This window comes from Aminobacter sp. Y103A (assembly GCF_030294925.1).
Classification (GTDB): Bacteria; Pseudomonadota; Alphaproteobacteria; order Rhizobiales; family Rhizobiaceae; genus Aminobacter; species Aminobacter ciceronei.
In genome coordinates, this window is sequence record NZ_AP017986.1 from 2,408,991 (window position 1) to 2,520,640 (window position 111,650).

General features: G+C 63.4%; 108 protein-coding genes and 3 tRNA genes (2 of these 111 cut by a window edge). 73 read left to right on the plus strand and 38 right to left on the minus strand.

Going from position 1 to position 111,650, the window contains the following annotated elements:
- Positions 1-510, plus strand: the 3' portion of a protein-coding gene (locus Amn_RS11715) for a LysR substrate-binding domain-containing protein (RefSeq protein ID WP_067963174.1). It extends 480 nt beyond the left edge of the window; the window shows 510 of its 990 coding nt (coding positions 481-990); its start codon lies beyond the left edge, outside the window; its stop codon occupies positions 508-510.
- 185 nt (positions 511-695) lie between these two features.
- Here Amn_RS11715 and Amn_RS11720 read toward each other — a convergent pair whose 3' ends face one another.
- From Amn_RS11720 to Amn_RS11740, 5 genes are all read right to left on the minus strand, one after another.
- Positions 696-2,930 carry an arylsulfatase gene (locus Amn_RS11720; protein ID WP_286297170.1) on the minus strand — a complete coding sequence of 745 codons (2,235 nt, stop codon included), beginning with the start codon at positions 2,928-2,930 and terminating at the stop codon, positions 696-698.
- Between the two features lie 64 nt (positions 2,931-2,994).
- Complete coding sequence (locus tag Amn_RS11725) at positions 2,995-3,753, minus strand: ABC transporter permease (protein WP_286297171.1); 759 nt, start codon at positions 3,751-3,753, stop codon at positions 2,995-2,997.
- Positions 3,753-4,535, minus strand: a complete 783-nt coding sequence (locus tag Amn_RS11730) for an ABC transporter ATP-binding protein (protein ID WP_286297172.1) — start codon at positions 4,533-4,535, stop codon at positions 3,753-3,755. The genes Amn_RS11725 and Amn_RS11730 overlap by 1 nt, the downstream gene beginning before the upstream one ends.
- A 53-nt stretch (positions 4,536-4,588) precedes the next feature.
- On the minus strand, positions 4,589-5,560 hold the full coding sequence (locus Amn_RS11735; protein WP_286297173.1) for an ABC transporter substrate-binding protein: 972 nt from the start codon (positions 5,558-5,560) through the stop codon (positions 4,589-4,591).
- Positions 5,557-6,306 carry a GntR family transcriptional regulator gene (locus Amn_RS11740; protein WP_286297174.1) on the minus strand — a complete coding sequence of 250 codons (750 nt, stop codon included), beginning with the start codon at positions 6,304-6,306 and terminating at the stop codon, positions 5,557-5,559. The genes Amn_RS11735 and Amn_RS11740 overlap by 4 nt, the downstream gene beginning before the upstream one ends.
- A gap of 93 nt (positions 6,307-6,399) precedes the next feature.
- On the opposite strand from Amn_RS11740, the gene Amn_RS11745 reads away from it, so the two are divergent.
- From Amn_RS11745 to Amn_RS11765, 5 genes are all read left to right on the plus strand, one after another.
- On the plus strand, positions 6,400-7,320 hold the full coding sequence (locus Amn_RS11745; RefSeq protein ID WP_353622427.1) for a formylglycine-generating enzyme family protein: 921 nt from the start codon (positions 6,400-6,402) through the stop codon (positions 7,318-7,320).
- A 138-nt stretch (positions 7,321-7,458) separates the two neighbouring features.
- Positions 7,459-8,463: an ABC transporter substrate-binding protein gene (locus Amn_RS11750; protein WP_286297175.1), complete on the plus strand. Its 1,005-nt coding sequence runs from the start codon at positions 7,459-7,461 to the stop codon at positions 8,461-8,463.
- A 2-nt stretch (positions 8,464-8,465) separates the two neighbouring features.
- A complete protein-coding gene (locus Amn_RS11755; RefSeq protein ID WP_353622435.1) occupies positions 8,466-9,308 on the plus strand; it encodes an ABC transporter ATP-binding protein in 843 nt (280 codons plus the stop codon).
- A gap of 3 nt (positions 9,309-9,311) precedes the next feature.
- Positions 9,312-10,136 (plus strand): ABC transporter permease, encoded by an 825-nt coding sequence (locus Amn_RS11760; protein ID WP_154385401.1) that lies wholly within the window; start codon positions 9,312-9,314, stop codon positions 10,134-10,136.
- 121 nt (positions 10,137-10,257) lie between these two features.
- On the plus strand, positions 10,258-12,489 hold the full coding sequence (locus Amn_RS11765; RefSeq protein ID WP_286297179.1) for an arylsulfatase: 2,232 nt from the start codon (positions 10,258-10,260) through the stop codon (positions 12,487-12,489).
- 80 nt (positions 12,490-12,569) lie between these two features.
- Here the strand turns inward: Amn_RS11765 and Amn_RS11770 are convergent, their stop codons facing one another.
- Entirely contained in the window at positions 12,570-13,514 is a 945-nt protein-coding gene (locus Amn_RS11770) for a LysR family transcriptional regulator (RefSeq protein ID WP_286297181.1), read from the minus strand.
- A 237-nt stretch (positions 13,515-13,751) separates the two neighbouring features.
- On the opposite strand from Amn_RS11770, the gene Amn_RS11775 reads away from it, so the two are divergent.
- From Amn_RS11775 to Amn_RS11785, 3 genes are read left to right on the plus strand one after another with little or no spacing between them, the layout of a single operon-like run.
- The gene (locus Amn_RS11775; protein WP_286297185.1) at positions 13,752-14,582 is read left to right on the plus strand and encodes a formylglycine-generating enzyme family protein; all 831 of its coding nucleotides are present in this window, start codon (positions 13,752-13,754) and stop codon (positions 14,580-14,582) included.
- 15 nt (positions 14,583-14,597) lie between these two features.
- A complete protein-coding gene (locus Amn_RS11780; protein WP_286297186.1) occupies positions 14,598-16,817 on the plus strand; it encodes an arylsulfatase in 2,220 nt (739 codons plus the stop codon).
- Between the two features lies 1 nt (position 16,818).
- Positions 16,819-17,793 (plus strand): nucleoside hydrolase, encoded by a 975-nt coding sequence (locus Amn_RS11785; protein ID WP_286297187.1) that lies wholly within the window; start codon positions 16,819-16,821, stop codon positions 17,791-17,793.
- A 66-nt stretch (positions 17,794-17,859) separates the two neighbouring features.
- On the opposite strand, the gene Amn_RS11790 is transcribed toward Amn_RS11785, so the two are convergent.
- Positions 17,860-18,606 carry a DeoR/GlpR family DNA-binding transcription regulator gene (locus tag Amn_RS11790; RefSeq protein WP_286297188.1) on the minus strand — a complete coding sequence of 249 codons (747 nt, stop codon included), beginning with the start codon at positions 18,604-18,606 and terminating at the stop codon, positions 17,860-17,862.
- A 265-nt stretch (positions 18,607-18,871) separates the two neighbouring features.
- Here Amn_RS11790 and deoC point away from each other — a divergent pair, with 265 nt between their 5' ends.
- The 4 genes from deoC to rbsK all read left to right on the plus strand — a co-directional run bounded on the left by deoC (position 18,872) and on the right by rbsK (position 24,134).
- Positions 18,872-19,861, plus strand: coding sequence for a deoxyribose-phosphate aldolase (gene deoC / locus Amn_RS11795; protein ID WP_286298027.1), 990 nt, complete (start codon positions 18,872-18,874; stop codon positions 19,859-19,861).
- Between the two features lie 268 nt (positions 19,862-20,129).
- Complete coding sequence (locus Amn_RS11800) at positions 20,130-22,499, plus strand: aldehyde dehydrogenase family protein (protein WP_286297189.1); 2,370 nt, start codon at positions 20,130-20,132, stop codon at positions 22,497-22,499.
- 106 nt (positions 22,500-22,605) lie between these two features.
- The gene (locus Amn_RS11805) at positions 22,606-23,172 is read left to right on the plus strand and encodes a nucleoside 2-deoxyribosyltransferase (RefSeq protein WP_286297190.1); all 567 of its coding nucleotides are present in this window, start codon (positions 22,606-22,608) and stop codon (positions 23,170-23,172) included.
- A gap of 29 nt (positions 23,173-23,201) precedes the next feature.
- Entirely contained in the window at positions 23,202-24,134 is a 933-nt protein-coding gene (rbsK, locus tag Amn_RS11810; protein ID WP_067966732.1) for a ribokinase, read from the plus strand.
- A 119-nt stretch (positions 24,135-24,253) separates the two neighbouring features.
- Here the strand turns inward: rbsK and Amn_RS11815 are convergent, their stop codons facing one another.
- The 3 genes from Amn_RS11815 to Amn_RS11825 all read right to left on the minus strand — a co-directional run bounded on the left by Amn_RS11815 (position 24,254) and on the right by Amn_RS11825 (position 26,209).
- The gene (locus Amn_RS11815; protein ID WP_286297192.1) at positions 24,254-25,036 is read right to left on the minus strand and encodes a TIGR02186 family protein; all 783 of its coding nucleotides are present in this window, start codon (positions 25,034-25,036) and stop codon (positions 24,254-24,256) included.
- Entirely contained in the window at positions 25,036-25,962 is a 927-nt protein-coding gene (locus tag Amn_RS11820; RefSeq protein WP_067963116.1) for a sulfite exporter TauE/SafE family protein, read from the minus strand. Before Amn_RS11820 ends, Amn_RS11815 begins: the two co-directional genes overlap by 1 nt.
- 61 nt (positions 25,963-26,023) lie before the next feature.
- Complete coding sequence (locus Amn_RS11825) at positions 26,024-26,209, minus strand: hypothetical protein (RefSeq protein WP_286297193.1); 186 nt, start codon at positions 26,207-26,209, stop codon at positions 26,024-26,026.
- Positions 26,210-26,494: 285 nt separating this feature from the next.
- Here Amn_RS11825 and recQ point away from each other — a divergent pair, with 285 nt between their 5' ends.
- Complete coding sequence (recQ, locus tag Amn_RS11830; RefSeq protein WP_286297195.1) at positions 26,495-28,294, plus strand: DNA helicase RecQ; 1,800 nt, start codon at positions 26,495-26,497, stop codon at positions 28,292-28,294.
- 60 nt (positions 28,295-28,354) lie between these two features.
- On the opposite strand, the gene Amn_RS11835 is transcribed toward recQ, so the two are convergent.
- From Amn_RS11835 to Amn_RS11850, 4 genes are all read right to left on the minus strand, one after another.
- Entirely contained in the window at positions 28,355-28,843 is a 489-nt protein-coding gene (locus Amn_RS11835) for an SRPBCC family protein (RefSeq protein ID WP_286297196.1), read from the minus strand.
- Entirely contained in the window at positions 28,843-29,172 is a 330-nt protein-coding gene (locus Amn_RS11840; protein ID WP_067963108.1) for an ArsR/SmtB family transcription factor, read from the minus strand. The genes Amn_RS11835 and Amn_RS11840 overlap by 1 nt, the downstream gene beginning before the upstream one ends.
- A gap of 239 nt (positions 29,173-29,411) precedes the next feature.
- A complete protein-coding gene (locus tag Amn_RS11845; protein WP_286297198.1) occupies positions 29,412-30,446 on the minus strand; it encodes a porin in 1,035 nt (344 codons plus the stop codon).
- A gap of 283 nt (positions 30,447-30,729) precedes the next feature.
- Positions 30,730-31,173 (minus strand): helix-turn-helix transcriptional regulator, encoded by a 444-nt coding sequence (locus Amn_RS11850; protein WP_286297199.1) that lies wholly within the window; start codon positions 31,171-31,173, stop codon positions 30,730-30,732.
- Here Amn_RS11850 and Amn_RS11855 point away from each other — a divergent pair.
- The 6 genes from Amn_RS11855 (at position 31,160) to Amn_RS11880 (ending at position 37,524) form a co-directional block, all read left to right on the plus strand.
- Positions 31,160-31,828, plus strand: a complete 669-nt coding sequence (locus tag Amn_RS11855) for a BMP family lipoprotein (RefSeq protein ID WP_286297201.1) — start codon at positions 31,160-31,162, stop codon at positions 31,826-31,828. The genes Amn_RS11850 and Amn_RS11855 overlap by 14 nt on opposite strands.
- An 81-nt stretch (positions 31,829-31,909) precedes the next feature.
- Positions 31,910-33,436 (plus strand): ABC transporter ATP-binding protein, encoded by a 1,527-nt coding sequence (locus tag Amn_RS11860; protein WP_286297203.1) that lies wholly within the window; start codon positions 31,910-31,912, stop codon positions 33,434-33,436.
- Entirely contained in the window at positions 33,426-34,490 is a 1,065-nt protein-coding gene (locus Amn_RS11865) for an ABC transporter permease (RefSeq protein ID WP_067963092.1), read from the plus strand. The genes Amn_RS11860 and Amn_RS11865 overlap by 11 nt, the downstream gene beginning before the upstream one ends.
- A complete protein-coding gene (locus tag Amn_RS11870) occupies positions 34,487-35,419 on the plus strand; it encodes an ABC transporter permease (protein WP_182575596.1) in 933 nt (310 codons plus the stop codon). Before Amn_RS11865 ends, Amn_RS11870 begins: the two co-directional genes overlap by 4 nt.
- A 171-nt stretch (positions 35,420-35,590) precedes the next feature.
- Positions 35,591-36,466, plus strand: a complete 876-nt coding sequence (locus Amn_RS11875) for a methylenetetrahydrofolate reductase (protein WP_286297207.1) — start codon at positions 35,591-35,593, stop codon at positions 36,464-36,466.
- Between the two features lie 35 nt (positions 36,467-36,501).
- A complete protein-coding gene (locus Amn_RS11880; RefSeq protein WP_286297210.1) occupies positions 36,502-37,524 on the plus strand; it encodes a GlxA family transcriptional regulator in 1,023 nt (340 codons plus the stop codon).
- Positions 37,525-37,718: 194 nt separating this feature from the next.
- Here the strand turns inward: Amn_RS11880 and Amn_RS11885 are convergent, their stop codons facing one another.
- Complete coding sequence (locus Amn_RS11885) at positions 37,719-38,651, minus strand: helix-turn-helix domain-containing protein (protein WP_286297212.1); 933 nt, start codon at positions 38,649-38,651, stop codon at positions 37,719-37,721.
- A 212-nt stretch (positions 38,652-38,863) separates the two neighbouring features.
- Between Amn_RS11885 and Amn_RS11890 the strand changes: the two genes are divergently transcribed.
- The 7 genes from Amn_RS11890 (at position 38,864) to Amn_RS11920 (ending at position 46,936) form a co-directional block, all read left to right on the plus strand.
- On the plus strand, positions 38,864-39,919 hold the full coding sequence (locus Amn_RS11890) for an aromatic ring-hydroxylating oxygenase subunit alpha (RefSeq protein ID WP_286297215.1): 1,056 nt from the start codon (positions 38,864-38,866) through the stop codon (positions 39,917-39,919).
- 147 nt (positions 39,920-40,066) lie between these two features.
- Positions 40,067-41,059: a PDR/VanB family oxidoreductase gene (locus tag Amn_RS11895; RefSeq protein ID WP_286297217.1), complete on the plus strand. Its 993-nt coding sequence runs from the start codon at positions 40,067-40,069 to the stop codon at positions 41,057-41,059.
- 97 nt (positions 41,060-41,156) lie between these two features.
- Entirely contained in the window at positions 41,157-42,203 is a 1,047-nt protein-coding gene (gene add / locus Amn_RS11900; protein WP_286297218.1) for an adenosine deaminase, read from the plus strand.
- Between the two features lie 92 nt (positions 42,204-42,295).
- Positions 42,296-43,327: a BMP family lipoprotein gene (locus tag Amn_RS11905; protein WP_286297221.1), complete on the plus strand. Its 1,032-nt coding sequence runs from the start codon at positions 42,296-42,298 to the stop codon at positions 43,325-43,327.
- Positions 43,328-43,404: 77 nt separating this feature from the next.
- Entirely contained in the window at positions 43,405-44,940 is a 1,536-nt protein-coding gene (locus Amn_RS11910; protein ID WP_286297224.1) for an ABC transporter ATP-binding protein, read from the plus strand.
- Positions 44,937-46,007 (plus strand): ABC transporter permease, encoded by a 1,071-nt coding sequence (locus Amn_RS11915; RefSeq protein ID WP_286297226.1) that lies wholly within the window; start codon positions 44,937-44,939, stop codon positions 46,005-46,007. The genes Amn_RS11910 and Amn_RS11915 overlap by 4 nt, the downstream gene beginning before the upstream one ends.
- A complete protein-coding gene (locus tag Amn_RS11920; RefSeq protein WP_286297229.1) occupies positions 46,004-46,936 on the plus strand; it encodes an ABC transporter permease in 933 nt (310 codons plus the stop codon). The genes Amn_RS11915 and Amn_RS11920 overlap by 4 nt, the downstream gene beginning before the upstream one ends.
- A gap of 78 nt (positions 46,937-47,014) precedes the next feature.
- Here the strand turns inward: Amn_RS11920 and Amn_RS11925 are convergent, their stop codons facing one another.
- Positions 47,015-47,848, minus strand: coding sequence for a helix-turn-helix domain-containing protein (locus Amn_RS11925; protein ID WP_286297230.1), 834 nt, complete (start codon positions 47,846-47,848; stop codon positions 47,015-47,017).
- Between the two features lie 163 nt (positions 47,849-48,011).
- On the opposite strand from Amn_RS11925, the gene Amn_RS11930 reads away from it, so the two are divergent.
- On the plus strand, positions 48,012-49,250 hold the full coding sequence (locus Amn_RS11930) for an aminomethyl transferase family protein (protein WP_286297233.1): 1,239 nt from the start codon (positions 48,012-48,014) through the stop codon (positions 49,248-49,250).
- A gap of 26 nt (positions 49,251-49,276) precedes the next feature.
- Positions 49,277-50,323, plus strand: a complete 1,047-nt coding sequence (locus Amn_RS11935) for a GlxA family transcriptional regulator (RefSeq protein WP_286297235.1) — start codon at positions 49,277-49,279, stop codon at positions 50,321-50,323.
- Positions 50,324-50,474: 151 nt separating this feature from the next.
- On the opposite strand, the gene Amn_RS11940 is transcribed toward Amn_RS11935, so the two are convergent.
- Complete coding sequence (locus tag Amn_RS11940) at positions 50,475-50,996, minus strand: hypothetical protein (RefSeq protein ID WP_154385593.1); 522 nt, start codon at positions 50,994-50,996, stop codon at positions 50,475-50,477.
- A gap of 1,667 nt (positions 50,997-52,663) precedes the next feature.
- Here Amn_RS11940 and Amn_RS11945 point away from each other — a divergent pair.
- Both Amn_RS11945 and Amn_RS11950 read left to right on the plus strand, forming a co-directional pair.
- Entirely contained in the window at positions 52,664-54,787 is a 2,124-nt protein-coding gene (locus tag Amn_RS11945; RefSeq protein WP_286297237.1) for a phage tail tape measure protein, read from the plus strand.
- Positions 54,788-54,899: 112 nt separating this feature from the next.
- A complete protein-coding gene (locus Amn_RS11950; protein WP_286297239.1) occupies positions 54,900-55,151 on the plus strand; it encodes a hypothetical protein in 252 nt (83 codons plus the stop codon).
- 67 nt (positions 55,152-55,218) lie between these two features.
- Here Amn_RS11950 and Amn_RS11955 read toward each other — a convergent pair whose 3' ends face one another.
- Together Amn_RS11955 and Amn_RS11960 are read right to left on the minus strand one after the other, a co-directional pair.
- Positions 55,219-55,455 (minus strand): hypothetical protein, encoded by a 237-nt coding sequence (locus Amn_RS11955; protein WP_286297241.1) that lies wholly within the window; start codon positions 55,453-55,455, stop codon positions 55,219-55,221.
- 187 nt (positions 55,456-55,642) lie between these two features.
- Positions 55,643-55,942, minus strand: coding sequence for a helix-turn-helix domain-containing protein (locus Amn_RS11960; protein ID WP_286297244.1), 300 nt, complete (start codon positions 55,940-55,942; stop codon positions 55,643-55,645).
- An 89-nt stretch (positions 55,943-56,031) separates the two neighbouring features.
- Here Amn_RS11960 and Amn_RS11965 point away from each other — a divergent pair, with 89 nt between their 5' ends.
- The 7 genes from Amn_RS11965 (at position 56,032) to Amn_RS11995 (ending at position 60,957) form a co-directional block, all read left to right on the plus strand.
- Positions 56,032-56,796, plus strand: a complete 765-nt coding sequence (locus tag Amn_RS11965) for a hypothetical protein (RefSeq protein WP_286297245.1) — start codon at positions 56,032-56,034, stop codon at positions 56,794-56,796.
- Between the two features lie 75 nt (positions 56,797-56,871).
- The gene (locus Amn_RS11970) at positions 56,872-57,348 is read left to right on the plus strand and encodes a hypothetical protein (RefSeq protein ID WP_286297247.1); all 477 of its coding nucleotides are present in this window, start codon (positions 56,872-56,874) and stop codon (positions 57,346-57,348) included.
- Positions 57,345-58,205, plus strand: coding sequence for a head maturation protease, ClpP-related (locus Amn_RS11975; protein WP_286297249.1), 861 nt, complete (start codon positions 57,345-57,347; stop codon positions 58,203-58,205). The genes Amn_RS11970 and Amn_RS11975 overlap by 4 nt, the downstream gene beginning before the upstream one ends.
- Before the next feature lie 12 nt (positions 58,206-58,217).
- Positions 58,218-59,294 (plus strand): phage major capsid protein, encoded by a 1,077-nt coding sequence (locus tag Amn_RS11980; protein WP_286297252.1) that lies wholly within the window; start codon positions 58,218-58,220, stop codon positions 59,292-59,294.
- Between the two features lie 12 nt (positions 59,295-59,306).
- Positions 59,307-59,618, plus strand: a complete 312-nt coding sequence (locus Amn_RS11985) for a DUF2190 family protein (RefSeq protein WP_286297254.1) — start codon at positions 59,307-59,309, stop codon at positions 59,616-59,618.
- Positions 59,619-59,732: 114 nt separating this feature from the next.
- Entirely contained in the window at positions 59,733-59,930 is a 198-nt protein-coding gene (locus Amn_RS11990) for a hypothetical protein (RefSeq protein ID WP_286297256.1), read from the plus strand.
- Between the two features lie 175 nt (positions 59,931-60,105).
- A complete protein-coding gene (locus Amn_RS11995) occupies positions 60,106-60,957 on the plus strand; it encodes a tyrosine-type recombinase/integrase (RefSeq protein WP_353622428.1) in 852 nt (283 codons plus the stop codon).
- Between the two features lie 47 nt (positions 60,958-61,004).
- On the opposite strand, the gene Amn_RS12000 is transcribed toward Amn_RS11995, so the two are convergent.
- Both Amn_RS12000 and Amn_RS12005 read right to left on the minus strand, forming a co-directional pair.
- A tRNA-Gln gene (locus Amn_RS12000) sits at positions 61,005-61,078 on the minus strand.
- Positions 61,079-61,187: 109 nt separating this feature from the next.
- Positions 61,188-62,132 (minus strand): lysylphosphatidylglycerol synthase transmembrane domain-containing protein, encoded by a 945-nt coding sequence (locus Amn_RS12005; RefSeq protein ID WP_286297260.1) that lies wholly within the window; start codon positions 62,130-62,132, stop codon positions 61,188-61,190.
- 293 nt (positions 62,133-62,425) lie between these two features.
- Here Amn_RS12005 and Amn_RS12010 point away from each other — a divergent pair, with 293 nt between their 5' ends.
- Together Amn_RS12010 and Amn_RS12015 are read left to right on the plus strand one after the other, a co-directional pair.
- Positions 62,426-63,784, plus strand: coding sequence for a Ppx/GppA phosphatase family protein (locus Amn_RS12010; protein ID WP_286297262.1), 1,359 nt, complete (start codon positions 62,426-62,428; stop codon positions 63,782-63,784).
- Complete coding sequence (locus Amn_RS12015) at positions 63,781-64,503, plus strand: RlmE family RNA methyltransferase (protein ID WP_154385590.1); 723 nt, start codon at positions 63,781-63,783, stop codon at positions 64,501-64,503. Before Amn_RS12010 ends, Amn_RS12015 begins: the two co-directional genes overlap by 4 nt.
- Here the strand turns inward: Amn_RS12015 and Amn_RS12020 are convergent.
- The gene (locus Amn_RS12020) at positions 64,498-65,907 is read right to left on the minus strand and encodes an MFS transporter (protein ID WP_286297265.1); all 1,410 of its coding nucleotides are present in this window, start codon (positions 65,905-65,907) and stop codon (positions 64,498-64,500) included. The genes Amn_RS12015 and Amn_RS12020 overlap by 6 nt on opposite strands.
- 403 nt (positions 65,908-66,310) lie before the next feature.
- On the opposite strand from Amn_RS12020, the gene guaB reads away from it, so the two are divergent.
- Both guaB and Amn_RS12030 read left to right on the plus strand, forming a co-directional pair.
- Positions 66,311-67,813 carry an IMP dehydrogenase gene (gene guaB, locus Amn_RS12025; protein WP_286297268.1) on the plus strand — a complete coding sequence of 501 codons (1,503 nt, stop codon included), beginning with the start codon at positions 66,311-66,313 and terminating at the stop codon, positions 67,811-67,813.
- Between the two features lie 4 nt (positions 67,814-67,817).
- Positions 67,818-68,393, plus strand: a complete 576-nt coding sequence (locus Amn_RS12030) for a hypothetical protein (RefSeq protein ID WP_286297270.1) — start codon at positions 67,818-67,820, stop codon at positions 68,391-68,393.
- Between the two features lie 115 nt (positions 68,394-68,508).
- Here Amn_RS12030 and Amn_RS12035 read toward each other — a convergent pair whose 3' ends face one another.
- Positions 68,509-68,745, minus strand: coding sequence for a hypothetical protein (locus Amn_RS12035; protein ID WP_286298251.1), 237 nt, complete (start codon positions 68,743-68,745; stop codon positions 68,509-68,511).
- On the opposite strand from Amn_RS12035, the gene Amn_RS12040 reads away from it, so the two are divergent.
- Positions 68,717-69,136: an MAPEG family protein gene (locus Amn_RS12040; RefSeq protein WP_286297272.1), complete on the plus strand. Its 420-nt coding sequence runs from the start codon at positions 68,717-68,719 to the stop codon at positions 69,134-69,136. The two genes, Amn_RS12035 and Amn_RS12040, sit on opposite strands and share 29 nt — an antisense overlap.
- An 18-nt stretch (positions 69,137-69,154) precedes the next feature.
- On the opposite strand, the gene rnd is transcribed toward Amn_RS12040, so the two are convergent.
- Both rnd and Amn_RS12050 read right to left on the minus strand, forming a co-directional pair.
- Complete coding sequence (rnd, locus tag Amn_RS12045) at positions 69,155-70,312, minus strand: ribonuclease D (RefSeq protein WP_192317032.1); 1,158 nt, start codon at positions 70,310-70,312, stop codon at positions 69,155-69,157.
- An 84-nt stretch (positions 70,313-70,396) separates the two neighbouring features.
- On the minus strand, positions 70,397-71,641 hold the full coding sequence (locus Amn_RS12050; RefSeq protein ID WP_067963033.1) for an MFS transporter: 1,245 nt from the start codon (positions 71,639-71,641) through the stop codon (positions 70,397-70,399).
- A gap of 193 nt (positions 71,642-71,834) precedes the next feature.
- On the opposite strand from Amn_RS12050, the gene Amn_RS12055 reads away from it, so the two are divergent.
- A complete protein-coding gene (locus Amn_RS12055) occupies positions 71,835-72,251 on the plus strand; it encodes a GNAT family N-acetyltransferase (RefSeq protein WP_286297275.1) in 417 nt (138 codons plus the stop codon).
- Between the two features lie 138 nt (positions 72,252-72,389).
- Positions 72,390-74,180: an aspartate--tRNA ligase gene (gene aspS, locus Amn_RS12060; protein WP_154385587.1), complete on the plus strand. Its 1,791-nt coding sequence runs from the start codon at positions 72,390-72,392 to the stop codon at positions 74,178-74,180.
- Positions 74,181-74,392: 212 nt separating this feature from the next.
- Here aspS and Amn_RS12065 read toward each other — a convergent pair whose 3' ends face one another.
- On the minus strand, positions 74,393-75,586 hold the full coding sequence (locus Amn_RS12065) for an aq_1923 C-terminal domain (RefSeq protein ID WP_067966715.1): 1,194 nt from the start codon (positions 75,584-75,586) through the stop codon (positions 74,393-74,395).
- Positions 75,587-75,848: 262 nt separating this feature from the next.
- Here Amn_RS12065 and parC point away from each other — a divergent pair, with 262 nt between their 5' ends.
- Positions 75,849-78,155 (plus strand): DNA topoisomerase IV subunit A, encoded by a 2,307-nt coding sequence (parC, locus tag Amn_RS12070; protein WP_154385585.1) that lies wholly within the window; start codon positions 75,849-75,851, stop codon positions 78,153-78,155.
- 276 nt (positions 78,156-78,431) lie between these two features.
- Positions 78,432-79,592 (plus strand): AI-2E family transporter, encoded by a 1,161-nt coding sequence (locus Amn_RS12075; protein ID WP_154385618.1) that lies wholly within the window; start codon positions 78,432-78,434, stop codon positions 79,590-79,592.
- 43 nt (positions 79,593-79,635) lie between these two features.
- Here the strand turns inward: Amn_RS12075 and Amn_RS12080 are convergent, their stop codons facing one another.
- The 4 genes from Amn_RS12080 to hemB form a co-directional block, all read right to left on the minus strand.
- A complete protein-coding gene (locus tag Amn_RS12080) occupies positions 79,636-80,532 on the minus strand; it encodes a DMT family transporter (RefSeq protein ID WP_083948608.1) in 897 nt (298 codons plus the stop codon).
- A gap of 52 nt (positions 80,533-80,584) precedes the next feature.
- Positions 80,585-81,340: an arginyltransferase gene (locus tag Amn_RS12085; protein ID WP_067963014.1), complete on the minus strand. Its 756-nt coding sequence runs from the start codon at positions 81,338-81,340 to the stop codon at positions 80,585-80,587.
- Between the two features lie 140 nt (positions 81,341-81,480).
- Positions 81,481-81,951, minus strand: coding sequence for an RDD family protein (locus tag Amn_RS12090; RefSeq protein WP_154385584.1), 471 nt, complete (start codon positions 81,949-81,951; stop codon positions 81,481-81,483).
- 116 nt (positions 81,952-82,067) lie between these two features.
- Positions 82,068-83,099, minus strand: a complete 1,032-nt coding sequence (gene hemB, locus Amn_RS12095) for a porphobilinogen synthase (protein ID WP_154385583.1) — start codon at positions 83,097-83,099, stop codon at positions 82,068-82,070.
- Between the two features lie 143 nt (positions 83,100-83,242).
- Between hemB and Amn_RS12100 the strand changes: the two genes are divergently transcribed.
- The 4 genes from Amn_RS12100 to Amn_RS12115 all read left to right on the plus strand — a co-directional run bounded on the left by Amn_RS12100 (position 83,243) and on the right by Amn_RS12115 (position 87,100).
- Positions 83,243-84,280: an enoyl-CoA hydratase/isomerase family protein gene (locus Amn_RS12100; protein WP_286298031.1), complete on the plus strand. Its 1,038-nt coding sequence runs from the start codon at positions 83,243-83,245 to the stop codon at positions 84,278-84,280.
- 26 nt (positions 84,281-84,306) lie between these two features.
- Positions 84,307-84,699 carry a DUF6163 family protein gene (locus tag Amn_RS12105; RefSeq protein ID WP_154385617.1) on the plus strand — a complete coding sequence of 131 codons (393 nt, stop codon included), beginning with the start codon at positions 84,307-84,309 and terminating at the stop codon, positions 84,697-84,699.
- Positions 84,700-85,017: 318 nt separating this feature from the next.
- Entirely contained in the window at positions 85,018-85,533 is a 516-nt protein-coding gene (gene ldtR / locus Amn_RS12110) for a transcriptional regulator LdtR (protein ID WP_154385581.1), read from the plus strand.
- Positions 85,534-85,846: 313 nt separating this feature from the next.
- Positions 85,847-87,100: a L,D-transpeptidase family protein gene (locus Amn_RS12115; RefSeq protein WP_286297289.1), complete on the plus strand. Its 1,254-nt coding sequence runs from the start codon at positions 85,847-85,849 to the stop codon at positions 87,098-87,100.
- Here the strand turns inward: Amn_RS12115 and Amn_RS12120 are convergent.
- Positions 87,084-87,683, minus strand: coding sequence for a hypothetical protein (locus Amn_RS12120; RefSeq protein ID WP_286297290.1), 600 nt, complete (start codon positions 87,681-87,683; stop codon positions 87,084-87,086). The two genes, Amn_RS12115 and Amn_RS12120, sit on opposite strands and share 17 nt — an antisense overlap.
- A 238-nt stretch (positions 87,684-87,921) precedes the next feature.
- Between Amn_RS12120 and glyA the strand changes: the two genes are divergently transcribed.
- The 11 genes from glyA to Amn_RS12175 all read left to right on the plus strand — a co-directional run bounded on the left by glyA (position 87,922) and on the right by Amn_RS12175 (position 97,935).
- Positions 87,922-89,223, plus strand: coding sequence for a serine hydroxymethyltransferase (gene glyA, locus Amn_RS12125; RefSeq protein ID WP_067962994.1), 1,302 nt, complete (start codon positions 87,922-87,924; stop codon positions 89,221-89,223).
- A gap of 126 nt (positions 89,224-89,349) precedes the next feature.
- Complete coding sequence (nrdR, locus tag Amn_RS12130; RefSeq protein WP_067962991.1) at positions 89,350-89,814, plus strand: transcriptional regulator NrdR; 465 nt, start codon at positions 89,350-89,352, stop codon at positions 89,812-89,814.
- Between the two features lie 12 nt (positions 89,815-89,826).
- Positions 89,827-90,942 carry a bifunctional diaminohydroxyphosphoribosylaminopyrimidine deaminase/5-amino-6-(5-phosphoribosylamino)uracil reductase RibD gene (ribD, locus tag Amn_RS12135; protein WP_286298033.1) on the plus strand — a complete coding sequence of 372 codons (1,116 nt, stop codon included), beginning with the start codon at positions 89,827-89,829 and terminating at the stop codon, positions 90,940-90,942.
- On the plus strand, positions 90,942-91,559 hold the full coding sequence (locus tag Amn_RS12140) for a riboflavin synthase (protein ID WP_067962983.1): 618 nt from the start codon (positions 90,942-90,944) through the stop codon (positions 91,557-91,559). Before ribD ends, Amn_RS12140 begins: the two co-directional genes overlap by 1 nt.
- 127 nt (positions 91,560-91,686) lie before the next feature.
- Positions 91,687-92,151 carry a 6,7-dimethyl-8-ribityllumazine synthase gene (gene ribH / locus Amn_RS12145; protein WP_067962980.1) on the plus strand — a complete coding sequence of 155 codons (465 nt, stop codon included), beginning with the start codon at positions 91,687-91,689 and terminating at the stop codon, positions 92,149-92,151.
- Between the two features lie 89 nt (positions 92,152-92,240).
- Entirely contained in the window at positions 92,241-92,648 is a 408-nt protein-coding gene (gene nusB / locus Amn_RS12150) for a transcription antitermination factor NusB (protein ID WP_331461944.1), read from the plus strand.
- The gene (locus tag Amn_RS12155) at positions 92,645-93,847 is read left to right on the plus strand and encodes an MFS transporter (RefSeq protein ID WP_286297296.1); all 1,203 of its coding nucleotides are present in this window, start codon (positions 92,645-92,647) and stop codon (positions 93,845-93,847) included. The genes nusB and Amn_RS12155 overlap by 4 nt, the downstream gene beginning before the upstream one ends.
- A gap of 170 nt (positions 93,848-94,017) precedes the next feature.
- A complete protein-coding gene (gene osmF, locus Amn_RS12160; RefSeq protein WP_286297298.1) occupies positions 94,018-94,926 on the plus strand; it encodes a glycine betaine ABC transporter substrate-binding protein OsmF in 909 nt (302 codons plus the stop codon).
- 116 nt (positions 94,927-95,042) lie between these two features.
- On the plus strand, positions 95,043-96,257 hold the full coding sequence (locus Amn_RS12165; protein ID WP_286297300.1) for an ABC transporter permease: 1,215 nt from the start codon (positions 95,043-95,045) through the stop codon (positions 96,255-96,257).
- Positions 96,254-97,192, plus strand: coding sequence for an ABC transporter ATP-binding protein (locus Amn_RS12170; RefSeq protein WP_154385575.1), 939 nt, complete (start codon positions 96,254-96,256; stop codon positions 97,190-97,192). The genes Amn_RS12165 and Amn_RS12170 overlap by 4 nt, the downstream gene beginning before the upstream one ends.
- Positions 97,189-97,935, plus strand: coding sequence for an ABC transporter permease (locus Amn_RS12175; RefSeq protein WP_286297307.1), 747 nt, complete (start codon positions 97,189-97,191; stop codon positions 97,933-97,935). Before Amn_RS12170 ends, Amn_RS12175 begins: the two co-directional genes overlap by 4 nt.
- A gap of 5 nt (positions 97,936-97,940) precedes the next feature.
- On the opposite strand, the gene Amn_RS12180 is transcribed toward Amn_RS12175, so the two are convergent.
- The gene (locus tag Amn_RS12180; RefSeq protein WP_286297310.1) at positions 97,941-98,162 is read right to left on the minus strand and encodes a hypothetical protein; all 222 of its coding nucleotides are present in this window, start codon (positions 98,160-98,162) and stop codon (positions 97,941-97,943) included.
- A gap of 88 nt (positions 98,163-98,250) precedes the next feature.
- On the opposite strand from Amn_RS12180, the gene Amn_RS12185 reads away from it, so the two are divergent.
- Together Amn_RS12185 and Amn_RS12190 are read left to right on the plus strand one after the other, a co-directional pair.
- The gene (locus Amn_RS12185; RefSeq protein WP_154385572.1) at positions 98,251-98,745 is read left to right on the plus strand and encodes a DUF2165 family protein; all 495 of its coding nucleotides are present in this window, start codon (positions 98,251-98,253) and stop codon (positions 98,743-98,745) included.
- A gap of 278 nt (positions 98,746-99,023) precedes the next feature.
- Positions 99,024-101,171, plus strand: coding sequence for a sodium-translocating pyrophosphatase (locus Amn_RS12190; protein WP_067962958.1), 2,148 nt, complete (start codon positions 99,024-99,026; stop codon positions 101,169-101,171).
- A gap of 159 nt (positions 101,172-101,330) precedes the next feature.
- Here the strand turns inward: Amn_RS12190 and Amn_RS12195 are convergent, their stop codons facing one another.
- Positions 101,331-101,864 (minus strand): outer membrane protein assembly factor BamE, encoded by a 534-nt coding sequence (locus Amn_RS12195; RefSeq protein ID WP_286298035.1) that lies wholly within the window; start codon positions 101,862-101,864, stop codon positions 101,331-101,333.
- 113 nt (positions 101,865-101,977) lie between these two features.
- Between Amn_RS12195 and Amn_RS12200 the strand changes: the two genes are divergently transcribed.
- The 7 genes from Amn_RS12200 (at position 101,978) to Amn_RS12230 (ending at position 106,539) form a co-directional block, all read left to right on the plus strand.
- Positions 101,978-102,520 (plus strand): ubiquinol-cytochrome C chaperone family protein, encoded by a 543-nt coding sequence (locus Amn_RS12200; protein WP_286297314.1) that lies wholly within the window; start codon positions 101,978-101,980, stop codon positions 102,518-102,520.
- Positions 102,521-102,533: 13 nt separating this feature from the next.
- Positions 102,534-103,088 carry a YceD family protein gene (locus Amn_RS12205; RefSeq protein ID WP_067962952.1) on the plus strand — a complete coding sequence of 185 codons (555 nt, stop codon included), beginning with the start codon at positions 102,534-102,536 and terminating at the stop codon, positions 103,086-103,088.
- 105 nt (positions 103,089-103,193) lie between these two features.
- Positions 103,194-104,261, plus strand: coding sequence for a phosphate acyltransferase PlsX (plsX, locus tag Amn_RS12210; RefSeq protein ID WP_286297316.1), 1,068 nt, complete (start codon positions 103,194-103,196; stop codon positions 104,259-104,261).
- Positions 104,262-104,272: 11 nt separating this feature from the next.
- Entirely contained in the window at positions 104,273-105,244 is a 972-nt protein-coding gene (locus Amn_RS12215) for a beta-ketoacyl-ACP synthase III (RefSeq protein WP_182575608.1), read from the plus strand.
- Positions 105,245-105,372: 128 nt separating this feature from the next.
- The gene (locus Amn_RS12220) at positions 105,373-105,696 is read left to right on the plus strand and encodes an integration host factor subunit alpha (protein WP_067962942.1); all 324 of its coding nucleotides are present in this window, start codon (positions 105,373-105,375) and stop codon (positions 105,694-105,696) included.
- A 117-nt stretch (positions 105,697-105,813) separates the two neighbouring features.
- The gene (locus tag Amn_RS12225) at positions 105,814-106,353 is read left to right on the plus strand and encodes a MerR family transcriptional regulator (RefSeq protein ID WP_067966704.1); all 540 of its coding nucleotides are present in this window, start codon (positions 105,814-105,816) and stop codon (positions 106,351-106,353) included.
- Between the two features lie 109 nt (positions 106,354-106,462).
- Positions 106,463-106,539, plus strand: a tRNA-Pro gene (locus Amn_RS12230).
- Positions 106,540-106,707: 168 nt separating this feature from the next.
- Here the strand turns inward: Amn_RS12230 and Amn_RS12235 are convergent.
- Positions 106,708-106,785 (minus strand) — tRNA-OTHER (locus tag Amn_RS12235).
- Between the two features lie 79 nt (positions 106,786-106,864).
- Positions 106,865-107,041, minus strand: coding sequence for a hypothetical protein (locus tag Amn_RS12240; RefSeq protein ID WP_286297320.1), 177 nt, complete (start codon positions 107,039-107,041; stop codon positions 106,865-106,867).
- Between the two features lie 413 nt (positions 107,042-107,454).
- Between Amn_RS12240 and Amn_RS12245 the strand changes: the two genes are divergently transcribed.
- Positions 107,455-107,772 (plus strand): hypothetical protein, encoded by a 318-nt coding sequence (locus tag Amn_RS12245; RefSeq protein ID WP_286297323.1) that lies wholly within the window; start codon positions 107,455-107,457, stop codon positions 107,770-107,772.
- A 12-nt stretch (positions 107,773-107,784) separates the two neighbouring features.
- On the opposite strand, the gene Amn_RS12250 is transcribed toward Amn_RS12245, so the two are convergent.
- Positions 107,785-108,906: a hypothetical protein gene (locus Amn_RS12250; protein ID WP_286297325.1), complete on the minus strand. Its 1,122-nt coding sequence runs from the start codon at positions 108,904-108,906 to the stop codon at positions 107,785-107,787.
- Between the two features lie 44 nt (positions 108,907-108,950).
- On the opposite strand from Amn_RS12250, the gene Amn_RS12255 reads away from it, so the two are divergent.
- A complete protein-coding gene (locus tag Amn_RS12255) occupies positions 108,951-109,151 on the plus strand; it encodes a hypothetical protein (RefSeq protein ID WP_286297327.1) in 201 nt (66 codons plus the stop codon).
- Between the two features lie 517 nt (positions 109,152-109,668).
- Here Amn_RS12255 and Amn_RS12260 read toward each other — a convergent pair.
- Positions 109,669-110,373 carry a hypothetical protein gene (locus Amn_RS12260; RefSeq protein ID WP_286297329.1) on the minus strand — a complete coding sequence of 235 codons (705 nt, stop codon included), beginning with the start codon at positions 110,371-110,373 and terminating at the stop codon, positions 109,669-109,671.
- On the minus strand, positions 110,370-111,650 hold the 3' portion of the coding sequence (locus Amn_RS12265; RefSeq protein ID WP_286297331.1) for a tape measure protein. Its footprint extends 459 nt past the window's final position; 1,281 of the gene's 1,740 nt are visible here — the last part of the coding sequence; its start codon lies beyond the right edge, outside the window; its stop codon occupies positions 110,370-110,372. Before Amn_RS12265 ends, Amn_RS12260 begins: the two co-directional genes overlap by 4 nt.

A 111,650-nucleotide genomic window follows, 5' to 3' on the forward strand; every position in this document is an offset into this window, starting at 1 on the left:
GGCTTCGGCGACCCCGACGACCTTCCTGTCGGAGCGACCTTGCTCGTTCATCCCAGGATGTTTCCGGTGGCCAGCCGGCAATGGCTGGATGCGGCAGGTCCCCTGGAAAGCATTGCTGCACTTGTGCGGGCACCGCTGATCCACGAGGAAAACCGCCAGCAATGGGCCGACTGGTTTCGCAAGGCCGGCGTGGCGCATGACGCGCTGCAGGGTCCGCGCCTTTGGGATGCCAGCCTTGGCTTCGAAGCCGCTCTGGCCGGGCAGGGTGTCGCGCTGGCGACACGGCTGACGACAGGCGACGAAATGGCCAGGGGTCGCCTCGTCGAGCTGTTCGACACTGACATCCGGCTCGGCGCCTATTATTTCATCGCCGCACCGGCCCGCCGCAAGGACAGGGCGATCCGCAAGCTGCATGACTGGCTGGCCGGCGAACTGATGCGATCGGAGGCTGCCGCAGCGTCTTCCAGCGATAGGTCGGCAGCAACTGGAGCTGTCGGCCCGACGCTTTGAACCATACCGCGAAAGAAGGACCAGCAGCCCGGTGATGCCGCGCTGCTACCGAGCTTTCAGGATGCGCGCACACATCTGATCGAAGCCGGCGTTTGATCAAGCGCCGGAACGAGCGGCGACAGTCGAAACGGATGTCGCTGGTCAACGGAGCGACAGTCCTTCGACCGGTCTGCGCGACATGCTGGTCAGTCCACGTCGAGGTTGACCGGGCCGACCTCGCGATCATCTGCGATGGCGTAGTCGATGCGCAGGATACGGCCCGAAAAATCCGGGTTCGTCTGCCTGTCCGGATCGACCGGTTCGGCGTTGCTGCGTCCAAAGGTAAGCGGCGACAGCGACAACCTGAGCAGGGTGCGTTCGAACACATGTTCGCCGGCCGGCTCGCCGTCGACCGTCAGGCGGCCGCGTCCCTTCAGCGTGCCGGTCTTTTCGAAGTCGAACACGACGGTCGTCTTGCCGAGCGGGATCTCCCGGTCGGAGACGAGGCGGGTGACCTCGAAGCCGGCATAGTTGTAGGTGTAGACCAGCCGGTTCGCGACGATGTCGAGCGCGTAGCCACCATGGCAGCTGCCGAAGCAGACAAGCGCGCCGCCCTGGTTTTTGTCCGTGCGCTCGATCTCGATCGATATGCGGTGCGAGACGTCCTGCGTCATCGGCGCCGCTTCCGCGGGGATAGACGAGATCGGCGGGAAAAAGCTGCATTCGTTGCGCCAGCGTGGTGCGCCGGGCCGGTAGGGCGGCTTGAACAGCACGTCGCTGTCGTCGAGCGGCATGACGCCGTAGCGGCCGGCTTCCGCCCACCAGCGTTCCTTCATCTCGGCGAGCTTTTCCGGCCTTTCCCCGGAGAGGTCGCGCAGCTCGGAAAAATCCTCGTCGAGATGGTAGAGCTCCCAGCGTTCGCTGTCGAAATCGTCGCCGGCCTTGTGCTGCGTCACCGCTTTCCAGCCGCGATGCCAGATGCTGCGATGGCCGTACATCTCGAAATATTGCGACTGCTTGGCGGTGGCCGCATCGGGCGCGTCGAAGGAATAGGCGAAGCTCTCGCCATGGATCGGCATCTGCGCCACGCCGTTGATGCTTTCGGGTGCGGTGACGCCGCAAAGCTGCATGATTGTCGGCGTGATGTCGGTGACATGGGTGAACTGGCTGCGCACCTCGCCCTTGTCGGCTATGCCAGAAGGCCAGGAGAAGATCATCGGGTCGCGCACGCCGCCGCCATGGGTGAAGCTCTTGTAGAGCTTGAGCGGCGTGTTCGACGCCTGTGCCCAGCCCCAGGGATAGTTGCCCGAGCTGCGCGCCGTGCCGATCTCGGCCAGGCGCTCGCGCGACACGGCATAGTCCTCAGGCAGCCGGTTGAACCAGCGCAGCACGTTTGTCGTGCCGTCCGGATCGCAGTCGGTGGAGGCGCCATTGTCCGAAATCAGCACGATGATGGTGTTGTCGCGGATGCCGGTGCGGTCGAGGAAGTCGAGCAGCCGGCCGAAGGCGGCGTCGGTATGGCCCAGAAGCGCGGCATAAGCCTCCTGCATATGTTCCGAGACCTCGCGTTCTTCGGGAGACAGCTCGGCCCAGGCACGCACGCCGGGATTTGGCGGCGGCAGTTCGGTGCTTTCCGGCACGAGGCCCATCGCCTTCTGCCTGGCCAGCCTCTGCACGCGTTCTTCGTCCCAGCCATGGCCGAAGCGGCCGCGATATTTGGCCAGCGTCGATGCGGGCGCCTGGTGCGGGAAATGTCCGGCACCGTAGCAGAGATAGAGGAAGAACGGCTTGTCGGGCCAGATCGCCATCTTGTCGGCGATGTAGCGCACGGCGCGGTCCGACAGGTCGTCGGACAGATGGTACCCCTGTTCAGGCGTCGCCGGTGGCGGAACCTGCTGGTTGTCCTGGCAGAGTTCGGGGTGGAACTGGTCGGTGCTGCCATTCATGAAGCCATAGAAACGCTCGAAGCCGCGGCCGAGCGGCCACTGGTCGAAGGGGCCGGCGGCATTGGCGTTTTCTGTCGGTGCAAGGTGCCATTTGCCGACCGCATAGGTCGCATAACCCTGCAGCTTGAGCATTTCGGCGAGCGTGCCGGCGCGATGGCTGATCGCGCCGCGGCCGGAGGGCCAGCCCATGTCGGCATTGGCCAGATAGCGCATGCCGACCGAGTGGTGGTTACGTCCGGTCAGCAGGCAGGCGCGTGTCGGCGAACACAGTGTGGTGGTGTGGAAATTGCTGTAGCGCAGGCCGTTGTCGGCGAGGGAATCGAAGTTCGGCGTGTCGATCGACGAGCCGAAACAGCCGAGGTCGGAGTAGCCGACGTCGTCGAGAACGACATAGATGACATTCGGCTTGCCGGCAGGGCCGCCGGGGATGTCGGCATAGTCGCGCTCGGATTCGTGGTGCGTGCGGCCGATATGGCCGCGAAATTCGGAAGTCATGCTCTGTCCCGATCTTGTGCGATGGTCGCCGGGCCGCAACAGCAGGGCGGTCCGGCCGATTGGATCAATAGCCGGTGACGCCGCGCAGATAACGCTTGAGCAGCGTCCGCCCGAGCAGCCGCCACAGCCGGTCGGTGGCAAAGCCGAGAAGGCCGAGCGCGATGATGGCCGCGAACATCCAGTCGACCTGGAAGTAGAGGCGCGAGGTCCAGATGATGTAGCCGAGCCCGGCATCGGCGGCGAGCATTTCGGCGGCCGCGATGACCAGGAAGGACGAGGCGAGCGCCAGCCGCATGCCGACATAGATCGAGGGCAGGGAGGCCGGGATCATCACCTTGAAGAACACCTGCCGCTCATTGGCGCCGAGGCAGCGCGCGGCATTCAGCTTGTCCTGCGAGATCGAGGACACGCCGCTGGCCGTGTTGACCATGACGATGAAGGCCGTCGCATAGGCGATCAGGATGATCTTCGACATCTCGCCGACGCCGAACCAGATGATGAACAAGGTCACCAGCGCAATGGCCGGAACAAAGCGGAAGAAGTGGATGAACGGGTCGACCAGGTGACGCGCCACCGGCGAGACGCCGACGGCGAGCCCGATCGGAATGGCAATGGCGCTGCCGAGGAACCAGCCCGAGAGAATGCGCATCATCGAGACGAGGATGGACTGGGTGAGGGTGCCCTCGGCCAGCATCTGTCCGGCGCCGTTGAGGACGGCGAGCGGTGCAGGCAGGAACATCGGATCGACCAGCCAGGTCGAGGCCATCTGCCAGAAGATCACGACGATAGCGACGCTGAGCGCCGACCAGGCATAGGATGGCATCAGTTTTGCTCCCATTGCGAAGCCGCCTCCCGTTCGATGTCGCCCTCGATCGCCTTGACGGCATCGGCGAAACGGCTGTCGAGGTCGTCGCGCGGATAGGGCAGGTCAATGTCGTAGATGCGGGTGATGTTGGCGCGCGGCCCCCGGCTCATCACGGCGACGCGCTGGCCAAGCAGCACGGCCTCGCGAATGTCGTGGGTGACATAGACCATGGTGCAGCCGGTCTCGCGCCAGATCCGCGTCAGCTCCTTCTGCAGGACGCGGCGCGTCAGTGCGTCGAGTGCCGCAAACGGTTCGTCGAACAGGATCAGTTCAGGTTCGGCGGCCAGCGTACGCGCGATCTGCACGCGCTGCTTCATGCCGCCGGAAAGCTCATGCGGAAATTTCTGCTCGTGCCCGCGAAGGCCGACGAGGTCGATATAGCGCTGCGCCATTTCGCGGGATTCAGCGCGAGCCTTGCCCGCGACGCTGGGGCCGAAGCCGATATTCTCGGCCACGGTGAGCCACTGGAACAGCGGCTCCTCGATCGATTGGAACACCATGCCGCGCCGCCGGTCGGGGCCTGTTATCGTCTCGCCATTGGCGAGCACGCGGCCTTCGGTCTGCTTCTCGGTCCCGGCGACGATCTTGAGCAAGGTCGACTTGCCCGAACCGCTGGGGCCGACGAGCACGAAGAACTCGCCTTGCCCGACCGCGACGGAGAGGTCAGCCAGGATCAGCTCGCTGCCCGCCTTCTGGCCGGGATAGGCCATGCCGACCTTGTCGAAGACAACCGCAGGCATGGCGCCTCCGGGCGCGGCCGCGCTTGTTTGATTGTTTGTCATCGCAGGTCCGCTCAGTTGCTCAGCTTGACCAGGTCGGGGGCGGCTTCTTGAAGAAACTTCGGGTTGACGCCCGTCTCGAAGCTGATCGGCTGGGCTTTCGTCTTGGCGAGGAAGTCGGCGACTTCCTTGAAGCCGGCGCGCTCATAGTCGGTCAGCGCCAGGGCAAATTCGTTGTAGTTGAGCAGGTCGCGCACGGTGTCGCGCGGGGCACGCGTGTTCTTGGCGATGAGGGCTGCCGCCTCGTCCTTGTTGGTTGCGATGAACTGGCTTGCCGCATTGAGCGCGCGCAACGTCGCGACAGTCAGTTCCGGATGCTTTTCGGTGAACTCGGTCTGTGCGGCGATGTAGGCGCTACTGTTGCGCTTGGCTGCCGCATCGTCTGTTAGCACATAGTGGTTGCCGCCATCGGTCGACTTCTCAGTGCCGTCGGCCCAGACGAAGGCCGCGTCGATGCGGCCGGAGCGGAGCGAGGCGACGATCTCGAGCAGGCTGGTGAAACCGACGATCTCGACCTTGTCCTCGGCTATGCCGTTTTCCTCGAGATACTTCATGGTGATCAGGTGCTGGGCGGTGCCGGTGGCAATGCCGATCTTCTTTCCGACCAGATCCTTGGCGTCCTTGATGTCGTTGCTGACGACCAGCTTGTGAAAGCCGGGCTTGGAATGGAAGATGCCGGCAAGCACCGTCAGCTTGCCGCCCTGGATGCGCGAGACAACAGGGAAATCGAGCCCTACAGCCATATCGGCGCGGCCGATCAGCAGCGCATCGATCGCCTCGACGCCGGTGGCGAAGGTGGTGATCTGAGCGTCGATGCCTTCCTTTTCGAAGAAGCCCTTTTCCTTGGCGACCCAGATCTGGGAGCCGGTGGTGTAGGCGTCGACACCGAAGCGCACAGGCTCCAGGGTTTGCGCCCCGGCCATCCCGGCCGAGAAGAGCATGAGGCCTGATGCGAGGCTCAGGACAATCTTTTTGAAGCGGGTCATTTCGGTTCGTCCTCCGGCGAAAGGGCTGAACTGCCCTGGAATTGAATGGGGGCCAGCGCCATCACCTGATGGCTGGCGAGAAGATGCGGGACCATCCAGGAGCGCGAGGCGAGCGGCACGCTGCCGTCGCCCGAATGCACGAGTGCGGTGCTCCACAAAAGCGCGTCGCCCTCGCTGACCTCCAGCAGTTCGGCGACGTCTGCCGTTGCGTTGATCGCCGAGGTGCGCGTCGACAGCGACGCGCCGTCGATGACGGTGTACGGGGCAATGGCGGCAAGCGCGTCATGCTCCGTGCTCTCGTTGAAGGCGCTCGGCGGCACGCTGCGGGCGAGATAATGGTCGACCAGAATGCAGGGCTGGCCGTTGGCCAGAAAAAGCCAGCGCAGGCGGTGGGTCGGCCTTTCCTCCGCCTGGCCGAAAATGACGGCGATCTCTTTGGGTGCTGCGACCTGGTCGCGCCGGATCTCGCGAAACGACGCCTTCATGCCCGCCTTTTCGATCAGGTTCCAGAAGCCGGCGGAGCCGGTCAAGGCGTTGAGAATGGGCGGATTGGCGATGAAGGTGCCGACGCCATGCTTGTTCTTGAGCAGGCCCTTGGCCATCAGGTCGGCATAGGCCTCGCGCAGCGAATTGCGGCTGAGGCCGAGTATCCGGGAAATGTCGATTTCCGCCGGCAAACGGTCACCGGCCACCAGCTTTTGCTGGCGAATATACTGCAGGACACGTTCGGTGGCAGTTCCCGACATCGCTCTCTCCTCCAAGAGGTAGGACGTCCTACCTTTACGCAGGATCATGAAAGAGTCAAACTCGGTTGATCCATTTTTCAAAGGGAAGGCGCCATGTCGTGTTGTTCTCCGGGCCGATCCCCAGGCGATCCCGTTGCCGAGCCGGTTGCAGCGCCCGCAGCGCTCGAGGCCGGCAGTCATCCCGACATGACCCACTCGGACATGGCGTTCATACCGGCCGGGCGCTGGCTTCTCGGCGAGGATCGGGCGATCGCCAATCCTGGGGACGGCGAAGGTCCGGTGCGAACAGTCGAGCTTCCGGCGTTCCTGCTCGACAAGACCGCGGTGACCAACCAAGCCTTTGCGTCCTTCGTCGCTGCCACCGGCTATGTGACGGAGGCCGAGCGCCTGGGCTGGTCTTTCGTCTTCATGGCCCAGATCCATCCTGACGCGGTGATCGCAACGGACGCCGACGCCAGCGCGCCGGACTGGTGGGCGCCGGTTCGCGACGCCTGCTGGCATCAGCCCGATGGCACAGGCTCCAGCTGGCGTGACCGGCGCGACCATCCGGTCGTCCATGTCTCATGGAACGACGCCGTTGCCTTCGCGAACTACGCCGGCAAGCGATTGCCGACGGAAGCCGAATGGGAAGCCGCGGCGCGTGGTGGGCTTGAGCGGGCGATCTATGCCTGGGGCGACGAGCTCAATCCCGGCGGCCGCCACATGTGCAACATCTGGCAAGGGCGCTTTCCGCTCGGCAACAGCGCCGAAGACGGGTACCTCGCGACAGCGCCGGCGCGCAGCTTTCCGCCCAATGGGTTCGGCCTCCACAACATGCTCGGCAATGTCTGGGAATGGACCGCTTCGCCCTGGTCGGGCGAGCCGACCGGATTGATGGCGATGCGCGGCGGCTCCTATCTGTGCCACGCCAGCTACTGCAACCGATACCGGGTCGCGGCCCGGACCGGCAACCACCACGGCGCGACCTCGAGCCATCTCGGTTTTCGCTGCGCCGGCGACCTTGCCGGGCAGTGATCGACCATGCCTGATCCGAATGGAAGTCCATAACCACATGGAATGAGTTCGCCGACGCATGTTATGGTGTGGAGCCGCGAAACGCGGTCTATCCTCGCAGAAACTAGGTCGTTGGGTTTGTCTGATTGGAGGATATAGATGATCAGCCGACGTTCACTTCTGGCAGCTGCCAGCATCATCTCGCTCGCCTCGCTGGGGCTTGGAGGCGTGGTTCCCGCTTATGCCCAGCAGAAACAGGTCAAACTGCAACTCGCTTGGCTCTACAATGGCGCCGCCGCCGGCGAAATCGTCGCCTTGAAGAAGGGGTTCTTCGCTGAAAAGGGCCTCGACGTCGAGATCCTTCCCGGCGGCCCGAACTCCAACACGGTGCAGGAGACGCTCTCCGGGGTGGCGCAGATCGCCACCGCCTATGCGCCCGAGATCATGTATGCCGCAAACCAGGGGCTGCCGATCAAGAGCTTCGGCGCGGCCTTCCAGAAGGCGCCCCTGACCTTCTATTCGCTCGGCGAATCCAACATCAAGTCGGTGGCCGACTGGAAGGGCAAGCGCATCGGCGCGGCCCAGGGCGCAACCGCGCAGATCAAGGTCGTGCTCGACCACAACGGAATGAAGCTCGACGACATCACCTTCATCCAGGCCTCGATCCCCGGCCTGCTCCAGGGGCAGGTCGACGTCGTCGCCTCTTGGCCGACCAACGTCGCCCAGAACGTGCCGATCGTGCAGAATCCGGGCGGCTACAACACCCAGAGCATCTGGGACAACGGGCTGCAGTTCCAGTCCAACTACTACATCGCCCGCACCGACCTGATCGGCTCCGACAGCGACATGCTGGTGAAGTTCCTCGAGGCCTGCGACAAGGGCTGGGCCTATGCCGCCGACCATCCCGAAGAGGCCATCGACATGGTTGCCTCGATGTCGAGCGCGATCGAGAAGGACAAGGAGCTTGCCTCGCTCAAGGTCATCGTCTCGGACTTCATCTACACCGACGAAACCCGCCAGCACGGCTTTGCCAACATCAGCAAGGACCGCTGGAACGCGACGCTGCAGACCTACGCCAAGATCGGCGAGATCAAGCCCGAACTGACGGCGGACGACGTCTTCGACGGCAGCATCCTGGCGGCAGCACAGAGGACGAAGCGGTGAACATGATGGCGACAATCGCTGCTTCCGGGGCCACCCGTTCCGGCGACGCCCACTCTGGCGACGTCCGTCCCTCTCAGGCACGCAACGCCATCGAGATCGACAATGTCGCCGTGACCTTCGGCGGCAGCTCGCGGGCGGTGCGGGCCATCGACAATGTCTCGCTGACCGTTCGCGAAGGCGAGTTCGTCTCGCTGATCGGCCATTCCGGCTGCGGCAAGTCCACCTTGCTGCGCACCATCGCCGACATCATCGCGCCGACCGAAGGCAAGGTTGCCATATTCGGCGGAACGCCGGCGGCGGCGCGCGCCTCGCGCACATTTTCCATGGTGTTCCAGCAATCGGTGCTGATGCCCTGGGCCAAGGTGATCGACAATGTCCGCCTGCCGTTCGAGGTGGGCGGGGCCAACCCGAAGGCCGGCAACTTCATGGACCCGCATGAGGCGCTGAAGCTTGTCGAGCTGGAAGGGTTCGAGGATGCCTTGCCGTCGGAGCTGTCCGGCGGCATGCGCCAGCGCGTCTCGATCGCGCGGGCGCTCGTCACAAGGCCGAAGGTCCTGCTCATGGACGAGCCTTTCGGCGCGCTCGACGAATTGGTGCGCGACACGCTGAATGTCGAGCTGCTACGGATCTGGAAGCAGAGCGGGATGACCATCGTCTTCGTCACCCATTCGCTGCATGAGGCGGTTTTCCTGTCGCAGCGTGTCGTGGTGATGAGCCGACGTCCGTCGCGGATCGGCGGAATTCTCGAAATCGACCTGCCGGAAGAGCGCGACCTTGCCCTGAAGGACGCCCCTGAACTGGGCCACCACGTCGCCAGGCTGCGCGACATGCTGGGAGCTGGATAAGCCATGAGCGTTGACCGTTCCATCGAAACCGCCGCCCCATTGCCTCGCATCTGGAGCATCCTCCCCGGCCCCGAAGTGATGCGTGCGCTCGGCATGGCAGTGCTCGGGCTGTCGCTGACGCTGGTCCTGTGGCAGCTCGTCGTCACGCTGTTCGGCGTGCCGTCATATCTGGTGCCCGCGCCGACCGACGTCGCCGGCGCGCTGTCGCGTGACCTGCCGCTGCTTGTCGAAGCAGCCGTTCCGACAATCACCGAAGCCTTTCTCGGCTTTCTCCTCGGCAACACCGTTGCCCTGCTGGTGGCGGTGTCTTTCGTCTACAACAAGGTCATCGAGGAGATGTTCTATCCCGTCGCGATCCTGATCAAGACGATCCCGATCGTCGCGATTGCGCCGGTGCTCAAGATCATCCTCGGCAACGGCATCGAGCCGAAGATCGTGATCGCAGCACTGATCTGCTTCTTCCCGACGCTGGTCAATTCGGTCCGCGGCTTCCGCGCCGTCAATCCGCAGTTGCTCGAACTGATGCATGTCCTGTCTGCGTCGAAGACCGAAGTGTTCCTCAGGATCCGCATCTACAGCGCGCTGCCCTACATCTTCTCGGCGCTCAAGATTTCGGTGACGATGTGTGTGCTCGGCGCGATCGTCGGCGAGTGGATCGGCGCCAACCAGGGCATCGGTTATCTCCTGCTGCAGAGCATGTTCGACTTCAACGCGCCGCGGCTGTTTGCGACGATCCTGACGGCGTCTGTCATCGCCATCACCGGTTTCGCCATCGTCTCGATGCTCGAGAAGTGGGTCATCCGCTGGGATCCCGGCGCCGCGATGTAGGCTCCGCAGCAGAAAGTCCATGGACCCGGCCTGCCCAGGGCCGGCCGGGTTTCGATCGATGCGGCATGGTCGATGAACGCGATGCGGCATCTCCGGTTTGTCCGAATTCCGAGGCGCCCCAATGTCCAACGACCACAATCCAGGCCGTGTCGGCCGCACCTATCACGAGTCGGACAACTGGTTTGAAACCAGACCCAGGCCGGCGTCCGGCAGCCCCAACGTCATCTATGTCATTCTCGACGATGTCGGTTTCGCCGACCTGGGCTGCTTCGGTTCGGAGGTCCGCACGCCCAATTTCGACCGGCTTGCCCAACAGGGGCTGCGCTACAGCAATTTCCACACCACCACCATGTGCTCGCCGACGCGGGCCAGCCTGCTGACCGGGCGCAACCATCATGCCGTCGGCATGCGCTGCCTGGCCAATTTCGATTTCGGCTACCGCAACGGCCGCGGCTCGATCTCGCATCGGGCAGCGACGGTCGCCGAAATGCTCGGAAGCGCCGGCTACGCCAATTTTGCCGTCGGCAAGTGGCACGTCGCGCAGACCGACGAGATCACCGCGGTCGGGCCGTTCGACCAATGGCCGCTCGGCCGCGGCTTTCATCGTTTCTACGGTTTCATGAATGGCAGCACCGACCAGTATTATCCCGAGCTGGTCGAGGACAATCACCCTGTTACCCAGCCGAAATCGCCCGAGGAAGGTTACCACCTCACCGCCGATCTGGTGGACAAGGCGATGGCGATGCTCGGTGCCCATGTCTCGCTCGCCCCTGATACGCCGTTCTTCCTCAACCTCGCCTTTTCGGCAGGGCATTTTCCCCATCAGGTCCCCAGGGCCTATATGGACCGCTATGACGGCGTCTGGGACTGCGGCTGGGACGTCATCCGGCAAAGGCGGCTCGAACGGCAGAAGGCGATGGGCCTGGTGCCTGAAAATACCGAATTGCCGCCCGATGCCCCCGGCGTCGAGAACTGGGACCTGCTTTCGGCCGACCGGAAGCGCGTCGCCGTCAGGCTGCAGCAGGCCTATGCCGGCTTCCTCGAATACACCGACGAGCAACTGGGCCGGCTGCTCGATTTCCTCGAGACGACAGGCAAGCTTGATAACACGCTGATCGTCGTCATCTCCGACAATGGCGCGTCCATCGACTGCGGCCCGGAGGGCACGACCAACGTGCTCAGGCGGTTCAACCAGATCCCGGAATCCTTCGAACGCAATTTGGCTGAGATCGACGAGATTGGCGGCCCCAGGAGCAACAGCAACTACCCCTGGGGCTGGGCCCAGGCCAGCAATACGCCGCTGCGCCTGTTCAAATCCTTCACCCATGGCGGCGGCGTGCGTGACCCGATGATCGTGTCATGGCCCCGGCGCATCGCCGACAAGGGGGCCATCCGCCATCAGTTCCACCACGTCGTCGACATCACGCCGACGGTGCTCGAGGTCTGCGGCGTCGCGGCCCCCGAAATCTACCGAGGTGTCGGCCAGATGCCGGTGCACGGCACCAGCTTTGCCTACACCTTCGATGCGCCCGACGCGGAGACGCGCAAGGACGTGCAATATTTCGAGATGTTCGGCCACCGCGGCATCTGGCACAAAGGCTGGAAGGCCGTCACCAAGCACCGGCGCGGCGACGACTTCGAACTCGACGACTGGGAGCTCTACAAGCTCGACGAGGATTTCAACGAGACCCGCGATCTGGCGAGCGAGAACCCGGCCAAGCTCCGCGAAATGACGGAACGCTGGTGGGCGGAAGCCGGCCGCTACGACGTCATGCCGCTCGACGACCGCGAGGTTCGTTTCCGCGCCAAGGCGAAGCCCGACTCCATCCGTTCGCGCAGCCGCTACGTCTTTTATCCGCAGCTCGAATCGATCCCGTCATCGGCAGCACCCCTGACCCAGGACACGTCGCACCGGATCACCGCCGAAGTGACAATCGATCCGCAGTCCGAAGGCACGCTGGTCAGCTACGGCAACAATGGCAGCGGCTATGTGCTCTACCTCAAGGATGGCAGGCTCCACTACAGCTACAACCATGTTGGCGAGATCACCCGCCTGGTGTCGGTGCCGCTGACCACGTCAGGCGCGATTTCCCTCGGTTTCGAGTACCGCAAAACAGGTCTGCTCAAGGGCATCGGTACACTTCTCGTCAACGGAGAGCGGCAAGCCGGCGAGCGTGAGCACCAGACCCTGCTTCGCATTGCGCTGGCGCCGATGTTCATCGGCCGCAGCGGCTTGCCGCCTGTCTGCGACGGCATCGACGGCGAATTCCGCTTCACCGGCACATTGCACCGGCTGGTGATCGAACTCGGCGATGACCGCGAGGTCGTGCCGCCAAGCGGCGAAATCGACTGACGCTCCATCTTCTTGTTTTTGCGTAATTACCCAGGGCAAGCCGCTGCGCGGTTTTTCCTGGGATTGCTCCTGGGCGCTGCCTAGTCGGCGGCGTTCTGCGGGCTGCGCAGGCCTTTGTTTTCGAACACCTCGACCATCGCCTTCATCAGTCCGCTATGGGCGGGCAGCCGGTCCATGCCCTGGCGGAAGACGAAGCCCAGATCGTACTGGAAGATCTCCTTGTCGGTCTTGAGCACCTTCAGGCCTTGTCCGATCGGGCTGCCGGCCACCATCGTCGATTCGAAGAACAGATAGTCGCCAGAGCGCGCCAGCTCGGCGCAGGTGAAGAGCGAGCTGGTCTCGAGCAAATAGCGGGCAGGGGGCGCTCCCCGTTCCTTCAGCCAGTCGGACAGCATCTTCAGCACGTCCCGGTTCAGGTTGAACGAGACGAACGGGTATTTGACCAGTTCCATCGGGTCGACCGGGCCCTCCACCTTGGCGAGCGGGTGATGCTCGGCGCACATGATGCCGATCTGTGCCTTGGCGACCCGGCGCGAGGTGAAGCCGGGCAGCCGGCTCTTGGCAATGACAGCACCGGCAAAGATGTCGACCCGCCCAAGCCGCAAATCCTCGATCAACTGGTCGACCGGTCCGGTCTGCACCGACAGCTGATGCCTGGGAAAACGCCGGTGAAAGCGTGACGCCGCCGGCGGCAGGATCGTCGACGACCAGACCGGGCCGGCCGCGACCCTGATGGTGGCGTCCTGCTCGGACAGGAGATTGCGGATCTCCTGCACCGCATGCTCGTATTCGAGCCCGATGATCTGCGCCCTGTTGAAGAAGGCCTGCCCGGTCGGCGTCAGGTCGGCGCCGCTGGAATGGCGTTCGAACAGGCGCGTGCCGAGCATCTCCTCCAGCCGCTTGACATTCTTGGAGAGCGCCGGCTGCGAGATGCGCAAGCGCTTGGCCGCCTTCGATATTCCCTTGTCTTCGGCGACGGTGACGAAGTGCTTGAGCAGCGTCAGATTGGGGACTTCGAACGACATGGCGGATGCCTGCCTCATAACCTATTGGAATTACCTTCAAGCCTAAATGTATTGGCCCCTGATGGAGCTTTGTCAAATAATCCTGTTATCGCCCGGAGCTGAAGTCACCAGCTGAAGCTCCTGCTATCACCAGGAAACGCCGCGATGTCGTGTTGTTCACCCGTCCGGGTAAGCGAGCCGCAACTGGCCCCTTCACACGAGGCCAGGCCAGCCGCTCGCAAGGCTGATCTCTCCGGCATGTCGGCTGTCCCCGCCGGCATCTGGCGCATCGGCCATGATGGTCCCGAGGCCTATGCCGAGGATCGCGAGGGGCCCCGGCGGATGGTCGCGAGCCCCGGCTTCCTGATCGACAGGACGGCAGTGACCAACAGCGCCTTCGCCCGTTTCGTGGCTGCGACCAATTATGTCACCGAGGCGGAGCGGATCGGCTGGTCCTTCGTCTTCTACGCCCAGCTTCATCCCCGCGCCGAAAAGGATGTGCTTGATCTCGAGACCGGATCGCCGGAATGGTGGCTGCCGGTGCGCGGCGCGAACTGGTCGAGGCCCGACGGCGCCGGCACCGACTGGCGCGACCGCGACGACCATCCGGTCGTGCACATCTCCTGGAACGACGCCACGGCCTATGCCGCCTGGAGCGGCAAGCGGCTGCCGACCGAGAGCGAATGGGAGATCGCCGCCAGGGGCGGGCTCGAAGACAGGATCTATCCCTGGGGCAACGAGCTCACGGAGCAGGGCAGGCACCGCTGCAACATCTGGCAGGGGCGTTTCCCCCGGGAGAATACGGCCGAGGACGGCTTCCTCTCGACCGCACCTGCCGATGCCTTCGAGCCCAATGGCTACGGCCTGTTCAACGTGGTCGGCAATGTCTGGGAATGGACGTCGGACAGCTGGTCGCAGAGCCAGCCCCAGCTGAAAGCGATGCGCGGCGGCTCCTATCTCTGCCACCGCAGCCACTGCAATCGTTATCGCGTCTCGGCGCGCACCTCCAACGCCGTCGATGCCGCCTCGAGCCACCTTGGCTTTCGATGCTCGGCCGACATGCCGGCGCCATCAGCCGGATCTTTCTGATTTCGAGGAACTGCAATGAAACATGACAAGTTTCCGGGCCATGTCGGCCGCACCGTCGCCGAGTCGACGCCCTGGTGGCCGACGAGCCGCAACCACAAGCAGCAGAAGCCCAACATCGTGGTTGTCGTGCTTGACGACACCGGCTGGGCCGATTTCGGCTGCTTCGGCTCGGAGATCAACACGCCGACAATCGACCGGCTGGCGGCGCGCGGGCTGCGCTACACCAATTTTCACGTCACGCCGCTCTGCTCGCCGACGCGCACCTGCCTGCTGACCGGACGCAACCACCACGCCGTCGGCATGCGGTTTCTGTCCGACACCGACACCGGCTTTCCAAATTCGCGCGGCTCAATCGACCGCGACGTGGCGCTTTTGCCGGCCATGCTGCGCGAGCAGGGGTATGGCAGCTATCTCGTCGGCAAGTGGCACCTGACGCCGTCGCATGAGATTTCGCCGGCCGGACCCTATCACAACTGGCCGCTCGGCCGCGGCTTCGACCGGTTCTATGGCTTCCTTCCCGGCTGCACCGACCAGATGACGCCCGAACTGTGCGAGGACAACCACCAGGTCGATCGCGAATTTCCCCAGAATTATCACCTCACCGAGGACCTGGTCGACCGGGCGATTTCTTACGTCCGCGACCACACCGTGTTCCGCGACGAGGAACCATTCTTCCTGCAACTGGCCTTCGGTGCCACGCACGCGCCGTTCCAGGCGCCGCGGTCCTTCATCGAACCTTATGTCGACGTCTTCGCCAAGGGCTGGGACGCGACGCGCCAGGACCGGCTGCTGCGCCAGAAGGCGCTTGGCATCGCACCTGAAGAGACCGAACTTGCGCCGCGCAACGAGGAGGTTTCGGCCTGGAACACGCTCTCCGACGATCAGAAACTGCTCTACACCCATCTTCAGGCGGCCTATGCCGGCTTCCTTGAGCACACCGACCTGCATCTCGGCCGCCTTGTAGATGAGCTCGCAAGATTGGGTGAACTCGACAACACGCTGATCATCGTGCTCTCCGACAATGGCGCCAGCCGCGAAGGCGGCAAGGATGGTGCCGTCGACACCAACGCACCCTATAGCGGACTGCCGCAGAGTGTCGACGAACAGCTCAAGCGCCTCGACCAGATCGGCACCCGTCACGGCGGCGCGCACTATCCGCAAGGCTGGGCCATGGCGGGCAACACGCCCTTTCGCCGCTACAAGCAGCATGTCGATCTTGGCGGCGTGCGCTCGCCGATGGTGGTGTCGTGGCCCGGCGGCATCGCCGCGACAGGCGAAGTCAGGACGCAGTTCTCGCATGTCATCGACCTCGCGCCGACAATCATGTCGCTTGCCGGCCTCGACCATCCGTTGCCTTGCGACGGCCGCAGCCTCGCATCGACCTTTGCCGATGCCGATGCACCGGCGCCGCGGTCCACGCAATATTGGGAGAACCTCGGTCATCGCGCGATATGGCATGAAGGCTGGCGGGCGGTCACCGAGCATCGCCAGGGCGATGCCTATGAAGACGACGACTGGCGGCTCTACGACACCGAAGGCGATTTTTCGGAATCGCAGGATTGCGCCGGACAGGAGCCGGACCTGCTCAAGGAAATGATCGGCCGCTGGTGGCAGGAGGCCGAGGCCAACAACGTGCTGCCGCTCGACGACCGGACGCTGGTGCAATTGCTGCGCGCTCGGCCGCCCATCGGGCTGATGTCACGCGACAGGCTGGTCTTCCGCCCGGGCCAGAGCCATGTGCCGATCAGCAGCATGATCGCGGGTTCGGAACGATCCATGGTCGTCACTGCATCGTTTCGCGATCGCGCCGCCGGCGAAGATGGCGTGCTGGCATCGAGTGGCGACGCGCAAGGCGGCTACGTGCTCTATGTCATGGACGGGCGCCTGAGCTTCGAACATGTGCAACTCGGCCACCGTGTCGTCTGCGTCGCCGATGCCGTCCTGCCCTCGGGAACATGCGAGGCCGGATTTGCTCTCCATAACCGAAACGGCCATTCTGCCGAAATTGTCTTGCTGCATGGCCGCCGGAGGGTAGGGGCGGCACGTATCCCGGTAACCGCCGCACATCTGTCGTTCTGGGGCATCGATGTCGGCACAGATGCGGCGGACAGGGTCTCCAGCGCCTATCCCGCCGACTTCGCTTACCCCAAGCGGTCGTTCGAGACCTTGACCATAGACTTCCTCGACCAGCCGCTGATCGAGGACGTCGCAGAAGCAATGGAAAGCACCGAGTGACATGGCACACGTCGAAGTTCTGATCGATGTCGATACCGGTGTCGATGACGCGCTGGCGCTGTCATTTGCGGCACTGCACCCTGATATCAACCTGCGGGCGGTGACCTGCGTTGCCGGCAATGCCTCGCTCGACAACGTCTACCGCAACACCCGTGCCGTCCTTTCCATTGCCGGCGCGGGACATGTTCCCGTCGCCCGCGGCGCCTCGCGTCCGTTGATTGCCGCCCCGCGCGACGCCGCCCATGTCCATGGCCATAACGGTCTCGCCGGGCTGGAGCTCGCCGTTCCTGAAGCGGACGGCAGCGACATCCATGCGGTCGAGCTCATGCGCCGGGAGATACTGGCCAGCCCGACACCGCCGACGCTGATCGCGCTGGCACCGCTGACCAATGTGGCGCTGCTGCTGCGCATGTATCCTGAGGTGGCGGCCCGGCTCGAGCGGATCGTCTTCATGGGCGGCAGCGCCAGCATCGGCAACGCCACGCCGGTCGCCGAATTCAACAGCTGGGCCGACCCGGAAGCGGTGGCGATCGTCGTCGACAGCGGCATTCCGACTGTCATGTACGGGCTCGACGTCTTCTACAGCGCGGCCGTGTCGGAGGATGATGTCGCGGCACTCGAAAGGTCGAGCCGGCCGGTGGCGCAGTTGTGCGCCAAGCTGTTCCGGCACATGGCGGTCAAGGATTCCGACCAGAAACGCATCCCTGCCGGTACCATCGCAGCCCTGGGCGATGCCGGCACGGTCTGCGCCGTTGTCGACCCCGCCGGCCTGACGACGCACAGGTTTCCGGTCAGCGTCTGCACGGATGGATCGCGGTCGCGCGGCCAGACGATCGTCGACCGTCGTTCCCATCGCGGCGAATCCGAGCTGAATGGTGCAAGCCTGGGGCAACCTGTCGATGTCGCGCTTGCGGTCGATGGCGAACGTTATGCGCAGCTGTTCCGCCGCACGATCCTGGGCAGCTCTGGAGGCTGACGGTGCAGATGGTCGGCGCAATCCCCGTGTCAGGCAATGGCCGGCGTCGGCACGAGCCCGGCTGTCTCATGTGGAGCGCTGCGAGGTCTCATCCTCACTGCGTTCTGTGACAACCGCGTCGAAGCTGCTGCTTTCGGCGAACAGGACGGAGCGCAGTCTGCCTACCTTGCTTGTGTCGATGACGAGGATATTGCGGCTGGCAGTGGCCATGACCTTTCGTTTTATCTCGGCCTCGTGGAAATGTGCGCAGGTCGCGCCTCGCGCCCAGTCGAAACCGGCGGCCGACAACAAGGCCACGTTGATGCCGAGCGATGCGATGGTGGCCAGCGCCTCTGGGCCGAAGAAGGTGGCCGAAGCGGGATAATAGACGCCGCCGAGCATCACCAGCGTCACATTCGGTTTGTGTGCCAGCCGCTCGGCAACATTGAGCGCGTAACAGACAACGGTAAGCGGCATGTCGTTGGGGATGAGGTCGACCAATTCGATGAGCGTCGTGCCGCAGTCGATGAAGATTGTCTCTTCGGCCCTGACGTAACGCAGGGCGGATTCACAGGCGCGTCGTTTGGCGTCGCGCTGCTGATCGGCAGCCATATCAAGAGTGTAGGAGTTCTCCGGTTCGAACATGCCGCGCGGCACGACATAACCGCCGAGATAGCCCAGTTTGTCCGGGTTCTGCTGGATGTCGCGACGCACTGTCATTTCGGAGACGTCAAGGAGTTTCGCGACGGCGCTGATGTGCAGCGCCCGGCCTTGTGCCAGCTCTGCCTGGAGGCGCTCCATACGCTGCGCTTTTGCTGAGCCGGCTTTCGCCACGGGAGACTCCCATCGTTGAATGTCAGAGACGTAACAAGTTGGTCCAGGCAGTACAAGTTTGCAGGATATCGTAGGACTTTTGTGAGAATTATAACATTATGATGTTGACATTGTCACAGATATAATGCCCTTTTCAGTCGCGGCGGCTCCACGATCGTGCTCTCGATCGAAGCACAAACATCGTGGTGGCCGCTTGTCCGGTAGCGCTTTGATGGATCTTGTCGTGGGATTGGCAATGGAAATGAATGAGGGCAGCGGCGCGGTCATGCGCGTGGTGCGTGCTGCGTCAGATGCCGATGTCGGCCTGCCGCGCAATCCCGGCATGGCGCTGGATCTGGGTTTTCTGGAATCGCTGCGCAGCGTCAACCGCTCGGCGCTGGAGCGCAGGGTCGGCACGCTGACCAAACGGCGCTCGATCAAGGCCGACAACCAGGCGGCCTGGCTGCTCAGGTCGATCTCGCTGATGGATCTGACGACGCTCAACTCCAACGACACCGACGAGCGTGTGCGCCGGCTCTGTGCCAAGGCGCTGAACCCGCTGCGCCGCGACCTGACCGAGGCGCTGGGACTGGGTGAGGTGCTGATCCGGCCGGCGGCGGTCTGCGTCTATCATCCGTTCGTCGCCACCGCCGTGGAAGTGGTGAAGGGGTCGGGCATCCATGTCGCTGCGGTGTCGACGGCCTTTCCGCACGGCCTGGCACCCCTGTCGACACGTCTTGCCGAGATCGAGGCGTCGGTATCAGACGGCGCCGACGAGATCGACGTCGTCATTCCGCGCGGACTGGTGTTCGGTGCGAAGTGGCAGGAGCTCTATGACGAGATCAAAGAGATGCGTGCTGCCTGCGGCGAGGCCCATCTCAAGGTCATCCTCGGCACCGGCGATCTGGCGACTTTGCGCAATGTCACGCTGGCCTCGATGGTGGCGATGATGGCGGGTGCCGACTTCATCAAGACCTCGACCGGCAAGGAAAGCGTCAATGCGACGCTGCCGGTCGGCCTCGCCATGGTCAGGGCCATCAGGGCCTATCACGAGCAGACCGGCTACCTCATCGGCTTCAAGCCGGCCGGCGGCATCTCGACGGCAAAAGTCTCGCTCGACTGGCTGGTGCTGATGAAGGAAGAACTCGGCCGGCCCTGGCTCGAACCGGAGCTGTTCCGCTTCGGCGCGTCGAGCCTTTTGACCGACATCGAGCGCCAGCTCGAACACCACATCAGCGGCCGCTACTCGGCCAACCACCGCCACGCCATGGCGTGAGGGGCGACCTGGCCATGCCGCGTTCCTTCGCGCCCCCCTCTGGCCTACCGGCCATCTCCCCCACAAGGGGGGAGATCGGCAGTTCGTCAGTTAGCGGCCACTCGGCAATGCCGACCTCGATTTCTTTGAACCGACTGCATGTCAACTTGGAGAAGGCCGCGATGACAGCTGATCTCCCCCCTTGTGGGGGAGATGGCCGGCAGGCCAGAGGGGGGCAACGTAGAGCGCTCCCCGCCCGATCCTCGCGCCGCAAAGTCCGGAGCCTCTCATGAACATTCTCGAACGATACCACGCCATGGATTATGCCCCAGCCCCCGAGGCCCGCTCAGAAGCCGATGCCTGGCTTGGGGCCCGCGATTTCTCGAAGGCGCTGTTCATCGCAGGCGACTGGCGCGCCGGCATTGACGGCAAGAGCTTCGACACATCCGATCCCTCAACCGGCAAGCTTCTGGCCAAGGTGTCGGACGCCTCTGCCGCCGACATCGAGACGGCGGTGGCCGCGGCCCGCAAGGCGCTGCCGAAGTGGAGTGCTGCCTCGGGTTATGAGCGCGCCAAGGTGCTTTATGCCATCGGCCGCGCCATGCAGCGCCACCAGCGCCTGTTTGCGGTGCTGGAAAGCCTCGACAACGGCAAGCCGATCCGCGAGAGCCGCGACATCGACGTGCCGCTGGCGATCCGCCACTTCATCCACCATGCCGGCTGGGCCCAGTCGCTGGACCGGGAATTCCCAGGCCGCAAGCCAGCCGGTGTCGTCGGCCAGATCATCCCGTGGAACTTTCCGCTGCTGATGCTGGCCTGGAAGATCGCACCCGCTCTTGCCACCGGCTGCACCGTTGTCCTGAAGCCGGCCGAGTTCACGCCGCTGACGGCAATCTTGTTTGCCGAGATCTGCGAACGCGCCGGTGTGCCCAAGGGCGTGGTCAACATCGTCCAGGGCGGACCCGAGGCAGGGGTGGCGATCGTCAACCATCCCGGCATCGACAAGATCGCGTTTACCGGCTCGTCGGAGGTCGGCAAGATCATCCGCAAGGCAACTGCGGGCTCTGGCAAGAAGCTGTCGCTGGAACTCGGCGGCAAATCGGCCTTCATCGTCTTCGAAGACGCCGATCTCGACAGCGCCGTCGAGGGGCTTGTCGACGGCATCTGGTTCAACCAGGGCCAGGTCTGCTGTGCCGGCTCGCGGCTTCTGGTGCAGGAGAGCGTAGCCGAAGCCTTCATCGCCAAGGTCAAGACACGGATGAGCCGGCTGCGGGTCGGTTCTCCGCTCGACAAGAACACCGACATCGGCCCGCTGGTCGACAAGACCCAGCTCGACCGGGTCAGGCGCCTTGTCGAGGAAGGTGCAAGACAGGGTGCCGTCTGCTGGCAGCCCGACCAGGATGTGCCATCATCAGGCTATTATCACCTGCCGACGCTGGCGACGGGTGTTGCGCCCGCCAACATCCTTGCCCAGGAAGAGGTGTTCGGTCCGGTGCTCGCCACCATGAGCTTCCGCAACACCGAAGAGGCGGTCGAACTCGCCAACAACACCCGTTATGGCCTTGCCGCCTCGGTGTGGAGCGAAAACGTCAATCTTGCCTTGCATGTCGCCCCGCAGCTCAAGGCCGGCGTGGTCTGGATCAACGGCACCAACATGTTCGATGCTGCCTGCGGCTTCGGCGGCTACCGCGAGAGTGGCTTTGGCCGCGAGGGCGGGCGCGAGGGGCTGGAGGAATATCTGGCGCCGGGCGAGCCGCATGGCCCGGTCATCAAGCCGTCGACGGCGCCGAAACAGGCCGCCCGCGACACCAGCGAGAACCAGGCCATCGACCGCACGGCAAAGCTGTTCATCGCAGGCAAGCAGGTGCGCCCCGACGGCAACTATTCGCTGCCGGTTCTCACCTCCAAGGGCAAGCTCGCGGGCGAGGTCGGCTTGGGCAGCCGCAAGGACATCCGCGATGCGGTCTCGGCGGCGCGCGCCTGCAAGGCCTGGCCCGAAGCGACCGCCTACAACCGGGCGCAGGTGCTTTATTACCTCGCCGAAAACCTGTCCGGCCGCACGGAAGAGTTCGCGACCCGCATCGTCGAACTGACCGGTGCTGCCCACAAGGCCGCCAAGGCAGAAGTCGAAGCCTCGATCGAGCGGCTGTTCTACTACGCCGGCATGGCCGACAAGTTCGAGGGCAGGGTGCACCAGCCGCCGGCACGCACCGTCACGCTTGCCCTGCACGAACCGGTCGGCGTGATCGGCATCGTCGCCCCTGACGAAGCGCCGCTGCTCGGCCTGATCTCGCTGCTCGCCCCGGCACTTGCCATGGGCAACACCACGGTCGTGGTGCCGTCCTCCACCGCGCCGCTCGTCGCCACCGACCTCTACCAGGTGCTCGAGTACTCAGACGTCCCTGCCGGTGCGATCAACATCGTCACCGGGCATACGGCGGAGCTTGCGGCGGTGCTTGCCAAGCATGACGACGTCGACGGCCTCTGGGTCGTCGCCGAGGCCGAGATCTGCGCCAAAGCGGAGGCTGAATCTGTCGGCAATCTCAAGCGCGTCTGGACCGGCCACGGCCGCAGCCTCGACTGGCCGACCGCACAGGGCGAAGCCTTCCTCCGCCGCGCCGTCGAGATCAAGAACGTCTGGGTCCCATACGGGGACTGAGGGGAATAGGGGAATAGGGTTATCGCCTTCCCTTACTCCCTTACTCCCTTACTTCCCTGCAGCCCTGGCCCTCCGCAAATAACGTCCAGTCCGAGAGCACGCAGTCATGAAAATCTATCTTGCCGGCCCCGAGGTCTTCCTGCCCAATGCGCGCGAGGTGCTTGATCGCAAGATCGAATTGACCAGGCGCTACGGCTTCGTTCCGGTCTCTCCCGGCGATCTCGAGGTGCCGGCGACCGATACCAAAAGGGCGAAAGGGCTTGCCATCAGCTCGATCAACGAACGCCTGATGATGAGCGCGGACATGATCATCGCCAATCTGACGCCATTCCGTGGCATCGCGGCGGATATCGGTACGGCATTCGAACTCGGCTTCATGTGTGCCCGCGGCTGCCCCGCCTATGCGTTTTCCAACACGGTTGGCGATCACTATGCTCGGGTAGCTGTGCTCTATGAGGGGCGCATCGAGGCCGACGCGCAGGGCCGGCCGCGGGGGCCGGATGGACTGGCCGTCGAAGATTTCGAGATGATCGACAATCTCATGCTCGACGGCGGCATCGAGGCGCGTGGTGGTGCGATCGTGACGCGCGAGGTTGCGGCCGAGGCGCTGTACACCGACCATCAGGCCTTCGAGCAATGCCTGCGGCTGGCTGCGGCCAGATTCCCGCGCTGATTTTCATGTTCGGAATGGGAGACAATGTGATGGATCGTGCCGATATCGTCGTGCTTGGAACCTTTGTCGCCGACCTGGCTTTCAAGGCCGAGCGGCTGCCGGTTGTCGGCGAGACACTGCTTGGCCAGGGTTTTGCCATGGGTCCCGGCGGCAAGGGCTCCAACCAGGTGATCGCAGCCGCACGCGCCGGTGCGCGTTCCGCCATGATCACCCGGGTCGGGCAGGATTCGTTCGGTGACATGGCCAGGCAGACCTGGTCGCGGGATGGGGTCGACACCTCGCACGTCCTGATCGACGAGGCCGCCCCGACGGGGGCGGCGTTCATCTTCGTTTCCTCGAGGACAGGCGACAACGCGATCATCATCGAGAGCGGCGCTGCGGCCAATCTGAGCCCTGCCGATGTCCGTGCCGCGGAAGGGCTGATCAGCGGCGCCAGGGTCTTCGTCACCCAGTTCGAGCAGCCCATCGAGACGGCCATCGAAGGGCTTCGCCTGGCACGCGGCCATGGCGTCACCACCATCCTCAACCCGGCGCCGGCGCTGCCGGTCGACGACGCCATCTACGTCAATTGCGATTTCGTCACCCCCAATGAAACCGAGGCCGCGACATTGACCGGGATCGACACGGCAACGGACGAGGGCGCCCTGCAGGCGGCAGCCAGCCTGGTCAGGCGTGGCGCCCGCAATGCGCTCATCACACTGGGTGCCAAGGGCGCGCTGCTGCACGGCGAGGCCGGCACGCATTTCGTCCCGGCTTTCAAGGTAACCAAGGTCGTCGACACGACGGGGGCGGGAGACGCGTTCAACGGCGGCTTCGCCGTTGCGATTGCCGAAGGCCGCAACCCGGTCGATGCCGTCCGTTTTGGCGCTGCGGTTGCCGCCCTTTCGGTGCAGAAGCCGGGTACCGCGCCCTCCATGCCGACTCGGGCCGACATCGACGCCTTCATCCGCGCCAACGGCTAGGGAAGCCACTTCAAGCCAAGCAGAAACAATAGGATAGATAGGTTTCTTGATTCAATAAAAAGCGCAGGCGCGTTAAGAGCGATTGCGCCACGGCGCGCGGCGCCCGACATGTGCCCGCCTCAGTCCTTCCTGAAGACGATCCGTCCGAGCCAACCGGTGAGCATGGCGAGCCCGATGGCGAAGAGGCCGTAGCCGAAGCCGTGGTCGGTGGCGAAGCGGAAGATGGTCTGCTCGAAGCCCGACTTGACGATGGCGAGCTGGGCCGAGGTTTCCTTGATGAAGATGCCGTTGCGAAACAGGAAGGCACGCGCCTTGTGGGTGCCGACGGGCACGTTGGGAGCAAGATGCAGCGTGGCGCGGAACAGGCTCTGCGACAGGAACTGCACGCCGCCGATATTGTCGGAGTAGAGCCCGGTCGCCAGCTTGCGCTCGCGCAGCGCCTCGGTGAACTCCTGGATGGTCAGCGGGCTGTCGCGCTTGTCCTCGGGCTCCATGTAGATGTTGTTGGCGCCCAGTGAGAGCTGGCGGTAGTTGTTGGGATCGGTGATGTCCTGCGGCTGGCGGGTGGTCGCCACCGAATAGGACATCGGCACGTTGACGAAGGTCTCGGACTGGGTGTTGATCCACATGCCGAGCACGCGGCTCTTGCGCCGCACCACCACCGGCCGCGCCGGACCCTCGAGCACGACATAGACGTCGTAGCGGCCCTGGCGGTTGATCAGCGGGTCGGCGTTTTCGAGCGCCCCGAAGATGGTGAGGTCGGCACCGGCGAAGTCGGCGGTGATGGCGACACGGTCGGTCGAGAGCCCGATCTGGATGCTTTCTGGATGCGCCGGCTCCTGGGCGCGCACTGGCCCCGCTGCCGCGAGCATCAGGGCTGCGAGATATGCCGCGACCCGCATCACAGCAGCCCGCTCACGCCGGTCAGCGAATAGAGGTTCTGCGGCTTGACGAACAGGTCGAAGCCGAGGCGCAAGGCGACCGCCAGCACCAGCAGTGCAAGCAGCGCGCGCAGCTGTTCGCCGCGCAGCTTCTGGCCGGCCTTGGCGCCGTATTGGGCGCCGGCAACGCCGCCGACCATCAGGACCAGCGCCAGGATGATGTCGACGGTCTGGTTGGTCGAGGAGTGCACCAGGGTGGTGAAGGCCGAGACGACGACGATCTGGAACAGCGAGGTGCCTACGACGACGTTGGTCGGCACCTTGAGCAGGTAGATCAGCGCCGGCACCATGATGAAGCCGCCGCCGACGCCCATGATGGCGGAGAGGAAGCCGATGCCGGCGCCGATGCCGAGCACCGGGATGACCGAGACGAACAGCTTCGAGGTGCGGAAGCGCATCTTGAAGGGCAGGCGGTGGATCCAGTTGTGCTGGCCCGACTTCTTTAGGGCCGGCGGCACGCCGCCCTTGGTGAGCCGCAGCGCATTGACGCTTTCGATCAGCATCAGCCCGCCGACGGTGCCCAAGAAGACGACGTAGAGCAAAGAGATGAACAGGTCGAGCTGGCCTATGGCGCGCAGCAGCGCAAAGACGAAGCCGCCGGCCGCCGAGCCGGCGATACCGCCGATCAAAAGCACCGTGCCGAGCTTGAAGTCGAGCGTGCCGCGCTTGAGATGGGCAAGCGCGCCGGAGAAGGACGAGGCGATGACCTGGTTGGCGCCGGTGGCGACAGCGATGGCGGGCGGGATGTTGTAGAAGATCAGAAGCGGCGTGATCAGGAAACCGCCGCCGACCCCGAACATACCAGACAGGAAGCCGACCGCCGCACCCATCGCCAGGAGCACGAACACATTGACCGACATCTCAGCAATCGGGAGATAAATGCCCACCCGCGATACTTCTCATGAAATGGCTGCTCGGGTTCGGCTGGAAGCCCGCTATTTAAGGCTGCTAGGCCTGTTCGGCTTGTCGCGGACCACCTCGAAGCGGCATGTCGGCGGGCATCGCCTTGCTCAGCGTGGCGGGGCCGGGGCCGCGCATATAGTGCCGTTCCGGGTGATACCGTTCGCGCATGCAGGCGCCGAGCAATTCGGCGAAGATCCTCTTCAGGACGATCAGTTTGTGAAGCGATGGCATCGGACTTTGTCGATCAGTTTGGGTCGATCGGTTGAGAGTGGGGACACGCTATCAGCATCGAGGGTGCATCACGCATAGCGACTGGGACTAACGGTATTCCAGGAAGGAATGGGAATCGGGAGAAAAGGCCGGTGCCTGGGGTGGCGGCTTGCCCAAGGCCGCAAATGAACAGGCTGGTGACACCACGCCGATGCCAACAGGCAGACCGACAAAAAGGCGCAGCGATGATCGTCAGGGCGGCGAAGCTGCTATGAACGAGGTCAAGATGATTCTCCGTGCTGCCCGATGACCGCCACCGCTCTCGACATCCTCAAGACCGTCTACGGCTATGATGCGTTCAGGGGACCGCAGGCGCGGATCGTCGAGCATGTCATCGCCGGCAACAATGCCTTCGTGCTGATGCCGACCGGCGGCGGCAAGTCGCTCTGCTACCAGATTCCCGCGATCGTCCGTCCCGGCATGGGGCTCGTCGTGTCGCCGCTGCTGGCGCTGATGGCCGACCAGGTGACAGCGCTCAGGCAGGCAGGCGTGCGGGCGGCCGGGCTGAACTCCGACCTGTCGCCCGACGACCGCCGCGCGCTGTGGCGGGATATCCGTTCCGGTGCGCTCGACCTGCTTTATGTCTCGCCTGAAACCTTGCTGCGGCCTGATGTGCTGGAACTGCTGGAGAGCGTGAAGCTGTCGCTGATCGCCATCGACGAGGCGCACTGCCTGTCGCAGTGGGGGCACGACTTCCGTCCCTCTTATCGCCAGCTCGACGCGATCGTCTCGCGCTTTGCCGGCACCCCGCGCATGGCGCTGACCGCCACCGCCGATGAGCCGACGCGCGCGGAAATCCTGTCGCATCTCGAAATCGACGCGGCTGACGCCTTCATCGCCGGTTTCGACCGGCCCAACATCCGCTACGCCATCGAGGAAAAGGACAATCCGCGCGCCCAGCTCAAGGAGTTCCTCAAGCGCTACGAGGGCGAGAGCGGCATCGTCTATTGCCTGTCGAAACGCCGGACCGAAGAAACCGCCGCCTGGCTCAAGGGCCTCGGCTATGATGCGCTGGCCTATCACGCCGGCATGGACAAGGCGGCGCGCGAAGCCAACCAGATGCGCTTCCAGCATGGCGAGGCGGTGATCATGGTCGCCACCGTCGCCTTCGGCATGGGCATCGACAAGCCGGATGTGCGCTTCGTCGCCCATATCGACCTGCCCGGCAGCATCGAGGCCTATTATCAGGAGACCGGTCGCGCCGGCCGCGACGGCCTGCCGTCCGACACGCTGATGCTCTATGGCTATGACGATATCGCGCTGCGCAGCCGCTTCATCGAGGAGTCTGATGCACCCGACCAGCGCAAGCGCATGGAGCGGCAGAAGCTCGATGCGCTATTGGGCCTGGCCGAGACGGCAAGCTGCCGGCGGCAGGTTTTGCTGTCCTATTTCGGCGACGAGTGCGAACCGTGCGGCAATTGCGACACCTGTGCCGAGCCGCCGAAATTGTTCGACGGCGCCATTTCGGCGCAAAAGGCGCTGTCATGCATCTACCGCACCGGCGAGCGTTTCGGGCAGGCCTATGTCGTCGACGTGCTTCTGGGCGTCGACAACGAGCGCATCGCCCAGTTCGGCCATGACAGGATTTCCACCTTCGGCATCGGCACCGAACATGACAACCGCACCTGGCGGGCGATCCTGCGCCAGCTGATCGCGCTGCGCCTCGTCGACGTCGACCTTTCCGGCCATGGCGGCCTGTCGATTGCATCAGCCGGCCGCGAATTCCTGCGCGACAAGCCAACGCTGATGCTGCGCGTGCCGGCTCCAGTGCGCGCCAGGCGCGGCAAGGTCGCGCGCAGCGCGGCCCAGGCTGCCGTCAGCGATGCTGACCAGGACCTGTTCCAGGCGCTCAGGCGGAAACGCACCGAGATCGCGCGGGCCCAGAACGTGCCGCCCTATGTCATCTTCCACGACAAGACGTTGATCGAGCTGGCCGCAGCCAGGCCGGCGTCACGCGCTGAGATGGCAAATGTGCCCGGTGTCGGCGAAGCCAAGCTCGACCGCTACGGCCCCGCCTTCCTCGAGGTGATCGCCGCACACGAATGACAATGCGGGGCTCATCCCCGCATCCACCGTCGTCGATAGATGCACTGCGCCGCCAAAGGCCTAGCGGTCCAGCCAGGCGGCGAGGCCGTCCAGCGTCTGCAGCCCGTATTCGACCGCGCCGAAGCCGATGACCTCCTGACGCCGCTTGGCGCTGGGGTGGAGCTGGCGCATGGTCAGCACCGTCTTGCCGTCGCCCTGCTCGTCGAAGGTCACGGTGACGCGGAAACGGTCGGGATCCTCTGAAGCGGGCGTGCCATAATCCATCACGATGCGCTCGTTCGGCACGATTTCCAGAAATCGCATCAGGTTGGGGAAGCGTTGCTGCTTGCCCTCGAAGACGCCGACCATGTCGAAGTGCCAGACCCCGCCCTCGCGGATATCGGCTTCGTGGCTCTCGATGGCGAGGCCGGCCGGCCCGTACCATTGCGCCAGCGCCTTGGGGTCCATCCAGGCGGCAAAGACCTTTTCGCGCGGGTGGTTGAGCAGCTTGACCAGCACGATTTCGCGGTCGAGCGACCAGGTTTCAAACAGCTTTTCCATGTTCTTCATCATCCTTCCGTCTTGTCCAGATAGGTTTCCAGCCGATCCAGGCGCTCGGCCCAGCGCCGGCGCTCCGCTTCCATCCAGTCCGCCGCCTCGTCGAAGCGCTGCGGCACCAGCCGGCACCAGCGGCTGCGCCCGCGCTTCTCGCTGACGATCAGCCCGCACTCTTCCAGCACCTTGAGATGCTGGGCGAAGGAGGGCAGCGCCATGTCGAAAGGTTCGGCCAGGGCGCTGACCGCCACTTCGCCGGCAGCCAGCCGCGACACCACCGCGCGGCGGGTCGGGTCGCTGAGCGCGTGAAAGGCAAGATCGAGTGGCGTAGAATGGTAAGGCATGTACCTTAGTAAACGAACCGAAAACGCCGGTCAAGGAAAATAAGGTAGATGCCTTAGTATTTGCCTGCAGGCCGGCAGCGGACCGGCAGCTTCAAGCTGCGGCGACAGGAGAGACGCAACGTCTTGAGCCTGGCATATCCGTCAGCAAGGCCGGCAGACCGCTCTCCAGGGACTGAACGAAAACGGCGTCCGGTGCAGGAACCGGACGCCGTGAGAGACAGCCTGGGAGGATGCTGCCGTCAGAAATCGGCCTGCATGCGGACAAAACCGCCGATGGCGTCGGTGTCGGGCATGTCGAAATTGTCGTAATAGCCAATCTCGGGCGAGACGGTCAGACCGTCGACCACCTTCCAGGCGATGTTGGCGACGGCGGCGAAATTCTCCTGTGCGTCGTAGCCGAGCTGCAGGTTGAAGGTCGCCTTGTCGGTTAGCTTGGCCGCGCCGCCGCCCCAGACGGCCCAGCGCCCGCCCCAGACGCCGTAGAACTGGGAGTAGGGGCCGCTGTCGTCGGTCTTGGCGCCGGCCATCGCCCAGAGCGAGATCCTGTCGTTGACGGTTACGTCGAGCCTGAGCTTGCCGGCCCATTCCTCGGCGACGGAATCGTAGCCGACAACGGCGGTGATGCCGCCCCAGTCCCTGGCGTAGCCGCCGCCGAGCACGACGCGCGGCATGTAGCTGTCGATGACGTCGCCGTTCCAGCCGCCTTCGAGCGCAAGCGTCAGCAACAGCCCGTTGGAGCCTGCCCACTTGTAGCCGAACATGGTGGTGGTGAACGGTCCGTAGCCGACGATGGCGTCGTTGGAGACGCCGCCGGCATAATAGGTCTGGGTGATGAACAAGGAATCGTTGACGCCGGCGAAGAAGCCGCCGAGCTCGATCATCGCCATCTCGATTTCGGCGCTCTGCACGGCGTCGGCGGCGTCGCGCTTGTGCTGGAAATTGATGTGGGCATAGGTCCGGAACGTGCCGAACTCGGTTTCGGCTCGCGCGTCGGCCTGCAACTGGAAACGGGCGAGCGTGTAATAGGTGTCGCGGTCGCCATCACTGTCGACATCGACGCCGAACAGCGGACCGAAGCCGGTTTCAAGGCGGAGGTAGCCGCCGACCCTGAGGCAAGTCTCGGTGCCGGGAATGTAGTAGAAGCCGGTGCCGTAGACGTCGCAGACACGGACATAGTCGACGCTTTCGGCATCGACGGCCAGTGCAACTGACGTGCTGGAGGCAGCCAGAAGGGTGGCGCCGGCCAGCGCGGGCGCAAGTCTGTTCAATCGCATTCCAGTCCCCTCGTTTCGGTTGTCGAGCCGGCTGCAGCAGCCGGCACCGCACCTCCGGTCCTCGCCTGGTGCAACCCGAACGAAGGGGTCGCCCCCCGCGACGTGGCGAGGGAAGTGCAGGGCGGGTTCGGGACGCCACTAGTTTGTATGGGCTTATTAGGCGCGGCTTTTGTACGCTAGGGGATCGCCGCTGCCTGTGACATGCCGCGAAGGCATGAAGACATATCCAGATGTAAGGTCGGCGGGACCGCCCAACCGCAGCCGTGGCGGCGGGGGACGATGACTAGAAGGATGTGCTCTCCAGTTCCTCGGCGTCGATCGACGATATGCGGAAGCCCTTGCCGCTCCTGAGCTCGCGCGGTGTCTGGCCGAAAGCCTTGCGGATATGGCGCGAGAAATGGAACGGGTCCTGGTAGCCGCATTCATAGGCGATCCGAGCGATCGGCGTGCCGCTGTTCATCAGCATGGCAGCGCCCTGCGAGGCCCTGACATGCCAGATGTAGCGGGCAGGGGTCAGCCCCATATGCTTGACGAACAGCAAGGTCAGGTGCTGTCGGCTGACGATCGCCGCCTCCGCAACATCGGCCACCGTGATCTGGGTCTTGAAATTGGCGTCGACAAAGGCTCTGGCGCGCTGCACGACATCGGGCAGGGCGCCGAGCTTTTCCTTGTCCTGCACGGCAAGGGTGAAGGAACTGCAAAGCGCCTGACCGATGGTGTTGCGCACCTCGTTGACGCCGCTGCGCGATGACCAGTACTGGATCTACAAGCGTGTCCACGAGGCATCTTACCTCGGCGGCATGCTGGCCGGCGGCATGAGCAAGTCGGGCTCGCTCGGCGTGGTCGGCACCTTCCCCGGCGACGACATCAATGACGAGATCAACGCCTTCTTCGCTGGCGCCCGGCAGATGCGTGCCGACATCAAGCAGCGCGTTGCCTTCGTCGAGTCCTGGTACGACCCGGGCAAAGCAGCCGAATACACGAATGCTCAGGTCGCAACCGGCGTCGACGGCATCCTCCAGCTCACCGGGAATTTCGAGGCCTGCAAGCTCAACAAGATCTACTGCTTCGGCAGCAAGGCCGACGAGAACTACTTTGCCCCTGACAACGTGGTGACCAGCGCGGTCGCGCTCTGGGACCCCGACATCAACTGGATCATCGACGAGTGGTGGAACCACGCCACCAAGGGCGAGCCGTACCAGGGCAACGCAGAGCCGCGCTGGTTTTCCGTGGCCGAAGGCGGCGTGGCGCTCGCGCCCTACCACGCGCTCGCCGAAAAGGTCCCGGACGAGCTGAAGGCGAAGGTTGCCGAAACCGAGAAATCCATTCGCGACGGCATCTTCAAGGTGCCGCTCGATACCGCCCTGCCGGTTTCGCAATAGGCGGACCTGGGGCGCCCCGCCGGTGAGGAGACCGGCGGGGCGCGACGAACTGCACTGATGCGCCGGAGGAGTTCTAGGCAAATGACTGTTGCGTTGCAGGCCAGCGGATTGAGCAAGAGATATGGCGACGTCGTTGCGCTGGACGACGTGTCGCTCGACATACATGCCGGCGAGATCCATTGCCTGTTCGGCGAGAACGGCGCCGGCAAATCCACGCTGTCCGGTTGCCTTTACGGCTATGTCCAGCCCGATAGCGGCGCGCTCGCCATCGACGGCAGGCCGATGCGGCTGCGTTCGCCGGCCGAAGCGCTGCGCCTCGGCATCGGCATGATCCACCAGCATTTCAAGCTCGTTGGACGGCTGAGCGTCATCGAAAACATTCTGGTTGGTGCCGGCGGCCGGGGGCTGTTCCTGGACACCAGGGCAGCGCGGCGGCGGCTGGCAGCTTTGTGCGCCGACTACGGCGTCGCGCTTTCTCCTGACGCCATCGTCGAGGAACTGCCGGTCGGCCTGCAGCAGTGGGTCGAGATCATCAAGGTTCTGTTCCTGGGCGTGCGGGTCCTGATCCTCGACGAACCGACGGCGGTTCTGACGCCACAGGAATCCGACCGCCTGATGGCGGCACTGGAGCGCATGCGCGACGCCGGCATGGCGATCGTGCTGATCTCCCACAAGCTGCGCGAGGTGATGCGTTCGGACCGTGTCACCGTCCTGCGCGCCGGCAAGCTGGTCGCATCCCTCAAGACCGCCGAGACATCTCCTGAAGAACTTTCGGTGCTGATGGTCGGACGCAAGGTTTCGCCGTCCTACGACCACAACAGGGAGACGCCGGGCGAGATCGTGCTCGATCTGAGCGACGTCTACGTCAATGGCGAGCGCGGCCACCGCGTCCTCGACGGATTGAGCATCCAGGTGCGCGCGCACGAGATCGTCGGCCTCGCCGGTGTTGCCGGCAACGGCCAGCGCGAGCTGTTCGAGACCATCATGAGGGTGCGTCCGCTCGAGGCCGGGCGCATCAGCATCGACGGCAAGGACGTAACTGCGGGATCGACAAGTGACGTCATCGATCTCGGTGTCGGCCATATTCCTGACGACCGCTATCTGCAGGGGCTGATCGGCAGCTTCACCATCGCCGACAACATCGTGCTCGGCAGGCACCACGACTGCGCCTTTCGCAAGGGGCCGTTCCTCGACCGCAAGGCGATCAGTTCCTTTGCCGCCGACAGCATGTCCGAGTACCGCGTCGCGGCGAGGGACAGCGGCACTCGTGTCGACCGCCTGTCCGGCGGCAATGCGCAGAAGGTGATCCTGGCGCGCGAGCTGCAGCGCAGCACGTCGCTGCTGCTTGCCAACCAGCCGACGCGCGGCCTCGACATCGGCGTCATCGACTATGTCTACCGCCAGCTTCTGGCCAAGAAGGCCGAGGGGTTCGGCATCCTCCTGGCTTCGGAAGAGCTCGACGACCTGATGACCCTCTGCGACCGCATCGCCGTGATCCACCGCGGCAAGATCGTCGGCGTGGTCGACCCTTCAGGCACCACTCCGCAGCATCTCGGCCTGATGATGGCCGGCCAGGCAGTTTCGGGAGGAGACGCCCATGCACATTAAGCTCGAACAACGCCATGGTTCCAGCCTGCTCTGGCAGGGCGCTTCGTATGGCCTGGCGATACTGGCGGGTTTCGTCGCCACCGCAATGTTGCTGAAACTGTCCTCGGCCGACGTGACGACCGCCTTCGAGGCGCTTTTTCGCGGCGCCCTTGGCAGCCAGCGCGCCATGCTGCGCACGCTCGTCGCCGCCACGCCGCTGATCCTCACCGGGCTCGCCGCTGTCGTCGTCTTCCGCGCCCGGATCTGGAGCATCGGCCAGGAAGGCCAGGTCTATGCCGGCGCGATGGGGGCCTATTGGGTCGCGTCGTCGCTGGCCGATGCGCCGCTTGTTGTCGTCGGGCCGCTGGCGATTGCCGGCGCCATGCTCGGCGGCGCGACGATGTCCGGCATCGCAGCGCTTCTGCGCAACCGCTACGAGGTCAACGAGATTTTCTCGACGGTGATGCTGAACTACATCATCGTCTATCTGCTGTCCTTTCTGCTGTCGGGCGGACCATGGACGGAAGCGGGCACCACGGTCGCCTACCACCAGACGCCGCTGCTGGCGCAGACGGCCTGGCTGCCGCATCTGGCCGGGCCATTGCATGCCGGCATCCTGATTGCGCTTCTGGCTGCGATTGCCGTCCATCTCCTGCTCGAACGCACGTCATCGGGATATGACATGCGGGCGCTCGGCGCCAACCAGACCGCCTTGCGCTTCATGGGCATGGATGTGCCGCGCATCGTGCTGGTCACCATGCTGTTGTCCGGTGCGCTTGCCGGGCTTGCGGGTGGCGTGGAGCTGCTCGGCGTCCAGCATCGGCTGAAGGCCGACTATCTCTTCGGCCTCGGCTATGGCGGCATCATCGTTGCCATGGTCGGCGGCCTGCGGCCGGCCGGAACCGTGGCGGTCGCCATCCTGTTCGGCGGCCTGTCCTCGGGCGCCGTCGACATGCGCATCCAGAGCGGCGTCCCGGATTCCCTGATCCAGGCGATGCAGGGCACCATCCTTCTCTTCGTCCTTTGCGGCACGGCACTGGCCCGCTACCGCCTCACATGGAGCTCGGCCAAATGAGCGGACTGTTTCAGGAAGCCATCTTCGTCAGCCTGCTCGCGGCGACCATCCGCATCGCCACGCCGCTGCTGTTGTCGGCCATGGGCGAGCTGGTCACCCAGCGCGCCGGCATCTGGAACGTCGGCGTCGAGGGCACCATGCTGACCGGTGCCTTCATCGCCTACATCGCCTACGCCGTCAGCGGCGATCACCTCACCGCATTCGCATTGGCGATCTCAGCTGCCATGGTGCTGGGGGCCATCACCGCTTTCCTCAGTGTGACGCTCCGGGTCGATCATTTCATCACCGGGCTGGGCATCAACCTGCTCGCCAGCGGGCTCACCCTGTTCTGGTTCCGCAGCTTCGTGAAGGGCAAGGCGCAGCCGACCTTCGACAGCATCGGCACCGTGCCGTTTCCCTATCTCTCGGATATCCCCGTCATCGGCTCCGTGCTGTTCGACCAGCGACTTCTGACCTACGCCGCCTTCGCGCTGGTGCCCGTCGTCTGGGCATTCCTGTACCGTACCAGGACCGGGCTTGAACTCCGGGCGCTGGGCGAGAACCCGGCGGCACTCGACACGATGGGGCTCAACGTCGTGGCCCGGCAATATGCCGCGACCATCTTCGGCAGTGCCTTGACCGGCCTTGGCGGCGCATTCCTGATGCTCGGCTTTTCTGACCGTTTCGTTCCCGAGCTTTCCGCCGGCCGTGGCTGGCTCGTCGTCGTCGCGCTGATCGCCGGCAACTGGCATCCGCTTCGGGTGACATCAGCCGTGCTTGCCTTCTCCTTCCTGGAGTCCGTGGCGACCCACAGCCAGGCGATCGGTGCGGCGGTTCCCTACCAGCTGCTGCTGGCGCTGCCCTACGTCATCTCCATCGCCATCATCGTCATGGCCAGGGGAAAGAGCCGGCAGCCGGCAGCACTTGGCGAAAGCTACAGCAGGTCATGAGCAACACCTCCGACATGGCCGGCGAGATGTGGACGGGCGTTGCGCCGGCCCGGCCGAAATGCGCCTACGACTTCTCCCCGCCCTGATCCCGGGCTGAACCTCCTGCGCCTTCACAGTCCCCGCCGCGGCCCCCAAGCCGGCGCTTGCTCCCTCTTTGCCCGGAGATCCGAAATGCCCGAACCCAAGCATCGCCTTTCACCCGAGAATTCGCCGAACCTTGTCGCCGAGGGCGTGTCACTCGAGCTGGCGCCGGCGCAGGCCGCGGGATTCCTGCCGCCCGAAACGGCTTTTCCCGAGGGCTCACGTGTCTTCCTGACCCATCTCGAAGGCAAGCCTCTGGCCTTGCAGGTCGAGGCGGCGAGGCAGCTCAGGCAGGCAGGTTTCGTGCCCGTGCCGCATTTCGGGGCGAGGCATTTCGCGTCACCGAAGGAGTTCGTCGACCTCGTCGGCGCCCATAGCCGCAACGGCGTCACCGAGGCCTTGTTTGTCGGCGGCAACCCGCTTGCCGCCAACGGGCCGCTTGAGGATGCTGCCGACCTGCTTGCCCATCCCGTCATCGCCGACAGCACGATCCGGACGGCCTTCATCGGCGGTTACCCTGAGGGCCATCCCGCAATCGGCCGGAGCGCGCTCGCCCATGCGCTGCTGCGCAAGATCGCCATCTGCCATGACCGCGACCTTGCTCCGCGCATCGTCTCGCAATTCGCCTTCGATGGGGCGATGATGGCGGCCTGGACAAACGATCTGCATCGCGCCTACCCGGGCATTCCGGTCCATCTCGGAGTGGCCGGCGTCACGTCGCTGACCAAGCTGATCAAGTTCGCCATGATGTGCGGTGTCGGGCCATCGCTGGCAGCTCTTCGCCGCTCCGGCGTCGGGCTGTTCAACGTCCTTGCCGATAAGGATCCCGGCGACCTGGTCGAAGCCATCGAGACCGGCCTGGCATCAAACTGCGGCGCACAGACCTTCCTGCATATCTTCCCCTTCGGCGGTTGGGAGAAATCGCTGTCGTGGCTTGAGGAGTTTCGACGCCGGCGGGCGAACTGACGAAGCAAGAGAGGGGCAGCCAGGAGGAGCAAGCGATGAACGCGCCCTGCAAGCAAACGGATTTCAGGCCGGCGAGCAGCCCACTCTCCGGTCTCGTGCCTGAGCCAGGCGATGGGATCGACATGGATATCCTGCTGTTGGTCGGGTTCTCGCAATTGTCGCTCGCAGCGCTGACCGAACCGCTCAATCTCGCCAACAGCTTGTCCGGCAGGTCGCCGTTCACGTGGCGGCTTACAAGTCTCGATGGCTTGCCGGTGGTGAGTGCCAGCGGCATTTCAATTGGTGTTCAAGGATGCTTCGACGGGGTCGCCGTCCAGTCTGATCGGCCGCCGGCGCTGCTGATTTGCGCCGGGCAGGAGGTGGAGGGGCAGGGCGGTCCACATCTGAGGAGCATGCTGCGCCATGCCGCCAGGCGTCGGGTGCCCGTCTACGCCATGGGCACCGCCAGTTGGCTGCTGGCCGATGCCGGGCTGCTCGGTGACAAGCGCTGTACCATCCACTGGAACAAGATGGCGGCTTTCGCCGAGCGCTTCCACGACATCGAAATCGATGACGCCCTGTTCATACGCGATCGCCAGGTCGTCACCTGTGCCGGCGATTTCGCTGCCTTCGACCTGGCGATCGATCTCGTCCAGCAGCATTGCGGCATCGAGATTGCCCGAACCATCTGCCAGCACCTGACCGCCGACCGCTGGCGCGACGGCGCAAGCTGTCAGTCGGCCCCGCCGGGCCTCCGCCATGGCGCCACCGGACGCAAGCTGCTCCAGATCATCCAGCTGATGGAGCGCAACATCGAGGATCCGCTGCCGCTGATCGACATCGCCCGCTGGGCGTCATTGTCACGCCGCCAGGTCGAGCGCCTGTTCGAGAGACTGCTGTCGACGACGCCGCGCCAATACTACATCAAGCTGCGCCTCGGGCGGGCCCGGCAGCTGTTGGAGCTCACCGAAATGCCGGTGACCGAAATTGCCATTGCTTGTGGCTTTGCCTCGCCGTCCTACTTCTCGAAGAGCTTCAAGGAGCATTTTGGCAGCCTTCCCAGCCAACTCAGAAGCTAGCCATTCCCATCTCGCGACCAGTCGGGCTGCCGCCAGATCCGGATTGCGGCCGGACATCGCCAGGCAGGCCCGCCTGCGCCGGCCGTGATCCGGGTCCGTCGGTCTTTCCCGCGCTCCAGATGACGTCCACCACGGGAAGTCATCGCCCTGGCTGGACCTGTTTGCGCGGTGGCCGGCGCCGGCGCGGCGGTCGGTTAGACCTCCCGTGCACCCGTGGGGTCGGTCGGGTCCTCGACTGCCGTCATCGTCGCTGACGCCTCGGGCTGGAGCACCGTCTTGTCCGAAAGCGCCATGCCATAGGCCGTGTCGCCGGCGCCTTCGGCGACGTCGCTTGCCATGCGGTAGCCCTTGTTTTCGCGCACTTGGCGCGGCGACAGGCCGAACTGTTCGGATATCTGCCTGGAGAAGTGGAACGGGTTCTTGTAGCCGCACTGATAGGCGATGTCGGAGATCGGCAGGCCGGTCTGCAGCAGCAGGAAGTGGCCGCGCGAGGCCCTGACCTGCCAGAGATAGCGCACCGGCGTGACGCCGATATGCTTGCGGAACGACGACACCAGATGCTGCGGCGTGACGCCGACGAGCGCGGCGAGGCGGTCGACCGTGATCTCCTTCTCGTAGTTCTCGTCGATATAGAAGCGGGCGCGCAGAACCGAACGCGGCGTCTGCCGCTCCTGCTCGGACATCTGCGCTTCATGGAAATAGGCAAGAAAGATCGACTCTCCCAGCGCATTGCGCAACTGGTTGAGATTGGAATTCGAACCGGCACCGAGCTCCACCCCGAGCCGCTGGATGCTCTCGATGCGCTGTGGCAGGGGAATACGGGTCGGCAGCGAACGCAGCCGCGAGGCAAGCGCCTCGCTGACGTCGCCGGCATAGCCCTCGCACCAGCTCACCCTGGTGTGCCGCCCCTCGCTATATTCCATGGACAGGCCGCGTTCGTTGCGGAAGAAGCCGCAGCTTCTTGCACCCAGCACCGTCTCCTCGTCGTCGCAGATGACCTTTGCCTTGCCTTCATGGATGATCAGCAAGGTCACATAACGCTCCTTGAGCGGGCCATAGACGCCGCCTGCCGGATATATCGCCTCACCGAAGGCGAAGCCTCTTCCATTGTCGATGAATGCGCGCATAGCCAAGGCCTCGCTTGCCGTGCCATGCGTTTTCCTAACACGGCTCAATGCGTCGTCAAAGATAAGAAGAATGTGGCCTTAACGTCAGATATGTTTTCGGCCGACGCAGGCATTCCGTGAAAACAGGGGCTGCGGAATACTCCAGACATCAACGGGCGAGCCGGTCACGCCGCCTGGACATGCCAGCAAGATGCATCCTCTGGAGGAAAAACGTGTTTCTGCCAGCCGACCATTCCAAGACGAGAGACGAGCTGCCGCGCGGCTGCACATTTGCCGCCAGCGACTGGCATATCCTCGCCTCGTTCTGGCATCCGATCGCCTTCGTTCACGACATCGCCGACAAGCCGGTGCGGGCAAAGCTGCTCGACGTCGACCTTGTGATCTACAAGACATCCGCCGGAATCACTGTGGCGCGCGATCTGTGCCCGCATCGCGGCACCCGCATCAGCGCCGGCTGGATGGCTGACGACCAGATCGTCTGTCCGATGCACGGGCTGCATTTCGGTCATGACGGCGCCTGTTCGAAGATCCCGTCGATCGCCAATTCCGAAGGGCGCATACCTCCCAAGCTGCGCCTCGAAACCTACGCCTCGGTCGAGCGCTACGGCATCATCTGGACGTGCCTGAAGGGTGACGCGATCTGGCAGCTGCCGGACTGGGACGGCATTTCCAACCCGGCCCTGCGCAAGGTTTATGTGCCCGAAGGCACCTGGTATGCGGCAGCAAGCCGGCATGTCGAGAACTTCAACGACGTTGCCCATTTTCCCTGGGTTCACACCCAGAGCTTCGGCGGCAGCACGGCCGATCCGATCCCGCCTTACGACGTCGAGCAGACGGACTATGGCCTGCGCTTCGAGCTGCCTTATCATGAAGGCTTCAACCGCTTCGACGACGGCGTCGAAGGCGACGAGCGCGACGTGGTCTACACCTACGAGCTGACCTATCCGTTCTCCACCCTGATCAAGATCGATCCGCAGGGCTCCGACTACGTCGTCTATTTCGCCGACACCGTCTGCCCGGTCTCGGCGCGCGAGACGCGCATCTTCCAGCTGATGACCGACACCTCGGGCAATCCCGACACTGACTACTGGGTCAAGGATGCGCTGCTGATCAACGACGAGGACAAGCCGATGGTCGAGGAGCAGCATCCCGAGGAGCTGCCGCTCGACCTGACCGAGGAGATCCATGTGCCGTCGGATCGCATGTCGCTCGAATATCGCCGCGGGCTGGTCCGCAGATTTGGCCTCGGTGCGCCGATCGCGAGTTGATCTCGGAACAATGTCGCAACTGCAGATATCAGGAATATCGATGCCGATCCGTCTCGCAACCCGCTTCCACCGCTACACCGGGCTTGGCACCCGGGCGGGACAGGATGACGGCCGGACAGCCCGGCAAGAGAGGAGGGCGTCTTGACCATGGCGTTTCCAAGAAACGGGCTTACATCAGCAGCGCCGGCCGACACCAGGCTGAAGCTTAAGATCGCGCGCAAGCGGACTTCTGCCGAGGGCATCGTCGCAATCGATCTCACGGCCTCCGATGGCGCGCCCCTGCCGGCCTTTACGGCAGGGTCTCACATCGATCTGTTCCTGCCCGGTGGCTTCACGCGTCAATATTCGCTTCGCAACGATCCGCGCGAGCGTCACCGCTATGCGATCGGCGTGCTGCGCGAGCCGGGTGGTCGCGGCGGTTCGGCCTATGTCCACGACAGGCTGAACGTCGGCGACCTTATCGACACGAGCAGGCCGCGCAACGCCTTCGAGCTCGATGAAACGGCGCCGTTTTCGCTGCTGCTGGCCGGCGGCATCGGCGTCACGCCGATCCTGGCCATGGCTTATCGGCTATCGTCGCTGGGGCGGGATTTCGAGTTCCATTATTGCGCCCGCAGCGCCGATCGGCTCGCCTTTCGCGATGAGATCGAGGCCTCGCCTTTTGCCGGTAAGGTCAGGTTCCATCTCGACGATGGCCCCGAGGTGCAGCGGCTGAGCCTGGACAGGTTGTTGGCCTATCGGCCTGCGGGTGCGCATCTCTACGCCTGCGGTCCATCGGGGTTTCTCGACGCCGTGGTCTCCAGGGCCAAGCCAGGCTGGCCGGCGGATGCCGTGCATCGCGAGTATTTCGCCAACGCTGCACCAAAGGCGCAATCCGACCAGCCGTTCAGGATCACGCTGGCGAGCACCGGCCGCAGCTTCGACGTCGCGCCGGGGCGAAGCATCGTCGAGGTGCTGGCCGACAACGGCATCGACATTCCGGTGTCGTGTGAACAGGGCATCTGCGGCACCTGCGTGACGCGGGTGGTTTCGGGCGAGCCCGACCATCGCGATCTCGTTCTGACCGACAGGCAGCGTGCCGACCACATGACGCTGTGCTGCTCGCGCGCCCTGAGCGCCGAGCTGATCCTCGATCTCTAGGCCGGAAGGGTGTTTTCGATGCGGCACTGAATGTCGACCAGGCAGCGAAGCGCGAGGGCTGTTGGCCCGAAAAGGAAAAGCCACCGAGGAAAAGATGATGCAACTGGAACAATTCGTGCGAAACTTGCCCAAGGCGGAGCTTCATTTGCATCTCGCCGGTGCGGTCAACGCCCGGACCTTCCTCAAGCTGGCGCGCAAGAACAATGTCGCGCTGCCTGATTTCGACGAGGTCGAGGACCTCTACCGCTACGACAATCTTGTCGATTTCCTCGAAGTCTATGATCTCGTCGCGCGCTCCGTCGTCGACGCAGACGATTTCCACCTGATTGCCTATGAGGCGCTGGAACATGTCGCCAAAGCCGGCGGCCGCTACACCGAATTCTTCTTCAGCCCGCAGGTGCATCAGGATGCCGGCATCAGCTACCAGACCATGTTTTCCGGCATCCTCCAGGCGATGGACGACGCCGAGCGCGACTTCGGCCTGGTGTCGCGGCTCATTCCGGCGATCAATCGCGAGCTGAGCCTCGATCGCAGCCTCGAATTCCTCGAGCTGATTTTGCCGTTCCGCTCCGACAAGGTCATCGGCATCGGCCTCGACTATGACGAGGAGCCGTTTCCGCCGGCGCCGTTCAAACCGGTCTACGACAAGGCGAAGCAGGCGGGCATGCGGCTGACCGCCCATGCCGGCGAGGGCGGCCCTGCGGCCAATGTGCGTGACGCGCTCGACCTGCTCGGCGTCGAGCGCATCGACCATGGCTACCGCGTCATGGAAGATCCCGATCTCGTCGCGCGCTGCATCGCCGAGGACATCGCCTTCACCGTCTGCCCGAGCTCGACAGTCATCCTCACACATTGGCGCGACCTTACCGCCGCCGACCACCCGATCCGCACCATGCTCGATGCCGGTCTCAAGCTGGTGGTCGATACCGACGACCCGCCCATGCTGCAGACCGACCTTGCCAAGGAATACCGGCTGCTTGCCGAAACCATGTCGCTCGACCGGGCGAGCCTTGCCGCGCTGGCGCTGAATTCACTCGACGCGGCCTGGCTCGACGACAGCACCAGGCGCGATTGGCGTGCCGAGTGGACCAGGGATATCGACTTGTTGATGGCCGAGCCGGAGGAGGCGCACGTCACCAATTGAGACCAGGCCGGCTCGAGGAGGAGGCGGCCCAACCAACAAGAACAGACGGGACAGAACCCGGACAATAACACCAGAGGGAAAGGTACGATCCTATGTTCAAACATCTCGCCAGAAGGCTGGCGGTCTTGGCGCTGCTTGCCATATCAGCCATGACAGGCAGTCCCGAGCGCTCAGTGGCAGCCGACCCCGACAAGCTCAACATCGCCGTCATCCTGTCGGCCGGCATCGAGAGCGCCTGGGACGGCACCTTGATCGAGGCGCTTGAACGCGCAAAGGCGGCCAAGCCGCACGGCCTCGAGATCAGCTGGAAATACACCGATCCGCTCTGGGGCGACGACGCCGGCGATGCCATGCGGCTTTTTGCCGAAAGCGGCGAATATGACGTCATCTGGGCCCACAGCACCTATTCCGACCAGGTCAAGAAGCTGCGCGAGGAGTTTCCCGACATCCTCTTCGTCGTCGTCGGCTCGGGCAATGAAGGGCTCGGCGGCAATCAGTACTGGGTCTACAAGCGTGTCCACGAGCCGGCCTATCTGCTTGGGTTTGCAGCTGGAAAGCTGACCAAGTCAAACAAGCTGGGTGCCGTCGGAACCTTCCCGGCGGATGACGTCAATGACGAGATCAATGCCTTCTTCGCCGGCGCCAAGGCGGCAAACCCAGCCGTCGAGCGCACCGTCGCCTTCATCGAATCCTGGTACGACCCGGCCAAGGCAGGCGAATACACCAAGGCGCAGATCGCCACAGGCGCCGACCTGATCTTCCAGCTCACCGGCAATTTCAAGCCGTGCGAAGAAGCCAAGATCCTCTGCTTCGGCAATTTCCAGGATCAGAAGTCGTTCTCGCCGTCGACCGTGCTGTCCAGCGCCGTGGCGCAGTGGGATCCCGATGTCAGCTGGATCGTCGACGAATGGTGGGCGCACAAGGCGGAAGGAAAGCCTTATCAGGGCAACACCGACAAGCGCTGGTTCGCGATGAAGGACGGCGGCTCGGCAGTGGTGCCCAATGCCGAGCTGCAGGGCAATGTGCCCGCCGCGGTCCAGACGGAAATCGACGAGCTCAAGGCCAAGATCATGGCCGGCAGTTTCGAGGTGCCTGTCGACGTCTCTGATCCGAAGGCCAAGTAATTCCCTGTTGAAAGCCCGGCCGCGACGGGCGCCTTAGCCTGCCGCGGCCTTCGCTCACTCGAAATTGGGTACCTCTCATGTCCACTGCCTTGCGTGTCGAAGGCCTGACCAAGCGGTTCGCCGGGGTCACCGCCAACGACAATGTCGACTTCGATCTTCGCCGCGGCGAGATCCATTGCCTGTTCGGTGAGAACGGCGCCGGCAAGTCGACGCTTTCGTCCTGCATCTTCGGCTTCTATCGGCCCGACAAGGGCGAGATCCTGCTGCGCGATCAGCCTGTGCAGATTGCCTCGCCGATGGACGCCATCCGTCACGGCATCGGCATGGTGCACCAGCATTTCGTGCTCGTTCCCGAATTCACCGTGCTCGAAAACATCATCGTCGGCACGCAGCGCTCGGGCTGGCGGCTGAACGCCGCCGAGGCGCGCCAGAAGCTGAGGGGCATCTGCGACGGCTACGGCATCGATCTCGACCTCGACGCCCATGTCTGGGAGCTGCCTGTCGGGCGCCAGCAATGGGTCGAGATCCTCAAGGCGCTTTACCTCGATGCGCAGATCCTGATCCTCGACGAACCCACGGCGGTGCTGACGCCGGGCGAGTCGAAGGTGCTGTTCGACATCGTCCGCAAAATGTGCGCCCGCGGCATGTCGATCATCCTGATCACCCACAAGCTGGTCGAGGTGATGCAGTCGGACCGGGTGACGGTGCTGCGCAAGGGCAGGGTGGTGGCGACGCTCGACACGCCCGCCACCACGCCCGACGAGCTGGCCAGGCTGATGGTCGGCCGCGACGTCTCCTTCACTGTCACCAAGCCCGAACTGGCTCCCGGCGAAACCATCCTCGCCGTTGAGGGCCTGTCGGCGCGCGGCTTCTGGGGCGATGCGGTGCTGAAGGACGTCTCCTTCTCGGTGGCGCAGCATGAGATTCTCGGCATTGCCGGTGTTGCCGGCAACGGCCAGAAGGAACTGTTCGAGGTGCTCTGCGGCGTGCGCAGGCCAGCCGCCGGTTCGATCATCTTCAAGGGCGAGGAGGTGGCCGGCATGTCGCCGCGGGCGATGATGGACCGCGGCGTCGGCCACATTCCCGACGACCGCTTCCGCGAGGGCCTGGTTCCCGAGTTCAGCGTCGCCGAAAATGTTGTGCTCGGCTGGCAGCGCAGCCCGAAATACCGCAACGGCCCGCTGATGGATGACAAGGCGATCGCCGGCCTCGCCCGCGAGATGATCGGCGAATATCAGATTGCCACCCGCGACGAACAGGTTGCGGCCGGCAAGCTGTCGGGCGGCAACGCCCAGAAGATCATCATCGCCCGCGAGTTCCTGCATGCCTCGGGCCTGGTGCTCGCCAACCAGCCGACGCGCGGCCTCGATGTCGGTGTCATCGAATATGTGCAGACGCAGCTCCTGAAGAAGCGCGCCGAGGGTTTTGCCATCGTGCTGGCCTCCGAAGAGCTCAGCGATCTGTTCAGCCTCGCCGACCGCATCGCGGTGATGTTCAAGGGCGAGATCATGGGCATCGTCGACCCCAGGACGGTAACGATTGCCGAAGTCGGCGTCATGATGGCCGGCCGCCGTGGGGAAACCGCGGCCAGCAAGGAAAGGGTGTCGGCATGATCGCCTTCGAACGCAGGATGGAGGCGAACGCGCTCTGGACGCTCGCTACCTTCATCATGGCCGTTGTCGCGGGTCTCGCGGTGTCGGCCATCCTGATCGCTTCGACGGGCGCCAATGTGGCCGAGGTCTTCGGCGCCTTGCTGCAGGGCTCGGTCGGCTCGCCCAAGGCGCTGGCAACGACGCTGGTCAAGGCCACACCGCTGATCCTGACCGGCCTTGCGACTGTCATCGCCTTCCGCGCCCAGATCTGGAGCATCGGCCAGGAAGGGCAGGTCTTTGCCGGGGCGATGGGCGGCTATCTCGGCGCGCAATTGCTTGCCGGCCTGCCGCCGCTCCTGTTTTTCCCCGGCGTGCTCGCACTTGGCATGGCGGCCGGCATGGGGCTCGGCTGGATCGCTGCGGTGCTGCGCAACCGCTTTGCCGTCAACGAGATCATCTCGACGGTCATGCTCAACTATCTCGTCATCTACCTGCTGTCCTGGCTGCTGCAGGGCGGCCCCTGGGGCGAGACGGGCGGCACCATCGCCTACCACCAGTCGCCGATGCTGCCCGATGAAGCCTTCCTGCCGGCGCTGTTCGGCAGCAGCCGCCTGCATGCCGGCGTGCTTTTGCCCTTCCTCGCCGCCGCCATCTGCGCACTCGTCATGTCGCGCACACCGCTGGGGTACGAGATCCGCGGCCTCGGCTACAATCCCGAGGCACTGCGCCACAAGGGCGTCGACATCGCCCGCACGGTCACGGTGATCATGATGGCGAGTGCAGCCCTTGCCGCCCTTGCCGGTGCCATCGAGCTGTTTGGCGTCTCTCACCGCCTGCGCGCCGACAATCTCATCGGTCTTGGTTATGCCGGCATCATCGTCGGCATGATCGGTGGCCTGAGCCCGATAGGCACCGTCTTTGCCGGGCTGTTCTTCGGCGGCCTGGCGAGCGGCGCCGTCTACATGCGGGTGCTCGGCGACGTACCGGCCTCGCTGGTGCCGGCGATGCAAGGCATCACCCTGTTCTTCTTCCTCTGCGCCGGTGTCCTGGCGCGTTATCGCATCGTCATGAAGGTTGCCGTGCAATGAGCCAGCTGTTCCAGGAAGCGATCATCATCAGCATTCTCGCCTCGACAATCCGCATCATGACGCCGCTGCTGTTTTCGGCGATGGGCGAGCTGATCACCCAGCGTGCCGGCATCTGGAACATGGGCGTCGAGGGCACGATGCTGACCGGGGCTTTTGCCGCCTATCTCGTGGCCACCTTGACCGGCTCGTTGTGGCTGGCGGTACTTGCCGCAATCCTTGCCGGTGCGGTGATGGGCATGGTCATCGCCTTCATGACCGCAACCCTGCGTGTCGACCATTTCATCGCCGGTCTCGGCCTCAACCTTCTGGCCGGCGGGCTCACCCTCTACTGGTTCCAGAGCTACATCCAGGGCAGGGCGCAGCCGATCTTCTCGGGCTTCCAGGACGTCGACATCCCGCTTCTGTCGGACATTCCCGTCATCGGTCCAGTGCTGTTTTCGCAGCGCGCGCTGACCTATGTCGCTTTGCTTGTCGTGCCGGTGGTCTGGTTCCTGCTCTATCGCAGCCGCTATGGGCTCGAATTGCGCTGCCTCGGCGAAAATCCCAAGGCGCTCGACATCAAGGGGCTCAGCGTTTCGGCCCGGCAATATCTGGCCGTCATGCTGGGCAGTGCGATGACCGGGCTGGGCGGCGGCTTCCTCATGCTCGGCTTTTCCGACCGCTTCCTTGCCGATTTTACCGCCGGTCGCGGCTGGATCGTCATCGTAGCACTCATCGCCGGCAACTGGCGGCCAAGGGGCGTTCTGATCGCGGTGACGGCCTTCGCTTTCCTGGAGTCGCTCGCCACTCACCTGCAGGTGGTCGGCGCCCAGGTTCCGCACCAGCTGCTGCTCGCGCTGCCCTATCTCGCTTCGATCGGCCTGTTGATGGGCCTGCGCTTCCGCTCGGGCCAGCCGGCGCGGCTGGGCATCCCCTACGCCAGGGAATGACCGGGCGCATGGCTCGACTGCGGTACCATTTCCAACAGGCGGCATGCTTCCGGCATGTCGCCTGTTTCGTCATTGAGATCAAAACGCGGTATTGCCGGGGTTTTCCAGCACGTCGCTCGGCGGGCGATAGCCCTTGTTGGCGCGAATCTCGGTCGGCGTCATCGCAAAATTCTGCCTGATGTGGCGCGAGAAATGAAACGGGTTCTTGTAGCCGCACTGATAGGCGATCTCGGAAACCGACAGGCCGCTTTGCAGCAGCAGGGCCCGGCCGCGATTGGCCCGCATCTGCCAGAGATAGCGCATCGGCGTGACGCCAAGGTGCTTGCGGAACGATGAGATCAGCTGTTGCGGCGACAGGTTGGCGATGGCCGCGAGCGCGCCGCCTGTGATGTCCTTGTCCATGTTTTCATCCATGTGTCGCTTCACCCTGAGGATCTGCCTGGGAACGAAGCGGTCGCGTTCGCTGAGCCGCGCCTCATGGAAGAAGGCGGTGTAGAGCGCGTAGCCAACGGCATTGCGCACGTCGTTGAGGCCGGTGCTCGAGGAAAAGCCGAGCTCGACGCCGATGCGCAGCAAAGCGGCCAGTCTTTCGGTCAGAGCGACGACAGGCGAGGCGCCGGCGAGCGGCGAGGGCCCGCTTGCCCAGATCTTGCCGGGCACGCCTTCGCACCATCCCACCCGGTGCAGGATGTCGCGTTCCATCTCGATCAGGAACAGGCGGTCATTCTTGAAGAAGGCGGCTTGCCCACCGGCAAGGGTCGTTTTCTCGTCGTCGCAGGTGACCCTGATCAACCCCTCATGGACGAAGATCAGGCTGACATACTGCCTCGACAAAGGTCCATAGACGCCGCCGCGGGAATAGGTCGCCTCGCCGAAGGCGAAACCGTGGCCGACGTCGACGATGGAGTCCATGCCAGCACACCCTCTGCTTTGTTCAGGTAAAGCAGAGTAAGGCCGCTGTTGGATAAATTCCATCCCGGCTTTCATCAGGGATATGCATTGCCGTTGGCGCGGTATTCTCTCCGCGCCCCGCTGGCTGCACAGTCAAGACACTCACGTCAGGAGGAGAAAGACAGTGCAGGACAAGGCTGAACTGGCAGGCAACGGCACACCGTTCCATGCTGCGACGAGCGCCGAGATGCGGACCACCTGGTGGTATCAGTGGGACAAATACATCGTCCCCGACGTCTATACGAGCATGCCGCAGGAACTGGCGGCGATCCGCAACGCGGTAGCCATGATCGACATGTCGCCGCTGCCCAAGATGGAGCTGCGTGGCCCCGACGCGCATCGCCTCGTCGACCGGCTGATGACCCGCGACATGACGCGGCTCGCGGTCGACCACGTGATGTATGCGCCATGGTGCAACCGCGACGGCCTTCTGGTCGGCGACGGCCTGGTTTTCCGCCTCGCGGACGACTGGTTCATCGTCTCGGGTGAAACAAGCCACGCATGGTTTGCCAGCCAGGCCGGCGGCCTGCAGGTTACGATCCGCAACGCCTCCGACGACTATGGCATCCTCTCTTTGCAGGGGCCGCGCGCCTTCGACCTGATGCAGGCGGCGACCGGCCGCGACTGGTCCGGTCTCAAATTTTCGCAGATCGGACGCGCTGTCATTGCCGGCCATGACATTCTTGTTGCCCGGCAGGGCTTCACCGGCGAACTCGGCTTCGAGCTCTGGGTGCCGAGGGCAGCGGGGGCTGCGGTGTGGCGGGAGCTAAAGGCTGTCGGCCAGCCATTTGGCGTTTTGCCGGCCGGCGAATATGCCGTTGACGTCGCCCGCATCGAGGCCGGCCTGATCCTGGTCTCGGCCGATTATAACGGCGCAGGTCCCGATCCCCGCACCGCGCGCGTCGACGTCACAGACGAATTGAACATCACGCCGATCGAGGCCGGCCTCGGGCGGCTGATCGATTTCGGCAGCGATTTTGTCGGCAAGCAGGCGCTTCAGGCGGCCGCGGCCGAGCCGGGGCGGCGCTTCGTCGGGTTGCACTATGACGCCAGCGCGATCGTCACCGCGGCTGCCGAAAACAGCGCTTACGGCACCGCACTGTCCCGGGTGTATTGGGGCTCGATGCCCATCTTCCACAAGGGTACCTCCCACGCCGGCAAACCGGTGGGCCGCGCCTCGAGCCTTGCCTTCAGCCCGACGCTGAAGCGCGCCATCAGCTTCGCTTTCCTGCCCGCCGAGCTGTCGTCACCGGGCACGGTTGTCGATGTCGAGCTGAAGGACGACGACGGTGCGGCCATCGGGCGGGTCACCGCCACCGTTGTCTCCTTGCCGTTCATCGAAATCCGCCGCTCGAAAGGCTGACATAACGACATCGGGAGGAGAGGCACGTGAACATCGCTCACAGGCCCGCATCGTTTGATCCGCAAGCCCGGCCGCGCGCCGCACGGGCTCTCTCCCCCGGCGCGTCCACGGCATCCGAGGTGTCGAGCTTCCAGATCCTGCTCCTGCCCGGTTTCTCGCAGCTCTGCCTGGCATCGATGATCGAGCCGCTCAGGCTCGCCAATTCATTGTCGGGCAGGGAGCTGTTCCACTGGCACCTGGCAAGCCTCGACGGCTGTCAGGTGGTCTGCGCCAGCGGCATGGCGCTGGCGGTGGCGGGCAATATCTTTGCCGAGGAGGCGGCGGTCACCGTGTGCCGCCACACAGCCGTGCTGGTCTGCGCCGGCGAGGGCGTCGAGCAGCACGCTACCTGCGAACTGCTCAGTTTCCTGCGCCGCATCCACCGCGCCGCCGTGCCGATCTATGCCTTGGGCACCGCGACCTGGCTGCTCGCCGACGCCGGGCTGCTCGACGAGGCCCGCTGCACCATCCACTGGGGCAAGATGGCGGCGCTGTACGAGACCTTTTACGGCCTTGCCATCGACGATGCACTGTTTGTCCGCGACGGCTCCATCGTCACCTGCGCCGGCGCGTTTGCCGGCTTCGACCTGGCGATGGATCTGGTGGGGCAGCATGGCGACGTCGAGCTGGTGCGCACCATCTGCCAGCATCTCGCCGCCGACCGCTGGCGCGACGGGGCGAGCGCCCAGTCGCTGCTGCCCGGCTTGCGTTTCGGCAGCGGCGGCAAGAAGCTGTCGCGCATCCTGCAGCTGATGGAGCGGAACATCGAGGACCCGCTGTCGCTTGAGGACATCGCCCGCGAGGTGTCATTGTCCAGGCGCCAGATCGAACGCCTGTTCGAGCGCCATCTGTCGACCACGCCGCGACAGCATTATCTCAGACTCAAGCTCCGCCGCGCCCGGCAGCTCATCGAAATGACCGAGATGTCGGTAACCGACGTCGCCGTCGCCTGCGGCTTCGATTCGGCGTCCTACTTCTCGAAAAGCTTCAAGGAACATTTTGGCATCCTGCCGAGCGTGCTGCGCGCGCGGTGAGGTGCGGGAGCAGGACGAGGGCGGTGCGCCGGGCGTGGGGCAGGGCCAGCCAGGCGGGCAATCGCCTCTCCAATGCATTGCATCGCCTCGCTTCGGTGCCGACAGACAGCCGATCACAGCAGGGTGCATCATAGGCAACCGGCTGAACTCTTCAGGTCGCGCCTAGCCGTTGCTTGACTCCGTCGAGGAAGTATTTCCGCGTCAGATAGCTCGATATCTGCCCCTGCTCGCTCAGCTTTACACCGACGATCGCACCGGCATCCGCCATGTACTTTGATGCATGTTTCGCGATGATGACGTCGGCATCATCGTCGAAATGGTTTGATCCGTACAGGATCATCATGACCTTCTGTGCGTGGAGCACGCCCAGCTTAAAATCGTCGTCCATCTCCCTCGTCGCCGTCAGGTAATTCTGTACGACCTCCCTGCCGCGAGCTCCCGTCAGCTTCGCCAGCGTGCTCGTGATCACTCTCCCCAAATCTTCGCCGGCGAGTTTACTGTTGGAGCTGAACGCAGCCAGCACCCGGATCATCCCGCCAAAATATCCAAGTACATAGGGGTCACGCCAAAACCCCGGCGGGATGCCGCCATCCATTTCCTTCAGTCGTACCAGTTGCACGCAAGCTTCTGTCGCCACGTTGACGGCATTTGCCTTCCGAATCCAACCGAACATCGCTCCCCCAGCCCGAACCCGGCAGCGGACGCCAGCTTAGCGTTTGAACCTGCCGACATAATCCCAGATTGCTTGATCAAAATTGTATTTGCCACGGATTGCAACTTACCAAACTTAGGCGTTCTCGGCTCTCTACATCTCCTTTGAAGTAGACATGCTGTCGCGTTCCAGGCGGGTTGGACGATGTCCACGCGGGCATAACCAGATCAGCTCACTCAGAAGGCAATCTGCGCCACGAAGTACATGGCTGCGAAGTTGCCAGCAGCCGAGACGGCCGCCTGCTGACTATGCGGAAGGAAGGTGCCGCTCCATGGCGTGCAGGGTGAGACAAGCGCCTGGCGGGGCATTCCTCCAGCAAAGCCGTGTAAGCCTCGTGTCGCCGGGCTCAGCGGAGTGCCCCCCAAGATGCTGATGGAGATAAAGGGGGAGGATTGGTATTAGGCTTTGGTGAGCAACCAAAACGGGGTCCGGCAGTACTGGAATGAATTCAGGGGCTAAAGGCTTTTAGAGAAAATTTGGCTGGGGAACCTGGATTCGAACCAGGACTAACGGAGTCAGAGGCCCTGCCATATCATTGATTTTCTGTCGTTTTTTCCCAAACCTAGGGAAAATGGCATCATGGAAAATCAACAGCTTAGCCAAGGATTGCAAACCGTAAATCCGATTGACCTAGGCGAGGCGCTCGCCGGTTCTGATGCGGATTACTGGGCCTCGGCCGTTGGGCGTGCGCGCGTCATTGAGGCGGCTGCGCGCTTGTTCGGGCGCAAAGCTGCAAGGCAGTTGTGGGCAGAGCTTGGCATGCCTGTCGTCGGTCGAAACCCCGGAACCCCCGATAGGGCTCTGGTGTCTCAGGTGTCGAGTTTCGTAGAGGCTGCTTGCCGGATTGATCCGGCCTCACGTGTCGCCGCGTCCGATCTATACTCGGCCTATCGGCGATGGGCTGAACAATCGGAAAGCGTTCCGCTCTCAATGACGATGTTTGGCCGGTGCATGACTTGCTTGCCTGTGGTCAAGTTCAAGGGCCGCACTGTTGCCTATGGGCTTTGCGTCTCGACCAGATCCCCGCACCCCACTTTTCCTCAGGAACGCACGCCGTAATCCCCTGCATTGATTTTGTTACGTTTTTTCTGCGGGAGTTTGCGACAGTTTGCGATACCCCGCGATAGTCCGGAAAATGCGAAATACATCGTAAAATCAATGTGTTGCGACAGTTTGCACCAGTTTATCGCGCCCCATACGTAAGAGAAAAAACTACGAGAAACAAAACTCCAACTATTGGGGTTAGCCAAACTGTCGCAACTGGTGTTGAAGCTCCATAAGTGTCTGAAAGTAATAGAGAAAGCCATTGATAGACTATCGCAAAACTCCCGCAAAACTATCGCAAAGGTATCGCGAGGTGGTTGAGGGCAGAGTAAGGGGCCCCCGGTCTAGGGACCGTTTGGGCAACCTGGCTACCTACGGGCAGAGAAGCGCCCGGGTCCTTTCCAGTCACACCGTGCGAGAAGTTGGGTTGTCAGGGTTGTCAGAGAGAGGGGCGGTTGTCAGCCGCACTGCACGACAGGATCAGAGGTAACGTAACCATGGCCATTCTCACCAGTAAGCTCATAGTCGACCTCATGGACGGCGTGACGCGGCCGGCGCGAGGGATCCTCGGCACGATGCGGCAGTTGCGCGCCGCCGGCGATGGCTTTCGTCAGTCTCAGGCTGCGATGGCGGTCCCGGTCGCGGGCGTCGTGCGCAATCTTGCCCTGTTCGGCGCCGGCGTCTTCGGGGTTCGCGAGGGGTTCCGCGGCACCGTCGGCGCAGCGTCGTCTTTCGAATCGTCCTTCGCCGATGTGAAGAAGGTGATCGACGGGACCGACGACCAGTTCGCCAACATGCGCCGTGACATCATTGCCCTGTCGAAGGATATCCCGATCGCGGCCGACGGCTTCGCACAGATCTACGCAGCCGCTGGCCAGTCCGGCATAGCCAATGAGGAGCTGAAGAGCTTTGCCGAGGCAACCGCCAAGGTCGCCACGGCATGGGAGACGCCTGTCGACGCAACCGGGGAAGCGCTCGCCAAGATCAAGACAGCGCTGGCCCGCGACGTGAAGGGCACGATTTCGCTCGCCGATGCGATCAACCATGTCGGCAACGTCTCGGCCGCGAACTCGCCTGACCTGCTTGAGTACACCAACCGCGTCGCGGCGTTCGCCGAAACGGCAGGCTTCTCGGCCGAGCAGGCGCTGGCCTTCGGCGGCGCCATGATCGGCTCCGGTTTCGAGCCGGAGGTGGCGGCAACCTCGTTCCGCAACATGGCGAAATCCCTGACCATGGGCGAGCGAGCCACGAAGGCGCAGCGCGGTGCGCTGAAGCTGCTGGGGCTGGACGCGACCAAGACCGCCAAGGGCATGCAAAAGAATGCGGTCAAGACAACGCTCGACGTGCTCGATCGCATCAAGAAACTGCCGGAGTACCAGCAGATATCGATTGCGGGCGCGCTGTTCGGGGACGAAGCGCGTGCGCTTGCGCCGCTATTCCGAGACTCTGCCGAACTGCGGCGCTTGCTGACGGAAACCGGCGATGCAGCGAAGTATGCTGGCTCGGCGTTCGATGAGTATCGCAAGCGGGCCGAGACGACGGCCAACACCTGGGAACGGCTGAAGAACAATGTCGCGGCCATCGGCATCGGCCTTGGCGACAAGATGCTTCCTGCCATCAACCAGGGCATGGCCGGCATCCTTGACGTGATGGCGACGCTGGGCGAGCGGGCGACTATCTTCGACCAGGTGGCCAAGGCAGCGCAGGGCTTTGCCCAAGGGCTCGGCTACAACGGCGGCATACGTGACCTGGTCAATGACATCGGCAAACTGATGCTCGGTGCCCCGGACGGCGCCAAGGCCGCTGACGACCTCGGCTACATCTTCATGCGCTTCAAAGAGTATGGGGCCGCGGTCCGTGAGTTTAGCTCGGCAGTGGCAGAAAATCCCATTGCGCAGTTCGTCGGCGAAATGGCCGGTCACGGCGGCAAGCTGATGTTGGCGGCGTTCGGCCTCGGCCTATTCGCCTCCTCCGTCACGAAGTTGGCGCGCGCCATGTTGTTCCTGTCGGGCGCATCTACGGCATGGGGCATCCTCAAGGGCATCGGTCGCCTGGGCGGGTTGGCCGTTGGCTCGGGCGGCGGCGGCATCGCCAAGGGTGGTTCGGCCGCCGCCGCTGGGGGCTGGATTGCCGAGTTGTTTCGCGGCTCAAAGGATCTGGTTGCCTCGGGCGCGCAGAGCAACATGCCAGGCCTGGTATCTAAAGCCGGAGGCAAACTACTAGGCTTCATGAGCCTACTTGGACGCGCCTCGCCCTACATCATGGCCGCAGAAGTCACCGCCAGAGCGTTTGCTGATTTGCCGCCAGCGGATCCGAAGATGATCCATCCTGAACGGATGCCTGACGCTCATAACCAATACAACAAGACAGTGCTGGGGCGGCAGGGCGGCACGCCGGTTATGCCAATGAACGAACCCGTTCCGTTCAGCTTCGGACAGTTGTGGCGCGACCTGACCGCGCCTGTAGGGAAGGGCCAAAGCGAGGTTTCTATCCTTGGCACGCCACCCGTGAGAGTTGCCGGCGGCGAAGTAACGATCACTAATCCGCCGGCGCGCCCGAACGTCAATCTTAACCTGGGCGGCATTCACCTGCACGGCGTGACGAGTCTCGAGGCCGTGGCCAGTCAGGTCGCATCGATCGTCGGGCAGAAGGTCAAGGAGGCTGTGAGCGGCGTTCATGCCGATGTCGAATACTCGGCGGGGCTGTGACGCAGCCATGAAGCGGAGTGCACTTCAAAGTCTCTTGGCCGGCAGCTTCGGCGAGCTTGTGACGATCCCCTGCAGGAGCTGTGGGCGGCAAGTCGCCGTAGGGTTCGAGCCGATGCGGGCAGCGTTCGATTTCTCCTGCAAGGAGTGCGGTGAGGCCGTCAATCCGTTCGAAGTCCTGGCGGCCAACCTAGTGCAGCATCGACAGGAGCTGGTTGACCTAGCCGACGCGGTCGGGTCCGCCATTAGGGTATTGGCCAAAGCCTATGGTCAAGACGCAGCTGTCAAAGAGCTAGGCACGCTGCTCGCGGCGAATGGCGATCACACGCCAGCCGCCGCTCGTTTCGTTGCCGCGCTGTCTCGGTGAAAGGGGGGTGCGTCTGCGATAGTTCGCGTTGGGCCAGCGTTTTGGTGGGGGCGGCGGGGGACAAAACCTACCGCAAGAGACCAGCTGCAGCCTGGATACGGGCGACCTGACTTTCGACCAGAGGCAGCAGAGCGTGGAAGGCGGGTGAATCGGCTGCGCCTTCCGGTACCAGCAGTCTAAGCGCAGCTTCTATCCGTCGGCCGGTGACCTTCACGCGTGCTTTTTCACATGCCTGAATGACCTGGGCGGCCAAACTGCCAGCGTACATGTTGGTTATCATCGTTGCGCTGACTTCGTCATCCATCGGCGATCCCTCCAGTCGATTGACAAAGCGCATCGTTGGATGAGTCTAGGGCCGTCGGCAAGGCCAGCCATGGCGAGTTGTCTCAACGCCGCTTTCGCGGTGGTATCTCGGACGCGACAGTTATGCGTCAGTCGCCCTATGCCGTGGGGTGGCGGGGAGCATATCCGATGTTAGAGGTGCAAGGACATTATGCCTTTTCGTCCTTAGACTTTATGGCCCGAAGCGCTTTGCTTGCCCTTTCTGCAACGTCCGCTTCGAAATTCTCTTTGCGAAGTCTAACACCAGGGCCTTCGCCGTTCGGATCGATAAAGATGATTCCCGCGTCGACTAGCGCCTCGCGAATTAGGTTACGTGCGATCTCGGAGATGTGCCTCCGTTGCTTCTCATAGTCCACAATGGTCGAAAGGCCTAAACCCGATTCTTTGGCGAGACGGGTCTGCGACCAGTCTAGAAGCGCTCGACCAGCCCTGGCTTGTGATGGTGTCATATATGTGGCTCAACAATTTTTGTTGACGCCGTTTCCGGCTGATGTATATCAATAATTATTGTTGATACCATGTCTCCGGAGAATTGCAAATGCCGAACGCCACCGTTCGGGCAGCCGCCGAAGGCTTGCCCACGCTTAACCGTCGCAATTTGATTGCCGGCGCGGGAGTCTCACTAGTGTCGCCCGCTTTCGCCAGCAACGATGTTGCCCAGCATCCTTGGGTTCGCGCGCGGCAACTTTCCGACGAACTTGCCGATGTAATGAGTGAAGTGGAAGGTGGGCGTTGGCGCGCTGAAGTCTGGCCGGGGTCGCGTGGCGAATACCCGGTTGCGTTTTTCGTCATAGACGGTCCTTCGCCGCTGGCTGGATTAGTTGCCGACTACAGGTGGAAAGAGGCCGAGGATGAGCAGCTTTACGCCGAATATTGCGAACTTCTGACGGCTACTGTGTTGCCCAGGGTGGCTGTGAAGATCGGCCACCGACGTGTTGTCGATCCGGAAACCGGCGCGCCGTCCTGGGACCAATGGACGGCCGAAACCCCTGAAGACATCGACCGCTATTTGAAGGCGGGGATAAGCGTCGAAGTGGACCAGGAGCGTGCCGCGGCGATTACCAATCTCCAGGACCTGCAAGTCGCTCACGACCGAGCCTGGGAAAGTTCGGGGTTGGCGGCTGCCGAGCGGGCAACCGAAGCCGCGTATGATGCAAAATATCGCGCGCGCCAGGAAGTGTTCGCCTATCGACCGGCGACCCTGGCTGAAGTGTCCTCGAAGAACGAATTCCTCGCTGAACTGCTGGGAAGTGGGTTCCAGTTTAGCCCCGAGGATCTCGGGGCGGTGTTCGGACAAAAATAAACTGTCGGAAAGTATTGACAGTTTGTCAGAGCATGCGCAATTTGAAGCTCTGACAAACTGAAAGAGGTTCGCGCAATGGATCACCCAATCAGCCTTAAACAGGTTGCGGAAGTGCTTAACGTTCATCGCAGTCGCGTAGAGCAGGCGATTTCGCGCGGGCAGTTTCTGCCCCGCCTGTTTTCTGAACCCGGCAAGCCGCGCGAATGGACGGTGTCGGAGGTGATGCGTCTCGCGGTTTTCTTCGATCTTGTCGACAACATTGGGATGGACCCGAAGGACGCCGGCCGTCTGACGCAGGGCGGCCTATATGGGTTCAAGGACGGCGCAGCAATTTTCGTCGCCTGGCAAGGCGAGCACGCATCCGCGACTTATCCGGAAGGCTCGAACGAGCCGCTTCGCGCCGAGGTTCCCGGCGCCTGGTATGGCGAAATTCTGCGCGCCCACGATGCCGGCGAGTTTGTCACGAACAGCTGGGTTCATCGCAGTGTCTTGGTCAATCTCGACCGGATCGAGGCGCAGCTGCAGGCCGAATGGCCGGGGAGGACCGCGTGAGCGTCTATCAGAACGGCGAAATCGTTCTCTACGGCGCCGTCGGCTTCGAATGGCCGGGAGAGGGCGGCTTCCGCGCCTCCGATGTGCTGGAAGCGTTGGCCGAGCATGGCCGAGGCAATGACATTGTTGTACGCATCAATTCGGGCGGCGGGTATGCCTACGACGGTATCGCCATTTTCAATGCCTTGTCTGCCCATAAGGGCGAAGTTCACATCATCGTCGACGGCGTTGCCGCGTCTGCCGCCTCAATCATCGCCTTGGCGGGCGCAAAGATTACGATGCGCTCGGGCTCGCTGCTGATGCTGCACGAACCGGCAGTGCTGACGCATGGAACGTCTGATGATCATCAGCGAGCCATTGCCTCTTTGGATCGGCTCGCAGAACAAATGGCATCCATCTATGCCGAGCGCTCCGGTAACGATCTGACTGCAGTTCGGGCTGCGATGCGTGCCGAACTATGGCTCACTGGCGACGAGGCGGTCGAGCAGGGCTACGCAACGGAAGTCGAGCATTCTTCCGCTATTGCTTTTGCAGCCTTTGACTACCGGCTGTACGCCCACGCACCAGAGGCGCTTACGAACCTTGCGCACTCTAAGAATTGGAGTGTCCCCGGCCTCGCAACTTCGTCGGCTAGAGAAACCGAGGGCGGACGCGCCGATCGTCTCGAAAAAGAACTGAACGAACTCAAGGCGTCGGTGCAGAAAACTGCCGACACAGAGGCGCAGCGCGGCCAGTACGAGGCCGAACGGCTGGAAGCACATCGCGGGCCGCGTGTTTCTGGGCGCCCGTCGCCGAGAAACGGCAGCCACACTCCTAGCCGTCCGACCTCTTGGGACGAGTTCATCACGCGCACCTGAGGAAAAGGAAACATGACGACAGCACCAGCACTCACCCCCAATCCGTTGCAAGGCTTTGATCCGCTCGCGGTCGGCCTGCTCGCTCGCTACAGCCCTGGCATCGTTCGCGCCGCTTTCGGACAGGATGCAGTCCGGTCCAATCCCGCTGTAGGCTTCCAGGATGTCGTGTCCTCGCTCAACGCCAAGGTTGGCGGGCAAGCCCGCTCGATCATGGCGATGATGACCAGCGATGATTTCGTGCAGATCATGCGGGACGCCACCGGCGTTGCCGCCCTCGCGTCCTACATCATGAACTATCCGGACATCATGCGTATCTCGCACGAGACGCATGACATCGAGGACTTCAAGCCTGTCAAGCGTGTCCGGGTCGGGCTCTTTCCGGAACTCAAAGAAGTTCCTGAGGGCGGCGAGGTCCAGTACGGCACGGTGAGCGACAAGGCCGAAGAATATTCCGCCACGATTTTTTCGCGCCTGATCGAGCTAACCATCCAGGCGATCCAGAACGACAATCTGGGCCTGCTCATGCTGCCGTCGCTTCGGATCGGCGAGACGCTGGCCGATCATAAGGCTAGGCTGATCGTGAACCGTATCACCAGCAACCCGGCAATGTCCGACGGCAACGCCGTATTCCATGCTGATCACGGCAATCTGGCTTCTCTCGGTAGCGCTCTCGACGTCAACGGCCTATCGGACGGTCGGCTCGCGATGCGTCGCCAGAAGGACCTCGACGGCGAGCGTAGCGTAAGCATCGAGCCGGCATTTCTGGTCGTGCCGCCCGAGCTCGAAACCAAGGGCGAGCAATTGCTGGCGACGCTGTCGGCGGCGAACTCCGATGATGTCAATCCGTTCAGCGGCAAGCTGCGCCTGGTTGTCGAGTCTCGCTTTGCCGATCCGAAGGCTTGGTATCTGTTTGCTCGTCCTGAGCGGCAGATGAGCCTGGAGCATGGAACCGTCAACGGGATGGAGGATCCGGAGGTTCGGTCGGAGGCCCCGATTGGCAAACTCGCCGTGGCCACCCGTGTAACCACGACGTTTGCTACGGGCTGGCTCGACCACCGCGGCGCGTACAAGAACCCGGGCGTCGAATAGGAGAAACCAGCTATGAAGAACCTTGTTCAAGACGGAAACACCGTCGAGCTTACCGCGCCAGCCGATGTTGAGCCGGGAGATATTGTGAATGTCGGCGTCATCATCGGAATTGCCGTGCACGGCGCACTGACCGGCGATCCGGTGCAAACACGCCTCGAGGGCGTGTTCAACAAGCTGCCGCTGAAGGCGGGGGACGCATTCACCGCCGGCGTCCTAACTTATTACGATGCTGCGGCGAAAATGCTGACCACCACGGTCGGCAGCAACAAGAAATTCGGCGTGGCGCTTGGCGGCGGAAAGTTCCGCCTCAACGGATCGTTCTGATTTAGATCGGCAGGGCTGTGGTTCGGTTTGAACAGCCTTGCCAAGGGCGGGCGTGGGTTCCTTTCAGGTCTCCGGTCCCACGTCCGCCCGCCGACATTCGAGTGGAAGATAGCCATGGCCCGACACGTCCAATTCAAGCAGGTTGACCTGGTTCGCGCGATCAAGGGCGCGACGGCTGCTGGGGTCAACATCGGGCGCGTTGAGATTGACCCGGCAACTGGCAAGATCGTGCTGGTCACCTCCGCAGAGGTAGCGGTCGAGGCCGGTAATCCCGTCGACGAGTGGATGAAGCGCCATGCACGTTCGGCTTAAGGGCATCCATAGCGCCACCAAGCGCCTCTCCGACGGCAGTACCCGGAAGTATTATTACGCTTGGAAGAATGGTCCCAGGCTACCAGGAAAGCCGGGAGAGGCAGAGTTTCAGGCTGCCTACAACGCAGCGGTAGCTCGTAAGGTTCAGTCCCCGACTGGGACGTTGCTCTCAATCATGCAGGGCTTTCAGGCGTCCTCCGATTGGGATGACCTGGCTGAGCGGACCCGCAAGGATTACGTGAAGCTCATCAAGCTCATTGAACAGAGATTTGGCGACTTCCCCCTCGCTGGCCTCGTAGATCGCCGCACGCGCGGAATTTTCATGGAGTGGCGCGACGAGCGCGCCAAGGCCTCGCGTCGCCAGGCTGACTACGGCTGGCAAGTGCTAGCCCGGATACTGTCATGGGCGCACGGCCGAGGCCTTGTCATCGCGAATCCTTGTGAAAAGGGAGGGCGCCTCTATCGCGGCAGCCGGGCCGACAAGGTTTGGACGGATGACGATGAAAAGGCATTCCTTTCAAGCGCACCGGCGCACCTGCACCTCCCGCTGCTACTTGCTCTCTGGACGGGGCAGCGACAAGGAGATCTGCTCCGGTTGACTTGGATGCAGTACGACGGAACGGATATTCGACTGCAGCAGTCCAAGACTGGCACCCGCGTTGTCGTGCCGGTCGGGAAGCCGCTACGCGATATTCTGGACGCTCGCCGCCAGAAGGCAGGACTGATGTTGCTGAACAGTGATGGCGAGCCTTGGACCGCTGATGGTTTCCGCTCGTCCTGGCGCAAGGCCTGCATGGCCGCTGGGGTTGTCGGCGTGACCTTCAATGATATTCGCGGCACGACAGTCACGCGTCTCGCGCTCGTCGGTTGTACAGAGGCTCAGATTGCGACGATCACCGGCCACACGCTGCGCGATGTCCGCTCGATCCTCGATTCGAACTATCTGCACCGCGATCCCGAATTGGCCCGCATGGCTATAAGGAAGCTCGAAACGCGAACGAAAAAAGCAAACCGACCGACAAACTGACCTGAAATGTTCTGACTGGAAAGATGAAAAAACGTAGGAAAATCAATTGGCTGGGGAACCTGGATTCGAACCAGGACTAACGGAGTCAGAGTCCGTGGGTCTACCGTTAACCTATTCCCCAGCAAGGCCGATCTGGTGTCGGCCGCGACGCTTGTTCAACGCCGCCGGTGCGCGCCTTTTAGCCGCCGCCGGGAAATAGTCAACCCCACAGACAGCGGCAATTTTGGTTTTCAGCTCTTGTCCGTGTTGCCGCTGCGTCCGAACTGCGAATGCTCGAACCCAAGCACGGCGACGATGCCGAGAATGAGCGGAATGATGAGATAAAACAGGCGGAAAACCAAAAGCGCGGCAAGCACTGTCGCCGGGTCCATTTCCGGCAGGCCGGTGAGGAAAACCACTTCGAGCACGCCGAGGCCGCCCGGCGCATGTGATGCCTGCGCCACCGCAAACGAGACCAGGAAGATGCCGAGCACGATCAGGTAGCCGGGATTGTTCTCAGTGGGCAGGGCGAAATAGATGATCGCAGCCGCTGCCAGGATTTCCAGAGGGCCGATGATCAGCTGGCGCGCGACGATGGGCAGGGACGGGTAATAGAGGCGGAAGCTGCGGATGGCGAGCGGCTTGAGATGCAGCCAGCTGCCGAAGACGTAAGCCGCGACTGATACGAGCATGGCAATGCCGAGTGCGATCCACCAGCCTTCATGGCTGCCTTCGGTGTAGCGGTCGAGCAGGCCGGGCTCGAGCAGAATCACCACGGCGCCGACAAAGACGCTCGACAGCACGAAGGTGAACCAGCAGATGCCGACAAGGACGCCGACGTCCTGGCCGGTCAAACCCTTGCTGGCATAGGCGCGATAGCGGATGACGGCGCCCGAAAACACCGAGCCGCCGATATTGTGCGACAGCGCATAGGTGGTGAAGGAACAGACGGTGACGAAGAACCACGACACGCGTTTGCGCAGGTGCAGAAGGGCGATGTGGTCATAGCCGGCAAGCGCGGCATAAGCGACGACGGAGCTCAATGCCGACAGGATCCAGCCATGCGACGGGATGGCGGCGAGCCCGCTCCAGACATCGTTGAGGGAGATTTCGCGCCACTCATTGTAGAGCAGCCAGGCAGAAACGGCGACGGCGCCGAGCCCGATGACGGGCCAGATAAAGTCCTTGATTCTCATGCGGCTGCGCTTGCCCACTCCTTTCGGTCTGGCGTTTCGATACCTCGTATTGTGGCTATGCGTCCGCTCGCACGACCGGGTGGGGTTCCAGCTTTGCCCCATCAAAGCCGGCTATTCAACCCGAGCTGCGGTTTTCTGTGCGCAAGCCCGGCGCGTCCGGCATGCCGGGCGGCAAATTACGACGCGGGCGGCCTTGGTGATCGGCGCGCACGCTGATACTGTGGCCGCAACACAAGATGAGATGCGCGTGCAGCGTCCGAAAGGTTCGCGCGGCGCCAGAAGGAAGTTGCAAGGTGAAGGACCGCGAGCCCGGCGCTGACGCGTCGGATGCGGGTGTCTCCCGGGATGGGTCGTCGCGTCACAGCGCCGGCCGATCTCAAAAGGGCCGTCAGGCCGCCGCACGACCGGTCAACGGTCACGGCCAAGGGGACGCTGCGCAACACAAGACAAAGACCCGGAAAAGGCGCAAGCGCCGGCGCGGGCGCAAGGTTTTTGCGCGCGATGGCGCACAACCCGTTGCCGGCGGCGGACAGGCTGAAACAGCCATCCCGCCGGCCGCACTCAAGCCGAACATGCCGCCGGCAAAACCTGGTCCCGCACCCAGGCCGGATCAGGCCGAGCTGGCACGTCGCGTGCCGACGGCCGAGCTGCCGGTCTTTGCCGCGCTCGACCTCGGCACCAACAATTGCCGCTTGCTGGTCGCCGTACCAGGCAGGCCCGGGCAGTTCCGTGTCATCGATGCCTTCTCGCGCATCGTCAGGCTGGGCGAGGGACTGTCGGTATCGGGGCGGCTGGGCCAGCCGGCGATGGACCGCGCCGTCGAGGCGCTCAAGGTCTGCAGCGACAAGCTGCGCAACCGCAAGATCCGGCAGGCGCGGCTGATCGCCACCGAAGCCTGCCGCACGGCAGCGAACGGGGCCGAGTTCATCGACCGCGTCGAACGCGAAGCGGGCCTCAAGCTCGAGATCATCGACCGCCAGACCGAGGCGCGGCTTGCCGTTTCCGGCTGCGGCTCGCTGGTCGAGCGCGACACCGACGGCGTCGTCCTGTTCGACATTGGCGGCGGCTCGTCCGAGATCGCGCTGATCGACGTCTCGCGCCATCGTTCGCCGCGCCTGGCGAATCATATCGTCTCGTGGACCTCGCTGCCTGTCGGCGTCGTCTCGCTCGCCGAGCGATTCGGCGGCCGCACGGTGACGCGCGAGATCTTTGCCGCCATGGTCGAGGATGTCGCGACGCGGCTGCGCGCCTTCGACGGGCGCGACCGCCTGAGCCACATCGTCTCCAGCCCGAAATTCCACCTCCTCGGAACGTCTGGAACGGTGACCACGCTGGCCGGCGTGCATCTCGAACTCGACCGCTACGACCGTCGCCGCGTCGACGGCCTGTGGATGGACGGCTCAAGCGTCGACCGCATGGTCGAAAAAGTGCTCGGCTGGGATTTCCAGCAGCGCGTCGCCAATCCCTGCATCGGTGCCGACCGGGCCGACCTGGTGCTCGCCGGCTGCGCCATTCTCGAGGCGATCCGCGCGGTGTGGCCGTCGGAAAGGCTGCGTGTCGCCGACAGGGGCTTGCGCGAAGGCATATTGAGCGAATTGATGGCCGATGACGGCGTGTGGCGCCGCAACTGGCGAAACGGACAAATGAGATGACCAAGAAGCCGACTAAGCCGGAGGTGGCGGCAGGCGCGACACGCGTGATGCGCACCAAGATCAAGAAGAAGCGCGGCCTCAAGGAATCGTCGCGCCGCTGGCTCGAGCGCCACATGAACGATCCTTATGTCCAGCGCTCCAAGGCCGACGGCTACCGCTCGCGCGCGGCCTACAAGCTGATCGAGATCGACGACAAGCATCATCTGCTCAAGCCCGGCATGAAGATCATCGATCTCGGTGCCGCGCCCGGCGGCTGGTGCCAGGTGGCGGCGGCCCGCACCGGCTCGACCGCCGAGAACCCGCATGTCGTCGGCATCGACTATCTCGAAATGGATGCCGTGCCCGGTGCGCCCGTGCTGCTGATGGATTTTCTGGATGACGCCGCGCCGCAGCGGCTTTCGGAAACGCTCGGCGGCGCCCCCGACGTCGTGCTCTCCGACATGGCGGCGCCGACGACGGGCCACCGCCGCACCGACCACATCCGCACCATGCATCTGTGCGAGGTCGCCGCCGATTTTGCCATTTCGGTGCTCAAGCCGGGCGGCCACTTCCTGGCCAAGACCTTCCAGGGCGGCACCGAGGCCGAGCTCTTGAACCTGCTCAAGCAGAATTTCCGCAGCGTCCATCACGTCAAGCCGCCGGCCTCGCGCGACGAATCGGCCGAGCTTTATTTGCTCGCCAAGGACTTCAAGGGCAGGGCTGCCCCCGACCCGTCATAGCTGTTGCGGCTCTTCGACTGTGGGCCTCTGCCCGCCATGACCTGAAATAGCCTTGCCGGCGTCGGGCGCCAGCCGCGCGAACAAAAGCATCGGCAGGGCCGTGATGACGGCAATGACCAGGAAGGCGAAGGTGAAGCCTGCGCCGCCGATGGCCTGGCCTGTGAACACGCTCCACAACTCCAGCGCGCCGCCGCCGACGGCAACGCCGAGCGCCACCGTGATCTGCTGGGCGGCCGCCGAAATCGCCGTTGCCTGGCCGCTCTGCGCCGGCTCGATATCGGCGAACACCAGAGCGTTGGTGGAGGTGAAGAACATCGAGCGCAGGAAGCCGGCGAGGAACAGCACCGACAGGATCAGCAGGTAAGGCGTCTCGGCCGTGAAAAAGCCGTTGGCGGCGATCAGGCAGGCCGAGCAGCCCGAGGCGACCAGAAGCACGGTGCGGAAGCCGACAGTGCGCAGGATGCGCGGCGCCACGAATTTCATCGTCAGCGCGCCCGCAGCGGTTGCGAAGGTGATCATGCCGGACTGGAACGGCGTCAGCCCGAAGCCGAGCTGGAACAGCAGCGGCAAGAGGAACGGCGTCGCGCCGACGCCGATGCGGAACAGCGATCCGCCCGCAATGGCCGTCCGGAACACCGGGTTGGAAAACAGCTTGAGCTGCAGCAGCGGGTAATCCCTGCCCCTGGCGTGCCTGACATAGAGCAGGGCGCTGATCACGCCGATGCCGATGGTCACGACGCCAACGACCGGCGGCAATGCCGGCAGGCTGACGACCGACAGGCCGAAGACGATGCCCGAGGCGGCGATGGCCGAGAGGAAGAAGCCTGTGACGTCGAGCGGGCGTGTCGGCTCGGGCGGGATTTCAGGCAGGAAACGCCCGGACAGCCAGATGCCGATCGCGCCGATCGGGATGTTGATCAGGAAGATCCAATGCCAGGCAAAGAAGGTGGTGATGAAGCCGCCGACCGGCGGGCCGATCAGTGGGCCGATGAGGGCAGGGATGGTCAGCGTCGCCATGGCCGACACCAGCCCGCTCTTCTCAGTTGTGCGCACCAGCACCAGGCGCGCCACCGGCGTCATCATCGATCCGCCCATGCCCTGCAGGAAGCGCGCCAGCACGAACTCGCCTAGGGAACCAGAGACGGCGCAGGCGACCGAGCCCAGCATGAACACGCCGATGGCGACGCGGAAGACCAGCTTGGCGCCGAAGCGGTCGGCCATCCAGGCGCTGATCGGGATGAAGATGGCGAGCGAGACGAGATAGGCCGTCAGCGCCAGCTTGAGCGCGATCGGGCTCGTACCGATGTCGGTGGCGATCGCCGGCAAGGACGTTGCGATGACGGTCGAATCCATGTTCTCCATGAACAGGGCGACGGCAAGGATCAGCGGGGTGGTTCTGTTCACGCGGGGCAAGTCCGGGGGGCAGGAAGTCTGACGCAAGGCGGTCGCTGGTTCGACCGCAACCGAGCGTTATCACGGATGCCTTGATATGTCCGTAGCCAGCGCCTTTTGCAATTCAGGGCCAGATACTTCGAGGTGCCGGCCTCGCGGGCATAACGCATCGTCTCGGCGATGCGTTCCGAGGTTGGCGGATGTGTCGACAGGAAGTCGTTGTCGTCCTTGCCGCCATGTTTGTCGTGCCGGGCGCAAGCCGGCCGATCTGCGCGGCGTGCAATTGGCCGTCATCATGCGCTTTTCATCGCTTCGAAGACGTGGTACCAGCCACCGCCAATCCTGAAAGGGAAAAGACGAGTCGACGCTGCATACCAATGGTTCCAGCGTCCCTTCACGCATTCCGAGGTTGGCCATGGCAAAAATCATCGAATCCTCCACCGGCGCTCTGGCGCTGACCTTTGACGACGTGCTGCTGCAGCCCGGCCATTCCGAGGTCATGCCCGGCGAGACCGACATCAGCACCCGCATTGCCGGCGACATCGACCTCAACGTGCCGATCATTTCGGCGGCCATGGACACAGTGACCGAGGCGCGGCTGGCGATTGCCATGGCCCAGGCCGGCGGCATCGGCGTCATCCACCGCAATTTCACCCCGGTCGAGCAGGCCGAGCAGGTCCGCCAGGTCAAGAAGTTCGAATCCGGCATGGTGGTCAATCCCGTCACCATCGGCCCGGATGCCACGCTGGCCGACGCGCTCACCTTGATGCGCACGCATGGCATTTCAGGCATTCCGGTCGTCGAGAATGGCGGCACCGGCGGTCACCAGACCGGCCGTCTTGTCGGCATCCTGACCAACCGCGACGTCCGTTTCGCCTCCGACCCTTCGCAGAAGGTCTATGAGCTGATGACCCGCGAGAACCTGATCACCGTCAAGGAGACGGTCGAGCAGGACGAGGCCAAGCGCCTGCTGCACCAGCACCGCATCGAAAAGCTGCTCGTCGTCGACAAGCATGGCAATTGCGTCGGCCTCATCACCGTCAAGGATATGGAGAAGTCGCAGCTCAACCCGAACGCTTCCAAGGATGCGCAGGGACGCCTCAGGGCGGCAGCGGCCACCAGCGTCGGCGATGACGGCTTCGAGCGCGCCGAACGGCTGATCGATGCCGGCGTCGACCTGCTCGTCATCGACACAGCGCATGGCCATTCGCAGCGCGTGCTCGACGCAGTTGCCCGCGCCAAGAAGATTTCCAACTCGGTCCGCATCATGGCCGGCAACGTCGCCACCGCCGACGGCGCCCAGGCGCTGATCGATGCAGGTGCCGACGCCGTCAAGGTCGGTATCGGACCAGGCTCGATCTGCACCACGCGCATCGTCGCAGGCGTCGGCGTGCCGCAGCTTTCGGCCATCATGTCGGCCGTCGAGGCTGCCCAGAAGTCCGGCGTCACGGTCATTGCCGACGGCGGCATCAAATATTCGGGCGATCTGGCCAAGGCGCTTGCCGCTGGCGCCGGCGCTGCGATGATCGGCTCGCTGCTTGCCGGCACCGAGGAAAGCCCGGGCGAGGTCTATCTGCACCAGGGCCGCTCGTTCAAGGCCTATCGCGGCATGGGCTCGGTGGGCGCCATGGCGCGCGGCTCGGCCGACCGCTACTTCCAGGCCGAGGTGCGCGACACGCTCAAGCTGGTGCCTGAGGGCATCGAGGGCCAGGTGCCCTACAAGGGCCCGGTCGGCGGTGTGCTGCACCAGCTCGCCGGCGGCCTCAAGGCTGCCATGGGTTATGTCGGCGGTCGCACCCTGGCCGATTTCCGCGAGCGCGCCACCTTCGTGCGCATCTCCAACGCCGGCCTGCGCGAGAGCCACGCGCATGACGTGACCATCACCCGCGAAAGCCCGAACTATCCGGGCGGCATGTGATTTGATGGTGCTGCGGCTGCGGCGCCACGCGGCCGCATTATGTGTCGCCACGGCGGCGGTCTTCGCCGCCATGACGATGCTGGAGTTCCTCTATTTCCGCAGCCTGAGCGGCGGCCTGCCGTCGCTCGACCTGCGTTTTCTCGGTTTCTCCGAGGCCGAGGGTTTTGCCTGGATCGCGGCCATGGGGCGGCCGGGTGCCGAGATCATTCTCGTCTGGCACTATCTGACCTTCGATCTGATCTTCCCGGCACTGCTGTCAGCCACTTTGGTCAGCCTGATGCTGAAATCAGGCGAGCGTCTCAAGCGTTTTTCGAGCTTGTCCGAAACCATGCGCTCGGTCACGGCTTTGACCCTGGTGCTGCCCTACATGATATCAGACTATGCCCAGAACATCGTCGTTGCGCGCATCCTGTCCGACCCGGCATCGGCCGGCTCAAGGTCGATGTCGCTGGCCTCGGCGCTTGTCGTGACCAAGTTCGCATTTCTGGCGGTGCCGGTTGTCGTCATCGCTGCCTTTACCCTGGCGGCGAAGCGCAACCGATCAAATTCGGCCGACGTTGGAAGCCACAGGGCTGGCTGACAGGCTTAGAGCCGTTTCGAGCATTTCTGTTTCTTCTCGGATTCGACCGGCTCGGTGACTCGGTAGCGGGCGAGCAAGCCGTGACGTGCCTTCGCCCCCGGGCGGTTCGTGGCCGTCAATCCTCGCGCATCGTGCGTTTGTGGGCCTGGATGACCGAAAGGGCCGGCTGAAAGCGATTGGCGGTTGCGGGAAGCATCATGTTTGGCCGATCATGGGACTGCGTCACGCCAGTCTTGCCCGCGCCAGGAGATTCTCCATTAATCCAGGTGAAGTGTTGTGGCGGATGATATTGTGATTGTTTCGCTATTGTTGAGAGGATGCTTATGAACCAGGCCGCGATTTTCTGGCCCATGCTTGTCCAGGTGCTGCTGGTCTACATCGTCTACACAGTGCTTTCTATCAGGCGCAGGCACGCGGTTCGTTCGGGCGAAGCGCGGATCAATCAGTTCAAGACGCGGTCCACCGAACCTGAATCCAGCGTCACCGCCGCCAACAACATCATCAACCAGTTCGAACTGCCGGTGCTGTTCTACGCCGCCTGCCTGTCGCTCTATGTGACGTCGGGCGTTTCATATGTGGCGCTGGTGCTGGCCTGGCTGTTCGTGGCGTCGCGCTATGCGCATGCCTGGTTCCACCTGACCGCCAACAGGGTCAAGTATCGCAGCAGGGCCTTCATTCTTGGCGCGCTGCTTCTCGCGCTGATCTGGATCTGGTTTGCGCTGCACCTTGCCGGCGCGGTCTGACCGCGCCGAACAGGCCGTTCAGCTGTTGACCTCGAACACCGAGATCCGGCGCTTGTCGAAGCGGATGGCCAGTTCGCCGCGCACCAGCTTCAGTGCTGCCTCGCCGAACACCGAACGGCGCCAGCCCTGCAGGGCAGGGACGTCGGCAGCTTCGCCTTCTGCGGCGATACGGTCGATATCGTCGCCCGAAGCGAGCACCTTGGGGGCAACGCCTTCCTTCTCCGAGACGAGCCGCAGCAGCACCTTGAGCAGCTCGGAGGCGGCACTGGAGCCCTCCGGCGGCTGGAATGTCTTGGGCAGCTTGGGCATCTGGTCGCGCGGAATTTCGAGCGCCGCGTTGACGACGGTGAGCAGCGCCGTCGCCGACGACGAACGTTCCCAGCCCTTGGGCGTGGTGCGCAGTCGGGCAAGTGCGGTTGCATCGCGTGGCGCCTGCTGGGCGACTTCGTAGATCGCGTCGTCCTTGAGCACGCGGCCACGCGGCACGTTGCGCTCGCGCGCCTCGCGCTCACGCCAGGCAGCCACTGCCTGCACGATGGCCAGTTCCTGCGGCTTGCGCAGGCGCATCTTCAGCCGCTTCCAGGCGTCCTCGGGATGCGGGTCGTAGGTCTCGCGTGAGGTCAGGACCTCCATCTCTTCATTGAGCCAGTGGGCGCGATTCTCGCGCTCGAGCTCGGTGACGAGATGCTTGTAGACGTCGATCAGGTGTGTGACGTCGGCCAGCGCATAGTCGAGCTGCTTTTCCGACAGCGGGCGGTGGCGCCAGTCGGTGAAGCGCGATGACTTGTCGATGCGTCCGCCGGTGATCTTCTGCACGATCTGCTCGTAGGAGACGCTGTCGCCGAAGCCACAGACCATGGCGGCGACCTGGGTATCGAACACCGGGTGCGGGATCAGTGCGCCGAGATGGAAGATGATTTCGATGTCTTGGCGGGCGGCATGGAAAACCTTGGTCACCGCCTCATTGGCCATCAGCCGGAAGAATGGCTTGAGGTCGAGGTCGGGCGCCAGGGGATCGACCAGTGCGGAAACGCCGGGCGCTGCCATCTGGATCAGGCAGAGCTCGGGCCAGAAAGTGGTTTCGCGAATGAACTCGGTGTCTACCGTGACGAAGTTGGACTTTTCGAGAGCGGCTATGACGGTTTCGAGTTCGTCCTGGGTCGTTATTACATGCATAATATTGCTTTTATCAGAACGCGTTGTCTTTCCATTTCAGCCGAGCGCCCTTTCGTCAAGCACTTGCACGTCCGATCACGGAGTCTAGCCCTCATCGCTGCCGTTTGCAGCGCTGTTTCGGCCTGCAAGCCGGGCAAAGATCGGGGACGTCCTCAACAGGGCGATGAAGCGTCCGCGGTGGCCGGCCGGCACCGGCGAGCGCGAGCCCATACGGTAGATGATGACGGCGACGAACACGACATAGACGGCCGCACTGAAGCTGAACAGCGAATGCGGGCCGAACTTTTCCATCACCAGTGAGGCGACGAAGGGTCCCGCGATGGCACCGACGGAATAGAACAGCATCAATGCCGCGTTGATCAGCACGAATTCGCCTTTTTCGGCGCGGTCGTTGGCATGTGCTGCCGACAGCGAATAGAGCGGCATGGCGAACGATCCGAAGATGAAGACGAAGACGAAGTTGGCCAGCGGCGAATTGCCGGCGAGGAAGACCAGCATCAGCGCGGAGGCCATGGCGCCGGCAGTGGTGACGAGCAGCACCTTGCGACGGTCCCACAGGTCGGACATGTAGCCGAGCGGGTACTGGACCAGCGCACCGCCGATGATGCCGACACTGACGAAGGTGACGACGTCGGTCACCGACAAGCCGATCTGCTCGGCATAGATCGGGCTCAGCGTGCGGAAGGCGCTGTTGGTGACGCCGACGAAGATGCAGCCGATGCTGCCGAGTGGCGAAATCTGCCAGGCGCGTTTGAGGTCGAGCTTGACGTCTTCGGGCGGTGTCGGATTGGAGCGGTCGCCCAGCGAGACCGGCACCAACGACAGTGTGATCATGATCGACATGATGGCGAAGATGGTGAAGCCGCCGGCGCCGAAGACCGGGATCATGAACTGCGCGCCAGTCACCGAGCCGATGTCGATGATGCGGTAGATCGCCAGGATTCGGGCGCGGTCGTGGTTGGAGACGCCTGAATTGAGCCAGCTCTCCATGACCGTGAACAGTCCGGCGAAGCAGAAGCCGGTGGCAAAGCGGATCACTGACCACATCACCGGGTCGATGACGAGAACCAAAGTCAGCGTTGCCGAGGCGGCGATGGCGGCGAGTGCCGCGAAAGCCCGGACGTGGCCGACGGCCTTCATGATGCGTGAGATGAACAGGCAGCCGAGCAGGAACCCGACGAAATAGCAGGTCCCCATCAGGCCGATGGTCGAGGCAGTAAATCCCTCCTGTGCGCCGCGCAGCGCAATCAAGGTGCTTTGCAGGCCGTTGCCGCCCAACAGGATGCCGGCGGTGATCAGGAGCGGGATGAGGGGGCGTATGGAGGACATCAGGCAACGCAGTACAAAAGCTGAGGTGGCTACAGTTTGCCCGATCGGTCAATGCCGGACAGCCGCTGGTGCGACATATTCCGTCGACTGCGCCAACGTCGCCGCCGCGGCAGCGTCTAGCGTGCGCGCGCGGCCCGGTTCATCCCTGACAAGTGGACCGCTGGCTGGATTGTGAGGGACAGACGAGGCCGCGATGACGACATTGACAGTGAGCACCAGCATCGACGAGGAAACGGCCCGCTTCATCGGCGAGGGGCTGAACGCCTATAATTTCGACACCGCCGGTCCGCACAACGACCAGGATCTCGGGATCGTCGCCCATGGCAAGGATGGCTCGGTCGCCGGCGGCCTCAAAGGGTCGTCCGAATACACCTGGCTGTTCGTCGAATGGCTGTGGATCAGCAGCGCTCATCGCGGCGAGGGCCTTGGCCAGCGGCTGATTGCCCGGGCCGAGGAGGTGGCACGGCAGCGCGGCTGCATCGGCGTTCACCTCGATTCGTATACGTTCCAGGCGCCGGAGTTCTACAAGCGATTGGGATATGAAGAGTTCGGCCGCATCGACGATTACCCGGCCGGACATTCCAGGGTTTGGCTGAAGAAGCGGTTTTGACCCTGCGCCTGAGCGGTCTTAAAACCGCTTTACCTTGACAAAACCGGGCACCCATGCGCTTTTCGCGCCAAATTTTAGGCCCGGGCGCAGCTGTCGCCCCGGCGTGACGTCCAAACAGCCTGAACCGGAAAATTTGCCATGCATCGTTACCGCAGCCACACCTGCGCTCAATTGAGGAAATCCGACGTCGGCGCCGCCGTTCGCCTGTCCGGCTGGGTGCATCGCGTGCGAGATCACGGCGGCCTGCTGTTCATCGACCTGCGCGACCATTACGGCCTGACCCAGATCGTCGCCGATCCCGATTCGCCCGCCTTCAAGGCCGCCGAAACGGTGCGCGGCGAGTGGGTCATCCGCGTCGACGGCGAGGTCAAGGCGCGCATGGCGGAAGCCGTCAACGGCAACCTGCCGACCGGCGAGATCGAAGTCTTTGCCCAGGAAATCGAGGTTCTGTCGGCCTCCAAGGAATTGCCGCTGCCGGTGTTCGGCGAGCCGGACTATCCAGAAGACATTCGCTTGAAGTACCGCTTCCTCGATCTGCGCCGCGAAACGCTGCACAAGAACATCGTCGCCCGTACCAAGATCATCGCCGAAATGCGCAATCGCATGACCGGCGAGGGTTTCACTGAATATTCGACGCCGATCCTGACGGCCTCGTCGCCGGAAGGCGCGCGCGACTTCCTGGTGCCGTCGCGCATCCATCCCGGCAAGTTCTTCGCGCTGCCGCAGGCGCCGCAGCAGTACAAGCAGCTGCTGATGGTCGCCGGCTTCGACCGGTACTTCCAGATCGCGCCCTGCTTCCGCGACGAAGACCCGCGCGCTGACCGCCTGCCGGGCGAATTCTACCAGCTCGACCTCGAAATGAGCTTCGTGACCCAGGAAGACGTCTGGAACACGATGGAACCGGTGATGCGCGGCGTGTTCGAGAAGTTTGCCGACGGCAAGCCGGTCACTCAACAGTTCCGCCGCATTCCCTATGACACCGCGCTGCGCACCTACGGCACCGATAAGCCCGACCTGCGCAACCCGATCGAGATCCAGGAAGTCACCAGCCATTTCGACGGCTCCGGCTTCAAGGTGTTCGCCGGCATGATCGCCTCGAACCCGAAGGTCGAGGTCTGGGCGATCCCGGCCAGGACAGGCGGCAGCCGCGCCTTCTGCGACCGCATGAACTCGTGGGCGCAGGGCGAGGGCCAGCCGGGTCTCGGCTACATCTTCTGGCGCAAGGAAGGCGACAAGCTCGAAGGCGCCGGCCCGATCGCCAAGAACATCGGCGAGGAGCGCACCGAAGCCATCCGCCAGCAGCTTGGCCTGTCCGACGGCGATGCTGCCTTCTTCGTCGCCGGCGATCCCAAGAAGTTCGTCTCGTTTGCTGGTGCTGCCCGCACCCGCGCCGGCGAGGAGCTGAACCTCGTCGACCGCGATCGCTTCGAGCTGTGCTGGATCATCGACTTCCCGTTCTACGAATGGCTGGAAGAAGAAAAGAAGATCGATTTCGCCCATAACCCGTTCTCGATGCCGCAGGGCGGCCTGGATGCTCTGAACAACCAGGATCCGCTGACCATCAAGGCCTACCAGTACGACATGGTCTGCAACGGCTTCGAAATCGCCTCCGGTTCGATCCGCAACCAGCTGCCCGAGCTGATGGTCAAGGCGTTCGAGCTGACCGGCAAGACGCGCGAGGAGGTCGAGGAGCAGTTCGGCGGCCTCTACCGCGCCTTCCAGTACGGTGCCCCGCCGCATGGCGGCATGGCTGCCGGCGTCGACCGCGTCATCATGCTGCTCGTCGGCGCCAAGAACCTGCGTGAAGTGACTTTGTTCCCGATGAACCAGCAGGCGCAGGATCTGTTGATGAACGCGCCGTCGGAAGCCGCCCCGCAGCAGCTGCGCGAGCTGTCGCTGCGTGTCGCGGTGGCCAAGAAAGAGGCTTAGGCGATCCGCGCAAGCGACTCTTTTGACTCGACAAACAAGCCCGGCATCGCTGCCGGGCTTTTACGTTTCGAGTTGTGGCGACCGGGTCAATGCTGATTTGCTGCCGCAACCAAGAACGAAATTCAGGCGATCTGCGCAAGCGACGCTTTCGGCTCAACAAAAAAGCCCGGCATCGCTGCCGGGCTTTTGCGTTTCTGATGTCGCGGCCAGGATCAGTCCTGGTTTGCGGTCACCGTCAGGCCGAGCGTCTTGGGCAGGTCCTTGGGGTTCGACATGCCGCTTGCGGCGAGCAGGGCGAACGGGACCGGCGAGGCTGGCTTGGCGGCGATCTCGATCGACTTGGGCGCGTCGAGATAGGCGGTGACGGCCGCCGTCACCTGGGTCGACAGCTCCGGATTGTTCAGTTCCATCATCAGGAACGGCACGATCGCCTTGGCCTGGTTGGCAATGTCCTTGGCCGTCATGTTCTGCTGCTTGGCGACGTATTCGAGAACCTTGTTGGTCACCGAATCGTCGTCGAAGCGCACGGTTGCGCCATTGAAGGTCAGCTGCTGCATCAGGCCGAGCATGGCCATGCCCTGGGCCGAGTTGTCGGCGCCTTCCGGCTGGGCGGCCATCTTCTTCTGCAGTTCCTGCACCGACTTCAGGAATTCCACGGTGTAGCCGCCGAGGTCGAAGGTCATGCCGAGCGTGCCGGCATTGTCGACGGTGATGTCGTAGCTCGAAAGTGCCATGCGGCCGTCTGTTGGCTGCCAGGTGCCTTCCATCTGGAAGTCGCCCGAGATGTTCTGGTAGCCGAGCGCCTCGATCGCAGCCTTCGACTGCGGGTCTTCCACCAGGGTCAGGTCGGCGGTGAACTTTTCGGCCGAACCGGTGAACTCCATGGCGTTGCCGTCGGCCGGAGGCGTCACCTCGGCTGCGAAATTGGTCATCTGGAAGGCCTGCTTGTCGCCGACCTTGACGCTGACAGTGTCGAGATTGGCGGTCTCATACATCAGGAACGAGGCCAGGATGTCGGTCGAGTCGGTGGCCGGCAGCGTGACGTTGCCGAGCGTCAGCGGGCTGACCTCGACCTTGGTCGGGCCTTCGTTGAGGCTGTAGGGCTCGGTGGTGATCGTTTCGATCTTGAAGCCGCGATTCTCCTCGGTGATGCCGCTGAGCGTGAGCTTGCCGATCGACAGCGGCTTGCCTTCGCCGTCCATGGCGATGGTCGCACCTTCGATGACCGCTTCGGACGCGTCGCCGGTGACGCTGCTCCAGCCAAGCGTCAGGCTCTGGCCGGCCAGCACCGACTTGAGCCGCTCGGCGACAGCGGTGGCATCCTGGGCCATCGCTGCATTGAGCGGAAGCGAGAACAGGAAGGTCGTGAGTGCGAGCTTGCGGAATGCAGAGCGGTGTTGCGTCATCATAGATCCCTGAGACTTTGAAATGATTCAGCCTTACGTCAGCCACGAACTGGACCGGAAGAAGGCGACGTAACGACAATGGGCGCAATTCGATCCAAAAGGCAATCACCGCAGTGCAACACGCGCAAAAATGGTGAATGACCCCCTGATCGCGTGATTGCTACTTTAGCGAGCGGGCAGATTTGTCGCACTCCGACGCCGACGGCTCTTGCATTTGGCGATAAGGCTTGTCGCGAATCGCCCGTTCCGCTAGTCCCAAACCATGGGAAAAGGGCTTGTGCCGCCCGGAAACGGTGGCGGCGACAATATTGAACCGGTCGATCTGAAGAAGGCGCTCGAAGAGCGCTATCTTGCCTATGCGCTGTCGACCATCATGCACCGGGCACTGCCTGACGTTCGCGACGGACTGAAACCGGTACATCGCCGCATCATGCACGCCATGCGGCTGCTCAGGCTCAATCCCGACCAGGGATTCGCCAAATGTGCCCGCATCGTCGGCGAGGTCATGGGCAAGTTCCACCCGCATGGCGACCAGTCGATCTATGACGCGCTGGTGCGCCTGGCACAGGATTTTTCGGTCCGCTACCCGCTCATCGACGGCCAGGGCAATTTCGGCAATATCGACGGCGATAGTGCTGCCGCGATGCGCTATACCGAAGCGCGCATGACCGATGTGTCGGTGTCGCTGCTCGAAGGCATCACCGAGGACGCCGTCGACTATCGCCTTACCTATAACGAAGAAGACGAAGAACCCGTCGTCCTGCCGGGCGCGTTTCCGAACCTTCTCGCCAACGGCTCGTCCGGCATCGCCGTCGGCATGGCGACGTCGATCCCGCCGCACAACGCAGCCGAGCTGTGCAGTGCCGCCCTTCACCTGATCGACAATCCCGATGCCTCGGTCACCGACCTGATGACCTCGCCGGGCGAGTGGGAGCGTATCAAGGACGATGCGGAGCTGCGTTTCGCCTGCAAGGTGCGTGGGCCCGATTTCCCCACCGGCGGCAGCATCGACGACGACTGGGCGGCGATCGTCAACGCCTATGAGACCGGACGCGGCGGCTTCCGCGTGCGCGCGACGTGGAAGCAGGAAGACCAGGGCAGGGGCACCTGGAACCTTGTCGTCACCGAGATCCCCTACGGCGTCCAGAAGGCGCGTCTGATCGAGAAGATCGCCGAGCTTCTGATCGCCCGCAAATTGCCACTGCTCGAAGACATCCGCGACGAGTCGGCAGAAGACATCCGTGTCGTCCTGGTGCCCAAGAGCCGCACCGTCGATCCGGGCCTGCTGATGGAATCGCTCTACAAGCTCACCGAGCTCGAAAGCCGCTTCCCGCTCAACATGAACGTGCTGTCGCGCGGCAAGGTGCCGAACGTGCTGTCGCTGAAGAGCGTCTTGCGCGAATGGCTCGACCACAGGCGCGAGGTGCTCGTCCGCCGCTCGAAGTTCCGCCTCGGCGAGATCGAAAAGCGCCTCGAGATTCTCGGCGGCTATCTGATCGCCTACCTCAACATCGACGAGGTGATCCGCATCATCCGCGAGGAGGATGAGCCGAAGCGCACGATGATGGCGCGCTGGGACCTGACCGACAATCAGGCTGAAGCCATCCTCAACATGCGCCTCAGGGCGCTGCGCAAGCTCGAGGAATTCGAGATCCGCAAGGAGCATGACGCGCTCAGCACTGAGAAGAAGCAGATCGAGGCGCTCTTGGCGTCCGATGCCAAGCAGTGGGCGACGATCAAGTGGGAAGTAGGCGAGGTCCGCAAGCATTACGGTCCCGAGACCGAGCTGGGCAAGCGCCGTACCGTTTTTGCCGAAGCGCCGGACCATGACCTGACCGACATCCACCACGCCATGATCGAGAAGGAGCCGGTAACGGTCGTCGTCTCGGAAAAGGGCTGGCTGCGCGCGATGAAGGGGCATCTGGCCGACTATTCCCAGCTCACCTTCAAGGAGGGCGACAGCCTCAAGCTGGCGTTCCCGGCCCAGACCACCGACAAGATCCTGGTCTTCACCACGGGCGGCAAGTTCTACACCATCGGCGCTGACCGTCTGCCAGGCGGGCGCGGCCATGGCGAGCCGATCCGCATCATCGTCGACATGGACAACGACCAGGACATCGTCACCGCCTTCGTCCACGAGCCCAAGCGCAAGCTCCTGCTGGTCAGCCATGAAGGCAACGGCTTCACCGTGCCCGAGGAAGAGGTCATCGCCAACACCCGCAAGGGCAAGCAGGTGATGAACGTCAAGGCGCCCGACGAAGCCAAGCGCTGCATCCCGCTGACTGGCGATCATCTCGCAATCGTCGGCGAGAACCGCAAGATGCTGGTGTTCCCGCTCGAGCAGATCCCCGAGATGACGCGTGGCAAGGGCGTCAGGCTCCAGAAGTACAAGGACGGCGGCGTGCTCGACGTGAAGACCTTCACGATGGAGGCCGGCCTGAGCTGGCTGGATTCGGCGGAGCGCACCTTCACCCGGTCGCGCGAGGAACTGCTCGAGTGGATTGGCACCCGCGCCACCTCCGGACGCATGGTCCCCAAGGGCTTTCCGCGCACCGGCCGCTTCGGCTAGCGCAAGTCCTGGGGAAACCGTGCCGCGGGTTTCCCGGGAATTGCGCAAGGACAAGAAATCCGGAATGAGGGCCGGAATGAGGGAATGAACGCGTGCGGTGCGGCAAAGTTTTCGTGCGCGGCACCGCATTAGCCTCTATGATCTCCCCACCGGCGCCGAACCGCGCGCCGGGCATCAATCGGGTCCACTTCAGGGCCGAGGAGATCCAGGCTCTTGAACGTGACCAATCCCCGTAAGCCGGAGCGAGAGCAGAGGCTGTTCGGCCCGGCCCAGCCGATGCGTGCCGCTTTGGTGCCGCCGCTTTCGGCGGCGCGCTGGCTGCTCGTGCTGATCGTCGCGGCGGGTATCTATTTCTTCCATGGCTTCCTGGTGCCGGTGCTGGCAGCGCTCGTCATTGCCTTCGCCAGCTGGCCGCTCTACCGCAGGCTGCTCGTCGCCGTCGACGGCAACAGGACCATTGGCGCCACGCTTGCGCTGCTGTTCATCATCGCCTTCCTCGTCGTGCCGATCTCATTTGCTGCGACCTACGCCGTCAACGAAATCCGCGACTGGGTTGGCTGGGCTGTCGAAACCAATCGTCACGGCGCGACGACGCCGCAATGGATCAACAACCTGCCGGTTGTCGGCGAGTGGCTGAACGAGCAATGGACGCGTTATGTCGGCCATCCCGGCGCCATCGGCGAACTGGCCCAACTGCTCAGCGGCGCCAACATCGGCAGCATCTATCGCGGCGTGCTTGCTGCCGGCGGCAGCGCCTTCGGCATCCTCTTGACGCTGCTGTTCATGCTGATCGCTTTGTTCTTCACCTATCGCGACGGTGAAACCTTCGTCGGCCAACTCGACCGGCTCGGCGAGCGCATCCTGCCGATGCGCTGGGAGCGCATTTCGCGCGTCGTGCCCAAGACCATCAGCGCCACCGTCACCGGCATGACGCTGATCGCCATCGGCGAGGGTGTGGTGCTGGGCCTTGCCTATTGGGTGGCCGGCGTGCCGTCGCCGGTGACGCTCGGCGTGCTCACCGGCTTCATGGCGCTGATCCCCGGCGGCGCGCCTTTGTCGTTCACCCTCGTCTCGGTCTATCTGGTTGCCAGCGGCTCGCCGATTGCCGGTGTCGCGCTGTTTGCCTGGGGCTCGATCGAGCTGTTCATCGTCGACAAGACGCTGCGTCCCAAGCTTGTCGGCGGGCCGATCAAGCTGCCGTTCCTGCCCACCTTTTTCGGCCTCATCGGCGGCGTCAAGACGATGGGCTTTCTCGGGCTGTTCATCGGCCCGGTGCTGATGGCGCTGCTTGTCGCGATCTGGCGCGAATGGCTGCGCGAGGTCGAGCTGACCGACGAAGCGGCGATGCTGGCCGCAGCCAACGCCTTGCCTGAGAGCGACACGCCGCGCAGCATCGAGGCGATCCGCAACGACGTGCCGACCAATCAGGCCGGCTAGGGGCGGGCAGTTCTTGCGGTCCCGGTATTGAAGGGCCGGCTGGCTACGCCAGCTGTCGTGCCAGGCTCGCCCGGCGCCTGCGCCCCTCGGACAATTGCCAGGCCGAGTGGGCGATCAGCGTGATGATCAGGATCGCCCCGCCGATCAGGCTGTTGCGGGTCGGCACCTCGGCGAAGATCATCCACACCCAGATCGGCGCCATGACCGTCTCGAGCAGGTAGAACATCGCAACCTCCGGCCCGGAAATGTATTTCGGGCCGTTGGCGAGGCAGAAGAACGAGATCGGCATGATCACCGCGCCGTTGAAGATGATCCACCACGGTGCATCGACCCTGAAGCCGGTCTTGGATACCATATAGGCCGCCACCAGCCCCGGCAGCAGCACGCCGACAAGCGCGGTAAAACCCATGTCCTTGCCGCTGGAGCGGGAGATGGTGATGGCCGAGGCGATGCAGAAGGCCGAACACACCGCCATCAGGTCGCCGAACAGGTGGCCGGTGCCGATCGAGCTGCCGACGATGATCGACACCCCGCCGACCATCGCCAGCATGGCCAGCAGCGTTGCCGGCCGCGGCCTTTCCCGCAGAAACATCCACGACAGCACGGCGGCAAATACCGTGTTGAAGGCGAGGATGAACACCAGATTGGCGGTCGAGGTGTTGTAGACGGCGGTGATGAAGGTGATCGAGCCGATGCCGTAGAGGCCGGCGACGAGGAGGCCGGCGCGGCCCGGGATGAGCTGCGGCGCCTTTGGGCTCAGCGCGCGCCAGACCAGCCAGATGATGATGGCGGCGATGAAGGTCGTGCCGCTGCGCATCAGCAGGATCGACCAGTTGTTGCCGTCGGCGAGCTTGATCAGCGGGATGTCGACGGTCAGCGCCAGTCCGCCGATGCCGGTCAGCAGCAGTCCCTTGGAGTGGTTCGATTGGGTGTCCGCCACTGTTTTCCCCTGCCAGATGGTCGACGGCAGCGTGGAAACGGGCCGGACGTGCTCAGATGTCGCCTTCGAAGCGCTCCCAGCCCTTCATGCCGAGATGCTCCTGAGGTGTGAAGCGCACCTTATAGTTCATCTTGCGCGAACCGTTGACCCAGTAGCCCAGATAGACGTGGGGCAGGCCCATGGCGCGCGCGCGGGCAATATGATCGAGGATCATGAAGGTGCCAAGCGAGCGTTCGTCCATTTCCGGATTGTAGTAGGAATAGACCATCGACAGGCCGTCCGACATCTGGTCGGTCAATGCCACTGCCATCAGCTCGCCCTGGCCCTGGCCGGTGATGAAGGTATCGGGGCCGCGGCGGCGATATTCGATCACCTTGGTGGTGACATGGGTGTCCTCGACCATCATGGCATAGTCGAGCACCGTCATGTCGGACATGCCGCCCCTGCGGTGGCGGGCATCGAGATAGGAACGGAACAGCGAATATTGCTCGGTCGAGGGTTCGGCGTCGTGCATCGCCCCGACGAGGTCGGAGTTGCGTTCGATCACCCGGCGCATGTTGCGCGTGGCCTTGAATTCCTGAGCCAGGATGCGGACCGAGACGCAGGCGCGGCAGGTCTCGCAGGCCGGGCGATAGGCGATGTTCTGCGAGCGGCGGAAGCCGCCTTGCGTCAGCAGGTCGTTCATCTCGGGCGCCTTGTCACCGACGAGATGGGTAAAGACCTTCCGCTCGAATTGCCCCTCGAGATAGGGGCAGGGGGACGGCGCCGTCAGGAAGAACTGAGGGGAATGGGTCGGATGCTGCGTCATCGAGCGTCAGGAAGACTCCCAATCAATGTTCCCTAGCTTGGCGCTGCCGGCGAAAAATTCAACATGAATGTGAAGGCAGGCCCAATCTTTGCCTTCACATTTTGGCGCAAGTGCCGGTTTTGACTCGCCGAATGGCCATTTTAGCTGTCGCTGCGGCTGACCACCGTGCCGAGCAGCAGGTCATGCAGCGTGCGCTTGCGGTCGGAAAACAGCGACACCAGGAGCACCAGCGGCGTCAGAACGACATTGCCGGCCCAGAACAGCACCGAGTGAACCACCGCCAGAAGGCCGTCGATCGGCCTGCCGTCGAGGCGGTCGAGCCGGATGCCCATCATGCGCATGCCTGTGGTGGCCTGGTTCGGGCCGCCGAGCGTCATCCAGATGTAGATGAGGGCCACAGCCGGAAACAGGATGCCGAACAGCGCCCAGCCGAGGCCGAGCGTCAGCACGCCAAGAAAGAAGATGACGATGGCAAAGGGGATCATCAGGAGACCGACGATCAGATAGTCGACCAGGAACGCCAGGATGCGGCGGGTGCGCACGCCGTCATAGGCGCGGCTGTCGTCGAGCCTGCTGTTGATGATTTCACCGTCCAGAACGCGTGCGGTCATGACTTCCTCTATCGGCGGACGAGATTGCCCGCGCCGGAAAACAAATGGGAATTGCCGCGCCGGATTCAAGAATCCCGGCGCGCGAGGGCAGAAATCCTGTCGGGGAAGCTCTCGCCTCAGCCCTTCAGCATCTCGGCCACTTCGGGCGCGAAATAGGTCAGGATGCCGTCGCAGCCGGCGCGCTTGAAGGCGAGCAGGCTTTCGAGCATCGCCTTTTCGCCGTCGATCCAGCCATTGGCGCTGGCTGCCTTGATCATCGAATATTCGCCCGACACCTGATAGGCGAAGGTCGGCACGCGGAACTCGTCCTTCAGCCGGCGGATGATGTCGAGATAAGGCAGGCCGGGCTTGACCATCAGCATGTCGGCGCCCTCGGCGAGGTCCTGCTCGGCCTCGCGCACCGCTTCGTCCGAATTGGCGTGGTCGATGTAGTAGGTCTTCTTGTCGCCCTTGAGCAGGCCCTGCGTGCCGATCGCCTCGCGATAGGGGCCATAGAAGGCAGACGCGAACTTGGTCGCATAGGACATGATCGCTACATCATGGAAACCGTTGTCGTCGAGCGCGTCGCGGATGGCGCCGATGCGGCCGTCCATCATGTCGGAAGGGGCGATGATGTCGGAGCCGGCCGCGGCCTGCAGCACGGCGGCGGCTGCCACCTGGGCGACAGTTTCGTCATTGACGATGATGCCGTCGCGCAGGATGCCGTCATGGCCGTGGCTGGTGAACGGGTCGAGCGCGACGTCGGTGATGATGCCGATCTCCGGCACCGCTGCCTTGATGGCGCGGGTGGCGCGGTTGATGATGTTGTCGGGCTCCAATATGTGCGCGCCGGTCTGGTCGCGCAGCTCCATCTCGACATTGGGGAAGGTGGCGAGTGCCGGAATGCCGAGCTTTGCCGCGCGCTCCGCTTCCTTGACGGCGAGATCGACCGACATGCGATAGACACCGGGCATGGCCGGGATCGTTTCCTTGCGATTCTCACCGTCGATGATGAAGATCGGCCAGATCAGGTCGTCGACCGTCAGGCGGTTTTCCTGGACGAGCCGGCGCGACCAGTCGGCCTTGCGCATGCGGCGCAGGCGGCGGCTGCCGGTGATCTCGTCGACGCTGCGGGCGCCCGCTGGCTTGGCTGGGGTAAACTTGTTCATCGGCATTCTCCGGCAATTGTGCAGTTTTTAGCATGCCGGTTTGCCCAAGACCAAGATGCAGGATGTGACCTGCGGCATTGACGCACCCATGCGCTGCCCATTAGCTCTGCACACTCAGCCTGATGTGAGGGATTCCAGTGGACATGGACTTTGGCGGCGACGACGAAATCCGCTTCGAGCACTCCGGAGCCGCCGGCATCGTCACCCTGACGCGGCCGCAGGCGCTGAACGCGCTGACCCACAAGATGGTCCTGGCGCTGTCGCGCGCGCTCACCGCCTGGCAAGTCGACCCCAGCGTGGCCATCGTCGTGGTCAAGGCCGAGGGCAGGGCATTTTGCGCCGGGGGGGACATTCTGCACGTCTATCACGCCGGTCTCGCCGGCAATCCGCCGGTCGACTTCTTCGCCGACGAATATCGGCTCAACACCCGGATCCAGAGCTATCCCAAGCCTTACATTTCCTTCATCGACGGCATCGTCATGGGCGGCGGGGTCGGCATCTCCTGTCACGGCTCGCACCGGGTGATGACCGAAAATGCGCAGTTCGCCATGCCCGAAGTCGGCATCGGCTTCTTCCCCGACGTCGGCGGCAGCCATCTTCTGCCCGACCTCGGCGGCCATTTCGGCATGTATCTGGCGCTGACCGGCAACAGGATCCGCTACGGCGACGCGCTGTGGTCGGGGCTGGCGACGCACACGATCTCGGCCGACGGCCAGATCGGGCTCTTGGAGCGGCTGTGCGAGACCGGCGACACGGAGGCGGTGCTGCGCAACTTCTTCCGGCCGGCCAAGCGCGAGACCGAGCGCGAGACGCTGGAAGCGATTGCCCGTCATTTCTCCGCGCCCACGCTGTCCGACGTCATCGCCAGCCTGGAGACGGATTCGAGCGAGTTCGCCAAAAAGACGCTCGCCACCATCCTGCAGCGTTCGCCCACCAGCCTGTCGGTCGCCTTCCGGCAGGTCAGGGCCGGCCTGACCATGTCGATGAAGGACTGCATGCGGATGGAGTTCCGCATCCTCAACCGCATGCTCGCCGGCCGCGACTTCTATGAAGGCATCCGCGCGGTGCTCATCGACAAGGGCTCGACGCCGCAATGGCATCCGGCCCGGCTCGAGGATGTCGACCCGCTCGACATCGACCGTTATTTCGAAACGCTCGGCGACCGGGAACTTGCCCTGTGACCGACAGTGCAAGCCGCCTGCGCGAGATGCATCCGTCGGCGATAGAAAGCGCCTTCGCCCTGTTCCTGCGTGTGGTGGCCGGCTACTGCCTGCTGTTCGGCATCCTCTACTGGGTGCGCCTGATCGGTCTCTATGACGGCCCGCTCTGGCGTTTCGACCTGATGCCGATCCACTGGCAGGTCGCGGCGGTGACGCTGTCGGTGTTTTTCCCCTTTGCCGCCATCGGCCTGTGGATGCTGTCATCCTGGGGGCCGGTCATCTGGTTCATCTGCGCTGCGACCGAAGTCGTGATGTATGCCGGTTTCCCCGAACTGTTCGGCAACAGGCCGCTGATCGTCGTCTCCCACGTCGCGGTGGCATTGATCTACGCGGCCTTCCGCGTTGTCCTGCACCTGAAAAGGCGCCGCGCCGCGCATTAGGGCGTTTCCGCTTTCCTTCGGACCGCGGACGATCTCCGTCATTTTTTGTTTCGCGCAACTCCGGGCGGAATGCCGCCTCACGGCTTTCCTGGAATTGCTCCGGCCAACGCTTTCAGTGCGTTGGCCGACACTCCGTAAAATACAAGGTTAATTATTCTTACTCGAAGTGGGTTTCGTTAACCCTCTTTCGAAACCTGTCCTCGGTAAGCCCTTGTTAAGCCTGACGTTTAAGTCGAATTTTATGGGTATTCGATAAGTTCGCGATCAAGGTGACATCAAACAAAAAAGTCACCAGGCGAAAACAGAGAGGCAAAGACAATGATCAATTCGCGTCAGGCGGCCAAGCCCGCCATGGTTTCCGAGGACCGTAACGAAGCGATCCGTTCGCTTTACATGGAATCCCTGCAGCTTGTTGAAAGACTTCATCGTCGTCTTCTTGACGTTATCAAGGATGAGTTCGATCGCAACGGCCGCAGCGACATCAATGCGATCCAGGCTCTGCTGCTCTTCAACATCGGCAATGCGGAACTGACCGCCGGCGAATTGCGCTCACGCGGCTACTATCTCGGCTCGAACGTCTCCTACAATCTCAAGAAGCTTGTCGAGCTCGGCTTCATCAATCACCAGCGCTCGCGCATCGACCGTCGCTCGGTCCGTGTCAGCCTGACGCCGAAGGGCCAGGACGTGGCCGAGGTCGTTGCCGGCCTCTATGACCGCCATGTCGGTTCGATCGAGCATGTCGGCGGTATCAACACCGACGAGTTCAAGCAGATGAACCGCGCCCTGCAGCGCCTCGACCGCTTCTGGAACGACACCATCGCTTACCGCATGTAAGCGTTTCCACCCAAAAGGAACGACCTCCAGTCGCAGGGCCGGTTGCAGAAATGCACCGGTCCTTCCTTTTTTAGCGCGCCGACATCCAATGGAAGGTGCGCCAGCCATGTTGCCGCCATATTCGAATGACTATCGGAAAAGCTGTGATGTGCCAGATCTGCCTGTTCGGCCGTCAGCAACCCGTGCGATGAAGTCGCGTTTCACGTGTCGGTGATGCCGGGTTATGGTTGGCTAATTGTTAAGTATGGCCGTCATATCGTCGTCGCGGGAGTTTTCCTGCCGGTTGTGTTGCGCGAATATGTCTGGAACGTCCATGAAAACTAGCCGCCGTTTCTTTCTCTCCGGTGCCGGCGCGATCGCCATGGCAGCCTTGTCGGGGGCAGCCAGTGCCCAGGACGTGATCGGCGAAGTTCTCGGCTCGTCGCGCCGCGGCAACTGGGACGACCAGTTCGATGCCCGCGTCAGCCAGGGCGCCAAGGTCGCCAGCACGCTGCCGGTGTTCACCGCGCAGACGGCAGCCTTTACCCAGCAGGCGATTGCCCAGTATCAGAACATCGTCGCCCAGGGCGGCTGGCCGGTCGTTCCGGCGACCAAGAATCTCCGCCTCGGCGTCGAGGATCCCGATGTCCAGGTGTTGCGCAAGCGCCTGATGATTTCGGGCGACCTGTCGCCGCGCGCCGGCCTTTCCGATTCGTTCGACACCTATGTCGATGCCGCCCTCAAGCGCTTCCAGGCACGCCACGGCCTGCCTGACGATGGCGTCATGGGCCAGTACACCTATGCGGCGATGAACATCAGCGCCCAGATCCGCCTCGGCCAGCTCGAGACCAATCTCGGCCGCATCCAGGCCCAGGCCGGCACGCTCGGCCAGCGCTATGTCAATGTCAACATTCCGGCCGCCCAGGTCGAAGCGGTCGAGAACGACCGCGTCGTGCTGCGCCACACCGCAATCGTCGGCAAGGTCGACCGCCAGTCGCCGATCGTCAATTCGAAGATCAACGAGATCATCGTCAATCCATATTGGAATGCCCCGGTGTCGATCGTCCGCAAGGACATCATCCCGCTGATGCGCAAGAACCCGAACTATCTGACCGACAACAAGATCCGCCTGTTTGCGCCGGACGGCAGCGAGGTCGATCCGATGAATGTCGACTGGTCGACCGAAGAGGCAGCGAAGTACCGCTTCCGCCAGGATCCGGGCGCCAACAACGCCATGGCGTCGGTGAAGATCAACTTCCCGAGCCCGGATGGCGTCTACATGCACGATACGCCGCAGCAGAGCCTGTTCGGCAAGCTGATGCGCTTCGATTCCTCGGGCTGCGTCCGCGTCCAGAACGTGCGCGACCTCGTCACCTGGATCCTGCGCGACACGCCGGGCTGGAGCCGCTCGCATTTCGAGCAGGCCATCAAGTCGGGCGAAAACACCCCGGTCCCCGTCACCAACCCGGTGCCGGTCTATTTCACCTACGTCTCGGCATGGTCGACCGGCGATGGTGTCGTGCAGTTCCGCGACGACATCTATGGCCGCGACGGCGTCGACGAGCTGCAGATCACCTCGGCTCTCTGACCGGGCCGCAGCGACCTTTCGAAAGGCCGTCCCTCGGGGCGGCCTTTTTCGTATCGGTGCCGACATTGGCGAATGGATGCTGCTGCTCGTCCGCCGAGAAGAAGTGCACTTCCATCAGCACCGGCCCATCCGGACCCCGGAAGAACAACAGCTCGGCGTTTGACGCTGTCCTGAACTCTTTGACAATTTCGGATGCGTCGTTGCGATCGAACTCCTGAAACTTGACGCCAAGAGAGTCCAGCAAGGTCCGGGCATCGGCAAGCGCAAGCCCGGGCTGGACGCGGCCCAGCTCCACCTTGATCCCGCGTGCGAGGCGGATGCGTGTCTTCTTGGGTGACGGTTCGCCTTCCGGCGTGTCCCAAAGTTCCACCCAGAACCTGGTCACGACAACCTGGTTGTCGCGTGCCTGAAGATTGATCTCGAAGTCAGCGTAACCAAGCTGGCACGAGAAGAAGCTTTCGTTCGCAAAGTCCCAGCGATCGGGTGTTCCGAGGAAGTACCCGATTTTCCCCAGCGTGCTGTCAGGCCAGAGCGGGCTTTGCTGCTCGCCGCGCCGCATCAATTCGAGCGACATCTTTTGCATGGCGGCATACTGCTTGGGGGGCCTTGCAGGTCAAGCTCATCGCAAGGCGGTGCCGGCGTTATCCCGCGCTATCGCTCCGTGGACCCGCCCCTTTTTCGGTCGCAGTGGCCGTTTGGTCCAAATGCGACCACGAAATTTCGCACCGCACGTGGCGACGCTGGGGCAAGTATGTTAATGGCCGCCGAACTTCCCCGATGCCCCTCCGGACCAGTCCCCGGAACAGCAAGGATCAGAACCGATGGCCGCTTCGAAACACCTCGAAACCTTCTTTGGAACCCCGCTCGAGGAGGCTGATCCCGAGATCTTCGGCTCGATCCGCAACGAGCTCGGTCGCCAGCGCCACGAGATCGAGCTGATCGCCTCGGAAAACATTGTTTCCCGCGCCGTGCTCGAGGCCCAGGGCTCGATCATGACAAACAAATATGCCGAGGGTTATCCCGGCAAGCGCTATTATGGCGGCTGCCAGTTCGTCGACGTCGCCGAAGAGCTCGCCATCGAGCGCGCCAAGAAGCTGTTCGACTGCAAGTTCGCCAACGTCCAGCCGAACTCCGGCAGCCAGATGAACCAGGCGGTGTTCCTGGCGCTGCTGCAGCCGGGCGACACCTTCATGGGCCTCGACCTGAATTCGGGCGGTCACCTGACCCACGGCTCGCCGGTCAACATGTCCGGCAAGTGGTTCAAGGTCGTCTCCTATGGCGTGCGCAAGGACGACAACCTGCTCGACATGGACGAGGTCGCGCGCCTTGCCCGCGAGAACAAGCCGAAGCTGATCCTCGCCGGCGGCACCGCCTATTCCCGCATCTGGGACTGGAAGCGCTTCCGCGAGATCGCCGATGAAGTCGGCGCCTATCTGATGGTCGACATGGCCCACATCGCCGGTCTCGTCGCCGGCGGCGTGCATCCGTCGCCGCTGCCGCACGCCCATGTCGTCACCACCACCACGCACAAGTCGCTGCGCGGTCCGCGCGGCGGCATGATCCTGACCAATGACGAGGACATCGCCAAGAAGATGAACTCGGCCGTGTTCCCCGGCCTGCAGGGCGGCCCGCTGATGCATGTCATCGCCGCCAAGGCCGTTGCCTTCGGCGAAGCGCTGAAGCCCGAGTTCAAGACCTATGCCGCCAATGTCGTTGCCAACGCCAAGGCGCTGGCCGCAAGCCTCAAGGACACCGGCCTCGACATCGTTTCGGGCGGCACCGACAACCATCTGATGCTGGTCGACCTGCGCCCCAAGAACGCCACCGGCAAGCGCGCCGAGGCAGCTTTGGGCCGCGCCAACATCACCTGCAACAAGAACGGCATTCCCTTCGACCCGGAAAAGCCCTTCGTCACCTCGGGCGTGCGTCTCGGCACCCCGGCAGGCACCACGCGTGGCTTCGGCGAAGCCGAGTTCCGCGAGATCGGCCAGCTGATCACCGAAGTGCTGGACGGCCTCAAGGTCGCCAATTCGGACGAGGGCAACGCTGCCGTCGAAGCGGCGGTCAAGCAGAAGGTCGTCAGCCTGACCGAGCGCTTCCCGCTCTATCCCTATCTCGGCTGATCCGGGGCCATAAGGGCCTTCCACATTTCGAAGCCCCGTGCCGGTCATCCCGGCATGGGGCTTCTGCTTTTCCGGACGATGCATTAAGCCTTTTCCGGTCGGGGATTCGAATGACAAGGCTGAACGATGCGCTGCCCATATTGCCAGTCTGAAGACACGCAGGTGAAGGACTCGCGTCCGGCCGAGGATGGTGCCGCGATCCGTCGCCGGCGCATCTGCCCGGTCTGCGGCGGCCGCTTCACCACCTTCGAGCGGGTCCAGCTGCGCGACCTCGTCGTGCTCAAGAAGACCGGCCGCAAGGTGCCGTTCGACCGCGACAAGCTGGCTCGCTCGGTCGAGATCGCGGTGCGCAAGCGCAATGTCGATCCCGAGCGCATCGAGCGCGCCGTGACCGGCATCGTCCGCCAGCTCGAAAGCTCCGGCGAAACCGAGATTCCATCGGGCGAGATCGGTCGCCTGGTGATGGAGGCGCTGAAGACGCTCGACGACGTCGCCTATGTCAGGTTTGCATCCGTCTACCGCAATTTCCGCGAGGCCAAGGACTTCCATGAGGTGCTGGGCGAACTGAAGGGCGACGAGGAAGCCAGCTGAACGATGGTCGATATGAGTGCATCCGGGCAAGACAGGACAGACCGCCGTTTCATGGCAGCCGCAATCAGGCTGTCGCGCAAGCATCTCGGACTGACATCGACAAATCCTGCGGTCGGCACGCTCATCGTCCGTGATGACGGCAATGGGCCCGTCATCGTCGGTCGCGGCGTCACCGCCATTGGCGGGCGGCCGCATGCGGAAGCCGAAGCGCTCGCCGAAGCGGGCGAGCTGGCGCGCGGCGCCACCGCCTATGTCACGCTCGAGCCCTGTGCCCACCACGGCCGCACGCCGCCTTGCGCCAATGCGCTGGTTACTTCAGGCATAAGCCGTGTCGTCGGCGCCGCCAGCGATCCCGACCCGCGTGTTTCCGGCAAGGGCTACGCGATCCTTCGCTCAGCCGGCATCGAAGTCAAAGAGGGCGTTCTGGCCCGCGAGGCCGCCGACCAGCTCGCCGGTTACATGAATCGTTCGATGAGAAAGCGCCCGGAAGTGATTCTGAAGCTTGCGCTTTCCGCCGATGGCATGATCGGCCGCCGCGGCGAGGGGCAGATCGGCATAACAGGCGAGATCGCCCGCCGCCAGGTCCATGTCATGCGCGCCGAATGCGAAGCCATCCTGATCGGCATCGGCACCGCCATCGCAGACGACCCCGAGCTCACCGTGCGCCTGCCCGGGCTGCGCAGCCGTTCGCCGGCCCGCATCGTGCTCGACCGGCTCATCCGACTGCCCGCGACTTCGAAACTGGCGCGCTCGGCCTCCGACGTTCCGGTCATCGTCGCCGCCTGTTCCGAGAGCCACGCCGCTAACAGGGCGGAGCTGGAACGCGCCGGGGTGAAGTTCCTGGCCACCGAGACCTATGATGGCCGCGTCGCCCTTCCGGAGCTGCTCGAGGACCTCGGCAACCAGGGCATGTCGCGCATCATCGTCGAAGGCGGCGCTGACACCGCGCGTGCCTTCCTCGACGAGGGGCTGGTCGACCGTATCGCACTGTTCTACGGCCCCGAGGCCATCGGCGCCGACGGTATTGCGGCCCCCATTGGCCGCGACCATATACCGGCAGAGTTCACGCTCGTGCGCGAGGCGCGCTACGGCGAGGACAGCTTCGCCGAATGGATAAGGGAAATCTGATGTTTACCGGGATCGTCACCGACGTGGCCACAGTCGCGTCCGCAGCCCAGCTCGACCAGGGCGTGCGCCTGCGCATCGACACCGCCTATGATCCGAAGACCATCGACATCGGTGCCTCGATTGCCTGCTCCGGCGTCTGCCTGACCGTGGTGGCGCTGCCCGAGGCAACCTCGAACGCCCGCTGGTTCGAGGTCGAGGCCTGGGAAGAGGCGCTGCGACTGACCACGGCGAGCGACTGGAAGGCCGGCAGCAGGATCAATCTCGAGCGGGCGCTGAAGATCGGCGACGAGCTCGGCGGCCACATCGTCTCGGGCCATGTCGACGGCATGGCCGAGATCATCGCCCGCGAGGACGAGGGCGAAGCGGTGCGCTTCCGCCTCGAGGCGCCGCGCGAGCTGGCCAGGTTCATCGCACCCAAGGGCTCGGTTGCGCTCGACGGAACGTCGCTGACCGTCAACAAGGTCGAGGCCACCCGCTTCGACGTGCTGCTGATCCATCATTCGTTGCAGGTGACGACCTGGGGCGAGCGCAAGGTCGGCGACCGGGTCAATCTCGAGATCGACACCATGGCGCGTTATGCCGCGCGCCTGGCCGAGGCGGCAAGGGAAGGGCTCTGACGCCGGGCGCTGACGCCGGACACTGGCGCCGCTCGCTGGACAGCGGTTTCCTGCCACAGGCCTTAACACTTCGCTTGCGAACTCATCCGGTTCGGCCTAAGTCAGCCGCTCCTGCCGGAGATTTTACATGGCCAACGACAAGAAACTGAAGCTCCTCATCGTCGAGGCGCGCTTCTACGACGACCTTTCGGACGCGCTGCTGGACGGCGCCAAGGCCGCACTCGATGCCGCCGGCGCAGGCTATGACGTGATCACGGTTCCCGGCGCGCTTGAAATCCCGGCCGTAATCTCGTTCGCGCTCGATGCGGCCGACGACGAAGGCACCCATTATGACGGTTATGTCGCCCTCGGCACCGTCATCCGCGGCGAGACCTATCATTTCGACATCGTCGCCAACGAATCCTGCCGCGCCATCATGGATCTGTCGGTCGGCGAGTCGATTGCCATCGGCAACGGCATTCTGACGGTCGAAAACGACGACCAGGCCTGGGCGCGTGCCCGCCGCACCGAAGGCGACAAGGGTGGCTTTGCCGCGCGCGCGGCCCTGACTATGATCGCCGTGCGCGAAAAACTCGGAGCAGCCCGCTCGTGACGTCTTCCGAAGATAACGGCCAGCCGCCAGTCCGCCACGCCAACAAGCGCGGCGCTGCCCGTCTGGCCGCCGTCCAAGCGCTCTACCAGATGGACGTGGCCGGCAGCGGCCTGCTCGAAATCACCGCCGAATACGAGGCGTTCCGCCTCGGCAAGGAAGTCGACGGCGCGCTCTACCGCGAGGCCGACGCCCAGTGGTTCCGCGCTATCCTTGCCGGCGTCGTCGAAAATCAGAAGGTCGTCGATCCTGTCATCCGCCAGTCGCTGACCGAGGACTGGCCGCTGTCGCGTCTCGACTCGACATTGCGCGCCATCCTGCGCGCCGGCGTCTATGAATTGATGAAGCGCCAGGACGTGCCGGTGGCGGTGATCGTGTCGGAATATGTCGACATCGCCAAGGCATTCTACATCGAAGACGAGCCCAAGCTCGTCAACGCCGTACTGGATCGTGTCTCGCGCAAGCTGCGCGGCGAAGGCAAGGGCAAGGACGCATTATGACCGGTGGCGAACGCGAAGCGCGGCGAACTGCCTATATTCTCGCCGCATCGCAAGCCATCATCGGTTCCGCCGCCCCGATCTCCTTCGCCATCGGCGGTCTCGCCGGCTACTATCTGCTCGACGCCGACAAGTCGCTGGCGACCCTTCCCATCACCGGCTTCAGCCTGGGTCTGGCGATCGGCGCCTTGCCGGCGGCGGTCATCATCCGCAGGCTCGGCCAGCGCAGCGGCTTCATGTTCGGCACCGCCGTCACCGCCATCGGCGGCGCGGTCGCCACGCTCGCGCTGTTCCGTGCCGAGTTCTGGCTCTTCGTCTTCGGCCTCGTGCTGCTTGGCGCCGGCGGTGCCTTCGTCCAGCAATTCCGCTTCGCCGCCGCCGACAATGCGCCGCCCCAGTTCAAGGCCAATGCGATCTCCTTCGTGCTCGCTGGCGGCATCATCACCGCCATCATCGGGCCGCAGATCGTCATATTCACGCGCGAGCTGTTCGCGCCCGTGATGTTTGCCGGCTCCTTCGCCTCGATCATCGGCCTGGCCGCCGTCGGCGCCATCATCCTGTCCTTCCTCAGGGTCAAGGAACCGGTTCACGATCACCAGGCGGCTTCGGAGGCCGGCGCGCGGCCGCTGAAGGAGATCGTCACCGAACCACGTTTCGCCGCTGCACTCACCTGCGCCGTCGGCAGCTACACGCTGATGAGCTTCGTGATGACCGGCGCGCCCTTGGCCATGGTCGGCTGCGGTTTCTCGCCTGACGAGGCGACGCTGGGCATTTCCTGGCACGTCATGGCGATGTTCGGTCCCAGCTTCTTCACCGGCCGCGTCATCCAGCGTTTCGGCGCCGAGCGTGTCGTTGCCTTTGGCCTTCTGCTGCTGATCGCCTGCGCCATCGTCGCCCTGTCGGGCATCGCACTGTGGCAGTTCTGGACGGCTCTGATCCTGCTCGGTCTCGGCTGGAATTTCGGTTTCATCGGTGCAACGGCCATCGTCTCGACGGCCTATCGCCCGTCCGAGAAGAGCAAGGTCCAGGGTTTCCACGACTTCGTCCTGTTCGGCGCCGTTGCCTTCGCCTCGCTGATGTCGGGCGCGGTCTACAACGCCTATGGCTGGGACACGCTCAACTGGATCGTCTTCCCGGTCAGCGCCATCTGTCTCGCGGCGCTGGCCACGCTGTCCCTGGCGCAGCGCCGGCAGCCCACCTGACAGGCTGCTCCTGACAAGACGTTGTCGGGAGGAGGTCCTCCCGATTTTCTTTGATACTCAGAAAAATATTGCGCTGCCCCTGCGCATTGTGAAACCGTATGCCCCGACGAAAGCTGGGTCGCCATGCTCATATGCGGCCACCGAAATCCTGAAGTGAGAAGGGGCCTTTCATGTACAAGAAATCCATCGCGGCTGCGGCCATCGTGCTCGGCCTCGCCACGGGTGCCGCGAGCGCCCAGGTGGTGGTGTCTTCCAAGATCGACACCGAAGGCGGCGTGCTCGGCAACATCATCAAGGCAGTGCTCGACGCCAACAACATCGCCACCACCGACCGCATCCAGCTCGGGGCGACGCCCGTCGTGCGCAAGGCGATCACCGCAGGCGAGATCGACATCTATCCCGAATACACCGGCAATGCCGGCTTCTTCTTCGAAAAGGCCGACGATCCGCTGTGGAAGGATGCCGCCAAGGGGTTCGAGACCGCCAAGAAGCTCGACTATGACGCCAACAAGATCGTCTGGCTGTCGCCGTCGCCCGCCAACAACACCTGGGCGATCGCGCTGCGCAAGGACGTGGCCGAGGCCAACAAGCTCGCCACGCTCAGCGACTTCGGCAAATATGTCGCCGGCGGCGGCACCGTCGTGCTGGCCGCGTCGTCCGAATTCGTCAATTCGGCAGCAGCCCTCCCGGCCTTCCAGACCACCTATGGCTTCACCCTCAAGCCCGAACAGCTGATCACGCTCTCCGGCGGTGATACTGCCGCCACGATCGGTGCGGCCGCCAACCAGACCAACGGCGCCAATGCCGCCATGGTCTATGGCACCGACGGCGGCATCGCGCCGTCCGGCCTCGTCGTGCTCGACGACGACAAGGGGGTGCAGCCGGTCTACCAGCCGGCGCCGATCATCCGAGAGGCCGTGCTGAAGGAGCATCCGGAGATCGAAACGCTGCTCAAGCCGGTGTTCGAGAAGCTCGATCTGGTCACGCTGCAGGAGCTCAACGGCCGCGTCCAGGTCGGCGGTGAGCCGGCCAAGGCCGTCGCCGAAGATTTCCTGAAGAAGAACGGCTTTCTGAAGTAAGCTCTTCCGGCGCGTGCTCGCTTACGGCGCCGCGCGTCCTTTTCGGACGCACGGCACTGCAAGACAGGAACTCCGTGAATGATCCCGTGCGACAATCGCCATCGATTGTCGGGGTCATGCATCGGGGTGCGCGCCAGGGGAACCGGGGACGCATCGCAGTCGTGAGCATCAGGTTCGACAAGCTTGGCGTGGTGATCGCCATGATCGCCTGTTATGGCGCCTTCTCGGCGCCATTTGCCATTTTCCGCGCCAACCGCATCGTCGCTGGCGAGCCGCGTTCGATCATCGAGGCCCTGCCGCAGCCGCCCGGCGCGGTTCTGCTTGCCGTTCTGGTTGCAGCCGGCCTCATTGCCCTGTTCAGGACGCCCCTGGTGGCACGGCTTGGCGCCGCCGCTGTGACGCTTGCGTCGCTCGCATTGCTCATCGGCGTCGCCGGCAGCCACCTGACCCCTGAAGGCAACACCTTTGCCCGGATATCGCCGGCCTCCGGCTTCTGGCTGCTGATCTTTGCCTTCACGCTTCTGCTCGCCGATGTCCTGACCCGGCTGCAATTGTCGCCGGTCGGGCGCGTCGTCGTGCTCGGCATCGCCGCCGCGGCAATCTGGCTGCTGCTCGCCTCGGGCCAATGGGACAGTCTGTCGATCCTCAAGGAATACGCCAATCGCGCTGACAGTTTCTGGAACGAGGCGCGGCGTCATGTCGAACTGGCCCTCGGCTCGCTTTTTGCCGCCACCCTTGTCGGCCTGCCGCTCGGCATCCTGTGTCACCGTGTCCAGGCGCTGCGGGACGGCGTGCTCAACGTGCTCAACATCATACAGACCATTCCGTCGATTGCGCTGTTCGGCATCCTGATCGCGCCGCTCGGCTGGGTCGCCGCCAATGTTCCCGGCGCCTCAGTGCTCGGCATTCGCGGCATAGGTGCTGCACCGGCCTTCGTCGCGCTGTTTCTCTATTCGCTGCTGCCGGTGGTCGCCAACACCGTCGTCGGTCTTGCCGGCGTGCCGCGTGCAGCCAATGACGCGGCGCGCGGCATGGGCATGACGGGCTGGCAGCGGCTGAGCGGCGTCGAGTTCCCGCTCGCCTTTCCCGTCATCCTGACCGGCATCCGAATCGTGTTGGTCCAGAACATCGGCCTTGCCACCATCGCCGCGCTGATCGGCGGCGGCGGTTTCGGGGTCTTCGTTTTCCAGGGCGTCGGCCAGACGGCGATGGATCTCGTCCTGCTCGGCGCCGTGCCGACGGTAGCGCTTGCCTTTGCCGCCGCCATCATTCTCGACGCAGTGGTCGAAACAGTCGCGACCCGCAAATCCACCGAAGTGGCTGCCGCATGATCGAAATCGACCACATCACCAAGCGCTACGGCGAGACCACTGTCGTCGACGACGTCTCGATGGTCATCGAGCCGCGCACGGTCACCGTGATCGTCGGCACCTCCGGTTCGGGCAAGACGACGCTGTTGCGCATGATCAACCGTCTGGTCGAGCCGAGCTCCGGCACGATCAGGCTCGACGGCATAGACAACCGCTCGGTGCCGGGCCATGAGCTTCGCCGCTCCATCGGCTACGCCATCCAGGGCAATGGTCTGTTTCCGCACCGTACCGTGGCGCAGAACATCGCCACCGTTCCCGCGCTGCTCGGCTGGGACGCCGCGCGCATCAAGGCGCGGGTCGACGAGTTGCTGGCCTTGCTGCAGCTCGATCCCGCAGCCTTTGGCCCGCGTTATCCGCATGAGTTGTCGGGTGGCCAGCAGCAGCGTGTCGGCGTCGCCCGCGCGCTCGCCGCCGAGCCCAACGTGCTTCTGATGGACGAACCTTTCGGCGCGCTCGACCCGATCATCCGCACCAAGGCGCAGGAAGACCTGCTCGCGATCCAGAAGCGCTTCGGCACCACCATCATCCTCGTCACCCACGACATGGAGGAGGCGGTTCACCTCGGCGACCGCATCGCCGTCATGGATGCCGGCAAGCTCGTCCAGTATGCGACACCGGCCGATATCCTGGCCAATCCCGCCAGCGATTTCGTCGAGACGCTGATTGGCGCCTCCGACCGTCCGTTCAAGCTTCTGTCGCTCGGCACCGTCGGTGATGCCGTCGAGCCGGGACCGGCGGCAGGCGAGGGCATCCGTGCCGGGGCAAGCCAGCGCGACGCGCTCGCCGAGCTGTTGTGGTCGGGACGCCCCGCCATGCCGGTGACGGGCGAAAATGGTGCTGCCCTTGGCCGCGTGACGGTCGAAGGCCTTGTGAAACGTGCCGCGAGGCCGCAATGAGGGCCTGGCTTCCGCTGCTGCTGCGCCTGTGCCTGCTGGCGCTGCTGGTGGCGTTCCTGAGCAATCCGCTGTGGTTCGAGCCGCTGCTCAGGCCGCTGACCCAGAATGGCGCGCCGGCGGTCTACAACCAGGGCAGCCTGCTGTCTCTGGCGCTGCTGCACCTGCGCACCGTCGCCATCGCCACCGCTGCGGCGATCGTCGTTGCGGTTGCACTCGCCATCCTTGTCACCCGGCCAATCGGCGCCGAATTCCTGCCCCTGTCGCGCAGCCTGGTGAATATCGGCCAGACATTTCCGCCGGTCGCGGTGCTGGCGCTTGCCGTTCCCGCCGTCGGCTTCGGCGAGAAGCCGACGCTGATTGCGCTGTTCTTCTACGGCCTGCTGCCGATCTTCGAAAACACGCTGACCGGCCTCACCACCACGCCGCCCAGCATCGTCGAGGCGGCCCGCGGCGCCGGCATGACCGGCTGGCAGCGCCTCACCAAGGTCGAGCTGCCGCTTTGCCTGCCGGTCATGCTCGCCGGCATCCGGCTGTCGGTCGTCATCAGTCTCGCCACTGCCACCATCGGCTCGACCGTTGCCGCAAAGACCCTCGGCGAGGTCATCATCGCCGGGCTGCAATCCAACAATCTGGCCTTCGTCCTGCAGGGCGGGCTGATCGTCGCGGCCCTTGCCGTTCTGATCTATGACGCGCTGTCGGCGCTGGAGCGCATGGCGGCGCGGCGCATGGGGCAGGTGGCCTGAGCGGCCTACCGGCCACGCGCCGGATAGTCGAGCGTGATCTCGAGCCGGTTGCCCGCTGCACCAACGATCCAGCGGCGGCGCAGCACGGCAAAGTCGTGACTGGCGCCGTTTGCCGACACCGTCACCACGTCGCCCGTCTGGCACTGTGGCGAAAGCGCAAGCGTGCCGAGCACACCCTCCAACCCCGCCTTGCCGGCATGGATCCGCGCCGAGCGGGTCAACGTCACGTCGATCGTCTCGGCAGTTGCGCCGCCGCCGAGACTCGGTGATTGATCTGGCTGATGCCCCGGTCTGCCATTTGAAGGAGTTCTTGCCATGGTTTGGCGTCTCTCTAAGATCGTGATGTGTCTTTGTCTTGCAGCTTTCGCCTTTCTGGTGGCGTTCGGCAATATCACCGACTACGGCTCCAACTTCGCCTTCGTCCAGCACGTCCTGAGCATGGACACCACTTTCCCGGGCAACGCGCTGATGTATCGCTCGATCACCAGTCCGACATTGTGGACCGTCGGCTACTGGTTGATCATCTTCGGCGAGGCGCTGACCTGCGTGCTGTTCCTGATCGCCGCGCTGCAACTCTGGCAGGCACGCAAAGGTTCGGGCCGGCAGTTCGATGACGCCAAGGGCTTCGTCGTCATCGGCGCCACCATGGGGTTCCTGGTCTGGTTCCTGGGCTTCATGGTCATTGGCGGCGAATGGTTCGCCATGTGGCAGTCGAGCACATGGAACGGCCAGGACGCCGCCTTCAAATTCTACATGACCATGCTGGCGGTGCTGATCTTCGTCAATCAGCCGGATCGTGATCTGGCCTGATGCTCCGAAAATCGGAATCGATGTTCGGAAAGCATGATGCGCAGAGCTGATGAGTTGGCGCGTTGTTTGTGCGTCTATCCGGACGCACGGCGCTCCAAAGCTCTGTTGTCGGCAATAACGGGGCGGCGAAAGCCGAGAAACACCTTTTCGATATCTTGACGTGCGCTGCCCTGTTTCGGATTGTTCGCCAGGGGCCGGAAACCAATGAGAGGCTGCCGGTCTCGTTCACTAGCCCGGGGAGGGGAATTCCGGGCACAATCAGGGAAGAGAAATTGGCAATGACAATGCTTTACGTCGTCATCGCCTGCGGCCTGCTATCTGTCCTGTACGCCATCTGGGCGACTCAGTCGGTGCTTGCATCCGACCAGGGCAATGCGCGCATGCAGGAAATCTCCGCCGCCATCCGAGAAGGTGCGCAGGCATATCTGGCGCGCCAATACACCACAATCGCCATCGTCGGCGTCGTCGTGTTCCTGCTCGCATGGTGGCTGCTTTCCGCGACCGCGGCGATCGGCTTTTTGATTGGTGCAGTGCTTTCAGGTGCTGCCGGCTTCATCGGCATGCATGTTTCGGTCCGGGCCAATGTGCGCACTGCGCAGGCCGCCTCCAACAGCCTCGCCGCCGGCCTCGACATCGCCTTCAAGTCGGGCGCCATCACCGGCATGCTGGTGGCCGGCCTCGCTCTGCTTGGCGTCTCTGTCTACTACCTCGTTCTGACCGGCCCGATGGGCCATGCGCCTGCCGACCGCGTCGTCATCGATTCGCTGGTGGCGCTCGGTTTCGGCGCTTCCCTGATCTCGATCTTTGCCCGTCTCGGCGGCGGCATCTTCACCAAGGGTGCCGATGTCGGCGGCGATCTCGTCGGCAAGGTGGAAGCCGGCATCCCCGAGGATGATCCGCGCAACCCCGCAACCATCGCCGACAATGTCGGCGACAATGTCGGCGACTGCGCCGGCATGGCCGCCGATCTGTTTGAAACCTATGCCGTGACCGTCGTCGCCACCATGGTGCTCGGCGCCATCTTCTTCGGCGGAACCGAGGTTCTCTCCAACGTGATGCTTTACCCGCTCGCCATCTGCGGCGCCTGCATCATCACCTCGATCGTCGGCACGTTCTTCGTCAAGCTCGGCTCCAACGGCTCGATCATGGGCGCGCTCTACAAGGGGCTGATCGTCACTGGCCTTCTCTCGATCGTCGGCCTGGGGGCGGCGACCTCGCTGACTGTCGGCTGGGGTGAAATCGGCACCGGGGGTGGTGTCGTGATCACGGGTCAGAACCTGTTCATCTGCGGCCTGATCGGCCTGGTGGTAACAGGGCTGATCGTCGTCATCACCGAATACTACACCGGTACCAACAAGCGCCCGGTCAATTCGATCGCCCAGGCGTCGGTCACCGGTCACGGCACCAACGTGATCCAGGGCCTGGCCGTATCGCTCGAATCGACGGCGCTGCCGGCCATCGTCATCGTCGGCGGCATCATCGCCACCTTCCAGCTTGCCGGCCTGTTCGGCACGGCCATTGCCGTCACCACCATGCTCGGCCTTGCCGGCATGATCGTGGCGCTCGATGCCTTCGGCCCGGTCACCGACAATGCCGGCGGCATTGCCGAAATGGCCGGCCTGCCCAAGGAAGTGCGTCATTCGACCGACGCGCTTGATGCGGTCGGCAACACCACCAAGGCCGTCACCAAGGGCTACGCCATCGGCTCGGCCGGTCTCGGCGCTCTGGTGCTGTTTGCCGCCTACAGCTACGACCTGCAGTACTTTGCCGCCAACAGCGCGCAGTTCCCGTATTTCGCCGACATCGGCACGGTGTCGTTCGACCTCTCCAACCCCTATGTCGTCGCCGGCCTGATCTTCGGCGGCCTCATTCCTTACCTGTTCGGCGGCATCGCAATGACCGCCGTCGGCCGTGCCGCAGGCTCGATCGTCGAGGAGGTGCGCAAGCAGTTCCGCGAGGATCCGGGCATCATGAAGGGCACCTCCAAGCCCAATTACGCCCGCGCCGTCGACCTTCTGACCAAGGCGGCGATCAAGGAAATGATCATACCGTCGCTGCTGCCGGTGCTGGCGCCGCTCGTCGTCTATTTCGGCGTGCTGCTGATCTCGGGCTCCAAGGCTTCGGCCTTTGCCGCCCTCGGTGCCTCGCTGCTCGGCGTCATCGTCAACGGCCTGTTCGTTGCAATTTCGATGACTTCAGGCGGCGGTGCCTGGGACAACGCCAAAAAGTCGTTCGAGGACGGCTTCACCGACAAGGACGGCGTCAAGCACCTGAAGGGCTCCGAGGCCCACAAGGCTTCGGTGACAGGCGATACCGTCGGCGATCCCTACAAGGACACTGCCGGCCCGGCAGTGAACCCGGCGATCAAGATCACCAACATCGTCGCCCTTCTGCTGCTTGCCGTGCTCGCGCATAGCGGCGGCTGATCCTGCCGAACTGCTTGCCTCTCTGAGGCAGAACCATTGATCCCGTCCGCAGCCTCTGCGGGCGGGGTTTTTCGTAGGCCTTGTCCAGCCCAAAGAAAAACCCGCGGAATTGCTTCCGCGGGTCCTGTTGCCTGAGATTTCTGAACCTCAGTGGGCGGATCAGCTGCCGCCGAAGATGCTGCTGGCAGCACTCGACCCCATCTTGCCCGCGCCCGAAAGCAGCTGGCCGAGGAAGTTCTGGTCCTTGCCGCCGGTCGGCGTCGTGCGCGAGATGAAGTCGAACACCTTGCCTTCCTGAAGGCCGTAATTGGCGATGTTCGAGACGCGGCCGTCGGCGCCGAAATAGACGGCCAGCACGCGCTGTTCGATCAGCTTCGGCTTGGCGAAGGCGACGGCGCGCCGGCGCGTCTGGGAGATGTAGTAGAACACCTCATTGTCGAAGGTCGCCGTCGTCGACGGCGTGCCGAGAGCGAGCAGCACCTGCTCGCGGCTCGAGCCCACCGGCACGGAGTCGATCGACTGCTGGTCGATGACATAGCCCTGGGTCAGCGTCTCGCTGGGGGTCAGGTCACCGAACGTCTTCGAGGTGTTGCATGCCGACAGCGCGGCAGCGGCCACGATCAGCGACACGGCGCCAGCCGGACGCAACGAAAATGGCATCTTGAATTTCAGCGAGTGCAACAACAACTCCATCCTGTCGTGCCAGAGCCCCTGCTTGCGCGAAGCCGCAAAACCGGTAAACCAGCTTGCGCGCCGATGCAACAAGGCCACTAAGCGAAACGGGTCCCCGGGAGACCGCCCTCAAAATGTTTAAGCGTCTGTTTGGCCGTGAACGCCAGGCCAATCGCGCCATCACCGAGGCGCTCTATACACGAATCGTGGCAGCCGCGCGGCAGGAACCTTTTTATTCCGCATGGAATGTTCCCGACACGCCGCTTGGCCGTTTCGAGATGCTTTCGCTGCACATGTTCCTGTTTCAGCATCGTTTGCGCGGCGAGCCGGGGGCTGCGGCCGACATCGCCCAGCGCCTGATCGACGAGTTCTTCCTCGATGTCGACCATTCGCTGCGCGAGCTCGGCATCAGCGACGTCGGCGTGCCCAAGCGCATGAAGAAGCTGGCCAAGATGTTTTACGGCCGCACCGAATCCTACAAGAACGCGCTCGAAGGCGACGATCATCCGGCGCTTGCCGCAGCACTTTTGCGCAATGTCCGCCCCGAGGTGAAGGACTGGCCGGAAGCCGCAGCACTCGCCGAATATGTCTTTGCGGCGAATCGCGCTCTTGCCGAGCAGCCGTCGGAAGACATATGTGCCGGCAAATTGTCATATCCGGCGCCACAGGCAGCCTGAAGGAGGCCACCCCATGATGCCTGACGAGACCCAGAGTCCGGTTTCCTTCAAGGTCAATGTCGCCAGGCTGCCGCAGAAGGGCATGGCTGTAACAGTCGATGCCGATGCCGCCCAGCGTGCCGCATTGGCCGAGGTGCATGGCCTGACGTCGGTCGAACGCTACAAGGCGGACCTGCTTGTCACCAAGTGGAAGCGCAATGGCGTCAAGGTCCGCGGTCGGGTCCAGGCAGCGATCACCCAGGCCTGCGTCGTCACGCTTGAGCCTGTCGAGGCGGTGATCGACGAGGATGTCGAGGGCGTTTTCCTGCCCGAGGACTCCAAGCTTGCCAGGCAGGGCTTCAACGCGGCCGGCGAAATCCTGCTCGACGCCGAGGGCCCCGACGCGCCCGAAACCTTCACCGGCGACACCATCGATGCGGGCGCGCTGGCCGAGGAGTTCTTCGGCCTCGCCATCGACCCTTATCCGCGCAAGACCGGCGTCGCGGTCGCCAGTACTGACGATGACGATGTCGAGCCAGTCGAGAGCGAATTCCAGAAAAAGCTCCGCCTAATATCCAAGAAGCTTTGAAAACGCCTGCCGTTTCGCGTAATCCCGGTTGTGCGGTTGCCCAAAACCGTTACCTTCGCCGGACTTTTGCGTGCCCAGCTACGCCAACAGTGAGATGACCGACGCGTGATCAAGATTTCCATTGATGCCATGGGTGGCGATCACGGCCCTTCCGTGATCATTCCTGCCCTGGCCAAGGTCGCCATCAGGCGCACCGATATTCGCTTCATCATCTATGGCCGCGAAGAAGTGGTCCGTCCCGAGCTGGCCAAGTATCCCAAGCTTGCTGCCGTCAGCGAGTTCGTGCACTGCGAGGTCGCCGTGCGCATGGACGACAAGCCGAGCCAGGCGCTGCGCCAGGGGCGCTGGAAGTCGTCGATGTGGAAGGCGATCGAAGCGGTCAAGTCGGGCACGTCGGACGCCTGCGTCTCCGCCGGCAACACCGGCGCGCTGATGGCGATGTCGAAATTCTGCCTGCGCACCATGGCGACGATCGACCGCCCCGCCATCGCTGCCCTGTGGCCGACGGCGCGCGGCGAGAGCGTTGTGCTCGACGTCGGCGCCACCATCGGCGCGGATGCGCACCAGCTCACCGATTTCGCCATTCTGGGCACCGGCATGGCGCGCGCCCTGTTCGGCATCGATCGGCCGATTGTCGGCCTGCTCAATGTCGGCGTCGAAGAGATCAAGGGCCAGGAAGAGGTCAAGGAAGCCGGGCGCATGTTGCGCGAGGCCAACATGGCCTCGATGAACTACCAGGGTTTCGTCGAAGGCGACGACATCGGCAAGGGCACCACCGACGTGGTCGTCACCGAGGGCTTTTCCGGCAACATCGCGCTCAAGACCGCCGAAGGCACGGCACGCCAGATCGCCGGCTATCTACGCGAAGCGATGAGCCGCACGCTGATGGCCAAGATCGGCTATCTCTTTGCCAAGGGCGCTTTCGACCGGCTGCGCGAGAAGATGGACGTGCGCCGCGCCAATGGCGGCGTCTTCCTCGGCCTCAACGGTATCGTGGTGAAAAGCCATGGCGGCGCTGACGCCGACGGCTTCGCCGCTGCCATCGAAATGGCCTATGATATGGTCCGGAACCGGCTGCTCGACCGTATCGAAGCAGACCTCGACCTGTTTCATGCACGCAACCCGCATGCTGCAATGGGTCGCCCCGCGGCCGCGGTCGAAGATCAGGAATAGGATTTTTCAACGTGATCAGATCAGTTGTGCGCGGCATTGGTTCGGCGCTGCCCCGCCGCATCATGAAGAACGCCGATTTCGAAGGCATGGTCGAGACCTCGGACGAGTGGATCGCCCAGCGCACCGGCATCCGCCAGCGCCACATCGCCGCCGACGACGAGACGACGGCCTCGCTCGGTGAGGCTGCGGCCCGCGCAGCGCTCGACAATGCCGGCCTGACGCCTGACGACATCGACCTGATCGTGCTCGCCACCTCGACGCCGAACAACACCTTTCCCGCCACAGCCGTCGAGATCCAGAACCGGCTCGGCATGCGCCATGGCTTCGCCTTCGACATGCAGGCCGTGTGCAGTGGATTCGTCTACGCCGTCACCACCGCCGACCTCTACATCAAGGGCGGCCTTGCCAGGCGCGTGCTGGTGATCGGCTCCGAGACGTTTTCGCGCATTCTCGACTGGACCGACCGCTCGACCTGCGTGCTGTTTGGCGACGGCGCCGGAGCGCTGGTGCTGGAAGCTGAAGAAAGTGCGGGCACCATCGCCGACCGCGGCGTGCTGGCCGCCAGCCTGCGCTCCGACGGAACGCACAAGGACAAGCTTTATGTCGATGGCGGTCCGTCCACCACCGGCACCGTCGGCCATCTCAAGATGGAAGGCCGCGAGGTCTTCAAGCATGCGGTGGGCATGATCACCGACGTGATCGAGGACGTCTTCGCCCAGACCGGTGTATCAGCCGACACACTTGACTGGTTCGTGCCGCACCAGGCCAACAAGCGCATCATCGATGCCTCGGCCAAGAAGCTCGGCATTGCCGAGGAAAAGGCCGTCGTGACGGTGCATCTGCACGGCAACACATCGGCCGCCTCGGTGCCGCTGGCGCTTTCGGCTGCCGTTGCCGACGGACGCATCAAGAAGGGCGACCTTGTCATGCTCGAGGCGATGGGCGGCGGTTTCACCTGGGGCGCCGTGCTCGTGAGGTGGTGAGCGCGCAGGCTCAGGCCTCCGCGCGGTGTCTTGAAAAGGTCATCGGATCGGTCCTTGACCTTGACGGATCAATTACTTAACCTCCGGCGCGTTGCTGGATTTCAGATATTGAGGATGGGGCCCGTCGCATGGGGGGAAAGACACTGACACGTGCCGACCTCGCTGAATCCGTCTATCGGAAAGTCGGCCTGTCGCGCACGGAATCGGCGCAGCTGGTCGAAACCGTTCTCGACGAAATCTGCGAAGCAATCGTGCGTGGCGAGACGGTGAAATTGTCGTCTTTCGCCACCTTCCACGTTCGCGACAAGAACGAACGTGTCGGCCGCAACCCCAAGACGGGTGAAGAAGTGCCGATCCTGCCGCGCCGGGTGATGACCTTCAAGGCATCCAACGTGCTCAAGAGCCGCATCCTGCGGGCTCACCAGAACGGCAAGTCCAAGGCCTCGAAGTAGGCAGCCAGCTCCCGATAATCCGGTTGATAGCCTGGTGCGTGATTCGCACCGGGCTTGAATGTTGTTGCCCAAAGCGCTGAAATGGATCACGAATCGTTTTTTGCGAAAGTGGCGACCATGGACAAGAGCCCCGACGCCTTCCGCACCATCAGCGAAGTTGCCGAAGACCTTGATCTGCCGCAGCATGTGCTGCGCTTCTGGGAAACCCGTTTCACCCAGATCAAGCCGATGAAGCGCGGCGGCGGCCGGCGCTATTACCGGCCGCAGGATGTCGAGTTGATCAAGGGCATCCGCCACATGCTCTACGAACAGGGCTACACCATCAAGGGCGTGCAGAAGCTGTTGCGCGACAATGGCAACCAGTTCCTGGTCGCCATCGGCAGCGGCGACATGAAGGCCGTCGAGGCAATCGCCCAGCGCAAGCAGGCCGAGGCGCCGCTGACGCCGGCAGCGCAGCCGCGCGGCCCCGATGAGGAGATGCTGGTCGGTGAGGCTCGCGCCAAGCCGAGCCGCCGCTTCTTCGGCCTGGGCAAGGGCGACGACGAGGGGCCGGTGGCAGCCGATTCCGGCAAGCTGTCGCGCGACAACCGCGCCTTGCTGCAGGAGGCGCTGTTTGATCTGCTCGAATGCAAGCGCCTGCTCGACCAGGTTCGTTGAGGCCGGTCAGGCCGACTAGAATATTCTGCTCGCGAATGAAGAAGTTGGCGGGAAAGCCGACGAATTGGGTTGACCGAAGCGGTCATATCAAGATACATCGCGACCGGTCCGGAGTGTAGCGCAGCCCGGTAGCGCACTTGACTGGGGGTCAAGGGGTCGTCGGTTCGAATCCGGCCACTCCGACCAATCAAAACAAAGATTTAGCCGCATCCCCCAGAGGTGGCTATAAAATTTCTAGCCACACTGTAGCCAGTAAGTCCGCTTCCGATGGTTGGCGGGCCGGTGGTGCCAACCAACGCAAAGTTGCGTTGGTTGCGGCCCTATCGCCAAACGCTGGTGACGAGGCGAGTCGAATGGAGCCCCTGGCGCGATTCGAACGCGCATCATCCAGTTACCGCTATCGGGCTAGAAGTCCCGCGCGGGTACAGGGGCAATAGGCGCCCACCGCTCGGAAGCGATGGGCATGCGGCGGGAGATGGGCATGTAGTACCCACACCCGCCGCGAAAAATGTCAGGCGGCAATCAGCACCGCAGTATCGAAGATACGGGGCGCGTCCTGGCCGTCGACAATGACAACGGCAAGCTGGCGGCCACGCATGGTCGCTGACCGATCGACGATGACCCCGGCTAATCTCTGGTCAGATTGGTGCGTCACGCGCCGTCCAACGGGTAGTTGTTCTGTCTGCATCGGTGAGGCTCCGTGGCTGTCGCTACCAATCTTTTGGTTGTGGTAACCATATTATTGGAATCGGTTTGCCGTCAACCACTTTTTTGGGTATCAGCGCCATATGAGTGTTACTGGCAATCAAATCAAAGCAGGACGCATCTTGGCTGAGCTTGAGCAAGTCGATCTTGCTGACGCGGCCGAGGTCAGCGTCAACACAATCAGAAACATGGAGGCACGCGGCTCCGAAGTGGTCCGCGTGCGCCTAGATACCGTTATCCGAGTTGGAAATGCCCTCCGTCGCCACGGTGTCATTCTGATGGATGACGGCGATAGAACTGACGGGGGTGTCGGGGTCAGATTGAGGGATCGAGCTGACGAGGATTGACCTTCGCCGCGCCCGCGATAAGGTCGCGCGGATAGGGGGAGAATCCACAATGAAGTACGTTGTAACGTTAGCTGCGTTTCTTGCGCCGTCGGCTGCATTTGCTGATGCCGTGGAAAGTGCCTATCGGCTGTGTCAGGTAATTGATGGCGCGGGGCTTTCGACACAACCTTGCGAAGTCTCGGGCTGGAGCGGAACCGTCACGGCTTACCTGGACATGACTGGCGGCGAAGCTCGAAAAACCTGCCAGGGCATGGCAGAGATGCTTTCTGCGAAGGGAATGCGTTTCCCAAAGCGGCAGTGGACGCTGCAGATCAAATCTCCATACAGCGGCGGCAATTCGATCGCTTATTGCAATCTGCCGCAGTAGCCGCTTGGGCGCCTACTCCAAGTCGCACCATTCTCCGATGTCGTTGCGAATGGCGGCCAGCTTATCAAGCACCGGATCTGGACCAGCGCGCAGAGGATCGTGCGCGTCAATCTTGTCCTGGAGCCATTCAAGGATTGGCTCATTTGCTCCGCTGTGGTCCGCGGCTCGAATGGCGGCCAGAAAGGTGCGCGCCTGGCCAGTGACCGTCCAACGAGAGGACATCTCAAGGAAGCCTGCAAAAGCCAACGCCTCTTGATCGGCTATCTTCTTGGCGCGCGCGCGCTTGCGCTCCTCTATCTGGCGAATCCGTGCTCGCTCTGCGGCCGATGCGGCCTCTACTTTGCCGCGTTCGCGGTCGGCGAGCAGACGCGCGATAAGATGCGGGAGGCAGTCTTCTAAATCGTTCTTGGGCTCCTCAGCCCACCTGCCACGGTAAACCTGGATCTCCAGAAAACCGCTCGGTTGCAATTGGTAGCCATCGCTTGGCCGCTGCTTTACTAAGTCCACATAGCGATCTGAAGCTCTCGGTAGCGAAATTGGTGCTCGCCGCAATTTTTCCCGCACGCGAATATTCGTATCGCGATAGTCAGACGAGACGATCAGACCGCCATCAACTCCCGGCGCAACTGAAAATCCGTGGGATTCGACAGCACGAGCAATAACATTGAGGATACGGAACACGCGCCGAAGGCATTCGCTTGGAGGTTCTTTCAGGACGGCGCGCATTTCTCGGTAGATTGGCCAACGAGACGGATCTGCAGCTATTTCGGCAACTGCGGGATGCGGGTTGACCAGACGCGTCGGAATTTTGAGGGCGCCAAGAGATCCAGCTATCTCTCGAACAAGTGAACGTCCGGCCGCGATTTCAGATCTTTCGGCAGCGATGCCTACGCGCAACGGGACGGATTTGTAGCCCTTTGGATGATCCAGAAGATGCGGACGCTCGGGGATTGGCTTCCCGTGGGCGACCTTCATCCAGTAGCCCTTTGGTGGCACGGGAATGCCGGCATCAATAATGGCAGAGCGTAATCGCCAGTAGTCACAATCCAGTGTGTCCGCGACCTTCTGGAGCGGCATGGCCCAGGCCTTGTCGTAGAGCTCTCGGCGAGGGATGTTAATGATTGTCATCGCCAATCGTTTATCCGCAGGCGATTGACACCAAGTTAGGATGGAGCCGAATGAGCGACGCCGAACGCATTGAAGAACTCGAGGCAATGTCCGGCCAAGCCTATCAAGTGATCGGGTGGCTGCTATCAGAGTGCGGCCTGTTCGAAACGGCGGAGGGCCAGCGCGTCCTGGACTACTTCTCGGAGGAAGGGCGCTACGACGACAATTTCCTGCCCTGGCCGCGCAGCGTCGACAGTTCGGGACTATCCTAGGATCTTGCACCGCTTGTAGAAGGTGCTGGCAAGTGGCTCCGAAAGCAGAGATATTCTTGCTAGCTGAGAAATCACCATCCCATCATCGTACAGTGTGTCCGTGTAATAGACGCCACGATACGTATAGGAGACAGACACAAGACTGTAGTGCGTGTTAGTGATGGATGCCGGTGTTTCGATGTTGTCGGCCGTCATTGTGGCGGAGCCCTTGTCAGGCGAGACAATGTACAGCGTATCCGGCAGACTGACTGAATCGTCCGTAATTTCGGGAGTGCTATTCTTGAAAAAGATGCTTGTCCCGGGCCATTTGCCACTCTCGCAGTAGACTTTCTGCGGTGCCTTTGCAGCAGCGAATGTCGTAGAAACGAAAATAGCCAAAAGGAGAACTAACGACCTCAATATACCCTCCGAGCAGCTTAGGTCTCCTCAATAGTTGCACACTCTCAGGCCGTCACCAACTTGCGATCCCGTTATCGGCATTCGCCCGCCTCAGATGTACTGACCTTCACTGCGACATTTATCCCACCATCCCCGTCCGCACCGGCTTGACCGCGGGCGGCGCCAGATTCACATACGGATCGATCGGCTTGCCGACCTCGTCGTCCCAGGTGTGAAGACGCTCGACCGTACAGCCACCTGACGACACCACGGTAAGGTCCACATGCCCGCCGATGCCGTAGTGGTCCGGCAGGTCAGGGCGAGCCGGGTTCTTGCCCTTCTTGCGGCGCATTGCTTCGAATAGGTCGACGCCGAGCTCTCGGAGGGTGCTACCGCGGCTGCGGATTGCTTCTGCCTCGGATGGCTCCAGGGGCGCCCCCCCACCGAACTCGCGGCCCGCGTCGCTGATCACGAACGGCTCGAAGCCCTCCAAGCCATAAGCGTTAGTGGTCGCGAAATATAAAATGCAGGGGCCACGGGTCTCGGAGATGCCAGCGATCACCACTTCGGCCGGTTCGGCAATATCGAAGCGGGTGCTGCGTGTGACGAGCCGTTGAACGCTTTCAATAACATCATCGAAGGTGCCTAAAGCGCTCAGCCCGACGATGGCCTTGGTATATGCCTCGACGGCACCACCGCCTCGACCTGTGACAGCCAATGGCAGACAGGGCGATGTCCAAACCTTGCGGCAGATCTCGACCAGCGTGCCATCATCGTGATATCGCGCGCCGTCCGTGAGGAGTTCGACTCGGTCGTCGTGGCATAGAGCATAGAAAGCGCTCATTTCTGGCTCCTGATGTTGAGAGAGAAGGTGTCGCCGAGGATCGCTCCGCCCGCGCTGCCTCCGCCGAATAAGGCGTCCAGCCCCGAATTGAGGAGCCGATCCGCAATGTTCGACAGCGCATTTGCCAGGGCATCAGCGGCGGACTTACCGTCAAGCATGTCCCGGATGAAGCCGCCCATTATGTCCGTGCCAGCATCGCGAAGTGCTTCCGCCGCCTCCCTTGCCCTGTCCTGGCCTTCGGCAAGCTTGGCGCTCTCGACGGAAGCCAACGCATATGCGCCAGCAAGCTCCTCGATCTTGGCTCGCAGTTCTGGCGTAATGGCAATGCCAGCGCTCTGGGCTGCGGTCAGCAGATCCTGCCCCGCGCGTGCCTTCTCGATCGCCAGCCCATAGTCATTGATCAGTGGATTGACGCCGGCCATTGCGACGGTCTCAGCCTTAATGGCCGCGGTGCGCTCCCTAATCTGCTCGACCTCGCGGGCAAAGTCGTCTTGGCGGGTGCGCTTTGTCTTGCCATCCTTGTCGCCGAGGATTGGGTAGTCGGCGAGCGTGATGGGCTTCTTCACACGGTTCGGATCGGTGATGGTGATTTCGGTTGGCTCTCGACGCGGTATGAGGTGATCTACAGCGCCAACACCTGCCGGATTTCGCGACTTTGAAGGACCAACAATGCCATCGAACGCCCCGTCGATGCGGTCCTGAATTCGCCCAGGCCCGATGTATGGATTACCGCCGATCTTATCGAGTCCGGTGGCTGCACCAAGATCCGCCGCGGCCTGGACAGCAGCATCGACGGCCTTGCCGACCCAGCCAATAAATTGCCCGATGGGGCCTTCGCCGACGCCGACGAATACGTCACCGACTTCGCGAATCGCTTTAGACAGTGGTCCAGAGAGGAAGTTGGCGAGTATTTTGCTAGCATCGGTCGAGTCGTCGAAGCGTGTGGCGGTGTCGACAAGAACGTTTTGAAGTCGGGTAAACCCGCCCGAGATTGTTTCTTCGGCGGTCGCAAGGCGGCCATCCAGTACCGACGCACCCGCGGCGATGCCGTCGAAAAATGCCTTGGACGATACCTTGCCGTCTTTTACCAGTGCGGTCAGCTTCGCGACTGAGCCGCCTGCCTCGCTGATGCCCGCCGCCGCTGCCTGCAGGACGCCAGGGAGACCGTCAATGAGCGAATTGAACTCTTCTGCCTGGACCCTGCCACCGCCAAGTGCCTGGCCAAGCTGGAGCAGTGCGCCAGAGGCTTGGGCCGCATCGCCACCAGACAGTTTGAT

What these genes read in the sequence shown, in the direction of transcription:
- Amn_RS12050 (WP_067963033.1), bottom strand. Translation starts at nt 71,641, where the DNA reads ATGTCCTCCATACGCCCCCTCATCCCGCTCCTGATCACCGCCGGCATC.
- Amn_RS11880 (WP_286297210.1), top strand. Translation starts at nt 36,502, where the DNA reads ATGAACGCGCCCTGCAAGCAAACGGATTTCAGGCCGGCGAGCAGCCCA.
- Amn_RS12220 (WP_067962942.1), top strand. Translation starts at nt 105,373, where the DNA reads ATGGGGGGAAAGACACTGACACGTGCCGACCTCGCTGAATCCGTCTAT.
- Amn_RS11925 (WP_286297230.1), bottom strand. Translation starts at nt 47,848, where the DNA reads ATGGACTCCATCGTCGACGTCGGCCACGGTTTCGCCTTCGGCGAGGCG.
- Amn_RS11905 (WP_286297221.1), top strand. Translation starts at nt 42,296, where the DNA reads ATGTTCAAACATCTCGCCAGAAGGCTGGCGGTCTTGGCGCTGCTTGCC.
- Amn_RS12155 (WP_286297296.1), top strand. Translation starts at nt 92,645, where the DNA reads ATGACCGGTGGCGAACGCGAAGCGCGGCGAACTGCCTATATTCTCGCC.
- Amn_RS12065 (WP_067966715.1), bottom strand. Translation starts at nt 75,586, where the DNA reads ATGACGCAACACCGCTCTGCATTCCGCAAGCTCGCACTCACGACCTTC.
- Amn_RS11785 (WP_286297187.1), top strand. Translation starts at nt 16,819, where the DNA reads ATGGCACACGTCGAAGTTCTGATCGATGTCGATACCGGTGTCGATGAC.
- aspS (WP_154385587.1), top strand. Translation starts at nt 72,390, where the DNA reads ATGCATCGTTACCGCAGCCACACCTGCGCTCAATTGAGGAAATCCGAC.
- Amn_RS12195 (WP_286298035.1), bottom strand. Translation starts at nt 101,864, where the DNA reads ATGGAGTTGTTGTTGCACTCGCTGAAATTCAAGATGCCATTTTCGTTG.
- Amn_RS11760 (WP_154385401.1), top strand. Translation starts at nt 9,312, where the DNA reads ATGAGCGTTGACCGTTCCATCGAAACCGCCGCCCCATTGCCTCGCATC.
- Amn_RS12190 (WP_067962958.1), top strand. Translation starts at nt 99,024, where the DNA reads ATGACAATGCTTTACGTCGTCATCGCCTGCGGCCTGCTATCTGTCCTG.
- Amn_RS12035 (WP_286298251.1), bottom strand. Translation starts at nt 68,745, where the DNA reads ATGGGCCAGAAAATCGCGGCCTGGTTCATAAGCATCCTCTCAACAATA.
- rbsK (WP_067966732.1), top strand. Translation starts at nt 23,202, where the DNA reads ATGGATCGTGCCGATATCGTCGTGCTTGGAACCTTTGTCGCCGACCTG.
- Amn_RS11885 (WP_286297212.1), bottom strand. Translation starts at nt 38,651, where the DNA reads ATGCGCGCATTCATCGACAATGGAAGAGGCTTCGCCTTCGGTGAGGCG.
- Amn_RS12005 (WP_286297260.1), bottom strand. Translation starts at nt 62,132, where the DNA reads ATGAGAATCAAGGACTTTATCTGGCCCGTCATCGGGCTCGGCGCCGTC.
- Amn_RS11745 (WP_353622427.1), top strand. Translation starts at nt 6,400, where the DNA reads ATGTCGTGTTGTTCTCCGGGCCGATCCCCAGGCGATCCCGTTGCCGAG.
- Amn_RS11985 (WP_286297254.1), top strand. Translation starts at nt 59,307, where the DNA reads ATGAAGAACCTTGTTCAAGACGGAAACACCGTCGAGCTTACCGCGCCA.
- ldtR (WP_154385581.1), top strand. Translation starts at nt 85,018, where the DNA reads ATGATCAATTCGCGTCAGGCGGCCAAGCCCGCCATGGTTTCCGAGGAC.
- Amn_RS11855 (WP_286297201.1), top strand. Translation starts at nt 31,160, where the DNA reads ATGGTGTTGCGCACCTCGTTGACGCCGCTGCGCGATGACCAGTACTGG.
- Amn_RS11865 (WP_067963092.1), top strand. Translation starts at nt 33,426, where the DNA reads ATGCACATTAAGCTCGAACAACGCCATGGTTCCAGCCTGCTCTGGCAG.
- Amn_RS12100 (WP_286298031.1), top strand. Translation starts at nt 83,243, where the DNA reads ATGGACTTTGGCGGCGACGACGAAATCCGCTTCGAGCACTCCGGAGCC.
- Amn_RS12015 (WP_154385590.1), top strand. Translation starts at nt 63,781, where the DNA reads ATGACCAAGAAGCCGACTAAGCCGGAGGTGGCGGCAGGCGCGACACGC.
- Amn_RS12245 (WP_286297323.1), top strand. Translation starts at nt 107,455, where the DNA reads ATGAAGTACGTTGTAACGTTAGCTGCGTTTCTTGCGCCGTCGGCTGCA.
- Amn_RS12255 (WP_286297327.1), top strand. Translation starts at nt 108,951, where the DNA reads ATGAGCGACGCCGAACGCATTGAAGAACTCGAGGCAATGTCCGGCCAA.
- Amn_RS11895 (WP_286297217.1), top strand. Translation starts at nt 40,067, where the DNA reads ATGGCGTTTCCAAGAAACGGGCTTACATCAGCAGCGCCGGCCGACACC.
- deoC (WP_286298027.1), top strand. Translation starts at nt 18,872, where the DNA reads ATGCGCGTGGTGCGTGCTGCGTCAGATGCCGATGTCGGCCTGCCGCGC.
- Amn_RS11920 (WP_286297229.1), top strand. Translation starts at nt 46,004, where the DNA reads ATGAGCCAGCTGTTCCAGGAAGCGATCATCATCAGCATTCTCGCCTCG.
- Amn_RS11735 (WP_286297173.1), bottom strand. Translation starts at nt 5,560, where the DNA reads ATGACCCGCTTCAAAAAGATTGTCCTGAGCCTCGCATCAGGCCTCATG.
- Amn_RS12040 (WP_286297272.1), top strand. Translation starts at nt 68,717, where the DNA reads ATGAACCAGGCCGCGATTTTCTGGCCCATGCTTGTCCAGGTGCTGCTG.
- hemB (WP_154385583.1), bottom strand. Translation starts at nt 83,099, where the DNA reads ATGAACAAGTTTACCCCAGCCAAGCCAGCGGGCGCCCGCAGCGTCGAC.
- Amn_RS11800 (WP_286297189.1), top strand. Translation starts at nt 20,130, where the DNA reads ATGAACATTCTCGAACGATACCACGCCATGGATTATGCCCCAGCCCCC.
- osmF (WP_286297298.1), top strand. Translation starts at nt 94,018, where the DNA reads ATGTACAAGAAATCCATCGCGGCTGCGGCCATCGTGCTCGGCCTCGCC.
- Amn_RS12120 (WP_286297290.1), bottom strand. Translation starts at nt 87,683, where the DNA reads ATGCAAAAGATGTCGCTCGAATTGATGCGGCGCGGCGAGCAGCAAAGC.
- Amn_RS11860 (WP_286297203.1), top strand. Translation starts at nt 31,910, where the DNA reads ATGACTGTTGCGTTGCAGGCCAGCGGATTGAGCAAGAGATATGGCGAC.
- glyA (WP_067962994.1), top strand. Translation starts at nt 87,922, where the DNA reads ATGGCCGCTTCGAAACACCTCGAAACCTTCTTTGGAACCCCGCTCGAG.
- Amn_RS11940 (WP_154385593.1), bottom strand. Translation starts at nt 50,996, where the DNA reads ATGTTCGGTTGGATTCGGAAGGCAAATGCCGTCAACGTGGCGACAGAA.
- Amn_RS12175 (WP_286297307.1), top strand. Translation starts at nt 97,189, where the DNA reads ATGAGGGCCTGGCTTCCGCTGCTGCTGCGCCTGTGCCTGCTGGCGCTG.
- Amn_RS11995 (WP_353622428.1), top strand. Translation starts at nt 60,106, where the DNA reads ATGCAGGGCTTTCAGGCGTCCTCCGATTGGGATGACCTGGCTGAGCGG.
- Amn_RS12260 (WP_286297329.1), bottom strand. Translation starts at nt 110,373, where the DNA reads ATGAGCGCTTTCTATGCTCTATGCCACGACGACCGAGTCGAACTCCTC.
- Amn_RS12090 (WP_154385584.1), bottom strand. Translation starts at nt 81,951, where the DNA reads ATGACCGCACGCGTTCTGGACGGTGAAATCATCAACAGCAGGCTCGAC.
- Amn_RS11720 (WP_286297170.1), bottom strand. Translation starts at nt 2,930, where the DNA reads ATGACTTCCGAATTTCGCGGCCATATCGGCCGCACGCACCACGAATCC.
- Amn_RS11835 (WP_286297196.1), bottom strand. Translation starts at nt 28,843, where the DNA reads ATGAAGAACATGGAAAAGCTGTTTGAAACCTGGTCGCTCGACCGCGAA.
- Amn_RS11950 (WP_286297239.1), top strand. Translation starts at nt 54,900, where the DNA reads ATGCGGGCAGCGTTCGATTTCTCCTGCAAGGAGTGCGGTGAGGCCGTC.
- Amn_RS11770 (WP_286297181.1), bottom strand. Translation starts at nt 13,514, where the DNA reads ATGTCGTTCGAAGTCCCCAATCTGACGCTGCTCAAGCACTTCGTCACC.
- Amn_RS11955 (WP_286297241.1), bottom strand. Translation starts at nt 55,455, where the DNA reads ATGGATGACGAAGTCAGCGCAACGATGATAACCAACATGTACGCTGGC.
- Amn_RS11825 (WP_286297193.1), bottom strand. Translation starts at nt 26,209, where the DNA reads ATGCCATCGCTTCACAAACTGATCGTCCTGAAGAGGATCTTCGCCGAA.
- Amn_RS11965 (WP_286297245.1), top strand. Translation starts at nt 56,032, where the DNA reads ATGCCGAACGCCACCGTTCGGGCAGCCGCCGAAGGCTTGCCCACGCTT.
- Amn_RS11740 (WP_286297174.1), bottom strand. Translation starts at nt 6,306, where the DNA reads ATGTCGGGAACTGCCACCGAACGTGTCCTGCAGTATATTCGCCAGCAA.
- Amn_RS11750 (WP_286297175.1), top strand. Translation starts at nt 7,459, where the DNA reads ATGATCAGCCGACGTTCACTTCTGGCAGCTGCCAGCATCATCTCGCTC.
- Amn_RS12075 (WP_154385618.1), top strand. Translation starts at nt 78,432, where the DNA reads ATGCGTGCCGCTTTGGTGCCGCCGCTTTCGGCGGCGCGCTGGCTGCTC.
- rnd (WP_192317032.1), bottom strand. Translation starts at nt 70,312, where the DNA reads ATGCATGTAATAACGACCCAGGACGAACTCGAAACCGTCATAGCCGCT.
- Amn_RS12085 (WP_067963014.1), bottom strand. Translation starts at nt 81,340, where the DNA reads ATGACGCAGCATCCGACCCATTCCCCTCAGTTCTTCCTGACGGCGCCG.
- Amn_RS12240 (WP_286297320.1), bottom strand. Translation starts at nt 107,041, where the DNA reads ATGCAGACAGAACAACTACCCGTTGGACGGCGCGTGACGCACCAATCT.
- nrdR (WP_067962991.1), top strand. Translation starts at nt 89,350, where the DNA reads ATGCGCTGCCCATATTGCCAGTCTGAAGACACGCAGGTGAAGGACTCG.
- Amn_RS11915 (WP_286297226.1), top strand. Translation starts at nt 44,937, where the DNA reads ATGATCGCCTTCGAACGCAGGATGGAGGCGAACGCGCTCTGGACGCTC.
- Amn_RS12200 (WP_286297314.1), top strand. Translation starts at nt 101,978, where the DNA reads ATGTTTAAGCGTCTGTTTGGCCGTGAACGCCAGGCCAATCGCGCCATC.
- Amn_RS11730 (WP_286297172.1), bottom strand. Translation starts at nt 4,535, where the DNA reads ATGCCTGCGGTTGTCTTCGACAAGGTCGGCATGGCCTATCCCGGCCAG.
- Amn_RS12170 (WP_154385575.1), top strand. Translation starts at nt 96,254, where the DNA reads ATGATCGAAATCGACCACATCACCAAGCGCTACGGCGAGACCACTGTC.
- guaB (WP_286297268.1), top strand. Translation starts at nt 66,311, where the DNA reads ATGGCAAAAATCATCGAATCCTCCACCGGCGCTCTGGCGCTGACCTTT.
- Amn_RS12105 (WP_154385617.1), top strand. Translation starts at nt 84,307, where the DNA reads ATGCATCCGTCGGCGATAGAAAGCGCCTTCGCCCTGTTCCTGCGTGTG.
- nusB (WP_331461944.1), top strand. Translation starts at nt 92,241, where the DNA reads ATGGACGTGGCCGGCAGCGGCCTGCTCGAAATCACCGCCGAATACGAG.
- parC (WP_154385585.1), top strand. Translation starts at nt 75,849, where the DNA reads ATGGGAAAAGGGCTTGTGCCGCCCGGAAACGGTGGCGGCGACAATATT.
- add (WP_286297218.1), top strand. Translation starts at nt 41,157, where the DNA reads ATGCAACTGGAACAATTCGTGCGAAACTTGCCCAAGGCGGAGCTTCAT.
- Amn_RS12205 (WP_067962952.1), top strand. Translation starts at nt 102,534, where the DNA reads ATGATGCCTGACGAGACCCAGAGTCCGGTTTCCTTCAAGGTCAATGTC.
- Amn_RS11870 (WP_182575596.1), top strand. Translation starts at nt 34,487, where the DNA reads ATGAGCGGACTGTTTCAGGAAGCCATCTTCGTCAGCCTGCTCGCGGCG.
- Amn_RS11990 (WP_286297256.1), top strand. Translation starts at nt 59,733, where the DNA reads ATGGCCCGACACGTCCAATTCAAGCAGGTTGACCTGGTTCGCGCGATC.
- Amn_RS11765 (WP_286297179.1), top strand. Translation starts at nt 10,258, where the DNA reads ATGTCCAACGACCACAATCCAGGCCGTGTCGGCCGCACCTATCACGAG.
- Amn_RS12225 (WP_067966704.1), top strand. Translation starts at nt 105,814, where the DNA reads ATGGACAAGAGCCCCGACGCCTTCCGCACCATCAGCGAAGTTGCCGAA.
- Amn_RS11970 (WP_286297247.1), top strand. Translation starts at nt 56,872, where the DNA reads ATGGATCACCCAATCAGCCTTAAACAGGTTGCGGAAGTGCTTAACGTT.
- recQ (WP_286297195.1), top strand. Translation starts at nt 26,495, where the DNA reads ATGACCGCCACCGCTCTCGACATCCTCAAGACCGTCTACGGCTATGAT.
- Amn_RS11845 (WP_286297198.1), bottom strand. Translation starts at nt 30,446, where the DNA reads ATGCGATTGAACAGACTTGCGCCCGCGCTGGCCGGCGCCACCCTTCTG.
- Amn_RS12165 (WP_286297300.1), top strand. Translation starts at nt 95,043, where the DNA reads ATGCATCGGGGTGCGCGCCAGGGGAACCGGGGACGCATCGCAGTCGTG.
- ribH (WP_067962980.1), top strand. Translation starts at nt 91,687, where the DNA reads ATGGCCAACGACAAGAAACTGAAGCTCCTCATCGTCGAGGCGCGCTTC.
- Amn_RS11960 (WP_286297244.1), bottom strand. Translation starts at nt 55,942, where the DNA reads ATGACACCATCACAAGCCAGGGCTGGTCGAGCGCTTCTAGACTGGTCG.
- Amn_RS12185 (WP_154385572.1), top strand. Translation starts at nt 98,251, where the DNA reads ATGGTTTGGCGTCTCTCTAAGATCGTGATGTGTCTTTGTCTTGCAGCT.
- Amn_RS11840 (WP_067963108.1), bottom strand. Translation starts at nt 29,172, where the DNA reads ATGCCTTACCATTCTACGCCACTCGATCTTGCCTTTCACGCGCTCAGC.
- Amn_RS11815 (WP_286297192.1), bottom strand. Translation starts at nt 25,036, where the DNA reads ATGCGGGTCGCGGCATATCTCGCAGCCCTGATGCTCGCGGCAGCGGGG.
- Amn_RS12115 (WP_286297289.1), top strand. Translation starts at nt 85,847, where the DNA reads ATGAAAACTAGCCGCCGTTTCTTTCTCTCCGGTGCCGGCGCGATCGCC.
- Amn_RS11875 (WP_286297207.1), top strand. Translation starts at nt 35,591, where the DNA reads ATGCCCGAACCCAAGCATCGCCTTTCACCCGAGAATTCGCCGAACCTT.
- Amn_RS11805 (WP_286297190.1), top strand. Translation starts at nt 22,606, where the DNA reads ATGAAAATCTATCTTGCCGGCCCCGAGGTCTTCCTGCCCAATGCGCGC.
- ribD (WP_286298033.1), top strand. Translation starts at nt 89,827, where the DNA reads ATGAGTGCATCCGGGCAAGACAGGACAGACCGCCGTTTCATGGCAGCC.
- Amn_RS11980 (WP_286297252.1), top strand. Translation starts at nt 58,218, where the DNA reads ATGACGACAGCACCAGCACTCACCCCCAATCCGTTGCAAGGCTTTGAT.
- Amn_RS12055 (WP_286297275.1), top strand. Translation starts at nt 71,835, where the DNA reads ATGACGACATTGACAGTGAGCACCAGCATCGACGAGGAAACGGCCCGC.
- Amn_RS11725 (WP_286297171.1), bottom strand. Translation starts at nt 3,753, where the DNA reads ATGCCATCCTATGCCTGGTCGGCGCTCAGCGTCGCTATCGTCGTGATC.
- Amn_RS11755 (WP_353622435.1), top strand. Translation starts at nt 8,466, where the DNA reads ATGATGGCGACAATCGCTGCTTCCGGGGCCACCCGTTCCGGCGACGCC.
- Amn_RS11910 (WP_286297224.1), top strand. Translation starts at nt 43,405, where the DNA reads ATGTCCACTGCCTTGCGTGTCGAAGGCCTGACCAAGCGGTTCGCCGGG.
- Amn_RS12030 (WP_286297270.1), top strand. Translation starts at nt 67,818, where the DNA reads ATGGTGCTGCGGCTGCGGCGCCACGCGGCCGCATTATGTGTCGCCACG.
- Amn_RS11775 (WP_286297185.1), top strand. Translation starts at nt 13,752, where the DNA reads ATGTCGGCTGTCCCCGCCGGCATCTGGCGCATCGGCCATGATGGTCCC.
- Amn_RS11780 (WP_286297186.1), top strand. Translation starts at nt 14,598, where the DNA reads ATGAAACATGACAAGTTTCCGGGCCATGTCGGCCGCACCGTCGCCGAG.
- Amn_RS12140 (WP_067962983.1), top strand. Translation starts at nt 90,942, where the DNA reads ATGTTTACCGGGATCGTCACCGACGTGGCCACAGTCGCGTCCGCAGCC.